Genomic DNA, 113031 nt, shown 5'->3' with positions numbered 1-113031 from the left:
ACAAGGACTGTCTCCACCCGAACTTCCAATGCATCGCAAGGCGAAAAACACTGTAATGCGGAACAGTCGAACCCCACTCAGTGCGACTGCCGAAGATGCACTCGACGTACTCCGCCCGAAGATCGAGGTCACAGAGACTGGGTTGACTCGCCCAGCAGCACATTCCCATCTCGAGGGCGACGACTTCACCGACTACGACACAAATGAAGCACTCTCGGAATTACTACAGAAAGGCTACCTCTACGAAGTCGACGGCGAGTTGCGATTACCGTAGATTTCTCTTCGTTTCTGCTTTCGCTTGAGTATACGGTGCCTGCCACATCGTCTGTCAGAGGTGTCGCACAGTGAGTTCCTCAAGGAACGCATGACAACACGAGCACACAGGAGCCACTCAAGCACCAACGAGCATCGACTCCCACTCTCAGTCCACCACCGCCTACGGAATCCATCGTGTGGGCGGAGACAGCATCGGGTTAAGACACGTCCAGTCATCACAGGGGTAACGCTTAGGTACGACCGGCAGACTAGCGACACTCATGGTGGGACATGAGACGATGGGGTGGCTGTTCGCACGCCTCTTTACCACTGACGAGACCATTGTCCACGAGTGTCGTCAGTGTGGGGCAACGCTCGACAGCGCCGATGAGTCGTGTTCGGCCTGTGAGTCAACCGACGTCGTGACCTACCGATTCTGAGCGGACTATCACGGAGAGGTTTTTCTGCCCCTGACGGGTGCGGGGCATTCAGAGATGATCGTTCCGGGACCAAACGATGACAACAAAAGACACCATCAGTCAGACACCTCTCAAGAGCAATCACGTATCGCTCTCAACAACACCGGATGTCAAATGAAATACGTCGCACGGCAGGGTGTAGGTCGATGAAACGGCTAGTTGCCCGTTTGTTCGCTACTGAGGAGACTGTTGTCCACGAGTGTCGTTACTGTGGAACGACATTCGACAGCACCGACGACTCGTGTTCAGTTTGTGAGTCAACCGACATCACGACCTACAGATTCTAACTGCTGGGGGGCTTTGGCTGTGAAGAATAGCACATTCAACAAGTGTTGGCCAGTGTCCCAACACACTTTTGCTGTTGGGAACCATCCCAACAGCTAACGGATGGGCCAGGAACTGACACGTCGCTACACGCACGTCGAAGCCGGACTCGTCGAAAACGTCGTCATCCGGCGAACAACCGATACAGATGCCTACCCATCCGGATGGAAGTACACGCTTCACCTGGGAACGCTCGAAGACCTCACGCTCATCCGGTACGATAATGCCCACGAGGATACGAAGGGCCACGAACTCCACACCGCGGCCGGCGATACTGACGTCGAGTTCCCGGGTATGGAAGAACTCCTCGTCGAGTTCTGGGCCAGCGCTGACGAGTATTGGGATGCCACCGGGGGCAACCCACCACGGTCATACTAAATTACAACACCAACTGAAACAATTATGACGACACTCCACATTACCGTCGGCGACCGAGCACAGCTCCGTGAGGACACCCTGCAGTTCGTCCAAGACACAGAGTCCGACGAGGAAACAGAGGATGACCGAGCAGTCCTTCAGTTTGGGTCCTACAACGACCTCGTCGATAGCCTCACCCCACTTCGTCTCGAACTCATTCAAGCAATCGCGACAGAGCAGCCCTCGAGTATGCGGGAGGCAGCCCGACTCGTCGATCGCGACGTCTCCGATGTCCATGCAGACCTGAAACATCTGGAGGTGCTCGACATCCTCGAACTCAAAGAAGGTGGCCCCGGTGGAGCGATTCAACCAGTCGTCCCCTTCGACAAGATCGAGATGCACATCGACTACCCGCTCCTCGACGATGTCGATACAGACAGTACACCCGCTAGCGCCGACTAGCTCACGATTCGGTGAAGTGGAGAGTGGACACGTTCAAGAAGTCAACGGGGCTCATCGAGGTCAAACCTCTTGCAACGCTAAACGCCACGGAGATTTTCTTTGCCCCCTGAAGGGTGCGGGGCACTCGAGACGTGCCTCGTCGACCTATGACGAACGCATTTGCACACCTCGACACAACCCGGAGAGTCGTCAAACGAGCCCAGTATGAGGCATTCGAGTTCGAATGTCTCAATGGCGGTATTCGCGTCAGAAACTGCAGTCACGCCGAGCCAGCAGAGCACGAGTACCACGTCACCGTCGACGGTGGGATTCCGGTAGCTTGTGAGTGTCCAGCTGACGCGAAGTATTCCTCAGCCTGTAAGCACCGTGTGGCGGTTGCGATTCGAACTCCACTCCTCGATGCCGCTGCAACGCAGCCGGTCGCCGACGGCGGAACCGTCGTCAGTGATGGCGACGCTGGGGAGACAGACGAGTGCGACTGTGCAGAGCTTGGCGACGGGTTTCCCTGCTGGGATTGCTATCGAACCGGGAAGCGAACGCTCCCGGAGTAGCACCGGCTCACGGCTCACGAAGCGAGCAGCTATCGGTCTATTTCTCCAATGGTGACAGAAAGTGCGTGCTGAACTTAGAGCGTGAGTTCACCTATGGAAATTCTGCTGGCTCAACTAACCACCGCTGGCGATAAAGTTGTTCGCACGATCTCACGTCTCTCGCTCTTCAACGGCGCGAAACCACTAGGCTGCGTGGTGATTGAGACCTCCACAACCGGTAGGCGGTCGGAACGAGTTCCGCGATAGCTGTCGCTCACACTGGCTCCATCCGGCCACTGAGGAACGCCGGTCCGGCGTTCCTCAGATTCCCGTTTTCAGGCGCTCACCCCCGGTGGGTCGTAGACTTCCTCCCGGTCGAGCATGTGGTAAATCGACACCAGTAGCTTTCGCGCGGTTGCCACGATTGCTTTCTTGGAACTCTTGCGACTCGCCAAGCGGTCGTAGAACCGACGCAAGTACTCGTCGTTGCAGGTGTGAACTGCGACGTACGTACACTGGACGAGGATCCATCGTACCCGTCCGGATCCTCGCTTTGAGATGCCACCCTCGAACCGCGAGTCGCCAGACTCGCGGATCACCGGGTTCAATCCCACGTAACTCACGACTTGTTTATCCTCGTCGAACCGCTCGATCTCGCCAAGTTCAGCGTAGATCGTTAACGCTGAGTAGTAGCTGACACCAGGAATCGTCATCAGCAGCTGGGTCTCCTTCAGAGACCCAGCGCGTTCCTCGATCTCCAGTTCGAGCGACTCGATTTCAGCGGTGAGCGTTTCGATTATCGTCACGTAGGAGTCCAGTAACGAGTCCCACGGTGTCGGGAGCGAGAGTTCCCGCAGGAACTCTCGTCCCTCCACACTCAGCGGTTTCACGTCTTCGGTGATGCCGTGCTCAGAAAGCAACCCGTGAACTTTGTTCGCGTAGCTGGTTCGATTTTCGACCAACTTCTGTCGCCCGCGCACGAGTGCGCGGGCTTTCCGAACCTCATCGGTAGGAACGTAACTCTCGGGGATGGAATTGAGCCGTACCATCCGCGCGAGCTGTTTCGCATCAACGCGGTCGGTTTTCTTGTCTGAGTGAGCGATGAGCTTCAGTTTGCCAGGGTTGGCGACAACCACGTCCAAGTACTCTGAGAGAGTATCATGGACGTGGTAGTAATTGCTGGTTGCTTCAATCGCTGCTGTGGCTCCAGCGTAGCGCTGGGCGAGGTCGTCGAGGTTCGCGTTTTTGACGCGAACCTCTTCGACAAGCTCACCAGCTTGATCGATTACTGCCACTTGCGCGTACCGCTTGTGTAAGTCGATTCCGAGGTACATGGTTTGTTCCTCCGGGACGCCGGTGCGTGAACAGAAATTCACCTATGCGGGCTTTCCCGGATGCCGCTCCGGCGGCATCCGGGCTGTCTCGCCCAAGTCTCGGCTTCCTGCGCACTCGGACCAGTCAGCACGACGTGCTCTCGGGCACGGAACTCAGGTCGGTCTCTTGCGCCCCATACTTTGTTCACGCGCTCTATGGGTAGCAGAATTTCCATCGAGTCAGCACGGCGAGTCTATTTATTTCATCACACTCTACTAAACCAGCTGTTAGAAAGAGAGTGCTTATTGTTCAATGAGCTGTTCTTGCTCTTCGAGCGTTTCTTCGTGGTCTTCAACAGCATCTCCCCGAGCCTTTGTATCTCCACTGAGACGTCCTGATAATTCTTTTAGACGATCTTGTTTCCCATAGAGGACAAGCGTGTCACCCGGTTTCGCCTCCACATCTGGTTGCGGCGCACCAATGTATGAGTTATCCCGGCGGATGCCGAGTATCAACACACCCTCGCTTGGTAAATCCAATTCAGTGATCGTCTTCTCTGCCAGCCAATCGCCCGCGTTGATTTCCACCTCTGCCACACGATACTCGCGTTGCAACCCGAGTAATTGGGCATAGTCTGTGACCTCCAACTCTGTCGTCTTACTAAGCGTCCACTCAATGAGTGGCGTAACGAGGCGGTTGAACCATTGACTCCGTGCGAACAGAATGATTACACCGGCACCACCGAGAATGTACAGTAAGTTCAACAGGTTTTCTCCACCAGTTCGAGTGAATGAAAGGACAAGCGACGAAATTGCACCGAGAAGTCCAATACTGCCGAGTCGAATGAGCGCCTTCACGGTTTTGCGGCGGCCTGCCGTAGTAACAGCCTGTTCAGCCTCTTCGGTGGTATATCCTGCTCCAGAGAATGCTGAGGTGGCTTGGAAGGAGGCCACATCTGGTGAGAGGCCCGTCATCTCCAGCGCAATTGAGCCAATCCGCACAATCAACAATGAGAGCGCGAAGATGACCAGTAGCGACAGTATTGGATATGTGGCAACCATACCGAGATGTAAGTCCCCGTCTCTGTAAACATCACTACCCACACGAACAGTACACGCTCTGAATCCAGCGATTCAATTCTTCACCAGTTGGTGGGATCTGTCGTGACCAACTTGCGCCCTCTCTTCAGCATGCCCACAGAAACCTATCACTGATTGAAGAGTAAACGAGAGCATCGAAACACAAGCGAACTGGAGCGCGCCGGAGAGCGTTTTTCTGCCCCCCAAGGGTGCGGGGCGTCACACATACATCGCGTCCCGAGAACCACAATGCACCAACTCATCTATACGCTCGTTGAAGCACCGAATCGAGACGATGCCTTCGCCAGCGGTAACGCAGCGTTCGACCGACTCGTCGGCGTCGGGCCCGACACCGCCGCTGTCTTCGATTACTACGTCACGTTCGACGACGAGACAACGTCTGTCGCCGGGAAGGCACGATGGGGTGAATTACCCGTCGTGGCATCAGTCGACTCCGACGAGGGAGCAGAACTCCTTGAGCGAGGATGGAACGCAACAACCGAAGAGTTCGAGCGGAATCTCGAACGAGTGCAAACCGCCGTCAACGAATTCTCTACTGAAGAACTCATGCGCGACAAGGAGCTTGCTCGACACGCTTGCTACAACCTCGGGGCGTACCGGGGACCGTCGCTCTTCCTGTACGATGAGTACGGCGGGGCGATTCGCCATCGCGACCAGCTCGATCGTGTCCTCGACTCCGACGAGCAGGTGTGGATCATCCCGGCAGACGTCCACTACTGAGCCAAGAATCACCCGACAGAACAGGCACTATAGTCTTAACCAACAGAGCGCGACTGTCGCCATTTCTGTTGGTTAAGGCGACGACGAACCTGCTGACTCGGTGAGCGCCGAGTGAGTTTTTTCGCCCCCAGAGGGGTGCGGGGGACAGAGACCCCTCGCAGTAAACCGATGACCGACGACAATCCAACAGCGACGAAGTCGAATCGAGAGGAAGCGACCCAGACGGAATATGTCGAGCGCAGCGACGTCGGCGTGTCACTGACGGTGAAACTGAAGCGTGGAACGGCGACGAGAGACCAGGACGAGCTGACGGCCAAGGTCAAGGCACGAACGCTTGCGGAGGCCCGCGAAGACATGGACACGCTGCGAGTGTATCTGCACGACCTCGCTGAGGACGCTCGGCAGATTCAACCCGACGACGAGGCAGAATAGAGCGCTCGGAGAGGTGGTTTTTCGCGCCTCCAGAATGGCTGGAGGCGAAACTCAATGAGCAACGACTCAGCTGAATCAACGACATCGACCGGCCTCACACCCGAGCAGCGTCTCGAAGCACCAACCACCAACCTTATCGACGCGGGTATTGCGACCATCCACGACATGGCGACGCTTCGGGCCTGTGTCGCCTACGAGAACGCGAATCAACAGCGCGTGCGGATTCTCCGACGGCTCGAACACCGAGCACAGGAGATTCGGACACAGAAGGAATAACTCAGTTCGAGTCTGAAAGCCAATCGTGCCGTAGCTCGTTGAGAGCGATCAGCACGTAGAGCACTCCGACGAGACGTGTTCCTTGGTACACCCATGGCTTCCAATTGCAGTTGCTTGCGTCGGTGTACGCAAGCGGTGTTGCACAGCCCACAAAGACATGTGGAGAACTCACGGCGAGAATTCCGATAAGACCGAGGAGTTTCTTGAATCTCGAATACGAGGTGTCACTGCTCCGCACAAGCAGTAACAAGGCGAGTCCTTCAACCCGCGCACCAGTGGTAACCCAGGACCGCAACTCGCACTCGTCTGGGTCTTCGAGGGCGACCTGCTCGGCAGTCGCAATGAACGCTTCTGGTGCCACAAGTTCGACAATGCCAATCGTCGTGAATATCTTGCGGAGCATGGCTACAGATTAAGCGTTCACCCACATAACACGTCGTCTGTTTGCCAACCCATCAGAAATCAGCGTGGTGACCACCGATTACAGTGGGGTTTCCTGAGGGGTTTTTCGAGCCTCAGATGGCTGGAGGCTTGATTCAAATGAGCAACCGACCAGACATCTCGGTGCATCGGCAGACAGCTTTTGGTGACGACGGCCAGCTCGAAGTGACCGAAACGAGTGTCGAAACCTCACTCGAAGATTTCGGCGCAGAGGTCGACCATCGCGACCGCGAGTCACGATGTGATCAACTAGCGGCGAGCGAGTTCGGCGTCGACGACCGCCCGGAAGTGACCCGTTCATCCGAGGGTGATCAAGCGACTTTGTTCGTGGATACTGACGAGAATCAACAGACGCTTGCCGGCAACGAGGCGGCCGCTCGCTGCTTGTTTGAGGAGTAACCAACAGAGTGGGGCCGATTCCGGTCTTATGGGTAACTCACCCCGCGACGGTGTTTATTCCGCCCCTGAGAGCTGCGGGGGCGGCGGTGCCTCGCAGGTGACTCCCTGTGTCCATTCACGACTTCTTCGGCGTAACCAGCGACAGCGCGACAAACACCTACGCTGACGCTCGACAGGCCGACTATCGATACGAGCCGTATCGGTGTTTCCTCCGACGAGAACGAATCTCATTGTGAGACCCGAATCATTACCGCTGGATCCCTTCTCCGTCGGTTGCAACTGGGCGTTGTGTCCGGGTCAATTGCGCTTCGAACGAGGCTGCCGACGCGTTGTCGTCACCAGCAAGCGCGCGCTGCTTTTCGACCTCCGCGTGAACGGCGTCCGTTATTCGCGGATGCACTCCAAGCGGGTCAGCATACTCGATGCCACCGCGTGCGAGTTCAAGTTCGTCGGGAATTCGGCTCTCGGTTGCTTCGGATCGTGTCAGAAAGAGCGGGACAGCTACCGACTGATTCTTGCTAGTATTGTACCGCACACATTCGACTGTGGGGTTCTGGAGGAGATAGCAGGTCAGCACCTCTCCGTATCCCGATTGTTCTCGAAGTCGGGCTGCGTGATAGTCGGTCGTTTGCCGGTGGTACGGTTTCGAGCTACTCCCAAATCCAACGAGGATGAGAGAGACGTCGTCAGATGCCGGAATCAGATTTGCTCCTTTCTCTTCTATCACCTCGGTGACGGCCGGACTCTGACCGAGTGGTTCGCAGTAGTGGACGTCCCCAGAGACATAGGAGAGCGCGGCGGGGACGCCGTCGATCGTGTCGTGGCTATGTGCAGCGCACATCGGGACTGCATACACTGTATCCGCAGAAATCCGCTCGAACTTTTCTTTGAGCTCACGGATCGGTTCTCTCTCGTACGTCGCTATCTCGACGTCATCGACGACGGAACGCCGGCTGAGACGGCCGGCGTGTGCTTCGAGCACTTCGGGGGCGTTTCTCGTATTACGGCCGATGAGCAGGATTGATTCGGTTGTCATGGATCATCCACGAACACAATCTTATTTGTGTTAACCCAATTTGGGTTGTCTTATCGGTTGGGACGGACTGGCAAATAAGTTTTGGTGAGCCAGATTTCATTCAGCGAGAGAGCGGTGGTAGTGACACCTAGTGGACACTCAGTAGCCCATAGATGGCATTAACAGCGATGAAAAACGAAGATTCAGAAGGAGACTGGATCGGTCTAAGCTAGTTGGATCGAACAGCTAATATCGAAAGATCGGAGAACGGTGACGTTTCGTCATCTGATTCGTTCGTGAGTGCTTGGAGTCTTCCTAGCGTCGTCGTCGTCACTTCTTCATCGTCGTGTGTCAGCCGTTCCAATACGAGAGCCTCGAGCGAGGGGGATGCACCCGCATCGAGTAACTCGACGGCGATGTCTTCCGGCATCCAGTCATAGGGACGCGGGAGCACGAGCAGGTGTCGGTCACCGACAGCGTCGCGAAGTCGACGGAGCCCAGGTGTGACATCTCCGCTCTTGTGGAGTGTCACGAAGACCGTCTCCTCCATCGGTGTTCGTGCCCTGCTGGCGGCCATCTGCAGGGACGAGATTCCAGGAATGACTCGAACGGGCCGTTCGACGGCGGCCTGAACTTTTCCGACGAACTGATAGCCCGAGTGGTTCGGATCACCCATCAGGACGGCCGTTCCGGACTCCCCGTCGGCAACGCGGTCAGCGAACGTCGCAAGCGTCTCGGCCTCATCACGATACCCGCACGTGAGTAGATCGGCGTTCGTCTTCTCGCCGATGAACTCGACAACAGTCTCGAAACCCACGACGACATCGGCATCGTGGATTGCGCGCTCGCCGCGGGGAGTCAGATACTCCAGATTCCCCGGACCGATACCGACTGCGTACACCGGGTTCTCCGCAGATACGGACTCGAGTTCAGGGACCGATGCCGCCAGTGCCGCTGGATCGGAGCCGGAGTCTAGGTCGTACGTGTCGCTCACGGGAGGTCGACCTCTCCACTCCGGACGTCGCTCGCCACGTGGACGAGTTCGTTCGTTAGGCCGGCTGCCAACCCGCTTCCGCCGCGACGGCCGACGTTCGTGATTGCAGGGATGCCGTACGAGTCCGCGACCTCGCGCAGCCGTGTCCGACTCTCCGCAGCTTTGACGAAGCCGACCGGAGTGGCAACTACGACGGCCGGGCACGTACCGTCTTCGATACAGTCAGCGAGGGCGAGTGCTGCGGTCGGGGCGTTTCCGATAACGGCGATGGCGCCGTCGTAAACCCCCTGTTTGTCGAGTTCGAGTACAGACGCAGCCGTCCGCGTCATGCCAGTCCGTTTCGCGAGTTCGGCACCGTTCCCGATAGCCTTCTGAACAGGGCAGTCGTGACCGCGACCAGTGATACCGGCCTTGACCATTGTGATGTCGGTAACGATAGGACGCTCGTCGAGGGCCGCCCGTGCGCCGGCGACGACCGGTTCGTCCTCAGTCTCACCGGTGAACCGCACGAGGTGCTGGAACTCGGGGTCGCCCGTGGCATGGACACTCTTCTGTCGGATGCGGTCGGCCAACGTCTCGTCCGAAACGAGTTCGCGCACGCGATCCATGCTCGTCTCGGCGATCTCCATCGCGTTCTCAGTAGTCGCACCGAGATCAGCGTACTCCGCGAAGTCACTCGCGTTCCCGGCCTCGCTACCGCCGTCCGTTCGGCTGTCGTCAGTTGTCAACGCTCGTCACCTCCGGTCGATACGAACCATACTTATGCAATTCATCGTCATCCACCAAGACCTCAAAGTCGAGATCGAATAGCCGAACTACGGCGTCGAGAGTAGACCTATCGCCTGCTCTGTGAATACACGTTGTCGGTGCCGCAAGGATCTGACCGACGATGGCGTCGGCCATCCCTTCGACGATATCGCGCTGAGCATCACTGAGCACACCGCGTGCGTTGAGTTTGTCGAGAGCTTCCTCGACTTCGCCTCGTTTGATGCGCTCCGCGTCTTCGTATATCGCAGTGGCAACGTCCTCGGCGTGCTGGCACCTGGACTGTGCTAGCAGAGGGGTAGCGCCGCTACTGACGGTCCAATCGATTTCTTCGACGGCGTCAGTCGTCATCGCTGGACACCTCCGTTGCGTTCGGGCTCCCGGTACGCGCTTCGATGTCACCGTCCACTCGAAGATTGATGTCCCGGAGCTGGTCGGCAGTCTCGTCGTCGGCGTCCCACAGACCGCGGTCGATCGCCTCGAGGAGCGTGTCACTGATACTCTCCAGGGCCCACGGGTTCACGTCGCGCATCCACTCCTGTCGATCCTCGTCAAACGCGTACTTCTCGGCGACGTCGCCCCAGAGCGCGTCACTGACGACGTCGGTGGTCGCGTCCCAGCCGAGGACGACGTCCACGGTGGTCGACAAGTCACCGGCACCCTTGTAGTCGTGTTCCTCCATACTGTCGAGCCAGTCGGGATTGAGCACGCGGGCGCGCATCGCTTTGCGGACCTTCTCCTCGTTGGTGTACACCGAGACGTTGTCGGGGTCGCTAGAGTCGCCGACGTAGGAAGCTGGCTCCTCGCCAGCGATTTCTGAAACGGCAGTGATGAACCCGCCGTGGAACGCGTACCAGTCGGAGCTGTCGAACTCGTCCTGTTCGGCAGTGTCCTCGATCTTGACCGTGGCGTCGACGCTTCCGAGGCGTCGCTCGAAGGACTCGTGCGCCTCCGTGACGCGTCCCCGCTTCCCGAGTGCGTATCCGCCCCACTGGACGTACACGTCGGCGAGGTCGGATCGGTCGTCCCAGTTCCCCTCGTCGACTGCTTTGTTCGTGCCCGCACCGTACCCTCCGGGTCGAGTCGTGAACACCCGCTGTCTGGCGGCCTTTTCGGAATCGTCGACACCCTGCTCGTCGAGCCGCTCGACTTCCTCTTCGACGTGCTTTTTGACGTAGTTCATCTCGTGTGGCTCGTCGAGGTCGACAACCGCGTCGACGGCGTCGTGAACGACGCCTGCGGCCTGCGGGAAGGCGTCGCGGAACAGCCCCGAAACGCGAGTGGTGACGTCGATACGGGGGCGGTCGAGTTCGTCCAGGGGAATGGGAGTGACGCCGTCGATACGTCCGGCGTCGGTCCATTCGGGTTCGACGCCCATCAGCGCAAGCACCTGGGCGATAGTCTCACCCCGAGTTCGAACGGTCGGCGTTCCCCATGCGACGACGCCGATCTCCTCGGGATACGCGCCTTCCGCTTCGTGATGACGCGCTGCGATACCGTCGGCTATCTCTCGGCCGACGCGCCATGCGCTCTTGGCCGGCACTTTCCGTGGGTCTAGCGTGTAGAAGTTCCGTGCTGTCGGCAGCAGGTCAACCCCGCCCCGCGTCGGCGCACCGCTTCCGCCAGGCGGGACGTAGTCGCCGGCCAGGGCGTCTACCGTTCTCGGGATTTCGTCCTCCGAACCTCGGACGCGAGGAGCAACCTCTTCACAGATGAACGCCAGCGCGCCCCGAAGGTCGTTGTGTGCACCGGCTTTCGCCCGTGCGTCCCCGAGCGGATCGATATCCACCACGAGAAGGTTCATGTTAACCTCATCCTCCGGCCCCGCCTCTTCCTCCGAAGCCGGAATGTCGAAGTCGTGGTCGGCCAGCGTCTCCACGAGCTCAAGACTCGTCTCGTACACTTCGTCGGCAGCCTCCGAGAGTGTCATGCCCAGTTCGCCGTCGTACGCCCCCGGTTCGCCGAGCATCTGCTGGTAGTCGACGCCGAGCACGCCGGCCACACTCTCCCGGAGACTGGGCCCGCCTGGGTTCTCTAGGCGCGTGAGTGCGACGAGGTACTCGACGAGACGGTCTGCCTCTGGGGGCTCGCTCATCGTGTGGAGCCCCATCCGAATCTGCGTCGTCTTCACGTCCGTGAGGTACCCGTGGATGCGTTCGACGAGTTCATCAACGGCGACCTCGTCACCGTCGACTCTCCCCTCTGCGAGCGTCGTTCCGGCTTCCTCTGGACCGCGAACGTCGACGCGCTCGTCGACATCGCCTGCGATGCCGAGTTCGACCGCAAGGTCGAGTTCATCGACCTTCTCCCGGAGGAGCCGTTCGAGGTGTTCGCCGTCGTCGGTGCGGGCGTCTTCCATCCCGGCTTCGCGATACTGGTCGGCGAGTTCCTCGAGTTCGGCCAGTTCGTCATACGTTCCGGCGTTGCGCATCACCGGCGTCAGGTAGTCGACGATGGCTGCGTACGAGCGCCGTTTCGCCTGGGTCCCCTCGCCCGGATTGTTGATGATGTACGGGTATACATTCGGGATATCGTCGACGAGCTGGTCCGGAGCGCTCTCCCCGTTTAGTCCGACCGTCTTGCCGGGAAGCCATTCCAGACTCCCGTGCGTACCGAGGTGAACGACGGCGTCAGCCTCGAACGTGTTTCGGAGCCAGCCGTAGAACGCCACGTAGTCGTGGGGGGGCTGGAGATCGGAGTCGTGATAGACCTTCGATGGGTCCATCCCGAACCCACGCGGTGGTTGGACGGTGACGAGGACGTTCCCGAACTCGACGCCAGGGATAGCGAACGGACGGTCCGGTACTCCGCCCCACTCGTCCACGATGTTCGACTGGAAGCGTTCGTCCGTGGCCGCGAACCACTCGCGATACTGCTCCGTGGGGACGACGTCGACGCTGAGGTCACGCACGTCCGCTGGGGCAACCCATCGATCGTCGAGCGTCAGCTGCGCGGTCAACTGATCTATCAAGGCCTGACCGTTCGTTGGTGTCCGTCCGCCGAGATCGTAGCCGCGCTCGCGAAGTTCCTGGAGAAGATTGACGGTACTCTCAGGGCTGTCGAGTCCGAAGGCAGTGCCGATGCCGTCGTCGCTCGGCGGGTAGTTGTGTAGGACGACCGCGACGTTCTTCTCTTCGTTCGAAGTATGTCGAAGAGTCGCCCAGTTGACCGCGAGCCGCGCGGCGTGGTCCACCCGGTCGTCGATGGGGAAGTGCTGTTTCGGCGCGCTTCCGATGCCCGCCTCGTCGTCGGTCCGTTCCTTGCCGCTAATCGGGTGAGTGATAACGTTGCCGTCGAACTCCGGGAGTGCGACCGACAGCGCGAGTTCGAAGCCCATGACGCCCGTGTCGTTCTTCTCGTACCGTGAGCGAGACCGCATCGTCGTCACGGTCTGGATGACGGGCACGCCGAGTCGATCGAGGAAGACGTCCTCCGCGCCATCCCCCTCGTCATCGGCCGCTCGCCCTCGCTCGTCCATCGACAGCGAGAACATGAACGACGAGAGCACGGCGTCGACGATAGGATCTCCCTCGTCCAGAAGCCACTCCTCCGTTACGCGCTCAGCGTCCCACTGTTCGTCGCTGTCCGTCGCGGGATTACAGAAAATTGGGAGTGCATCCGCACCCTGGTTCTCGACGGCGCGTACCTGACCGTCGACGTACCGCGTGTTCTCGTGGGTCCAATGAGATTCGTAGAACCAGATGGCGACAGTCGGTGTGTCGGGGTCAAGCGTACCTATCAGTTCCTCGTTCGATGCCCCCGGATGGTCCGGATGGTAGACTCCCTCCGTTGGAAGCGTCACCGGTTCGTCGTAGTCACACTCGACGGTCCCGTACTCGTCGACGAGGAACCGAACGCAGTTCGCGACGTTGCTGGTCCCACCTTTCTCCAGATATTCGTAGACTCGATCGCGATCCTCCGCAGGGGCAGACGTGTCTTCAAGTGCGTAGGCGTCACCGGTCGATTTGACGACCAGCGGGACGCCAGCCTCCTCCAGACGACTGACAGCGTGGTCGTATCCTGGCATACTCTCCTCGGCACCGTGCAGCCAGAATATCGCCGCCGCCGCATCTTCGAGCTCGTCGAGGAACGCGTCGACGTCTGTCTGATCGTCGAAATCGCTCTCCGATCGAACGACCAGGTCGACGTCAGTTCGCGCTGCGGCCTGCTGGATGGCTCCGAGTTCGTTTTCGGTCGCTGTGTATAGGCCGATTGTTGGCATAACGTTGTTAAACCTCTGTTGCTCTAATACAAGTATGGTTGATTGCGGCGGAGGCAAAAAAGCTTCGCACGGCCGGGGGACGTCGCTGTCTTTCTCGGAGATCGTCGGTCAGGAAGAACTCAAGAGAGCTTTACTGGCCATCACAACGAATGATGACCTGGATGGCCTTCTCATACAGGGCGAGAAAGGAACGGCAAAGTCCACGGCGGTGCGGGCGCTAACTGACCTCCTTCCGAGACAGGCCGTCGTCGAGAACTGTCCGTACGGCTGCCCGCCGAACGTGCCCGAATATCAGTGCGAGGACTGTCGTGAACGGACCGACCCACTGACGGCCGAACGGTCGGTTCCACTCGTTACGCTCCCGCTGGGGGCGACCCGCGAGCGAGTCGTCGGGACGCTCTCCGTGGCAGATGCTCTCGACGGCGACTACGAATTCGACCCCGGACTGCTCGCCCGGGCGAACCGCGGTATCCTCTATGTTGACGAGGTAAATCTCCTCGACGATCACCTCGTCGACGTGTTACTTGATGCGGCGGCGAGCGGTGTCAACAGAATCGAACGTGATGGTATGAGTGTCTCACACCCTGCTAGGTTCACGCTCGTGGGGACGATGAATCCCGAAGAGGGAGATCTCAGACCGCAACTTCGCGACCGTTTCGCGCTCCAAGCGACGGTCACTGCCTGTCAAGACGTGGACCAACGGGTCAGTATCATCGACCGAGCGATCGGACGAACAGATGGGGACGGAACGGAGCAATCGACCAACAAACGCGTAGAGAACGATGACTTCCGAGACCGGCTGTGGCAAGCCCGCAAACGGCTCTCCGAAGTCGATCTTTCAACCCAGTTCGCCCGGGACATCGCAGAACTATGTCGGGACTCGGGTGTTGACGGACACCGCGGCGACATCGCGACAGCACGCGCCGCCAGGACGTTCGCCGCTCTCGACGGGCGCTCGAAGGTCATCGAACCCGACGTGCAGCGTGCGGCAGAACTCGCGCTCCCTCACCGGCTTCAATCACGGCCGTTCGAAGACGCGCCCGATCCGAGTGAACTCATCGACGACCACTTCGATGGTGAGGGTAACGACGGCGGGCAGGAGGACCGAAACGACCGCCCCAACGAGGAACCCTCCGACGCCGACGAAGATCCTTCGGACGAAGCGGACGACACCGGAGACGCCGAGGAGACGGACGCGTCGGACTTGACCGATCCCGGATCGTCCGAAAGAAACGGCAAGTGCGATGAGACCGAGTCCGGCACGTCGTCCCCGGAACGGAGTGACGAGGTAGGGACCGGCGATGTCGAAACAGAGGCGACGGACGAGAACAACAAGGCGAACGAAAACGACGACGTGACGGAAGGGACACCGATTGTCCCTGGAGAGTCACATGCTGACATCGGGGCGGGACGCGCTCCCGAACTGACCGCACCCGAAGCCGTCGAGAGCGGGAGAGCAGGTAGCGGCTCCCGGTCACAGACGCAGCCACACGTAGACACCGAGGGAGCACGGGTACGGAGTCAGCAAGCGGATTCGAACCGGCGCATCGACGCCGCGGCGTCGGTTCGAGCGGCATCTGCTCGCGGCGCTTCGTCCGTCGAGTCGCGTGACCTACGTCAATCTGTCCGGCAGAGCGAGTCCTCCGCGCTGGTGGTGTTCGTCGTGGACGCGAGTGCGTCGATGTTACCGGCGATGCGTGCGGCGAAGGGAACCGTTCTCGAACTCCTGAAGGATGCGTACCAGAAGCGCGACGAAGTCGCGTTCGTCGCATTCGCCGGCGAGGAAGCAAACGTACTCCTTCCGCCGACAAACAGCGTCACCCTCGCCGCTCGACATCTCAAGGACCTGCCGATCGGCGACCGAACGCCACTCCCGTCAGGTCTCCGAGCGGCTAGCGACGTGCTCGGCCGGGCCGAACCGAGCGCCAGCGTCGTTGTGCTGGTCACTGATGGGCGGGCGAACGTTGCGAAAGAGAGCCCAATCCGTGAGACGCGTGAAGCCGCTAGACGGTTGAGCGAGTTCGACCCCCACGTGGTCGTCGTCGACGCGAGTGAGGGTGACCGATCCGGTGTAACGGGCCTGGTCGCCGACGAAACGGACGGTGAACGGGTCCCTCTCTCCGCATTGTCAGCCGAACGAATCGAGGCGGCCGTTGATGCCGCACACGAAAGTTAGGTTTGGCTCATCCGGAAGTTTTACAACTTTACTTGTTGTTGTGCAAGTGTGGTTTAGAATGGCGACTGCCAACAACACCGTTTACGGTCGGATCGAACAGGCTCGCATGGAACTAACGCCGACGCAGCTGGCCGTCGGGCTCGCTTTCGTCGCAGCACTCGGATTCGCCCTCCTGTTCGTTCAGGAGCCGATGCTGCACGATTCGATGCATAATTTCCGGCACGCGGCGGGGATTACCTGCCACTGACTATGCTCACTACGTATCTAACACAGGGAGTGAAGGCTGGCGTGATTGCCGGGGTAGTTTTCGGCTTGCTCATGGCACTCGTCGCTAATCCGCTCGTCGTCTTCGCCGACGAACTCGGGCATGGTGACCACGCTGTCGGTGAACACCACGAAGGGGCTAGTGAGCATCACGAAGAGACCGGCGAGCATCACGATAGCGCCATCTCGATGGCAGTTACGAACGGGGTAAGTGTCGTCTCCGGTGTTCTCTGGGGCGTACTTCTGGGAGGAGTGGTCTTCGGCATCGTCTACTACCTTCTCGAACCCGCGATCCCGGGAACCGGTGGGACGAAGAGCTATCTCTTGGCCGCTGCTGGCTTCATCACTGTCTCCGGGTCGCCGTGGCTCGTGCTTCCGCCACAGCCACCGGGGGTCGAACAAGCGCTCCCCACTGATACTCGTCTCATCCTCTATGGAGGGATGATGGTTGCCGGTGCGCTCGTCTGCCTGCTGGCGGGGTTCGCGTACAGTCGACTCCGGGACGTGCGCGGACGGCTTACAGCCGCCGTCTTCGCGACGCTTCCCTTCGGCCTGCTCGCGATTCCGGCCGTTTTTTCGCCGGTAAACTCCGTAGAGAGCTCACTCCCTTCCGAACTGGCGACCGGACTAGTAGGGATGATTGTATTCGGCCAAGCGTTGCTCTGGCTCTTACTCGCGTGGAGCCACGCCCAACTCCGTCGACGCTCGATGGACGAGCAGGCCGCCGAGGCGGCGAGAGCACTCTCTGACTCGACAGTAACCGCAGACTGATGAAACACCGTACCGAAGACGTTCAGGAGAACGGGTTCTCGGACCACGTACTGGTCTGTACGAACGACCGGGACTCGGAGTATGCCTGCTGTGCGGAGGCACACGGTCGAGACGTGTACGAGACGGTGAAATCGTGGCTGCGTGAACGGGACATCTTCTGGTCGCGCGTCCACGTCGCAGAGACAAGCTGTCTCGGACTGTGTAGCGCCGAGGGAACGGCGATTGTGATTCATCCACGCAATCGATGGTATTCGGATGTGAGCCCAGCAGAGGTTCCGAAACTACTCGAAGATGAGTTCGGCGTCGACGGCTCACGGCTGGGGGTCAAGATAGATGATGAGCACGAGAGCGCCGACGAAAAGACGGTCGAACCCTGACCTACGCCTCGCGACCTTTCTCCGTATTTTATGGTCAAGGTCGAGAATCATAATCAATGAAATTTCTACACTTTCGATAGGGGTCGTTGCTCCCTCTACCCGAGATTTATAACTCAGTAGTATCACTGAATAATACGTGGCACGAACCCAGCTTCAGCACGCCAAGTCCGGAAAGATAACCGCTGCCATGCGACGTGTGGCAGAACGAGAGAATCGAAAGCCAGAGGTCGTCCGTGAACAGGTTGCGGATGGCCAGGCAGTGATCCCGAACAACTACGCTCACGAGTCTCTCGACCCGATGATCATCGGAAAAGAGTTCTCCACGAAGGTCAACGCTAACATCGGGAACAGCGACACGACCAGCACCCTTCAGGGGGAGCTTCAGAAGCTCCACACAGCAGTCCACTACGGCGCCGACACGGTGATGGATCTCTCGACGGGCGACGACCTCGACGAGATTCGTGAAGCCAACGTCGAACATTCACCCGTTCCCATCGGAACGGTTCCGATTTACGAGGCCATCAAGCGGGCCGAAAGTCCTGCCGAGATCACGCACGAACTCCTTCTCGACATCATCGAAAAGCAGGCCGAACAGGGGGTCGACTACATGACCATCCACGCGGGCGTGCTCATGGAGCACCTGCCGCTGACAGACGGTCGCAAAACGGGTATCGTCTCGCGGGGAGGGTCTATCTTGGCCCAATGGATCGAAGAAAACGGGATGCAGAATCCACTGTACACGAAATTTGAGGAGATCTGTGAACTCTTCGCTGAGCACGACGTGACGTTCTCACTTGGCGACGGCCTCCGCCCTGGCTGTCTGGCCGACGCCAGCGATGAAGCGCAGTTCGCCGAACTCGAGACACTCGGTGAACTCACGCGGACCGCATGGGAGCACGGTGTGCAGGTGATGGTCGAAGGACCTGGTCACGTTCCGATGGACGAAATCGAGGACAACGTCGAGCGGCAACAGGAAGTCTGTGACGGCGCACCGTTCTACGTGCTCGGACCACTTGTGACGGACGTTGCGCCAGGATACGACCACGTCACCAGCGCAATCGGCGCGACGGAAGCCGCTCGTGCGGGTGCAGCGATGCTCTGTTACGTTACGCCCAAAGAGCACCTCGGTCTGCCGGACAAAGACGACGTTCGTGACGGCCTTGCGGCATATCGAATCGCGGCGCACGCGGCGGACGTCGCGACTGGCCTCCCCGGCGCGCGGGACTGGGACGATGCGCTCTCTGAGGCGCGGTACGAGTTCGACTGGCGCCGGCAGTTCGAACTCGCTCTCGACCCGGAACGAGCACAAACATCTCACGACCAGACGTTGCCGGGTGACAACTACAAGGACGCACGGTTCTGCTCGATGTGTGGCGTCGAGTTCTGTTCGATGCGTATCGACCAAGACGCCCGTAACGCGGGTGGCGAGATGTCTGCAATCGACGACGAAACGGACTTGTCCGTCTCGGTCGCTGCCGACGTGAACCTCCCACCGGTAGGAACACACGACACCAGTCGCGTTCCCGAAAAAATCGAGATTGATGGGGTCACGTTTACACCGGAGTCACACGCGGACGACTGATTCCGGTCGCCGGGCCGTGGAGCAACCGGTTTGGCGGCCCGGGCCGCTACGCTATCTGGTGTCCCCGATCAGCGACTCCGAGAGGAGTTCCGCCGTACCACTGACAACGGCCGTTGGGTCCGTCAGGTCCAGTGGTGGGAGCGTCTCGACCGGCACGTCAAGCATTCGTTCGAGCATGGCTGGATTCGTCCGTTCGGCAACGGTGGCCTCCTCGTACTCGTTGAGAACGACACCGCGGACGGGGATTCCGCGCTCGTGAAGCGCATCGACGGTCAGCGTCGTGTGGTTCAGGGTCCCCAACCCCGACCGGGCGACAACCACGGCGGGGAGCTCGAGGTCGGCCACGAGGTCGATTACCTCCCGTCCCTCGGCTAGTGGCACACGGAGTCCACCGACGCCCTCGAGGACGCCACACGCCGCGTCGGCCAGCGCCCGTTCACAGTCCGTCAGTAGCGTTCCGTAGGAGAGGGTGCGGTCTGCTTTTTCGGCAGCAACTTCGGGAGCCAGCGGCTCCTCCAGCCGGCGGAGACAGGTCGCGGCGGCGGCCGTCCCACAGACTTCGGCGACGAACCCCGCGTCGTCGTCCGGGGGGAAGCCGGTCTGGCAGGGTTTGACGGCGCGAGCGACGACACCGGCCTCGCGGAGATTTCCGACCAGTCCTGCGGTGACGATGGTCTTGCCGACGCCCGTGTCCGTCCCAACGACCGCGAAATCCTCGATCATAGCAGATCGAGAGTACGGCCGGCATCGCGAAAGGCCGCCAGACAGCGGTCAATCTCCTCGTCCGTGTGCGTCGCCATCGGTGCCACCCGGATACGGCTGGTTCCCTCGGGGACCGTCGGCGGTCGAATCCCCGGCGCGATGATGTTCCGCTCGCGGAGCCGCTCGGCGAGTGTCATTGTGGTCTCCCGCTCGCCGACGACAACGGGCAGGATCTGAGTCTCGCCCCACACCTCGTAGCCCAGTTCCTCGAGTCCGTCGCGCAGTCGCTCGACGTTCGCCCAGAGCCGCGCCGGCCGGTCGCCATCGCGAGCGATCTGGAACGCTTTGTGGGCAGCCGCCGCGGCCGGCGGCGTGAGACCCGTGGAGAAGATGAATGAGCGGGCGGTGTTAAGCAGATGCTCGATCAACATCTCACTGCCAGCGACGTACCCGCCCTGGCTCGCGAGCGCCTTCGAAAGCGTCCCCATCTGCACGTGGACGCGGTTGGCGAGCCCCTCGCGCTGGACGATACCGCCGCCTGCCTCGTATAGGCCGGTCGCGTGCGCCTCGTCAACCATCAGCCACGCGCCGTACTCTTCGGCGGCGGCACAGAGCTCCTCGAGGGGAGCCACGTCACCATCCATGCTAAATACGGAGTCAGTGACGACCAGCCACGATTCGTCCCCGGTCGTCTCGTGGGCGCGTCGGTCGAGCATTGCACGAAGATCGTCGGGGTCGCAGTGGTCGTACACCCGCGTCTCCGCGTCGGCGAGGCGACAGCCGTCGATGATGCTTGCGTGGTTCAGTTCGTCGGAGAAGATGAGGTCCGGAGCCAGTGCCGAGAGCACCCCGAGGTTCGTCGCGTACCCCGACGAGAACACGAGCGCGCGCGCCGTCTCCTTCGTCTCGGCGATATCGCGTTCGAGGGCGCGATGTGTTCGTGTGTCACCGGTCACGAGCCGACTCGCACCGGCACCGGACCCGGTCTGGCGAGACGCATCGGCTGCCGCCGCCTGTACGCGCTCGTCGGCTGCGAGGCCGAGGTAGTCGTTCGCGGCGAACACCAGTTGCTCCCGGCTGTCGAAGTCGGGTACTCCCCCCTTCGGATCGGGAGCCACGCGAGTGCGCGCGGCGACCCGTTCGGCCGGAGTGAGGTTCCGCCTGAGCCCCCGTCGCTCCCGCGCGGCGAGCCGGGCCGCGAGGTCGAACCCATGTCCTCGGCTCCGGCCCGCGTCGGCATCCGAACCAAGGTCCGGTTCGCGGCGCATCTAGAACCCCGGCATTAGCTCGGCGGGACCGAACACCCCGTACTCGCCGGCGCGATTACGGCGGAGGGCCGCTTTCATGTAGCCCAGGGCCGGCCCGTTGACGTTGGCCTCCATGCTCGTATCGTCGCCGAGCTGGAAGGTGTTCGTCGCTGTCTCCCCATCGAACGTCCGACCCGTGACACGCACGGTCGTCGTCGTGGGCTTCTCGTCGGCGGTCACGTCAAGGATACCGCCGACCGTTACGTCCGCGGCGTCGCAGATGCCAGCGCGCTCTAGGAGTACGTCGTCGGCGTGCTCCATGTCCTGGAACTCGATGACGCCGTCGTGCTCGTCGATGACCGCCGCGATCTCCTCGTCGCTCATCTTACGGGCGTCCTCGATATCGTACCCCGGCAGATGGGCGATGTCCTCGCGGACGGTGCCGCGGTTGTCCTCGTAACCGGATTTGAGTCCGACACCCCACCAGATATCAACCGCCTCGACCTCAACGAACGACTGGGCCGCGATGGCCGCTGCGCCGGTGAGCAAGCCGGGCGTGGCACCGGCACCGCAGACAAACGTGATCCCTCGCTCTCGGAAGGTATCCGCGCGCTCGTCGAGCATCCCGATGACTCGGGAGCGTTTGAGCACGTCGACGAGGACACCGGAGTAGTCTGCGTCCGCGAAGCGGTCGGCCACCCGCGGGATGAAGTCGTGCTCGAAGTTCGGGAGCGCGATGAGCACCGCGTCGATCCGGTCGCTCTCCGCGATGACGTCGTCGATCGGCGTTTCCGTGGCGGTCGCCTGTGCGGATGCGACGACTCCCGCGTCCTGGCCGGTCTGCTTGACGCCACTACCCCGGGTGGACGCCGACCCGCCGTCCGTGGTTACGTCGCGCCCCTCGGGGTCGCTCGCGATGTTCCCTTCCGTCGCCGCGAGCAGCTCTTCCACGTCGAGGCCGTCGTGGTCGATGGCGACTCCGTGACGGTCACACGCTGCGACGGGCGTCAGCCCCGCCTTCTCCGTCGAGACCTCGAGCATTCGTCGACCGATACCGCCGGTACCGAGCACTGCGAAGTTGCTTTCGTGCATGTTACTCCTCTAGTTCCGCGTTGCTTACCGCCGATCCTGCTGCCGTTTTTATCGTCCTGCGTTCCCGTATCGCCCGCGCCTTGACGGCCTCCGTATCGAACTCGTGGACGGCCATGTTCGGCTCCATCCCGGCCCGCTCCATCACCTCGATGTCGTCACCGGGGGACTGCCCCGACGTGGTGAGGTAGTCGCCGGTCAGGATGCCGTCGGCTCCCGCCTCGAACGGCAGGTGCTGTTCGTCCGTCCCGAGGTTGACCTCGCGGCCGCCCGTGAGCCGCACCCGCGCGTGGGGGTGGAGCAACCGATAGACTGCGATGGTTCTGATGATCTCGTCGGTGGAGATTGCGGCGTCTTCACCGAGTCGGTCGCCCAGCGACGTCCCCTCGATCGGGTTGAGGACGTTCACCGGGAGCGAGGAGACACCGATCTCCTGCAGGGCGATAGCGGCGTCCACGCGGTCCGTCGGCGTCTCACCCATGCCGAGGATAACGCCGGCACAGAGGTCCATCCCGGCCGCTTTGGCAATCTCCAGGGTCTCGACACGGTCCTCGAAGGAGTGAGTCCCAACAATCTCCGGGAAGAACCGAGGGGAGGTCTCGATGTTGTGATTGTAGTGGTTAATCCCCTCGTTGGCGAGGATCTGGGCTTCTGTCTCCGTGAGGATGCCGAGCGATGCATCCACCTCGACGTCGGTCTCGTCGCGAACGAGGCGGATAGCCCGGAGCACCTCCTGCCACTCGTCGGGTCGTCGTTCTTTGGAGACGCCTTTCTCGGCGACGACGATGCCGAAGCGCTGGGCACCGTCGCGCTCGGCCCGTTTCGCCGCTTCGAGTATCTCTTCGGGGTTGAGAAACCCGTACGTCTCGATGCCGGCGTCGAAGTGGACGGACTGGGCACAGAAGCCACAGTCCTCCGCACAGTTGCCCGCTTTCGCGTTCACGATTGAGCAGGCGTCGACCGTGTCGTCACCGAACTGCGCGCGGACGTAGTCGGCGGCGGCCGCGAGCTCCCCGACCGGCTGTGCGATGAGGGCTAGCCCGTCACGGCGATCCAATCGCTCGCCTGCCAGTACCCGCTCGACGGCGTCGGCTATCGTCGTGTTGTCGGTCTCGTAAACCACGAGTTTGTTGTTGGTTGACGGCATTAAAAAAGTTCGGTCGCTCACAGGAACTCGGCGACGTTCCTCGATGAGATGCCAATCGGGACGATCCCCCAACCGATATACAAACACCTATTCAGTATCTCAAGTATGGTTGAATTTGGAGCGGACGAACGGGAAGCCGTTTACAGTGCCATCTACGCACGCCGAGATATCAGGCGGTTCCGCGACGAGCGCGTCTCCGAGGCGGTACTAAAGCGGGTTCTGGGCGCAGCACACCACGCACCGAGCGTCGGGTTCTCCCAGCCGTGGGACTTCATCGTTATCCAGGACGACGCGACGAAAGTCTCAGTCGCGGAGATCGCCGAACGGGCGACCGCCGCCGCCCGAGAGGGGTATCGGGAACCCCGACGCTCGGAGTTCGGCGAGCTAAAACTGGAGGGAATCACCGACGCACCGGTGAACGTCTGTGTCACCTGCGACCCGACCCGCGACGCACCGCACGTCCTCGGGCGGAACACGATGCAGGAGATGGACGTCTACTCCACGTGTCTCGCGGTACAGAACCTCTGGCTGGCCGCTCGCGCGGAGGGAGTCGGTGTCGGGTGGGTCTCCTTCCTCTACCCCCACGAACTTCGGGACGTCCTGAACATTCCGCACCACGTTCGACCCGTTGCCTATCTCTGCGTCGGCTACCCCGAGAACGGCTTCCCCGACGAACCGGTGCTCCAACGGGAGGGCTGGCGCGACCGCATCGCCCGAGACGAGTTGGTTCACGACGGTCGGTGGGACCCCGTCAAGACACCGAAGGCTGACTCGCGGCCGGAATCCACCTCCAATGGCTAACTGTCACGGAGGCGTTCCAAGGTGTAGCCGGTAGGTCCCCCGTTCCGTCCCCTCATCGTGGTAGACGACGGGCTCCTCCACGGTGACGAACGCATCGCCATTGAGCGCGACCGCCGTAACGACGCCGTCGGTTTCGAGGCTCGTCTCGGGGCCGGTCGCCGCGTCGAACAGGCGGAGCCCGTGGACGTCGGCCTCGCACGTCCGGAAGTGTTGGGCCCCGGGTACGGCCACGCGGTCACCTCCGACACCGAGTTCACTCGCGAAGCCACCGACCGAGGCCGTCCAGACGCACTCACCGTCCGACGTGTACCCGAGGGCAGTGTGTTCGTGGGGGTGTAGCGACGCCGTCTCGCGACCCTCCGTCGAATACGTGTTCCCCGTGACGAAGACCACACCGTGCTCTGCCGCGTGCACATGGTTTGGATAGGCGTACAATGTTTCATCGTCGACCGCCGTTGGTGTCCCAAGGTCGACACACCACTGTTCGGCACCCCCGTCGTGGAGGCGGTAGCCACAGTAGTCGCCGTGGCTAGCAACCACGACGCCGTCTTTGACGAGCGAGACGTCACCGACACGTCGCTGGCCGTCGGTACCGGGATCCCACTCGTATCGCACGGAACCCGTTTCAGCATCGAGGACGATCAACCCATGCTGGTGGGTGTCTGGACAGCGATTGTACGCAACGGCTAGGCGGCGGTCTTCGACATCGAGACTGATCGGAGATGCATCGGTATCGTACGTCCAGACGACATCGCCCGCCTCGTCGAACGCGTAGACGACACTAGTGAACGATCGACGGTCACCGTCGCGCTCGTAGCGCCGAGACGCGACGTACAACCGATCTCCATCTGTCTCGATATCTGCGACGAAGGGAAGGAAGAACCGAGACGATTTCTGTGGTGCCCCGAGGTCCGTGGCTGTGGCGTACTGCCATCGAAGTTCGCCGGTTTCCTGGTCGTAGAATCGGATCGTTCCCCCAGGGCTGCGCTCGCCGACCGCGACACCGTCGCCGAATGGCTCCGCTGCTACGACAGATGTCATCTCAGTTTCCGTTCCGCCGCGCCATCGTTCGTCAAGGGTCGTTCGGTCGTGAGCGACCACGTCTCCGGTGGCCGTTCCAGTGACCACCAGCTCCTCGAGCAACGTGACTGCCGACCGTTTGCCCGCGTGCCGAGACCGAGCGGGCGGTACGTCACCGAGTCCGACCGCTCGCTGTTGCAGGGCGTTACTCATCGACGGGAAAGGTCTCGTGGAGAACGTCGTGTGCCTCACCCAACCCGCTAAGGACGCTCTCGCCTTGGTCGGTCAGTCGATGGACGGCGCGCTCCGCGTCGCGGACGGCCACCAGTCGGCCACGCATGTAGCCGTACTCCGGGTCGTCTGAATCGGTGGCGGCGATTTCCTCTTCGAGATCGACGAGCGCCGCGTCGAGGTGGCGCTCGATCTCCGAAAACGTCTCCGCGTTTGCCAGGGCCTCGATCGGCCCATCCAGATGACCCTCAAGTTCGGTCTCCGCGTGTTCGCGTGCGCTCCGGTCGTCAGTCCCGAGCACGTTCATCAGTCCGAGTCGTAGGGCTTCGATTTCGTAGCAGCTCATGATTGTGGTTACAGTGTTTGATCGACGAGGTCCGAGACGATACGGTCCCGATCGAGGTGGGACGAAACGATTCGCGCCGCGTCGGTCTGGTCGACATCCCCGTACCAGACACCGTCGGGATAGACGGCGACCATGGGGCCGTCGCCACAGCGGCCGAGACACGACGAACGCGTGATTCGGGCGTCACAGGCGTCAGAGTCACGGGCCTCCTGTCGCAACTGTTCCAGAACGGCCGGTGAACCGTCGGCGGCACAGGTCTGGTTCGTACAGACCGCGACGTGTTTCTTCGGTGCGTCGTGCGCGTGGGGCTGGGCGTCCACGTCGTCACGATCTGCGTGGGATTCCTGGTGTGTCAGCGCCCGAAGCATCGCTCTTGCGCCGCCGACGTCCTCCTCGTACCCGTCGAGTTCTACCTTGTATTTGCAGGTGTCGCAGGACATATCCACGCTGTCCGTCCGGGCTTCCTGCCAGCGATCTCCGAGCACGTCCAAGAGCCGAGTGTCGGTCCCGAGCGGGTCGCCGGCCCCAGCGTCTACGTACGGATATTCGTCATCGAACTCGGCGGCACCGTCGCGGATACGTCCGGTAAGTACGCCGTCCCCGAGCATGTACGGGAGTACCACTACGGCGTCCGGACGGGTTTTCGCCACCGTGTGGAGCGTCTCCTCGAGGCGCGGCTCGGTAACACCGATGAACGACGTTTCGACACGATCGAAAGAGCTCCCCTCGTACAGTAACCGGGCGAGTTTGTGTGCGTCACTGTTCGCGTCCGGATCGCTGGAGCCACGGGCACAGAGGACGACCGCGACGTCCGCTTCGTCACGGTCGATACCCAGCTCCGCTTCCACAGCCGCGGCCCGATCGTCAAGGAGATCCACGAGTGCGGGATGTACCCCAAGATGTGCACCGTTATGGATTGTGATCTCAGGGTGTTCCGAGCGGGCGTTCTGGACTGCCAGTGGTACGTCGTTTTTGACGTGACTGGCTGCGAAGAGCGACAACTGGACGACGGTGATTCGCGAAACACTCGAGGCGAGGCCCGCGATGGCGTCGGGAATCGACGGTTTCGCGAGTTCGAGGAACCCCGCGTCGACCGGGACTCCGAGTCGTCCTTCCAGGTCGGCGGCGAGCGTGCGAACCTGTTCGTTCGACTTCTCGCGACGAGATCCGTGACCGACCAGCAGCACCGCTTCGTCGTCGAGCCCGATCGAGGTCGCTTTCGCGTTCGTGGTCATTGGGAGAGTTCGCCCACCTCGCTACCCGTTGCACGTTCGACGCTCCGGCGGAGTTTCTGCCGTCGCTCCGTCGAGTACAGTCCCGACCCGTCGCTGTCGGCGTACACCCATCGTGCAAACGCCGCCGTGTCCGCATCGTCGCCCAGACCGAACCAGTAGCCACCCGAGGACGTCTCGGAGAGGTCGTCGGCCGGAACGTGGGGATCAGCGGCGGCGAGAAGCGACTGAACCGTCCGAAGCAGGGCCTCATCGTCGTGGACGAACGAGACACCGACCGACCCCGAGGATTCACGGAAACAGACAGTGCCACAGGCCTCGAGTAATCCACGAACGAGCTGTGGACGGTGCTCTGAGAACGTGTCGAACCGATATCCACCCGGCTGTCCGTCGATAGGAAGACCAAGCGCGGCACTTGCACGGTCGGCCAGCATCCCAAATACCTGTAACTTGTACTCGTCTTCGAACCGGACGATCGAGGCGTCGTGCGACGACTCGCGGGCAGCGATTCGGTGGTCGTGGTCCGTTCGACCGGCGCCAGCGATCGCCGCAAGCGCGTTGGCCGACGTCTCATCTGCCGTCCGAACGGTCACACAGTCCTGGGTCAGTTCGCCATCACCGGCTACGCGTCCCCAGAAGTACGCCGTGGCCGGTGTCGAGGTGAGCAGATCCTCGACCGGGTCAGGCGTCGTGGATTGTCGGTTCGCGTCACTCATCATCTTCCTCCGTCAGTACCTCAATCGCGTCGATCGGGCAGGCGCGGGCCGCCTGTTCGGCTGCCGTCAGCCGATCGTCGGTGAACGTCACGAGCTGTTCTCCGTTCACGTCGCGTTCCTGATGACTACCGTCGTCGCCCTCGTCGATGGTCGCCAACCCGTCCGAGGCCTCGACGAAGCGGTCGTCTCGGACGAGACAAGCGAACACGCCATCACAGGCGTCACGGTCGAGCCGCACCTGATACTCAGTAGTCATACTTGGACTCGTACCCCCGCGGCGTCACCATCCGACCGTCCCAGACGTACGTCTCCTCGTTTCCGACGAGGATCGTCGTCGTCATGTCGATGAGGTCCGTCTCGCCGAGGTTCTCGAGCTCGCCGAGTTCGACGATCTCAACCTCCTCGTCGTCGCGTCCCGCACCGTGGACGACACCAACGGGCGTGTCTGGTGCACGATGCTCCATGAGAATCTCACAGCACTTCTGGAAGTTCTCCCGCCGCTTGCGGCTCCAGGGGTTGTAGATCGCGATAGTGAACCCCTCCTTGGCGGCCGCGTAGAGGCGCGACTCGATAGTCGGCATCGATGTCAGGTGGTCCGATAGGGAGATACTGACTGTGTCGTTCACGAGGGGTGCGCCCAACCGCGCGCCACAGGACTGGGCAGCGGGGACGCCTGGGACGACCTCGAAGTCGACCATACTCGCGGTCGCGCCCTTCGACTCGAGAATCTCCAGCGCCAGACCGGCCAGCGCGTACACATTCGGATCGCCGCTCCCGATGATGGCGACGTCGTTGCCGGCGAGCGCGCGGTCAATCGCTTCCTCCGTGCGAGACACCTCACCACACATCGGCGTGTCGTACAGTTCCTCTGCCGCCTCCGTGATCTCCTCTGGCAGGAGTTCGACGTACGTGGTGTACCCAACGATATGCTCCGAGTCGAGCAGCGCCCCGCGGGCACGCTGGGTCATACCCTCCGGCTGTCCGGGACCCAAGCCAACTGCGATGAGTCGTCCGGGGTCTGCCTCGAAGTCATCGACGGTCGAACCGACCTTCTCGTCGGTCGTCGACTTTTTCGAGCTACCGCACCCGGAACTGGACGACGACGTGGACCCGCCACACACCGACGTGCTCTCATCATCGTCTGTCGCCGTTCCGGCTGTGCTCGTGACGCCACCGTCGGCCTCGGCGTCCGGGGTCGAAGCTCCGCATTTCGAACCGGGCTCGGTGTCAGTCGCAGTTTCGGCCGTGTTCGAAGCGTCGCTCGCACCACAGCTGGTTTCGGTGTCTGTGCTCGTCTCAGTGGTGTCGTCAGTGCTCATTGTCAGAAGTCGTCAACGTCACGCCCGCCGCGCGGGGTGACGAGGTATTTGCCGTAGTCGTTCTCCCAGACTGTCGTTTCGTGATTACCGATCAGAATGGACGTTCCCATCCCGCCGACCTCGTCATCGTGGTCGTTCGCCTCGCCAAGGCTGGTGATGGTGTGTGTCTCATCGTCCAGATTTCGACCTGCGTCGCCGCGGCTGGCGTCGTTAAAGATGCCGACCGGTACGTCGTCGGCTCGCTCCTCGCGAACCACGTCGATGGCGCGTTGATAATCCCGCCAGCAGTTGTAGAGGACGATGACGAAGCCGCTGATTGCCGCGGCTCGCAGCTTCTCTTCGATCTCGTCCCACCCGCGCCACTTGTCGGACAGCGAGACCGTACAGAAGTCGTTCGACAGCGGTGCGCCGAGGTTCGCCGCGCCACCGAGCGCCGCCGTCACACCGGGAACCACTTCGATGGGAACGTCGTACGCCTCGTCCGCCTCGGCCATCGTGTACAGGAGGTCACTCTTGCCGTAGACGTTCGGATCGCCGCCAGAAACGTGGGCGACATCTTCGCCCGCCCGGACGCGCTGGAACGCCTCACGGGCCAGTTCGACCTGCTTCCCCATCGTCGAGCGGATGAGGGTCTGGCGGGTACCCCCTGGCCGTTCGAAGACAGTACCGGATTCGTCTCCCGCCGCCGTCCCCCCGTCAGATGCTGCTTCCACCTCGGCGTTTTCTGGGGGGAGCGTTCCGTCGCGACGGAGGAACTCCTGATAGAGGTTCGACGCGACGACGCAATCGGCGGTGGTGATGACGTCCTTGGCCCGCTGTGTCATCGCGTGAGGCAGTCCAGGGCCGATGCCAACGACGAAGAGGGTCCCCCTCGCGTCGGCGGCGGCATCTCTGCCATCCATGTTACCGCCCCACCGCGACGGTCACAGCGTCGTCGAACCGCTCTTTCTTCCGGGTGAGGTCGTGCTCGCGGCCGCCGGCAATAGCCGACGCTTCAGCGATACCCGGCCAGCCGATGAGTTCCTTCGACCGCGAGGGTGAGGGCCCCTCGAACTCCTCCAGCGTTTCCTTCTCGAAGAGGACGACCCCCGCACCGATCGCCTGGGCTGCCTCGTAAAGTCCTTCTTCACCCTCCTTACGGGTGCCAGTCGCGACGAACTCTACATCCGAGAACTCCAGACCCAGGTCGTCAAGGACAGCCGCCCAGGCATCGAGTACCTGCGCTTTCTTCACCCCCGAGACGGTGCCGGTCCCGAGGACGACGCCGGCCTCGCCGTTACGCTTGAGAACGGTCACGTCGTCGCCGACGAGGACCGCTCGGGGGCCGTCGAGACGGGCCACCGGACCGAGTTCATCGTTCAAAACGGCGAGGTTCGTCGCGACCGTCGAATCGCCGTTGACGACGTGGGTGTCCAGCGCCTTCGCCTTACTCTCGACGCCCTGCTTGCCCGCAGCCTCGCTTGCGGTCGTCATCGCCGGGACTGCGCCCAGTTGTGAGAGATCGTGGGCGACCTGATTCGCACCGTGGTGGCCACCCGTGATCGGGATTGCCCACGTGAGCTCCTCGTCGACGACGACGATAGCGGGATCGTCCCACTTGTCATCAAGGAGCGGTGCGGTCTTTCGCATCGCGATACCCGAGGCCATCAGCCCGACGAAGCAATCGTACTCGCCCCAGTGTTCCGCGAACACGTCGCCATGGTACTCGATGATGTCCACGCGCTCGTAGTCGTCGCCGATTCCCGCCTCGATCTCGCGAGCGGTGTCGAGTTTTCGTTCGAAGCTGATGATCGCGATTTCCTCGGCCACCTCGCCATCCGAGTCCGGCGTCGCACAGTGGCCGCCCGATTCGCCTGATTCTGGTTCGTTGGTGTCGGTACTCATGAGTCAGTCGTCTGCTTCGCTCTCAGTGGAACTGCGGTTCGCCCAGTCTCCGTACAGATAGGAGCGCTCGTATCCCGCTTTTCGCGCCGCGTCGCCGATGATAACAAGCGCGGACGCACGGTAGCCGGCTGCCTCCAGACGCTCGCCGATCGTTCCGATGGTCCCCTCGATGATCTCCTCGTCCGGCCACGAGGCGTGGTAGACGACGGTAACCGGTGTCTCCGGATCATGACCGTCTTCGAGGAGGCGATCCATCGTCTCGCCGACTGCGTGGGTGCCAAGGTAGATGCAAGTCGTCACATCGCCCATCTCGACGAACTCGCCGATGTGATCGTCCTTGGGGTCGAGCGTCTTCCCCTGAGGACGAGTGAACGCGACGTGGTTGGCCACGCCGTTCAGCGTGAGCTGGGTCCGGAGCGTCGCACTGGCTGCGAACGCCGAGGTCACGCCCGGAACGATATAGGCCGGAACTCCCTCATGTTCCAGTGCGTCCATCTGCTCCAGCGCTGCTCCGTAGATTGCCGGGTCGCCGCTGTGGAGACGGACAACCGTCTGCCCCGCCTCGTAGGCGTCCCGCATCAGCGGTACCAACTCCTCCAAGTCTTTACCGATGCTCGACACCTGCTCGGCGTCCGCGCAGTATTCGTCAAGGAGTTCGCTGTTGACCAGCGATCCGGCGTGGACGACGAGATCTGCCGCCTCGACCAGCTCTTTACCGGTGACAGTGAGGAGCCCTGGGTCGCCGGGACCAGCACCGATGAACGGGATACCCTCCTGCCTCTCGCCAGCAGTTCGCTTCTCGATCCGAGGATCCCGCTCCGCCGCTCGGGTGGCCGCCTCCGCGTCGATAGCGTCTTGGGGATCGGTCATCGCGGCTGGACCTCCGAGACTTCGTCGCCGCAGGCTTCACCTTCGGCTCGCTCCATCGACACGGTATCACTCCAAAATTCATCCCTGGACCAGGGCTCTGAGGTAGGCTGCGCCCCCCCATCGGTCTTCACCCTCGCTCCGGTACCAGAGTCGCTCTCCGATTCGATCTCTTCGAAGGCCGCAGTCGCCGGCTCCGAATCGAGATCGCGTTTCTCCGCGTAAGCCAGCGTATAGTAGTCGCGTTCGTTCAGCGTTCCGGGATCATCCGTTACGACCGTCTTGCCCTGCTCCATGTACAGTCGGCGGCCGTACACCACGTCATAGCCCGCCTCGACGAGCTGTTCGTGGGTCGTCGGGACATCGGTGACCTTGAACAGAATCATCCGATCTGGTCCGGTAGGTGCTGCACCACGAGCGGCCTCGTGAAGTACGAGACTCGCCCCGGAAGAAATCTCGACGCCAAGAGCCGTGGTAAAGGCCGTTACGGCGCTCACTCCGGGAACGACCTCGATATCGACATCAGCATGAAACGCGGAGAGCGTCCGCCGCAAGTGCCCGAACGTCGAATAGACGTTCGGATCGCCGAGTGTGACGAACGCCACAGTTCCGTCGCGAGCACGGGGTGCGATCTCTTCAGCGGCCTCGCGCCACGCTCGCCGGAGTTCGTCCTCGTCGCGAGTCATCGGAAAGTCGACGTCACCGATTCGGTCTTTGGGGACGTGTTCGGTCGCAACCGACCGAGAGAGGCGTCCCGGCGAGTAGACGACGTCCGCCGCTTCGAGAACGCGACGTCCGCGTAGGGTTACAAGGTCGGCGTCGCCGGGGCCGAGTCCGATACCGTAGAGTGTCATCGCGGCCCCCCGTCTGCCGCGGCCGCACCGGTCCCACCCATCAGCATGTACACCGGGTTGTCGGAATTGAAACTCGTCGCGCCGGCGAGTTCGTACCCGTGACTCACCTGGAACTGGACGACCTCTTCTAGGAGGTCCCGCTCACGGAACGCCTCGGTGGCGGCTCCAGCGACTTCGAGCCGCGACACGTTCATGATGATACGGTCAACCTCGGTTTCGACTGCGTGGTCGAGGACTGCCTCGTAGTTCCGACTGCCGCCGATGAACAGGACGTCTGCGTTTCCGGGTAATCCTTCGGGGGCCTCGGCTTCCCGAAGGTCAACATCCACAGTCACGTCATTGGCAGCGAGATTTTTTCTGGTGGTTTCGATCCGTTCTGCTTTTCGTTCGAGTGCAGTGACCCGACCCGCGCGCCGCGCCGCCTCGATCGTGACGGCGCCGGTACACGAACCGACCTCTGCGAAGTGATCGTTCGGCCCGAGGTCGAGTTTGCTGAGAAGGACGGCCCTGACCTCTGGTTTCGTCGGGCCGGCCTTCGCATCATGTGGGAGCGATACGTGTGCCATCGCCGAATACAACTATCGTAGGGCGTAAAACAATTTTGGTTGTTTTAGAGAAAGTTAGATTGAGTTACTCGGCGTAGAGGATGTACGAACTCAACCTCAGGCGTTCTAAGGCAAAATTACTTTAGTTCTCAGTCCGGAGAAGAAATAATGCCGAAGAATGCGGCCGACCCTGAAGAATTCGGTGTTCTCCAAAGCAAACGGAACGCCACCCGGTATCAGATTCTGGTCCAGATCGCAGAACGACAGCCCGCTGTAAACCAACAGGAGATAGCCGATGCCATAGGGGTCACTGCCCAAGCTGTAAGCGATTACCTCCAAGACTTGGTTGAACATGGATACGTCAACAAACACGGTCGTGGCCGATACGAAGTAACCAAGGAGGGAGTCGACTGGTTGATTTCACAAACCGACGAGTTGCGTCATTTCGTTCAACACGTTTTTGAAGACGTCATCGGACAGGTTGAGATCGAGACTGCAATCGCGACGACGGAAGTCAACGAAGGAGAGACCGTTTCACTGACAATGCAGGACGGTGTTCTGCGCGCGATGTCTGGAGGGATTGGGAGCGCAACTGCAGTTGCAGTAACGAACGCGGAGGCAGGCCAGGATGTCGGAATTACTAATTTCGACGGGGTCGTGGATTACGACTTGGGTTTGGTGACAATCGTCTCAATTCCACAGGTTCAAAACAGCGGAAGTTCGGCGGTAGATCCGAATAGAATCATCGAGATGGCCGAAAAGCACGACTTAATAGCGGTTAGCGGAGTCGAAGCTATCGCCGTCGCGGAGGCAGCAGAACTCCAGCCTGACATCCGTTTCGGAAGCACATCTGCTGTCCAAGAAGCAGCCGCGAAGGGACTCGACGTACTACTACTATCTTCGACAGATCTGATTTCGGCCCACACCGACAAACTTCGGGATCAGAATCTCAGCTATGAGGTCGTGGATGTCACAGATACGTAGCGTTTCGGACAATCAGCAGAGCTAGCTCAATGATATGAAAGCCAGCGCGCGCGCCCACCCAATCCAAGGACTGATCAAGTATCACGGCCTGATGAATCGAGCCCTGAATATCCCGTACCACGATTCGATTTCAGTCTGTACCGCGCCCTCGGAAACACGGACGACCGTAGCCTTCGGGTACGAGGCCGACACATGTCGCATCAACGGGTCCCCAATCGACGATGAGGGATACGAACGGGTGACAACCGTACTGGATAGCGTCAGAGAGCGTTCTGGTACCGATAGCCACGCTCGAGTCGTCTCCGAGAACACCTTCGAATCGAACATCGGTCTTGGTGCGTCGGCCTCCGCGTTCGCTGCCCTCGCCCTCGCAGCCACGGATGCAGTCGGTCTCGATCTTTCGCGCGAGGAACTCTCGAGACTGGCTCGGCGTGGATCCACATCTGCTGCTCGGAGCGTAACTGGGGGATTTTCACATCTGTGTACGAGCGAACACGCGGAGGACTGCGTCGCCGAACGGATACCTGATACGTTCGAGGAGGACATCCGAATCATTGTTGGAGTCGTGCCGGAATACAAGCGAACTTCTCGTGCTCATTTGGAGACACCACGGTCACATCTCTTTCGCGGTCGGCTTGCACACATCCATAGCAAATTGACCGAGATGCGTGATGCAATTCAGAGCGGAGATTTCGAATCGACGTTCGAGCTTGCAGAGCGTGATTCACTCAACCTCCTCGCCGTGACGATGACCGGACCCGACGGGTGGGTTTACTGGCAGCCGGAGACGCTTGAGCTACTCCAGTTAGCTCGCCGATTCCGAGAGACTGGTATTCCCGTCTATTTCTCGTCTGATACTGGAGCGACAGCGTACCTAAACACAACCGCTGAATACGCTGATCAAGTTTCAGACGCAGTCGAGGAGTTGGAAGTAGAATCTCGGACGTGGCATGTCGGTAACGGGGTGGAGAGTATTGACCAACATCTCTTCTGACTGAGAACATTTCCGCCTACGGTTCTACTGAATCCGGGGGGGGGGTGGTTTGGTGGGGGGATGCAAGGCGAATATCCTATGCATTGAGATGACCAGTCTCAACTACGGTGCATCTCGATACGATGTGGCTCGACTGAGATCGGATGCTCATTTGAATCCACAGCACGAATCCTATACCTGTGGGTACTGTCGTCAGCTACTCCCGTGGTTACGCAGATATCTTAGCACACGAGTTCTCAGATCCAGTGGATTGGCGAGGCCGTCGCGTCCACATCCTCGGAGGTAGTCCACCCAAGCAACTCACCGTCATCGACCAGTTGACGCAACCGAGGCTGACAGGCGATCCACCGGCCGACATCGTCGGCCTCGATTGGAACGGACTGCATCGCGGAGCGCAGTTCGGTGAATTCTGGACGGGTAATGGCTGGGATGACAGCGGTCGCAACGCCGACTACCTGACGGTTCGAGTAACGGTCCGGCACGGGCTTGTCCATGTCCGTTCGTTTTGGGAGAGTCAAGGCGTCTGGCCGGAGCAGCCAGTCGATCGGGCTGGGCAGACACAGTATCAGCCCCCGTCATCCGCCGACCTTCATTCGTCGGCCTGTGTCGAGTGCGAAGGCGATGTCTGGACGGGGTCGCGTGGCCCATTCGTCGCGGAGTACGATACTGGAGAGATTTGTGGGTACTGCTGTTACGACTGCTACTTCACCCATCGCACTCGGAACCATCTTGAGGAAGTCATGGGCGAAGCCAGTGTCTACATCCCGCCCGCGTAGTATGATCTCGGGTTCTAAGCTCGCTCGAACGTGAGTTCATGCGTCACCCACACGTACCAAGACCGGTATCCAGTCTCAGCTACTCGTAGTAGGGTTTCCGCTCAATGACGTTCGCGAAACCGACTGACTCGCTCACATCAGTGACCTCGACAGTTACTCGTTCACCTTGTTCAGTGTCAGGGATGATGAGAACGTATCCACGGTCAGTACGGGCAATGCCATCGCCCTGTTCTCCGATGTCTTCGATGTCGACGGTCCGCTGATCTCCTTTCTCAACTGGTGCGAGGTTCTCTCGATTCTGCACCGCTTCGTGGGTTGACGGAGTGTCATCAGTAGTATCAGTCGCAAAGACAGCCACGCGGTGAACATCACCCACTTGGACATCGCCTGTTGTCACTTCTTCTTTCGGCACTTCGAGAACGTATGAGCCTCGCTGCTCATCCACCTGGGCGCTGAAGAGGCAAAGTAAGTCATCTGGAATTTGCATGTGTAACGCTCGTCTGTGAATCTTGTTGCTCTCTCATCTTAACTTGATGATTAGCAGTACGGAGGACACGTCTACGGCATCGTTGTGAGCTCAGGTAGTGAGGCACTGAGCCGAAGGCTGAGAAACCGCTCCTCGCCGGCGAATTTTTTCTGCCCCCGAAGGGTGCGGGGCATTCCAAAACTGGAGTGTTCGCGAGACAACTCATGGCGACGAGTGACTACGCAGTGGTGTCGTTCGACGACTCCGACACCCGACGTGACGAGATGCACAGTACCATCGAACAGTGGATCGACGACCTTGTCGACTCTGTCGACGACGCACAAGCGAGTGCGGAATTCCAGGAGTGGCTTGATGTCCAACGGCAGTTCCACGACTACTCTTACCGGAATACACTGCTCATCAAGCAGCAGTGTCCCGAGGCTAGTCGCGTCGCCGGGTATCGAACGTGGCAAGCAGAGTTCGACCGCCACGTCGAGGAAGGTGAACAGGCCATCTGGATCTGGGCACCAATCATTACCAAGCGATGTCCCGAGTGTGCAAACTCGCCGAGCTACCACGCTAACACCGACTGTGAGTACGACGCGACGCCACCCGAGGAGTGGTCGATAGGGCTCGTCGGGTTCAGGCCCGCGCCGGTATTCGACATCTCCCAGACCGACGGCGAACCACTTCCCGACCTCGAGACGGCCGCGACGGGTGACGCTGGCAATCTCGTGGGCCAGTTGACTGACGCGGCTTCAGAGCTTGATGTGACGGTGCGAATCGTCCCCGAAGAGGAGTGGACCCACGGGAGTGCACGCGGAATCTGCCAGCGACTGAGCCTCGTCGACGTCCAACCACTCGTCGAGGTCAAGGATGGGTGAATGAGGCTGACCTTGCACGAACGTTGGTTCACGAGTATGCGCACGCGCTGTTGCATTTCGACGTCGATGATGACACCGAGCGGGCGAAACGCGAGGTCGAAGCGGAAGCAGTGGCGTACATCGTCGGGCGGTACTGTGGACTCGATACGAGTGGGTCGGCGTTCTACCTTGCCACGTGGGAATCCGACGATGCAGACGTGATTCGTGAGCGACTCGGACGGATCAGTCGAACGGCGACAGAGATTATCGCACGACTTGAAGACTGAATCGACGCCGAACCAGAGTTCACTTAACCAACGCAGCTTTGCTGTTGGCGTCTGTGTTGGTTAACACGATAGTGACCTATGTCCAATTCCCCACCAACGCTGCCTCAGAACGTACCAAGCGGTATCGCTGAGAAACTTACCGACCAGTCTCCCGACGTGCTACGAGACATTGCGCGATACGCTGACGAACTCGCCGAGCATCGCGAGCGTGAGGCGCAACTCGTAGAACAGGACGAGCAGGATGAAGAGGTCGAAACGGAAGCAGACCGCCCGGATGGCGTTCCCGGTAAAGCGACAATCACGGTGAAAGAGATCAACGACCATCGCTACTACTACTGGCAATGGAGAGAAGGTGAGAGGATTAAGTCGAAGTACAAAGGGCCAGTTGACTCAGACGAGTAGGACTGGTACTCCTTGTTGACGAGTCGCTAGCATAGTCATGTGCCACTCGTCGTTGGTGCTGACACCCCTCCTTGCAAGTGTAATTCTACGACAGACCGTTTGTACTCGCTACAATGAGTAGTTCAGTATAAGCTTGACATTTAGAAGCGGATTCCGATGTTCTTCGGTCCGAACCCCCCCTAGATTGTAAGTGTATTCCGGCGTTAGAGGTTCAGTTCGCTTTGGAATCCGGATTTTGAGGTTTCTTCATACTGAGACAGAAGCTGATCTGTCGCCGTCGGGAATCCTGCTTCAAGTTGAGCATCTTCACGGAACGTTTCGAGCACGATTCGTGGCTCATCAACAAGCGAATAGATGAACGTCCGTCCCCCACGTCGACCGAGATTCTTCTCGGAGGATTCGATCAGCCCGAACATCTCAAGCGTATTGATGTGATCTCGAATCCGGCTTTCAGAGAGCGTGTCCGTACCAATCTTCTCACAGATGTCCTTATACAGTGAGTATATATGCTTGACCTTGGCGTCAGTCCCTGAATCGAGAACTAAGAACGTGGTTGCCATCAACGTCAACTGCATCTGTGTCGTCAAGCGTTCGGTGATGATGTCGCGAGTGTTTGCACGGTCAACCTCGCTTCGGGCAAGACGAACATGTTCCTCATCGACGGTCTCTGCATCCTCATGACGGGCGATATCACCTGCCGTTTCGAGGAGGTCTAGCGCCATCCGTGCATCCCCTGTATCTTGTGCTGTGTACGCAGCACAAAGCGGAACGACATCGTCAGTGAGAACACCAGGCTTGAACGTGAGATCAGCATAGTAGCTCAAAATCGTCTGGAGCTCTGTCGCATCGTAGGGAGAGAACTGAATTTCTCTCTCACAGAGAGTGCTTTTAACGCGGCCTGAAAGGTTTTCGCGGAATTTAAAATTGTTACTGATGCCAATGATGCCCACTTCGGCATTCTCGAGTTCACCCATCGAGCGTGCACGTGGGAATTCATACAGGAGCTGTTCGTCCTCACCAAGTTTGTCAATTTCGTCGAGAATAAGAACGACGTCACCACCGATGCGATCGATTTCAGAGTAGATGACAGACCAAATCGTGTCCGGGTGGGTTCCCTGTTTGATTTCACGACTCGGGTGGAGCTTGTTTGCGACGTGTGAAATCACTTGATAGGTAGACGTTCGTTTATTGCAGTTGACGTTGATGACGGTCAGGTTCTGGTCTTGAGCCCGTGCTTCGGCGGTGAGATACTCCATCATCTTCGTGGTCGTCGCGGTCTTTCCCACGCCTGTCTGTCCGTAAATGAACACGTTTGGTGGACCAAACCCATCGAGAACGTCTTGCAGTGACGCTGCATACTCTTCGATGATGTCATCCCGTTCAAGGATTTCTTCGGGCGTGTACTCTTCCTTGAAGGGACCTTTGTCTTTGAAGATTTGATTTGGTCCTTTGAACGGCGACTCCATTTCACGCGGAACGTTACACTACATCATAATAAACCCACCGCTAAAAGTGTTCTAACTGTTGTAAGTGTTCTCGACTCTTTATAAACCACCCCCTCCCCGGATTGTAAGTGTTCCGCGCTTTACGAGAGAGGTACTCCACTTAGCCAACTCATGGAAGTCGTCAACACAGAGTAACAACGAACGTACTTCGAGTAGCTACTACTAGACCTAGAATGCTATTATATACTTTACTGTACAGGCAAAGCGTGTTTTTGAATTCGAACGTTTAGAGTTGTTAGAACTGTGTTCTACACTTACAATCTGGGGTGTCTGACGGTTGCGCTATCGTCTTTTATATACTACCACTACTCCCTTGCCTCTTCGGGGTGGTGCTTGCGTGGGCGCAAGAACACTTACAATCTGGGGTGGGGGTGTGACCACTTCGAGTGAGCGCCCGATCACTACAGTTCGGCTAGCGCGATTACACTCGTTGACCTCCTCCCGCGCCTAAAGTCGCGGGAATCCCACCATGGGATTTCAGGCCGAGCGGGGCCCTAAGGTTTCAAGACGCATACGTTCCAAGCGTCTCTTGCTGGGTGTCAGCATCGGCTTGGCTGTCTTGTGGGACGGTCAAACGTCCCCCTTCCTCAGCCGAGTCATCGCCATCCGTGTGTTCTCTTGAATGGCTCTCGCCGCTGAGGTAGCGGTCTGCAATATTGAGCGCGGCGTTAACGTCTGCTTGGTACTCTGAAACCCAACACGCCGAGTTGGAACACTTGAACGTCGCTTGCTTCGGGCGGTGGCCCTGTTGACCGCAACAGTGGCACGTCTTCGAGGTGTACGCGGGATTCACCATTTCCACGCGAATCCCTTTCTCAGCCGCTTTGTAGCGAATCTGCGCGTGCATCTTGGCGAAGCCCCATCCGTGAAGCCGTCGGTTCATGAATGCGCCGTAGTCCATGTTCTCGCGGATGTGCGTCAAGTCTTCCAGAACCAACACGGGGTTCTCGAATTGGTCTGCGTAGGCGACGACCTCCGACGTGACCGTGTGGAGAATGTGGTCGATGTGTCGCCACAATTCGTCGCCGTAGGACTCAGCGATACGTTCGCTTCCTCGTTTCTGAAGGCGTCGAGTCGCCGTGAAGTACGTTTCACGGAGTTGGCGAACCGTCTTGCCTTCGTCGTTCCAGAGGTTGGGTGCAGTCGGGGAGCCGCGCTCGTCACGGTGACACACCGTTAACAAAGAGGCTTCCCCGATGTCTACCCCAATCGGCGTTTCCGCCGAACTGGTAGTCTGTCGCTCCTCCACGTCCCGCGTAGCGACGATGTGGAAGTACCACTCATCATTCCGGTTGAACAACCGGCACTCTCCCATCGTCGCGTCTCCCGCGTGCAACGCTTCCAACCACTCTCGCTGTTCGGGATTCGGTGTCGCAGGCAACCAGAGGTGGTAGTCGTCGTGGTGCGGGATTTTGACGTACCACTCGATGGCGTTCTGTGGCTTGTGGTCGAGTTGGGGGCCTTCGTTCGTGAACCGAACAGGGTGGTCGTCGTGAAGCTCTTTGGCGTCGTAGCTTCCGCCACACAGTTGCGGGACGTACTTCTTGAGTGCGTTCTTCGCGTACCCACTCAGGTCGTAGTTAACGACAATATCGTTCGTTGCGGACTGTGTGGTACAGTTGGCGTTGAACGCGGCTTCGAGCGCGTCTTGGTACGCTCGTTTTGTCTCACAGAGTTTCCGATGCTTGTGGGCGTTCGGTTCCACAAGCTTCAGTTCCAGCGTCTCGGTGAGTTCGGTCACTGTTCGTCCTCCGCGTGACGCTGGATGTACTTCTCGACAGTCTCACTCGAAACGTGTCCTGCTGTCCCCGCGTAGTAACCTCGCGCCCACTTGATTTTCTCGCCGTCATGGTCAGCGTAGCGGTGGTTGTATTTCCGCGAACTGATGCCCTTGAACCAGTTGGCGAGAAGTGACGGAGCGTGCTTCGGTGGGCTACTGACGAACAGGTGGATGTGGTCAGGTTGGACAGTGAGGTCGATAATCTCCAACCCCTTCTCGTCAGCGATTTCGTGGAGGATGTCTCGCACACGAGTCGCAACGTCACCGACGAGTACCGACTGACGGGACTTCGGTATCCACACTATGTGGTAGTTGAGGTTGTACGTTGCGTGCCGTGTGGTCTTCATCCGTGCTACACACTATACGTAGCGAATCTGTTAAAACTATCGTACACGGGGGAAATCCATCCGTGCTACCGTTGGTGGTTGTGTACGCTATTGTCCGCTTGACCCGCGCCTGAAGACGCGGGTATGCGCTCGCACTATGTATCAGATCAAGTCTCATTGATGTCTGGTGAACCACCTCGCCCTACTCGCACTGACGTGCTCGTTGAGGACGGGGCTTCCTGCTTCCACGACACAACTTGCATCTGCAACGATGGACGATGAATCGCCACCGTCGGTAGACACAGTGGGTCGCGGTCTACACAGGCGTTGACGAGAGTTTCGCTCTCGTCCGCACATTAGAACCGCTCTGCGTTTCTGAGGACGTTTCTTCGGAGTGAACCACTTCTCGTTTGTCAAGTCCTTCATGAGGACATTGAGTACTGCATTCTAATCTCGGTCGGAACGGATGTAGGGTAGTGGCTTCGAGAGCATCGAAAACACTTACAATCTGGGGTGGGGGTCTTTGCGTCTACCCGTGATTCCGCTGTGTGCCGCCCTTTGGTCGCCAAGACGGGGGTGATGCTCAATGTGCTATCACCTTCGGAAAGCTGGTGACCTTGCCACACTAAAAACGTGGACTCAGTCTGGACTGACCATGTCGAACGCGCCCAGGAACAGCTCGAAGTTCAACAGAGGATGGATATCATGCGTGATCCCAATGAGCACGAGCAACTCACGCTTTATGCATTGACCATGCTCGCTGCCGGGGGCGCTACTCCTGCTCGTTCCCAACTAGTCTATCGGCGCTACAAGAAAATCTCCGATCACTTAACCGCGATATCACGGCCGTCGTCAACACACTCCAGACATTCATCAGCAAATTTGGTGCACACCGAAGTACCATTGGGTAGCTCCCTGACTCTCGTGAAGAGTTTGCAGCAATACAACCTCTGACACGATATCAGGGCTGATTGACGCTGTCTGTTACTTATAGGGTATAGCTGGTAACTATAGCTATAAGATATAGTTATCCGACCTCAACATCTGTCACGGCCTGCAAGCAAGACACGCTGAGTTGCATGGACTCGTTTCTCTACAATCGAATTGACGAGAAGATGGTCGACTTTCAATAGTATATCTATAGAATATAGTTGAGGGCTATAGTTCTGACTCATACTCGTACTCGGGCTTTCTGACGAGATAGTGACGATCAGTCGGCGAGAACTACGCAGCTGCCGCTGCTGTAGGGTATAGTTGAAAACTATAGTCGTCAACAATAGCTATCACATATAGCTACCAATTATCGCTATTATCTATGGCTATTCTGTCTGGCTTAGTTTTATATTCATTGCTTTCGACTATCGGGTATAATGCTCACGTATGCTCCAGTTTCAGAGGCTGGGGGTGTCGGAAAGACGACAACGGCGGCGACACTCGCAGCGAGTCACGCACGCGCGGGACACGATGTCTTGACAATCGATATGGACACCCAGAACGGGAGCCTCACGTACTTCTTCGGTCCTGACTATGACCGTGGCGACCCGAACGTTGATAACCTCGTCCGGCATCTCGTTGGCCGTCCGAAAGGGGACTTTCACGACCTCACCATCGAAGTCGAGAACGGAGTCGATCTCATTCCCTCGCACAACATGCTTGAGGATCTCCACGAGTTCCTCCTTAACGAAAAGCAGCAAGCCGAGAACTTTGGGGAGTCGTACAGCATGTATCAGCAACTTCACCGCGTTCTACGTGACGCAAATGTTCGGGATGAGTACGACGTCATCATCGTCGACTCTGCCGGGAAAGCAGGGCCAATTCTCTACAACGCACTGGTCGCCGTCAGGAACGTCGTCATCCCGTTCGAGGCGACTGCAAAAGGTCAGGAATCGATCGAAGGACTTGACGACCTTGTCGACGGTTTAGAGCAGAGTATCGACGTCGACGTCGGTGTACTTGCAGTCCTCCCGATCGGGTACAAGGATACGCGGGATCAGCGAGGTATCCTTCGTGACCTTCGCGAAAGCGGCTTCCCAGTCCCTGTCGTTATCGGCGAGCGTGGCTCGCTGATGGAAGGGAGCTGGATGCAGCAGTGTAGCCCCTACACGTACGTTGAGAAACACCGCAATCGGAAACGCGATTACGAACTCGAGACGCTCGAGCAGTTCGATGAACTCGCTCGCTTCCTCGAGAAAGAAGCAGGACTCGAGACCCCTGAGGTGACTGCATAATGGGACTCAAATCTGGTTCGCGAGACGCGGGTCTCGACGACTCTGAAGACGATGACGAACAGCCTGACGAGCAGGAAGATGACATCTCTGAAAAAGAGGACAACGTCTCCACTGGCACCTCTTCTACAGAAACAGCAGATGAACAGACGGAATCGGAGACGCAATCCGAATCAGTCTCACAGCGACCGACAATGGACTCGATTCCGTACAAGCTTCGCCGCGACAAAGTGAACGAAGGGCGCGAACAGGTTCCGTATTTCCTTCGCGAGGAGATCATCGAAGCCGAAGGTGACCTGCAGGACACGCTTGAAGAGTTGCTTGGTGAAAGCGTCTACAAATCTGATTATCGCGAGGCTGCCATGGTTGTCGCTCAGCGAAATCCAGAACTCATCGCGGAAGTGCTTCGTGAGTGGGGCTACGACCTCGACGCTTCATAACTTCACAAACTCCTTCGAACGGCCGAATCAAGCACATGAGAGCCCCTCGGTGACGGCATTTCTGATGAAGGGGTTGCCCTCGTGCTGGTGGCGTTCGAACGCCGTCTCCGAAAGGATGTGAAGCTCGACAACAGGCCCGTATTCGAGCATCACGTCATAGGCAAGGTCACGGAGGGAGTCGGCAATCGTATTCTGATCGGTATCGTCACCGAGGACGTCAATGTCGTTGGCAAGTCCGCGAGTTTCACCACGGATCGTCGAGCCGAAGACGTACAGTTCGGCGATTTCGTCGCCATGCTGTGACCGCGCTTGATCGACGAACGCCTCTGCTGCGACGGCGTGGGTATTGGCCGACGTGGATCCGTTCGCGGTCTCGTTGCTCATATACTTGGCTACGTCCTTTGATGTCATTTATTTTCCCCTGTGGAGCGGCGTCGAAGTCACGAATTCGTTCTCTAGTTCGTGTTCGATATCTCTTTTCCAGTATGATTTTGCTGGCACACTATACAAAAATGCTTGTATAATCGAAACCCAATCTACTGCCAACTAGAACTGTAATCTGGTCTATGACTCCTAGCAAGGTATTACGGGAGCTAACCTTTCATTGACTCATTTCTGTGTCCCGCTGAATGGTATCGATTACTCCCCTCAAACGCAGCGGCAAGTTGTTCTTGCATATACTCTCGCCGCAACTTCCGCGCACGCGCATCGGAGAGATAGTTCTGTAGGACGACGTCGGCGCTCGCACTTCCCTGTTCGGCGGCAATCTCGTTGAGACTCCCAAGAACGGCGTCAAGCGACGACGAATATGCGTCGTACCAGAATTGCCGTCCCATCTTCGGTGACGGAGTTTCACCACCGATTGATTCGGCCAACCCAGCACGATCGGCAAGCTGTTCAAACCGATTTCAGACTGTCCAACGTGAAATGTGACTTCTTGACGCGTACGGTGACAGAAAGAGATAGTCGCTCCGCTCATCAGACGCCCTGTGGAGCCGCGTCCGAATCCTCTTCGTAGGCCTTGTCTAGTTACTTGACTTCGCACGTTAGACGACCAGTACCTCGACCTCCTGCGTCAACTGGTCGATGTCGCGGTGTTCACTGCTGAGTCCCACGACAGGGGGTTCTCGTCGTGAACGGCTACAGTGAACCGCTCAACAACATCTGATTCAAGCCTTAATTTGAAGAATTAAAATATAAAATTGCCCACAGAATCCACTTACTTGAGCAAGACGATCGGTCGGATTGTGTTTTATCGAGATCGTCGCTCAAACTCGAACAGGTCTCTGCAAATAGTAACTGAGACATCTGCCCGTCGTATGTCGTAATTGTCAACCAGACATTTGTTCGGGTAGTCGGCCGCTCACTCGACGAAGGTGGTTGCGGGATCACTTTCGCTGTTACTCGACCCTGGCCAGTCGCAGGATTCACCGCCCATGCCGTTACCGAGTATTTCCTGGAGAGGGTTGGGCTACAATGCCTCATGAGAAAGTGAGAGGGCTGATGAATGCATTACAAATATAGCTTTGTAACGAAATGTGATCAACGCTCTCGAGGTTCTCTGTATGAGTTCCTGGCTGCCGATCTCGGACCGGTTTTGAGCGAAAAGTGGTGATATCTCTGCCGCTTGGATCTATACTTCTGTTTCCTACTTTGGGAAACTAAAATAGAAATGGTGGAGAGGCAAATAGTGTTAATCGCAGTACTAAGTGATTGGTGTTGGAGACTCTAACACCGAATCATCTGTCGATCTTCTGGCTAACTCTGGGCTCCTGATGCTAGAGATGACTCGATATCGTCGATTACCACTTGGAGTCGCTTCGCCATTTCTTCTTCAGCAGGAAGCCTGTATGGTGGTCCGGATATATCTAAAGTCCCAAACAAACTTCCGTCGGGTCCGTTGATTGCAATCGCAACGGCCCGTAATCCTTCTAGTTCCTCTTGGGTGTTTACGGCATAGCCCTGTTCCCGAATTGTCTTAAGTTCAGAAAGTAATTCATCTCTGTCAGTGATGGTGTTGTCTGTGTAGGCAGGGAGTTCGGTCTGTTCGACAAACTCGTTGATCCGCTTTTCGGGAAACTCTGCCAATGCGGCTTTCCCACAAGCGGAACTATGAAGGTCAAAATATCGTCCCACTTGAAATCCCTCGTCTGAAGGTGTGGCCGTTTCATCAAATATGATCACCATTCGATTGTTCTCTTCTACCGCGAAACTGACTTCTTCACCCACTCGATTCGCTAAGTCCCAGGCCTTCTCTTTCACTAATTGATATCGGTCGTCTCGCCATCGGGCTTTTTCGCCGAGATGGAATAGTTTCATTCCGAGTTTGTAGTCATTACCGTCACGAATGATGTATTTCATCTCTTCTAGAGTCTGTAAATGAGTATGTAAGGTGCTGACTGGAATGTCCGTATGATTTGAGATTTCGGACAGCGATGCACCATCCAGCTCCTGTATTGCTTCAATCGTAAGGAGCGACGTTTTGGACGTCTTTCGAGATTCTTTCCCCATACTGGGGAACAGGCCTGATATGCAATAAAGCTCACCCTTGATTGGCAGATTGTGATTGCCCGAGACTGTAACTGTCTTCATAGAAAAGTACTTGTGATATCAGCCGAACACAGTTATTCGTGTCTTTGCGCAAGCCCCCACTCTATCAGGCACATCTCGATGCCGGCGCCGAGTTCACTGACTTCGGTGGCTGGGAGATGCCTGTAAAATACGATACAATTAGTACCGAACATGCTGCTGTACGTGATTCAGTTGGAATCTTTGACGTAAGCCACATGAGCGAAGTCAAAGTGAGTGGTACTGACGCCACAGAGTTGATGAACCGTCTCACGAGTAACGATGTTAGAGACCTCGATAGAGGTGACGCACAATACTCGTGCATCCTGAACGAAGACGGAATCATCATTGACGATACTGTCGTGTATAGATACCCAGACGAGAACGCCTATCTATTCGTTCCGAATGCTGGGCATGGAAAACAGATGGTTGACCGATGGTCGAAACATTCCCGTCAATTGGGACTTCAAGTCAGCGTCGAAAACAAAACCGAAGAGATGGGCTTGGTTGCCGTTCAAGGTCCGGATGCCATCGAGATTGTTGAGAACCGCTCACGCGATTCCGTCACCGACCTCGGACGGTTTTCGATGGCGCAGACCGCTATCGAAGGAGTGGAGTGCCTCGTTGCAAGGACCGGTTATACGGGCGAAGACGGGGTTGAGATCTTCTTCGATGCGACTGATTCCGAAGAGATGTGGAAGTCGTTCAGTGATGTTCCGGCCTGTGGATTAGGAGCTCGTGATACGCTCCGGCTTGAAGCAGGTCTTTTGCTCTCCGGTCAGGACTTTGACCCGAAATCTGAGCCTCGAACACCCTTCGAGGCAAAGCTCAGTTTCGTCGTTGATCTCTCGAAGCCGCGCTTTGTCGGCCAAGATGCCTTGAAAGCTCTCGAAGAAACCGGTGTTGAGGAGAAACTTGTTGGACTACACCTGAACGAGCGGGGAATCCCACGCAACGGATATGAAGTAACTGACGAAGGGGAGTCTATTGGGCATGTCACAAGTGGCACCATGAGTCCGACGTTGAACGAACCGATCGCCCTCGCGTACGTTGATTCCAACAAGGCAGACGAGAACCGGTCGGTCGAAGTCCAAATACGAGGTCGCGCAGTACCGGCGACGATAGTCAATCACCGCTTCCTCAGTTCACTCACAAACGACAACGAGTAATTCAACATGACATTCGAAATCCCAAACGACCGACGATATGCAGAATCACACGAATGGGCAAAGGAAACCGACTCTGATGGTCTTGTCAGAATTGGAATCACTGACTTTGCTCAGGACGAACTCGGAGATATTGTCTTTGTAGAATTCCCGGATATAGGGGACGAACTTGATGAAGGCGATCAGTTCGGAGTTATCGAGAGTATCAAGGCAGTGTCGGACATTTATTCCCCTGTCTCTGGGACTGTTGAGAACCTCAATAGTGAGCTTGCTGATAACCCCGAGTTGATTAACGAGGATCCTCACGGATCCGGGTGGCTACTCGAAATCAACTCGGAGTCTGGTATCGATCACCTGCTAACTGCTAGTGAATACGAAGACCAGATCTAACGATGCAAGACAGCTTGGAATCTCGTGAGACACAGTCCACGCACAGCAGTTCGGATAACCGCGAAAGCCCATTCACCCCTCACGACGAGGACGATATCAGTCAGATGTTAACTGCAATCGGGGCAACCGATATCGAAGAGCTCTTCGATATCCCGAGTTCGGTTCGTTTCGAGGGTGAGTTCGGAATCGAGGGGTTATCCGAACAAGCAGTGAAGCAACGACTCCAACGTATCCTCGGAAACAATGCAGATGTTACTGAATTCCTCGGCCGAGGCCATTACTCCCATTACGTCCCGTCAGTCGTCGATCATCTCTCTCTCCGATCTGAGTTCATCACCTCGTACACCCAGTATCAGCCGGAGGTTTCACAGGGATTTCTACAGGTGTTGTTCGAGTTCCAATCTCTCGTCACAGAGTTGACTGGGATGGACGTGGCAAACTGTTCGATGTACGACGCTGCGACAGCCCTCGGCGAGGCCGCGACTCTTGCAGACAGAGTACGTGACGCAGACGGGTCAACAATCCTGGTTCCCGACTATCTTCGGTCCGAACGTCGTGATGTTCTGGAAAACTATACCGACGGATCGGAGCTCTCGATTCGAGAGCTCCCGACTGACGGCGGTATGGTCCGCCCTGAGACGCTTCGGTCGCATCTCGATGACGATACTCTCCTCGTGTACGTCGAAAATCCCACATCCGAAGGAGTGATCGAAGAGCACCTAACGGAGATTGGAGCGATTCTAGACGAGGAAGATTCATTGCTGTGTATCGGATCCGACTTGGTCGCGCTGTCGCTTCTTCAAAGCCCTGGTCAGATCGGTGCTGACATTGTCGTCGGGAGCGCTGGAACTCTTGGGCTACCCTCTGCCTACGGAATGGGAATCGGTATTTTTGCTTGTCGTGATGGTTTCCTTCGGCAGATGCCTGGTCGATTAGTTGGTGCTTCGCGAGACAGTGCAGGTGATCGAGCGTATACGCTGACTCTCCAGACACGTGAACAGCATATTCGACGAGAGCGAGCAACGAGTAACATCTGCAGCAATCAAGCTTGGGTTGCGCTTCGATCGGCAATCCACGCGACTTGTTTAGGGCCAGACGGACTCGCTTCACTGGCAGACAAGTGTACACGTCTACCAGCGCGGGTTGCCTCCGAACTCGATCGAATCGAGGGGATATCTGCCCCCGTCAACGACGCGTACCACTTCAGAGAGTTCACGGCAGCAATCGAAGGCGATGCGACTGACGTAGTATCGAACATGGTGGAAGAAGGGTTTGCGATCCACGAACTGGATGAGGAGACCGTACAGATCTGTGTAACGGAGACGAACGAGCATCGAACTGACGACCTCATCGAAGGTTTCCGCGAGGTGATGGAGTAATGCAACGATATCAACAGGCAAAGTGGGACAGTACAGAATCTGAAGGTCACGAACCGCTCTTGTCTGAGAAAGATCTGTCCCGCTGTGAGCTGCAGGACACGTATCTACCCGACGAACTGACTCGCGAGAGTATCGAGTTGCCTTCCCTCTCAGAACCAGAGATCGCACGCCACTACACGCGGCTCTCACAGATGAACTACGGAGTCGACAGCGGTCCGTATCCACTCGGCTCCTGTACGATGAAATACAACCCGAAGTTCACGGAAGATATCGCTGCGCTTCCATCAGCCTCGCTTCATCTGGACCGTCCGTCCGAAACAGCCCAGGGGACACTACAGATCTACTACGAGCTACAAGAGTATCTCGGAGAGATCGGGGGCATGAGTGCAGTAACGCTCCAACCTCCTGCTGGAGCGGCCGGGGAGCTGACTGGAATCCTGGTCGCTAAAGCGTACCACGAGTACAACGGCGAAGCGGCACAGCGAAACGAAATCATCGTTCCTTCTAGTGCTCACGGGACTAACTTCGCCAGCGCTGCGATGGCCGGGTACGACATCGTCGAGCTTCCGGCAGACGAGGATGGACGAGTCGATCTTGATGTCCTCTCTGCAGCAGTAGGCGAGTCGACAGCAGCACTGATGTTAACCAATCCGAACACACTTGGATTGTTCGAACGAGAAATCGAGGAGATTGCGGACCTGGTCCACGAGGCTGGAGGGCTCCTCTACTACGATGGTGCCAACCTGAACGCGCTTCTCGGCCGTGCTCGACCAGGTGACATGGGGTTCGACATCATGCACTACAATGTTCACAAGACGTTCGCCACACCCCATGGCGGCGGTGGTCCGGGTGCGGGACCGATCGGTGTTCGTGAAGGCCTTGGCAAGTTCCTCCCGAACCCTCACGTGCGAAAGGAGGAAGGAGAGTACGTTCTCACGACTCCGGACGAATCTATCGGAAAGATCCACGGTGGAATGGGTAACTGGCTCGTTCTTCTCAAGACACACGCTTACATTTCTCGCCTTGGTGACTCAGGTTTGTCCGATACGAGTGCGAAAGCAGTCCTCAACGCGAACTATCTTGCCTCTCAGCTCGAGTTGGACGTCCCGTTCGAACCGTTCCACCACGAGTTCGTGGCAAGTGCCGGCGAAAAGGACGCTGCAGACTTTGCGAAGAAAATGTTGGATTATGGAGTTCATCCCCCGACGACAAAGTGGCCCGATATCGTTGACGAAGCCCTGATGACAGAGCCTACAGAGGCCGAGAGTAAAACGACATTGGACCGATTGGCAGAGGCATTCAATTCGGTACTCGATCAGAGTGACGACGCAATCGAGGCAGCACCAAACGAGACCACCGCGAAACGCATAGATCAAACGCAAGCCGCACGAGATCCGGTCCTGTCTTGGCACCAGATCTCGGACTAATCTCCCCTTTTGTGACCATCTATACTGGTTCGAGGCAGAGTACCACGGGCCACCGCGCCCGTGGGTGAATGCCGACCTGAACCTTTACAACACCACGCGACAAGAACATAATAATGCAAGACTCAGACCAAACCCACACACTTTCCTTTGGACTCACCATCCAAACGGGTAGTTCTGAGAACTTGCCCACGGGCTGTCTCGAAGCCCGGAGAGTCCGCAACGAAGTCAATCGACTCGACAGTGAAGGATGGGACTGGCGCGACATCCACGACACCGTAGTGGACCACGCCAACCATGTCAAAAACACCACCCAACTCCTCGTCCAGAAAGCTCTCGGAGAACTTGAGACATACCACGACCACAAAGACGAGGGCTGGGGCCGACCATACCCGTACATCCACGAAACGTATCCGATGCGGATGAACCACGACGAAGGATACGCCCTCACCGTGGACAACTCAGTCGATTCCGCATCAGCTACAAGCCGTACAACTACGTCAAAGGCGTGCTTCGTGGCAATCCCGACCACCTTGACCGCGTGAAGAATGCGCTGAACTCTGAAGCGTGGCGAGTCGGTGTTGCAGAACTTGTGTACAAACACGATGAATGGCGACTCCACGTTACCGTCACCCACAAAAACCGTACAGTAGCATCCCCAGACGATGCTGATACCGTCGTTGGTGTGGACATCAACGAGGATTGTGTGGCCCTTGCCGCGATGAATCGATATACTGGTGACGTATTTGATTCGGTCGTCTTCGAGTACCCGGACATCAAGCGGGTTCGACACGAGTTCTTCACGAAACGCAAGCGGATGCAAAAGGTTGGGCAAACAGCGTTCGAGAACGTTGTTCGTAGCGAAGAACGTGACTTCGTTCATGACCAACTCCACAAGGTATCACGTGACGTAAAGCGATGGGTTTCGCAGTTCACGAATCCGGTTATTGTCTTTGAAGACCTCAAAGATATGCGAGACTCCATCGACTATGGCACTCGGATGAATCGTCGCTTACACTCGCTGCCATTCGCGGCACTCCGCGACATGGTAGCGTACAAAGCCGCATGGAACGGAATCCCGTCGGACGATGTTGACCCCGAATACACGAGTCAGCGGTGTCCTCATACGGAGTGCTTGCATATTGAGCGTGCGAATCGCTACAAGAAGCGATTCAAGTGTCGCTAGTTGTCCACTCTGGCTCAGGACTCCAGCAGCTGATACGTAGTACTGAGTGAAGCGGGTGAATCAGGGACCTGATTCATCCGCTGTCCGGATACGCACCTGATGAACTTTCCACAACTCAAGCAGGTGCTTACAGATCCGGACGAGTTCATTACGAACAGCCAACTCAAGACTCTTGCTCTGGAAGTGCTTGAGTTGATTCCGATGCCAGGAATCGAGGGCTCGCCCCTCGATTCCGGCGATATCATGGAAGTCGTTCTCCGTGCGGCTGTCGGCACAACCTCGGTCAACGGCGTCACGACCAACACAGACGAGACACCCAACAGAGAACCCGTCATGGAGTGGCTCCATACTCTCGACAAAGAGCCGATGCTGGACGCTGTCAACGACATTCTCGCGACGTTGGCGATGTCGGTTCTCGACCGCGACCGGTCGAGAACCGTCTGCATCGATTTCATGGACAACCCGTTTCACGGGCACCCAGCGGACGAAGACGAGTTCAGGCGAATGCAAGCGCGTGATGGCACGACGAAGTGCCATCGGTACTGCACGGCGTTCGTGCTCGCGCAGGGAAAGCCGCTGACGCTGGCGGTTGAACCGGTTGCTGGCGACGATAGCGCTGCCGACGCGGTCGAGCGCGTGCTCGCCCGCGTCGAACTGTATCCGTTCGAGTTCGACCGGATTCTCATGGATCGAGCAGCCTACGTCGGCGAGGTGATCGGCGTGCTTCGGGCGACAGCGCCGCCAGTCTTCCCGGTCAAGACCGGGAAAGACTCGCTCCGGAAGAAACTTTCAGCGACAGCGTCGTACATGACCGAAGAGACGATCTGTGAAGGCAAAGAGCACGAACAGACGTTTCCGCTGGCGGTGAACGTAACCTACCAAAACGGTGATCGCGGGAAGTCAGGACTCAAACAGACTGGATACGCGGCGTACGGTCTGGAAGACCGCACGCCGCGGCAAGTGGCGCGGATCTACAACAACCGCTCACGGATCGAGAAGAGCTACGAGAAGTTCCGGGAAGCGCGGGCCCTTACGACGACGCCATCGACGACAATTCGGCTCTTCTACGTGGGTGTAGGGTTCCTGTTAGAGCAGTTGTGGCTGGTGGTGCAGTGGGCAGTGCTCGCCCGGCCACGGCGTGGCGGGCGAGCACTCCCGGTAGATTTCACGTTCAGTGATGCGTTTCTCCATGGGATCGAACAGGTGTTGGATGACGAACTGGGCTGGAAGAGGAAGCATCGGACGAACGGGGAAGGACTGCCACCAGGATACGAGCACGGACTCGGGTGAGCCGCCTCGCTTCGACCGAAGCGAGGCTGGCGGGGAGCAACAGCTGTCTTCTGAGAGCGGTTTGAGCGATGGCCACAGCGGAAAACAACCAGATCTGAGACTCTTCTCGCAGTCTCTGTAGTGCCAAAAGTGTCCTTCGTCTCGTTTCGGCGTTCTCACCATGTCAGACCAGCCTCTTGCTGCCGCCGCTATCGAGAGAGTGGACAACTAGCGAGTGTAAGGACTGTGGATTCCAAGACCACGCGGATAGGAAAGCGGCGGTGTGCGTGGTACAAGAATGGTTCAACGAGCAGAATGAGAATGTACTGTCTCTCGAAACCCTTCCTCGCGTGAGGAAAGTGAGACGGACAGTATCGGGCCTGTGTGAAGAGGCCGACTCTCACGGAGCAATTTTCGCTTCGGGTGTTACCGACGACGGTGTGTCGGCGCAAGGTGAGAACCGAGCGCGAGAGGAATTAAAATCCGTTGCCCCCACTTCGGGGTAGACACGGATGCCCCGCGCCACCGTGCGCGGGGTACTTCACTCGCCCCCGTTGTCTGGACCACATCCACGTCCTTAGGGTCGACAAGATACGGTCGGAACTCCCCCGTTGATTCGCGTCTTTCCGTGATCTCTACCTAACAAGGGCTAGTAGAACGTGGCCGGCGAGAGTGACGTTTATATTCGAAGCTCGGGGCTAATGTTGCCTATTCGTAATGCTTTGTATATCGTCGATTGAAAGTGAATTCTATGGTTCGTAGTAACCACCTTAAGCAGACTGACCCAGCGGTCCATGCTGCCGTTCAAGACGAGAAACGTCGTCAGGAAGAGAGTCTCGGGCTGATTGCGTCTGAAAATCATGTTTCGGAGGCGGTTCTCGAAGCGCAGGGTTCGGTGCTGACGAACAAGTACGCCGAAGGATATCCCGGTTCTCGATACTATGGTGGTTGTGAACACGCCGACACTGTCGAACAGTTGGCGATCGACCGTGCGAAAGAACTCTTCGATGCAGAGCACGCGAATGTTCAACCTCACAGTGGCACGCAAGCGAATATGGGCGTCTATTTCGCGATGCTCGATCCCGGTGACCGAATTCTGTCTTTGGACCTTACTCACGGTGGACACCTCTCACACGGTCACGACGTCAACTTCTCTGGCCAACTCTACGATATTGAGCAGTATGGCGTTGACCCTGACAGTGGCTACATCGACTATGAGTCGGTTGCTGAACAGGCTACAGAATTTGATCCCGATCTTATCGTCAGTGGATCGTCGGCGTATCCGCGGGAGTTCGACTACGAGCGTATCCACGAAATCGCATCTGACGTCGACGCGTATCACCTCGCAGACATTGCTCACGTTACTGGTCTCATCGCGGCCGGTGTCCACACGAATCCGATTAACAGCGCGGACTTCGTCACTGCAAGCACTCACAAGACGATCCGAGCAGGACGAGGAGGATTGATTCTCACGTCGGACGAATTCTCCGAGCAGATTGACAAATCTATCTTCCCTGGAAGTCAGGGTGGACCGCTAATGCACAACATCGCTGGAAAAGCGGTGGGATTCAAAGAAGCACTGACACCCGAGTTCACTGAGTACGCTGAGCAGGTGGTAGCGAACGCAGAAACCTTAGCTACCACCTTTTCCGAAAACGGGCTGTCCCTCGTAAGCGGAGGTACTGACAAACACTACGTCCTCGTGGATCTGCGAGATTCCCATCCAAACGTGACTGGAAGTGACGCCGAAGAACACCTCCAAAACGTAGGAATCACTGTCAACAAGAACACTGTTCCCGGTGAGACCCGATCGCCTTTCACTACCAGCGGTATCCGAATCGGCACACCGTCGCTCACAACTCGCGGGTTCACGCAATCGGAGATAGAAACTGTCGGGCAGGCGATCGTCGACGTCATCGAACATCCCGACGACCATGACGTGATCGAGGATGTCTCATTGCAAGTTGATCGCCTGTGTGAAGAGTATCCAATCTATGATTGACCGACAGCGTCACATCCTCCGGAACTGCTACGGTGATCCCGAACTCACCGTTAATCGCATAACGACCGAGTCCGTTTCCAAAGCTCCAATCCAGACCACCGATGACCGTCTCCATTGAAGACATAGAACGTGCGAGAAGGCGTCTCGATCAATCAACGGATATTCGTCAGACTCCTGTCGAAGAGAGTTCGACGCTCGGCAGAGCAGTGAACGCTGACGTCTGGTTCAAGTATGAACACTTCCAGAAGACAGGGTCGTTTAAACCCCGTGGGGCATTCAACAAAATTTCGCAAGTGGCGCAAGGAGATGCGACCCGGGTGGTCGCCGCGAGTGCAGGGAACCATGCACAGGGTGTCGCCTTCGCTGCAACCGAACTCGGACTTGAGTCGCTCATCGTTATGCCGGAGACTGCTCCACAGGCGAAAGTCGACGCGACGGAAGGATACGGGGCAACGGTCGAGCTCACCGGAAAGACGTTCGCAGAGGCGATGGACGCTGCACGGTCGTATGCTGACGATTCTAACACGGAGTTCGTTCACGCATACGATGACCCCGCTGTTGTCGCTGGTCAGGGTACGATCGGGCTCGAATTGATCGAGCAGGTACCCGACCTAAGCGTTCTCACCGTTCCAATCGGTGGTGGGGGACTGATCAGTGGTATCGCAACGGCAGTGAAGTCGTACGACGAGTCGATTCGCGTCGTCGGTGTTCAGGCTGAATCCGCTGCTACGGTCCCCCACAGCCTCGAGAAAGGGTACCCAGTCGAGAACGAAACCCCCGACACGATTGCGGACGGAATCGCCACAGGGGGCATCTCTGAGCTCACATTCGAGATCATTCAGAACCACGTTGACGACGTGGTCACGGTTACGGATACCGAAATTGCGCAGGCAACCCTATGGTTGTTGGAACGTACGAAACAGATGGTCGAAGGGGCCGCTGCGACGTCCGTCGCACCGCTTCTCTCGGGGGCGATCGATTGTCGAGGTGAAACGGTCGTTCCGCTCCTCTGTGGTGGCAACATCGACATCGCAACGCTTCAGGATATGCTCACCCGAGCTCTCGTCGATCGACGTCAGTTCGTCACGCTTTATGTTCGTATCGACGACCACCCCGGAGTTCTTGGGGAGATCGCGGACATCATCGGTCGCCACGACACGAATATCCGGAGCGTACGCCACGATCGCTCTGAGGAGGGACTCCCCGTCGGCAAGGCCGACCTTGTCATCCGAACGACCACCCCTGGCGAGAACGCGATGAAACAAGTCGTCTCCGAGATCAAGGAAGCAGGGTATACGATCAAGCGGGTCGTCCCCACTCCGGAATCAGTCGAGAGTCACGATACTTAACGCCAGTTCAGCGAAGAATCTCTTCTGATTCTCTCTATTAATTTCGCCGCGCTTATCGCAACATCGGCGACGATACCTGACCCAACAATTTTACTCTCCCAACATGGAGTAAGTGTGATGCCAAACACCGCCGAGTACGAGTGGCGACTGATTCGAGAAGAGCCCCGACCGGGTTCGATGAATATGGCACTCGACGAGATTGCTGCAGAGACAGCTGCATCAGGGGGCCCCAGAACGGTGCGGGTTTACCAGTGGGCTCCGAGCTGTCTCTCGTTGGGGTATGGACAAGACCCGACTACCGTCGATTGGGACTATTGCTCGCGCGAAGGAATCGACGTGACGCGACGCCAGACCGGTGGTGGTGGAATCTATCACGATCACGTCGGCGACATCTCCTACTCGATCACCGCTCCGAAAGATGAACTCCCTAGTGACCTCTTGGAGTGTTACCATTTGCTCTGTAACCCACTCCTCAAAACGTTCAGAAACCTCGGAATCCCCGCGGACTATGCCGATCAACCCTGCCCGGCAATCTATCACCCAGCGTGTTATCTGCGAGACCTCCATCCGGCTCACGATATTCTCGCTCAAGGGCGGAAAGTCTCCGGCAATGCCCAATATAGACAGAACGACGCAGTGATCCAACACGGTTCGATCACCTTCTCGTCGCTCCCGGAAGACCACTTAGCGGTGTTCGCCGATCCAGCTATCGAGAACGAGAAGTTCGACGAACGAGTGGTCGGTATCGACGAGCTCGTGGACGTACGTCGGGAGCAAGTCGTTTCAGCACTCGAATCCGAACTCGCAGCGTTCGTCGATGCGACCGAGGGCTCTTGGACCAACGGCGAACTGGAACGGGCCCGAGCGCGTAGTACAGCGAAATATGAGGCCGACGAGTGGGTACAGAAGAGTTCACCCAAACCCTGACAGAGTTTCCGAGTTCGGCGTGAAGGTTTTCGTTCGAAGGGTTCTGGACTCTTCTCTGACATTCACGCCGTTGTCACACTATCGGTTGTGTATCGTACTTCGCCCGGCTGTCTCACCGAAGCTCGAGCTATCGATTCAGCGTATGAATCGCGTGTCCCTGTGCGTTCTCGGCGGCCTCCATGACCGCTTCTGAAAGCGTCGGGTGCGTGTGAACTGTCGTTGCGATGTCCTCCAGCGTCGCTTCCATCTCGATAGCCAACGCCACTTCAGCAACAAGTTCCGAGGCCTCCGAGCCCACGATTTGGGCGCCGAGGATATCACCACTCTCACCGTCGGCGACAAGACGGACGAATCCGGCTGTCTCACTGGCCGTTAGTGCTCGCCCTGATGCCCTAAAGGGGAACTTCCCAACAACAGGGTCGTAGCCTTCCTGTTTCGCTTCATGCTCTGTCAGTCCGACGGTTCCTATCTCGGGATCCGTGAACACCGCAGCAGGAATTGACCGAGTGCTACTGGAAAGCGGTTTCTCTGACAGGGCAGTGGCTGCAATGATTCCTTCGTTGCTGGCCTTATGTGCAAGCATCGGCTCCCCAGCGACGTCACCCACAGCGAAGACGTGTTCGACGGACGTACGCCCGTGACGATCGGTCTCTATGAATCCCTGTTCGTTCAGTTCTACTCCGGTATTCTTCAACCCGAGAGTATCGGTTACAGGCTGACGACCGACTGCGACTAAGACCCTATCCGCCGCATAGATCGATTCCTTTTCATCCGTTCCTTCGGTAACGACTTCGATACCATCGTCGGTATGACGCCATTCAGTTGCACCTTCACCGAAGTGGAAGTCGATATCCAATTCGCTCGCACGTTTCCGTACGACACGTGTGATGTCGTCTTCATAAGCAGGAAGAGCGTCGTCGAGCATCTCGACGACATCGACTTCCGCTCCAAGCTTTGCAAATACGGTTGAGAGTTCCATTCCGATGTAGCCCGCTCCGACAACTACGAGACGGTCTGGAACCGATTCTGCCGCGAGTGCATCCCGTGAAGACCACACTTTACTGTCTGCAAAGTCGAACCCCGGAACCTGAATGGGGCGTGACCCTGTCGAGATGATACAGCGGTCGAACGTGATCGAACTCTGCCTCGAATTCTCACCCTCTGACGTAACTTGTACTTCGTTCTCGTCGACAAACGACGCCACACCTTCGACGAGGGTGACCCCGTTTGCCTTACAGAGTTTCTCGACGGCACCAGTGAGTCTGTTAGTTACGTTCGACTTCCACTCTTGCATCTTCGCCATGTCGATTGTCGGGTCTGCAAAAATCCCCATCGTTGACGCGCCTCTCGCCTCGTACGCGAGATCTGTGGCGCTGATATAAGCCTTCGAAGGAATACAACCATGATTGAGGCAGACGCCGCCATACGCGTCTTTTTCAACGAGAGTTACATCGAGACTGTGTTGTGCGGCGCGAATAGCAGCGACGTAACCTCCGGGTCCTGCGCCGATAACCAGTACATCTGTTTCGATCGAATTATTTTTATCTGTCATTTTGATATTATCTTAAATTAGTTGAACTGTCTGTCTGAGGTCTGTGAACGTGAGGTTTGATGGATTCTCGCTAGCTTTGATCTTTCGGCCACTTCGCTTCCGAGCATCTGTCGTGCTGCATCCCCTTGTCTGTGGACACATCAGTCGTTGTGATGGCTCTTCCACGACAGATACTGAGTGGCTGTACTTGATCCATCTTGTACATTTCGGTAGACACCAATGATACTCTGTCGACGCTCCGTACCTCTCTTCAACCTCATTGGATATCGGCTTCAGTCGCCGCTGACACGGGCCTGTTTCCGTGCTTGTTCGACACTCCTGCCGTCTCGGAGCAGTGCATCGACGAAGAGTTCGCCCGCTCTGTAGGACGAGCGAACCATCGGTCCCGAGGCACAGTACAGAAAGTCCAGTTCTCTTTCGGCGATCTCGCGCCACGTTTCGAATACATCGGGGTGAACGTACTCAAACACATCTAGGTGAGAACGTGAAGGTTGAAGATACTGACCGAACGTGACGATATCGACGCCGACTTCGCGCAGGTCAGAGAGTGTCTGATAGACCTCATGGTGGTACTCGCCGAGGCCAAGCATGAGGCTCGTTTTCGTGTATACGTCGGACTCCTCACTTGCTTGCTGAAGAACGTCGAGAGTCTGTTCGTAACCCGCGCGACGATCTCGGACCGGCCATTGAAGACGCTCTACTGTTTCTATGTTGTGAGCAAATACATCTGGGCCAGCGTCGAGAATCCGCTGGACTGCATCTGGGGACCCTCGAAAATCCGGTGTGAGTACCTCGACCAGGATACTGGGGTCCCGTGTTTTGATCTCTCTGATTGTCTCTGCAAAGTGAGCTGACCCCCCGTCATCTAAATCATCGCGATCAACGGAGGTCAAGACGACGTAATCCAAGCCAATCTCGGAGACCGCCTCTGCGACGTTCGCGGGTTCGTTCGGATCAAGTGGTTCCATGCCTCCAGTCTGGACGTCACAGAAGTTGCAACCCCTTGAGCAGCGATCTCCCATTAGCATGAACGTCGCCGTTCCCGGCCCCTCGCGTCCACTCCAGCACTCTCCAAGATTTGGGCAATTAGCCTCCTCGCACACTGTATGGAGATTACGATCCCGAAGAGACTGTTTTATCTCAGTGAAGCGCTGACCAGATGGTGGACGCATCTTGAGCCAGTCAGGTTTTTGCCTACTGGTCATATCTGAATCTACTCTCGTATCGTGATAAGCTTGCGGGTGAGTCCGATCTTTCCCGCTTTCTTCTTCCGTATCCGAACCGCCCCTAGAAGGAAATTTTATGTGTATTCAAGCAACTGGACCAACTGATGCGCGTTATTCAAACAGCTGAAGCACCCTCCGCAGTCGGAGCCTACAGCCAAGCAACGACGAACGAAGAGATTCTGTTTACATCGGGTCAAATACCGATGACGACAGATGGGGAACTACTGGATGAAGCGAGTATCGGGGAACAGACCGAACAAGTTCTCGACAACATCGGGGCGATCCTTGAGTCGGAAGGAGTCACACTCGGTGACGTACTCAAAATGACGGTCTACCTCGGTGACATCGATGATTTCGATGAGATGAACGAAGTGTACAGCAGTTACTTCGACGATTCTCCACCTGCCCGCAGCGCTGTTGAAGTTGCTAACCTTCCGAAAGGGGTCGACGTCGAGATTGAGGCTATCGCAAGTCTCTGAAAGCCTCGCTTTCGACTCGATAGGATTTCTTTATCGAAAGTAGATTCCAGCAATCCGGTCAGATACTTCTCTACTCAAGGCAGTCCTTCGTTGAACAGCGAGCCTACGTTCTGCTTGGATTAGGATAAGCATTCGAGTATCGGATATTCTTTGCAACCCTTCGGTCTGTGCGCATCCGATTCGGTATCTTCTCTACTGTTTCTAATGCCCGAAACGCTCCAACGCGTTCTCGTAGAACGTGTTCGTGATACAGTCAAACTCAAAGTAGCTGAGAGTGTGACATGGACGGGCCGTTTCGTCTGGACAATCTCGTTGATCGCTATTCGGGACTTCCTACACTGGGAAAACACTCTCTGATGGTTTTGATACTCGGTGGGCTATCTAAGATCGAATCGTCGTGAACAACTGGTTTGTCTTTGAGCCAACGACTTGATTTACAGTACTAGTGCTGTAATCTATTGCACTAATCTGCTCTCATATCCAAACGACTACGATCCGAGTGGATAACACACAACCACCTCCCTGTTCGTTTCCCAATAACCGAAACAGGCGCTCACACGGCTCGCCTACCACGTCGTGTACGTCCTGATGAGTTTACGGGAGAAGTTTACAGGTACAGTCCGGTTATCAGGGGTGAGATATTCACAGGAAGATCGCACTTTCTAACATGGTGTAGACGCGAGATCGAGCAACGAAGACGGTTAGTGACTCCCTCTGGTCAGCAAGGCAGACGCTCTGCCGATTGATTGGTCGGTCCTGAAATATCACACAAAATAGTTGGCCATCACCAATAATTATATATGCACTGAAGTGATTGGGACAATCTAGCATGGTCGGATATCCGCCGATACCGACAGTACCGATTTATATGGACATTGCCAACAGCACTTGGCTATGGCTTGCAACTGTACCAGTAGTACTAGTGGTACTGTTACAAGCCGGACTGTTCCTCCAGCGCGCGTGGAAAAACGGGAACGAGATGGGATTATCAGATGAACAGCTAAAAACTGGGCTGAAGACAGGAGTGATCTCGGCTATTGGCCCCGCTATAGCCGTTTTAGCTGGTATGCTCGCTCTGATCGCGACTGTAGGTGGCCCCGTTGCGTGGATGCGACTCTCTGTGATCGGCTCAGTCGCATTTGAGTTACCAGCTGCCGAACTCGGTGTTTCTCAATTCGGCTACAGTCTGGGCGATAACGGAATCTCCGAACAGGCCTACGCAACCGCAGTCTGGTCAATGACTCTCGGTGGGACAGGATGGCTACTGGTTTCAGCACTAGGGACTCCGCACATGGAGCAGGTAAGGCAAAAGATCGGGGGTGGGAAAGAAAAGCTCATCCCGATTATTAGTTCTGCAGCTATGCTCGGGGCTTTTGCTTATTTCCTCACAGGAGAGGTAACGACCGGTACCCCGGAAACTGGATCTGTGGCTGCCGGTGGTCTGGCAATGCTCGGACTACTACAAATCGCGGATAGAAAGGATATACAGTGGATTAGAGAGTGGGCGTTAGGAATCGCAATGGTAGTTGGTCTAGCCGTTGGGGTCGCTATCCAATTATCGGTCGGAAGTTGGTGGTAGTATGTCTGGACAACAACAACAGCACGACACGAGCAACGCCGGCGACGTGGTAGAGGAGGCAGCACAGGACGGGAACGTCTATCAAAACCAATTCATACCGTATATCAATAAGTGGGGACGACGGACGAACTTGCTTGCGGTAGCACTGTCTTTGGGACCTGCGTTAGTCCTGCTGACGGTCTTCGAAATCGTCCCTCCGGCGGGAGCGATCACTGGGGCATTTATATCGGTGGTCGCCACATTCGGAATCTTTTGGCTCGTCGAACCGGTATCCTACTACCCTGTTTTAGGAATTCCCGGTACGTACATGGCTTTCTTATCTGGGAACATTTCGAACCTTCGACTCCCATGCGCCGCCGCTGCTCAAGAGAGTGCCGGCGTGGAAACCGGCACGCCACAGGGGAGTTTGATCTCAACGATAGCAATTTCCGCATCGATAGCTGTTAATATCACGATATTGGCCGTGGGAGCAGTTGCTCTTGTATCCGTCTTCCAGGCGCTTCCAGAACTGTGGCAAAATGCCCTCGACTCGTATCTCGTCCCCTCCGTCTTCGGCGCAATATTCGCACAGTTCGGCAGGGACTATCCCAAGCTTGCGGGCGTCGGATTCACAATTGCATTAGTTATGACACTGTTGATGGACTTCGGTCTGCTCTCGTTCCTCCCTGGCCTTCCGCTGTACGCGGTGATAATCGCCTCTGTATTCGGAACAATGTACACTGCGCGGGCAATGTGGGAGAGAGATCTGATCAGTTCGCCCAGCGAATAGACGACTCTCACCCTTACCTATGTGATATCTTATATATGGGTTCTTATATTAGTAAATAATATACGGAGTGTCGCTGTTAGTACACATATGCCAGAGAAGGCGGATTTGGTTGAATTGCGACGAAAATTCCACCAGTACCCGGAGCCGGGATGGTGTGAATTCCTGACTACGGTGAGAATCGTGGAAGAACTCGAACGTCTCGGGGTGGATGAGATACACGTAGGCCCTGACGCGTTGGAAACCACCGAACGGCTAGGCGTTCCGGACGAGGAGGAACTCTCAGAGTGGTTCGAAAAAGCGAAATCCGAAACCGACCGGCTGGATATTTTGACGCACATCGAAGGAGGGAATACAGGAGCCGTTGCAGTCGTCGACCGCGGTGAGGGACCTACTGTCGGGCTTCGTGTCGACATCGATGCGCTTCCAATTGAGGAATCGGACGACAGTGAACATGCACCAACAGCCCAGGGTTTCCAATCAGATAACGTCGGATTCATGCATGCTTGTGGGCACGATGCGCATATCGCATTTGGTCTGGGTACACTCAGAACGGTTCTGGAAAGTGATTTTAGCGGAACGTTCAAGGTGTTCTTCCAACCTTCTGAGGAACTCCTTGGCGGCGGCAAACCGATGGCTGCAGGACCACACATCGATGACGTAGAGTATCTGATCGGTGCCCACGTCGGACTCGATTACCCAACAGGGACCGTAATTGCGGGCCTTGACGGGGCGCTCGCCCTTTCACGGTTCGATATCACGTTCGAAGGGGAGTCTGCGCATGCCGGATTTGCACCCAGCGACGGTCAGAACGCAGTCCAGGCGTTAGTGACTGCGGCGAATAATCTGTATGGGATTCCTCGACACAAAGAGGGGACAACACGGGTGAATGTGGGGAACATTCGTTCCGACAATGCCGCTAACGTGATTGCCGATCGAGCGACCGCAAATGTAGAAGTTCGTGGAGAATCGACTGCACTGATGGAGTATATGCGTGAATCTGTCTACCGCTACCTTAACTCGGCAGCAGAAATGCATGAGTGCACCGTTGATGTCGCGCTTATCGGAGAGTCGATCCGGCAAGATTGTGATGAAGGGTTAGTCAGTCTCGTGAGTGATGTGGCAGAGAGTGTGGATCATGCCTCAACGGTTCGCCAGCGTGATCGTTTAGGAGCTAGCGAGGATGTCACGTATCTACTGAAAGCTGTCATGGAAAATGGTGGCCAAGGGACATATATCGGTATTGGGGGCAGTAATCCTAGCGGTCATCATACTCCTATGTTCGACATCGATGAAGAGAGCCTCTCGATCGGCGTGTCTGTCCTTTCGAAGACAGTGCTTAAGCTCCTCTCTTAGTCTACTGTAACCTCTCCCACGACCAAAATCGTAGTTTTTCTTCTCGATTTTCTGTAGGAGTCGATATCAGTCCTTACTCAAACCTAACTTTTCATCGGCACGAAAGTACCCCATTCCGTATCGGAGTCAATATCTGACTGTATGCTCAAGTCTTTTGTGCGGACATTCGTCTTGCTATCTAGGCGCGGCGACGTTCCTGAGCGTCCCCCTCGCAAAAATACTACGTGACCGTGCTCGTGTGAGATTCGTCGCCAGTACCGACCTGCCGACCGATTAGTTTGAACTCCCATCGATGTCCTACCAACAACCAGAACAGACAAAATCACGCAGACGAGCAGATGACGCAAGTGACGAGCAGCGGATCCGACAGACATGTCCAGAGTGCGAGTCGGAGTCAATTGTCCAGGACGGTGACGAACTGCTATGTGAAGATTGTGGGCTCGTGCTTGAAGAACAGGCAATCGACAGAGGTCCGGAGTGGCGCGCGTTCAATCCTCAGGAGCGCGATTCGCGGTCCCGGGTCGGCGCGCCAACAACGCAGACGATGCACGACAAAGGGTTGACGACGACCATCGGATGGCAAGACAAGGATGCCTACGGGAACTCACTATCTGCGCGAAAACGCGAGCAGATGAGTCGATTACGGACGTGGCAACGACGAACGCGAACAAAGGGTGCCGCCGAGCGCAACCTCCAGTTCGCACTGTCGGAGATGGACCGAATGGCCTCGGCACTCGGCGTGCCGCGTTCGACGCGCGAAGTCGCCTCGGTGATCTATCGCCGGGCCCTCGACGAAGACTTGATCCGTGGGCGCTCAATCGAAGGTGTCGTAACGGGATGTCTCTACGCCGCCTGCCGGCAGGAGCGAATTCCTCGCAGTCTCGACGAGGTTGCTGACGTGTCGCGGGTCTCCCACAAGGAGATTGGTCGCACCTATCGCTACGTCGCCCAGGAGTTGGGCCTGGAAATGGAACCGGTCGACCCCAAGGAGTACGTACCACGGTTCGCGTCCGAGTTGGGAGTTCCTGAGGAAGTCAAGCAGAAGGCTAACGAAATCATCGACATCTCTACGGCTCAAGGGCTGTTATCAGGAAAGTCACGACAGGGTTTGCGGCCGCAGCGCTCTATGCAGCGGGACTCCTGTGCAATAGAAAGCGGACGCAGAAAGAAATAGCCGAGGTTGCACAGGTAACTACGGTGACAATTCGAATACGGTATCAAGAGCAACTTGAGGCGATGGGAACTCACTGTTGACTGCTGCTTTTATTGACCATATCTGTCTGTTAAGTGTGTCAATCGTATAAAGATGCCTCAAATAAGATGTAATTAGTTGGATTTACTTTTCCTTAGATTCGGATGAACGAGGTACCATAACAGACAGGACACCGACGCGTACGGTTGGCTGTTCGAGAGATGCCAATACCGATTTCTGTCACGAATTCCCTAAAATCACCGATGAAACCTCCATTCGGTTACCAAATCCCGAACATAGGGCGCTAAGTCGGCGCGGATGGGCTTGAGGTAGACGCGGAGCTCCGTCGATCGGTTGAGAATAACGAGTCACACTACCCCACCTCCTTGCGGGTTTCATACACGCGCGAAGTTGTGACTTGCATACTACGTTTGTCCAATTAATAATATGTTGATAGCATAGTAACCCGCCTCCGATTCGTTCTCATGAGCTAGGAGACGGCGACAGCATCAATGGGTCAGATTCCGAAGGTACAATTGTCAATCGCCACGTGGTTGAGCCCCGAGGCTTGTCAGTGGACTCCCGCTCTAACTGCGTAACGCAGTAGTCGGAATCGACCATTCGCGTTCAACGTCCCAGACTTCAGGGCCTGACTAGTGGCCCGTCCAGCACCAGACTTGAGCCAATGCTGGATAAGACGCCACTCGATGTGTCGAGTGACTTGATCATTATCGAGTAGCTACTATCAGTCGGACAACCTTCATAGCCAGACCTCGCCCCAGGCGTCGAGCGATTCGAACACGGGGCAGAGAGCATCCCCTTTCTCAGTCAGCGTGTAATAACTCGCGACTGGCGATTCGAACTCCTTGCGGTTCTTGATGAACCCTTGCTCCTCCAGGTCATCCAGCACACGCGAGAGTGTGTAGGAGCTCGCGCCCGTTGAGCGCTTGAGTTCGTTGAAGCGCTTTTCACCGTCGCGCAGGTCGTTGAGGACGATAAGTTTCCACTTCGCCCCCATCTCTTCGACAGCTCCGACGACGTTGCAGACGTCTGCATTCCGCCGTTCGACCTCGGTGTCTTCGTCAGTCTCAGCCGATGGTGGTTGGGTCGTCATTACTTGGTCACACTATTGTTGCCTGAACTATATATGGGTTTGGAAACAAACTAGGTATTGTAATGAAACTACAACACTCGACGGTGCTCGTGACCGGTTCGACCGGCAATATGGGCCCGTACGTGACGGATTCGCTCGTCAACAGCGGCGCCAACGTCATCGGCACCTACGTCACCGAAACGGCGAGAGATGAGGTAACGACCCGTGCTGAGCACGCTGAAGACGTATCGTACTACCAAATCGATCTGACCGATCAGGCGGCGGTCGAAGCCTTCGCTCAGACTATTGCCGACGAACATGGTTCGGTTGATCACATCGTTGGCCTCGCTGGCGGGTTCTCGATGGGCGGTGTCAGCGATACTGACGGCGATGCCTTCCAAGTCGCGCTCAACCGCCACGCCACGACTGCGTTCCTGACTGTCAAGGTCTTCGCAGACCACCTCGATAAGCACAGTGGCGTCGTCCTGTTCAGCTCTGACCGCGCCATCGACCCTGTCGGCGGTACACTCGCGTACGATGTCGGCAAGGGGGCGGTCCGTACGTTGGCCGAATCGCTCGATGTCGAGCTCAATGCTCGCGTCAACGCGATCGCCCCGTTCCTCATCGACGTACCGGGGACCCGCGAAGCGATGCCCGACGCTGATTTCTCGGAGTGGACGGCTCCTGAAGCCATCGTTGACGAAGTGATCCACCTGCTCTCGAACCAGGGCGTGACGGGTCAGATCGTCCAGATGACCGGCGGTCAACCGGAGGGCGCGGTCTGATGGCCCTGGAGACCACGGCTGGCGGCCTCGCCTTCCTAATGGGTCGACTCGTCTTCGGCGTCCTGCTTGGATTCATGGGACTCAGTCACTTCACGGGCCTCGACGGCATGAGCGGCTACGCCGCAGCCAAGGGTATTCCAGCTCCCCGGCTTGCCGTCATTGGATCCGGCCTCATGCTCATCCTGGGCGGGCTTGCTGTCGCACTCGGTGTCTACCCACTCGTCGGTGCAGCGGTGATCGCGCTATTCTTCCTCGGCGTGACGCCGGTGATGCACGACTTCTGGACAGTGGATGACCCCGAACAGCGCCAGTCTGAGATGACGGACTTCCTGAAGAACGCCACGCTCTTCGGCGCTGCGCTCGTACTCGTCGCGCTCAGTGGAACCACCTGGCCGTACGCGCTCAACATCGGTCTCTAAGATGTCTAGCATGACCACGCCATCGAATACAGACACGCTCCCGCAGGGGACATACATCGGACGAACTGCACTCCGAGTCAACGACCTCGACGAACTGACCGAGTTCTACCGAACTGTCGTTGGCCTCAGTGTGCTCGACGGATCCGATACCTGGACGGTTCTCGGTGTTGCGGACACTCCGCTACTCGTCCTCGAGGAGGATGTAGACGCACCTACACGGCATCGGTCAGGCACCGGACTCTACCACACCGCCTTCAGAGTCCCCTCACGGGCGGCGCTCGGTGATGCGCTGACGCGGATACGAACTCACTGGCAACTCGGTGGTGCGTCCGACCACTGGGTCAGCGAGGCCCTGTACCTCACTGACCCGGAAGGGAATGGGATTGAAATCTACCGCGACTTCCCACGGGACGAATGGCCCCGCAGTGACGACGGTCGTGTTCGTATCAGCACAGAGCCGCTCGATCTCGACAGCATTGAAGCCGGTGCCGCAGGTGACGCTCAGGCACCTCCTGGAACGGATATCGGGCATATACATCTCGAGGTTTCTTCGCTGGACGCGTTCAGGGACTTCTACGTGGACACCCTCGGGTTTGAGATGCAGACGACAATGCCTGCCGCGTCCTTCGTGTCCGCAGGTGGATATCACCATCACATCGGAGCGAATACGTGGCATCACCGAACGGCCCCTATCGACGGACGTGGGCTGTCATGGTTCGAGATGATTGTCCCAGATCAGGATGCGCTCACGGCTGTTCAGTCGCGACTGGAAAGCAGCGAGATACCAGTGAGCGAGACGGATGACGGTCTCGTCATTCATGATCCCGACGGAATCTGCTGTGTTGAATAGACAGACGGCGTCGGGATAGACCGTCAAATCAGTAAGGATGAAGCCGAGGAGGTCGGGTATGGTGGAAGTCGATCTCCTCGACTTCGTTGAGTGGTTCAAGCGTCTAGCCAAACAAGCCTTGGGAAAGCACGCGGGCGAGCCCGCCACCGGCGGGTTCGCCCGCTGGAAGCACGTCGTTATTCACGGGTTTCGGCTCGAAGAGGAGCACAGCTTCCGAGAAACCGCAAATCGGCTGAAGTACATGGGTGACATACGGGACGTCCTTGAGTTGAACAGGAGCGACGTCCCAGATTACACGACGCTGAACAAGTCGTTCGATCGGTTCAAGATGTGGGTGTGGCGGGCGTTGCTGCGCGTTTCAGCGCAGCAACACCCGCAGTCTGGATTCGCCGCTCTCGACAGCACGTTTTTTGATCGAGGCCACGCCTCTGCGCATTATCTCGATCGGTCGAACCAGACGGTTGAGACGATGAAAGTGACGACATTGACCGATACAGCGTCACTCGCTGTTCTTGACGTGCAGTGCCACGCGCAGTGGCCACATGATACGAAATCAGGGCCGCAGGTCGTCCGCCGGAACGCGGACGACCTGCATACAGTCGCTGCTGATAACGGCTTCCAGGATTGGCACTCTGAATACGAGTTCTACAGCCTCAGCGTGGAACCGTTGATTCACTACCGTGGATCGTCTGCGAACGCGCTCAGCAACAACGCGCTCATTCGAGAGCGTGGCTACACCCAGCGTTGGATGGCTGAAACGTCGTATTCGTCCGTGAAGCGCTCGCTCGGCGATGCCGTGCGAGCGCAAACCTGGTATCGAGAGTTCCGTGAAATCGTCCTGATGTTCGCCATCATCAACATCGAACAACTCTGTGATCCGCTCTGATCCCTACGCCGTACCCCTATTCAACACAGCAACGGAATCAAGGTTCGAATCCAGGTCGACCCGTCTGCTCTATAGGCTAACTCACACAGTAACTCGACGCAAGTTCTTGGCTCGGACGAATCGCTCTCTCGAAGAACGATCGAATTCCACAAACATACGGTGGGCCGCTACGTCACCGAGAGGTACAAGAGATGACAGCGACTGAAACGTCCAACGCACGCGAGGAGGCTCTCGATTCCACGCAAGGATGGCTGATCGTCGGGCTCGGCATCGGTCTCCTTACGATGATCTGGGGGACTGTCTTCACTTTCACTGTCTACGCCGACCGCCTCGCTGCGACCTTCGGTCTCTCTGCGTTGCAGGTCTCGTCGGTTTTCTCAATCACGACTGCATTCTTCCTCATGGGCGGTGGACTTTTCGGTGTGTTCGCCACTCGGTTCTCCCTCCGGCCCGTCCTTGCAATGGTCGGCATCGGACTTGCCATTGCCACCGCGCTTCTTCAAATCGTCAACTCGTATCTTGGTGTCGTTGGAGCGTTTGCACTTCTCGGTACGGCGGGAGGCGCCGCGTTTACGATCGTCGTTTCGCTCGCGCCGCAATGGTTCGACACCTATCAAGGGCTTGCGACGAGTATTACGATGACCGGGATTGGTCTCGGTCCACTAGTGCTGCCATTCGTGTGGCTCTGGCTGTTCAACCGGACTGACCTCCGACCTGCCTTCGCTGTCGTTGTTGGTATGACCGCCCTTCTTGTGTTCGTCTCAAGCCTCGTCTACCACCGACCGCCGAGGGGTTCGCAGAAACCAACCACAGTTGACACTACATGGGTCTGTGCAAGGATTAGCGACTCGCGCTTTCTCAGTACGGCGATTGGGTTCGCTCTCACATTTAGCTGGTATTACGTCCTCTCTGCCCACCTCGTTGGGATTCTCACAGCGAACGGAGTCGATGGCAAGATCGCCGCCGCTGGACTCAGTATCGTCGGTGGTGTCAGCGTTTTCACTCGCGTCGGAGGGGGAATCATTGGAGACCGTGTCGGTCAGCGCAAGACCTTCGTGACAAGTGTGGTTCTTGCCAGCCTATGCGCGTTTGTGTTCCCATTTGCTCACTCGAATCTCCTCGTCTATACAGTTCTCTTCGGGTTTGGTATCGCCCTCGGGCCTCTCGCCTCGCTCTGGTCACCGATTGTCCTCACTCGTTTTGGCTCCGAGAATGCGACTGCGACGGTCGGCTTGATGAATATTGCTTTGGCTGGCTCCGCGTTCCTCGCACCGCTCATTGTAAGTGCGCTCCATCGCGTGACCGGTGGATCTCTCTTTCCTCTCGTCGTGCTGAGTGCCATCGTCGGTCTCGGAGCTGCCCTCTTTTACTGGGGTACAAACTCACCGAACGATGATGTAGACTAATCCCGTCAGATTACACCGTCCGCGTCATTCGAACGACAAGCGTGCCAGCAACTGCACCGATAACTGCAACAACGAACAGCGAACTTGAGTAAAAGAGTGCTACTGATCCAGCGATTATCAGTGGCCGGGTCAATTCGCCAGTGGGCACTCCAGCCATCGTTGCGGTTAATCCGACCACAGTCCCGATTTCAGGGATCACCTGAGCGAGTGCTGCACCGATGGCTGCTCCTCCGGTCAAGAGTGGGAATATCGGGCCGCCTTTCCAGCCCGTCTCAAGCATCACACTTACCATGATAATTTTGACGAAGCCGGCCATGAGCAATGCCTCTGCTGTGAGCGGGAGTTCAGTAAAAAGCGACCCGATAGTGCTCTGCCCGGAGAACAGCATACCTGGCGCGATGGCTCCAGCGAATCCCAATGCGAGGCCTCCAACTGTCGACCAAACGAGTGGATTCTCGTCTCCTCCATAGTCTTGCAATCGATATCGAAACCGGAGGTACACTATGGACACGAGGCCACCGATTGCCCCAAAGAGAACTGCCCCTGCTAGACGCCACAATGGATCTGTCGATCGGAATTCTGGAACAGCGTAGCCAAAATTCAACCCGTTTCCAGCGGCTACTTTGAGAGCTACGAGCCCGATGGCGAGAGCGGCAAGCCCTGGTATCCATCGCCACCAACGCGGGAGGGGTGGGATATCCCTCTTTCCGATTGATTGGACGGATCGTTCGGCTGGAGAATACAAGAGTGATCGGAGTGATGGACTCGTATTCGCGACTGTCGCAGCCCATGCGGTACGAATCGCGGGTTTTAGCCTCGCGAGAGCGTGTGAACTCAACCCACCGCCGATTGCAATTAACGCAAGCTCGGGCCCGAGACTCGCCCCAAAGGCGAGTGAGATCAGAGAGTTTACCGCCCCTTTTGAGATTTCGTCACGACCGACGGTATGGCCACCACGGATTTCTGACAAGAGTTTTTCAACGTCGCCTGGATGGTCGCCGAGATGGATGCGCCCCAGCCCAAGTGTGACACCCCCGATAGTACAGACGAGAATCGTATATAGCGGGTGACCTGGCAACACTGTAATTGCCCCCGGAATCGTTTCCCAGAGAAGGGACGTCAACCAATAGAGAACTCGAAGGAATGTTCCCGTCACGAGCCCAACGACTGTAGCGAGACAAATCGCCACGAGGAGGACGCGAGAGAGGTTACGAACAGCGAGCGATATAGCGATTCCTTGGCGGTGGTGGTTTGATTCACCTACCATCGTTTTGTATGCTCATCAACGGGATGTGGGAAGTAATCGGTTCCGTTCTCGACAACGCAGAATTTTCATGTTTATCATCGTGAGGCGGAAAACTCGATTGAGAGTCACCATTGATGTTGAACTATGCGGACACGATGAGGGGACCCATCGTCGCCGACTGCTCGATTAGCTGACCCTAGAGCGATAATCTCATGGACTCGACTGCTTGTTCGACTCTCGAGTGCTGCGAGCTCACAGAGCTCTTGATAGCATTGGTAGACTGTTTGCGAGCGAGATGGGGTTCACCCTCCGCTTGGAGCGTAGCGAGTGCGTACAGGACGAGCTGCTGATGATCCGAAAGGTCGGAGTACCGTCCATCAGGACGACAAAGTCAACTGTCATTCCGTCTGGAAGGCTTCAGCCAACTGTTCGCGCATGAACTCCCGACGCACCCGCCGCGATCGCGAGTCCGAGAGATAGTTCTGCATTACGACTTGCGGGTCGCTACTACCTTGCTCCGCCGCGATCTCTTCGACACCTTCGAGCACGCCCTCAAGGACTGCCGTGTACGTGTCATACCAGAAACGCCGACACAGTTGTGGACTTGGACGCTCGCTGTCGATACGCTCTGGGAGATCGGCGTCGGCGGCGAGCGTTTGGAACCAGTTCCGGATGGTGTCTCGTGTCACGTGCGGTGTTTCGCCCCGTGGCGACGGAAAGGCGTACCCTGTCCACGTCTCATCGCCTGCAAGCTCGTCGATTCGTGCGTCGAGGACGTCCAGTCCGAACAGCACCGACACCTCTCCGGGTCCGTTCTTGCGATTCTCGAAGGCGATGTAGGGGACGTCGTCGGCGGCAACGTCGCGATCGAACTGCGAAACGTGGAGTGCTGCAACCTCGCTTGCGCGGAGTCCCCAGCCCGCGAGTGCGACCACCAACAGCTGTTCTCGCGGTGTCGTTGTGACCTGCATCAACTTCCGAATGTGGGCTGCGGAGAGTGCTGGCGTCGACGACTCGTCAAGTTCCCACTTGAACTCGTCGTAGAGACCGCTCGCTGGATTCATCGCGGCGACACGCCGTCCGACCAGATGTTGATACCAGGCGTCGACGATGCGCCGGACACGCTGGAGGGTCTGGGCGCTATACTCGCGTTCAGCCTCTTCGTTCAACCAGTCGAACGCTGCATAGCATGCGTCGACAGCTTCGTAGGCCGGAGCGTCCCCGTCGCGTTGGATTGGTGTGAGAAGGTCGTCTGTGCCGTTTGCCTCTCGGTAGGTACGGACGTAGAGGTTCAGTCGTGTTCGGAGGGTTTCGACGGACGACGTCGCGAGGCTGTACCGCGATTGCCGGCGGTCGAGAAACCGTTCGAGGGCGTCGATTGTTTGTTCGTCTGTGGTGGCCCACGTGTAGCCCTCGTCGCTGTCACCGAGCCCGAGGTCTTCGGTCCAGAACTCGCCAAACGAACGGTCGTGCTGGCGTCGTAGTGCGGCGAGGAACGCCCGAGCATCGTGGTCTCGAAACCACTGATGCGTCGGCTTTTCGCTCGTCGAATCGATGCCTGCTGCTTCGAGACAGGGCGCAATCTCGTCCCAGTACAGCTCGATGAAGTCCTCGAGTGAGCAGGTCGTCCAGCGGATGTCGTCGAACGAGGGCGTGAGCTTCGGTTCTTCTTCTGACTCACTCATCGCGATAGTCTCCTCTGGAGTTGGAGAATTCGATGGAGGAAGCCACTCGCTGTGTGTGGTGGTCTTTCTGAGTGTGGCATGTTTTGGTTGTTCAGCGTTTCATTCGGTTTTCTTATAATTTTGTGGGTTGGTCAGACTACCGCAGTCTGCTAAACCCACGCCCGATTGGCTGAGAATATGCCCACAGGGAATAAACTGTATATCGCTATATAGAGTCTGCAGCGAATTTTGTGCTTTTTGAAGCAACGAAATTGGCCTTATAGGACTACGTCAGGAGTCTCGAGAGGCAACGACTTGTCAGAGACACCTCACAGTCACAGTTCGATGTTGAATTAATACATAGCTTCACCGCCACTCGGGGGGTACCTCCGGAGTCGGCTTCTTGCAGCCCGGCGTTGCGGGTCAGGGGACCAGCCCCCTCCTTCCGTCCGCTCTGTACAGACTGGAACCTGCACGCCGCTGCTCGGGTCCTTTCGGTGGTTGGGTGGGATTTGGCGCAGAAGAGTAGCGAACATAGGGAACAGCACAAACAGTTTAACAAAGGAACACCAAGTTACGATTATGGGCGCTGATAGTATCGATATTCGCCGGTTCGAGGAGGCTGACTCTGACGAGTTCGCTTCTAAGACAGATACTGAGAAGATTGTCGAGTTCCTTGCGACACACAGTGACCAGGCGTGGAAGGCGAAGGTCATCGCTGAGCGAGCGGGGGTCAACCCTGACTCGGTGAGTACGCTTCTTAGCCGACTCAAGAGCCGTGGCCTTGTTCGCCACAAGGAGCCTTACTGGGCCATTACTGACGATCGAGACCGACTGTATGATGCGCATCGACTGCACGCCACGACAAAGCGGCTTGATGAACGATATGGTGAAGAAGACCCAGACGAGTGGACTACGGAAGCCAGCGAGGAGCTGGAGTAGTGGTGCTTGAGCAAGGCGCGATTATTTGGGCTGCTGATCCGTTCAAAGACGATAATGAGGGTCGTCCTTGGCTCATCATCGGGAATTCCGAAGTCCCGTTTCACGGCGACCAGTACATCTGTCTCGCACTCACGTCGAAGACGTACCACGACGAAGCACTCCCACTTCGCGAAGATGACTACGACGACGCGCCCCTGTCGATGCAGTCACACATCATGCCGTGGTCGGTTGCGACCATTGAGAGGAAAGACATCGAACGCTATGTCACGGCTGTTAGGAGCCAACCGCTTGAGACAGCACTTGAGCGGCTGATAGGTTACATCGATGTTGAGGACTGAGTAGCCGTTAACCTCTCCTTCGCCATGACGATCGCTCAGAACACTGGAAGTGGTGGTGTGTGCGATGGTCGATGATCGTTGGGTTCGGTGTATGGGATGAACACTTTCCCGAGATGCAGTCCGACTCGCCAATTCTGTCGGCCCAGCCCTTTTGTTTCGGGCGATTGAATCAGTGTCAATGGTCAACTCTTCGCCACAGCGTACTACCACATCCGAAGCAGAGGAGACAGCGACTGATCAACAGTCAGCAACACAGACCTGTCCGGAGTGCGAATCGGAGGCAATTATTCAGGACGGCGACGAACTGCTGTGTGAGGACTGTGGGCTCGTCCTTGACGAGCAAGCGATCGACCATGGGCCGGAATGGCGGGCGTTCAACGCCAGCGAGCGGGACTCGAAATCTCGCGTTGGGGCGCCAACCACCCAGACGATGCATGACAAGGGGTTAACGACGAGCATTGACTGGAAGAACAAAGACGCCTACGGGAATTCACTCTCCTCGAAAAAGCGCAAGCAGATGAGCCGACTGCGGACGTGGCAAGAGCGCGTCCGCACGAAAGACGCTGGTGAGCGAAACCTCCAGTTCGCGCTGTCGGAGATGGACCGGATGGCCTCTGCACTCGGTGCCCCACGGTCAACACGTGAGGTCGCTTCTGTCATCTATCGGCGTGCCCTCAACGAGGACTTGATCCGTGGGCGGTCGATCGAGGGGGTCGTGACGGCCTGCCTGTATGCGGCCTGCCGTCAGGAAGGGATTCCACGCAGTCTCGATGAAGTAGCCGACGTCTCGCGGGTTCCTTACAAAGAGATTGCACGCACCTATCGGTATGTCGCCCAAGAATTGAGCTTGGAGATGCGGCCCGTCGACCCGAAAGATTTCGTGCCGCGATTTGCCTCCGAGTTGGACGTGCCTGAAGAAGTCGAACAGAAAGCAAACGAAATCATCGACAGCTCGGCTGAGCAAGGACTCCTTTCCGGAAAGTCACCAACCGGGTTTGCGGCCGCAGCACTCTACGCAGCAGGACTTCTCTGTAACAAGAAGCGGACACAACAAGAAGTGGCTGACGTAGCACAAGTGACAGAAGTAACGATACGGAATCGCTACCAAGAGCAGATTGAAGCGATGGGGATTCACTAAGTCTCCGTGTTACTCAGCTTGCATCCGGGGCGTCACCAAGCACGAGTCCTGCCTGCTCTACGGCATCTTCGACTGACGATGGAAAGAGTTCTGGAGGCCATTCGTCGTCGAACTCGAGTTCCAATGTATAGCCACAGACAGCGACCCGGGTGCAGGTCACTCCGTGATCAGTATCTGTTCGGAACCAGTATTGGAAGAGTCGACCAGAATCGTCGGTACCAGTCAGCTGCACCGCAGCAGAGTCATCAGTGTTGGCAGACTGTAATGTGACGATCCGAAGATCGCCTGCTGGTGTGACGAGTCGCGAGTCACACTGTGGACACTGCCCTTGATGTGCGCCCTTGCCAAGGTACCAATAGGCGTGTCCACAGTCGTAACACGACAGTGGCGCACCAGTCTCGGTGTCCGACACACTGTTCACCATATTCGTTTTTCGCCTTCGACGCACCTGAGTGCTTGGTTGGTGTGTACCGAGGATGCGAGACGTTTCGCTTAGACGTTGAGCTCGAGTTCGTCGGGTTCGACGTAGTCTTCGACTTCGGTCCCAAGTGCATCGTCAACGAACTGTCGTGCCAGCCATGCCTCAGCACGGGTGAGTCGGTACTGGAGTGTGGAGTTCGGTATGTCGAGTTTCTCCGATATCTTTTGGACGGTGTTCTCTCGAGGTGTCTGGTAGTACCCGTGCTCAACTGCCGCTTCTAAAGCCGCCTGTTGCTCTGGTGGGAGTTCGCCCGAGTCTCGGTCGTCGTCGAACCAGCACTTCGGTTCGCTGAGCCGTTGGACGCTGAGCGAGAGACCGTCACTCAGCCCCTCGCTGACCTCTTCATAGATTGCACCGACAGTATCGTCGTCGTCGATGAGGAGTCGCCACTGGTACTGTGCCCCGCGGCGTTCGGCCTGCATCAACAGACCATCGCCGATATGTTTGGCTGCAACGTAGGGAATCGACTGGACTCCGTCACCTTCCTTCCGGCAGGAGTAGACGATGCGGCTGTCGGCGGTACTGGAGAGAATCTCGTAGTTCCATTCGACGACAGGTGCACCACACATCCCAATCACCTCGTTACAGAGTGTGACGTTGTCGACGACGGCGTCGAACTCTTCGAGGGCCTCGGTTGGTCCAGTGATTCGATCAAGTCGCCACATCGAGTCAGCCGTCGCGTGGACGGCCATGGTTTTTGCGTGCAGGTCTGGATTCTCGATAAAGAGGTCCATGACCTCGTCGGCGCCCTTCTCGTATTCAACCGTGAAGACGAACTCTCGCATACTACTGTCCCTCTCAGTGACCGGCAAACATCCATCTTTGGAATGTACCAAACAGAAGGTCACAGCAAGACACACTCGTTGTCTTCTGGGACCCGTACTTTCGGAACTGACGAGCATCGTTTCGCACGCGATGGTTGCAGTGCTAGGCCAACGCGGTGACTCCATGAAAAGAAGACGTCTGTTTTCAGTCGATTCGATAGCGGCTAGTCGGTGACTGAACTTGAAGCGTCGACTCGGTAACTCGGATTCGTCCGATGAAACGGCCGATGAAGTCATCGTCGCCGTCTGTTGACGGTCGAACGACCAACTGACGAGCGTCAGTAGGAGACCATCGAGGACGAACACCGTAATGATGCTCCACGTCGAGTCGCTAGCAGTGAACTTGAATGCGGCAAAGACGACCGCTTGGAGGGCAAATAGGCCGACGAGCGTTTGAACCGCCCTGAAGCGATCAGAGAGCCGCCCGCCACCGAGGTTACCGTCGCCGTTCGAGAGAGTCGTATGAGTTCGAAACCACTGCCACGCAGTATCGCACACGTCGGCGTCGCACGACTCAAGTAATCTCGTTCGGAGTTGGCACATACCGAACAGGGGCTCATACTGATTCGGGGCCTACTCAGACGTGTGGCAAAGGACACACTCAGCGACATTACCGGCTTGCCAGATGATCTCGGTATCGGTGACGACTTAACGCGTTCTGAGCAGCGCGTCTCGATTCGCGTCGACAGCCGTCGGTACGGAAAGCCCATGACGGTTGTCGAGGGACTCAATCTCCCGATCGACGAAGTGGAGTCTCTTGCGTCGACGCTGAAGAGTACACTTGCCGTCGGTGGAACCACCACTGACGAGGGTGAAATCGAACTCCAAGGCAAACACGACCGTCGTCTCGTCAACGCACTAAAAAACGAAGGCTTCGACGTCGAGATCTAAAGGATACAGCGAGAGTTCCACGGGTCACCTGACCCGTGGGTGAATCGCGTACGCTCTCGCCCTAATCCACAGTTTCAAGCGCTAAAACACCGTAGCTCGAAGTGGAACCCCACCGTTAACGACCTCGCAAAATCCGACTGCAACAAAGTCGGTGAGCCGGGTGGTGTCGAGCCGACGTAAAGCGGCTGACCTCCACGGACACGGTTCCTACGGCTCGATAGAAGACCTCTATTGGGGTAGGACTCACGAGCGTGTTCGGGTGTATATTGGTTCCACGCGAGCCTCACGGCAAGTGCGGAGGGAATTAAAGTTCGGTGCCATCACATTCCACGGTCTTCGTGGAAGTGACCAGAGATGAACGCCACGGGTCACCCGACCCGTGGTACTTTACGCGAGCCGTCCGAGATAACTCGTTAGGAGCCTCGTCTCGCTGCTCCCGTTCTTAGCCATCTGCTTTCAGCTTGGCCTGTCTTGATCGAGTGCCTTCCGCCCCTCACGCTTGTCGCGAACTGTCACGCCGATTTGGGACATTCCAAACGGAGTTCAAAGGGGGTTCGGCTCCACTGTATCGATACTCAATGCCAGAGACGACACCATTGGCGTGGCGAACTACTTCGAGCGAGATGAAGCGCAGTTCTCGGGAGAGGAATGCACAGCAAGCAGATGACTCAGATGCTGTGTCACTCGACGACGATGCAGTAGTCTACGACGAACAGCACGGCGAGTGGGTCAACGAGGAGACTGGAGAGGTCGTCCGCGAAGACGAAATCGATCGCGGGCCAGAGTGGCGAGCGTTCGACTCGAAAGAAGGCGAGCAGAAGTCCCGTGTCGGTGCACCAACAACGACTCTGATGCACGACAAGGGGCTGTCGACGAACATCGACTGGCGGAATCGAGATGCCTACGGGAACTCACTTTCCACGCGTCAGCGCCAGAAGATGCAACGGCTCCGCACGTGGAACGAGCGATTCCGTACCCGAGACTCAAAAGAGCGGAATCTCAAGCACGCACTCGGTGAAATCGAGCGAATGGGCTCAGCGCTCGGCCTTCCAGACACGGTTCGTGAAACAGCGAGCGTCATCTATCGACGGGCACTTGCCGAGGACCTACTCCCTGGTCGCTCTATCGAGGGTGTTGCAACAGCTGCACTCTATGCTGCTGCGAGGCAAGGAAACGTCCCACGGTCGCTCGACGAGATACGACAAGTTTCGCGTGTAGAGAAACGGGAGTTCACCCGAGCGTATCGATACATCGTTCGCGAGCTTAATCTCACTGTCCAGCCTGCAGACCCGGCGCAGTATCTTCCTCGGTTTCTCTCAGAGCTTAACGTCAATGACGCTGTCGAACGCCATGCTCGAACGCTACTCGAAGATGGAAAGCGAGAGGGCGTTCACAGTGGCAAGAGTCCAGTTGGACTTGCTGCTGCGGCGATTTACGCTGGGGGATTACTCGCCAACGCAGAGTTGACGCAAGACGAGGTAAGTGACGTAGCCGACATCAGTGCAGTGACGATTCGGAACCGGTACCGGGAACTGCTCAACGCCAGCCAAGGCCAGCAGCGTGCCACGTAAGCGGTATCGTTGCATAATCGCTCTGCAGAGCGCTATTTCTCAACGCGAACACGTCGCGGCCGTCACTTCGTAATCCGGAGGCCGGTGCCGGTCTCGTAGAGATACCCCTTCAACAGCAGCTGTTCGAGGAGCGCTTCGGCCTCGGAGTGCTCGGCGTCGCCGGCACTGATCCAGTCGATCGCTGTGTCACGTGTGAATGGCTCGTCTGTTGCAACCGCTTGTTCGATCTGCTCGAAGGCTGTTTGTTGTGTTGGGGTCAACCGGTTTGCGGAATGCCGCATTGAGAGTTCGTTGCGTCGCTGTGAAGGTGATTGTTGGGGTGTGTAACTGCGCGAACTGTCGAGACAGCGTTTGGGACACCCGCACCACCCTGAGAATCATTTCGGAGTTCTTTGTCGTCCTCGTGGGAGCCGTCGGTTAATTTTCAAGTCGCTTGTTTACCGTTGGGTGCTCGAACGTCGGCGTGATGCTGATTAACCAACACACTCGACCTTGTTGGTTAATGAGCTGCGAATAGCCCGCTCGAATGGTAGTTCGCGACGCGAGCGACCCAGACCATTATACAGTGGTCTCTCGAAGCACGACCACTATACCGATGGTCGAGATTCCTGACTCACTGCAGTGTCTATGTACTGCGTCTGTGACCGAACGAGCGGGGTCGTACCGTATCGAGATTCCACGCGCAGAAGTCGAACAGAGTGGCCTCGACGTCGGCGAGCACTGTCGTGTTGGCGTGCTCACGCACACCGCCGCGTCGTCGCCAAGTGAGTCCCCCGACGCCACCACCACCCCGAACGAGGTACCACAGAAGCAGCACGGGGCGCCCGTCGACGAGGGTGAGGTCCGTGAGGTCACGATCGAGACGCTCGGCGAGCAAGGCGACGGCATCGCGAAGGTCGAACGCGGCTACGTCGTCATCGTTGACGGCGGTCAGCCTGGCGAGACAGTAGAGATCGAGGTGCAGACGGTTCGTGAGAACGTCGCCTTCGCCGAGATCGTCGCCGACTTGTAGTGGTAAGAGCCCAGCAGAACGATCAGTGTTTACTGTGTCGGCCGCTCGCGGCCCGAACTCATACCTCTCTCGAGAGTAGGTGTAGCGATATGGGAAAACTTACCAGTTCGGGCTCGACGCACCGCCTCGTTGTACTGAGCCTGTTGTCGATAATAACTGGTGGAGCGGGGTTTTGGCTCTGGCGCAGGCAGGCACCACTCGCACAATGGTATCGAGAACACACTGAACAGCGGTTTAGCTAGTGAGACTCACCACGATCTTCCAGCCCGTTACGAAGAGGCTTTTCGGCTGGATTTCACCGTCCTCCAAGGTAGCAGTCCCCGACTGTAGTCGTGGGAAAAGTCACTGATACATACCGACTTGTGAGGAATCGGGTTGTGGATGCTGTTGTTGTTCGACCAGCTGTTGGTATTGACTGGCGATCTGCTGTAGCTGTTGTCGAATCTGTGTGGCTTGCTCTTCGAGTGGGGACGTGTCGATGTCGAACTCCACAAGTGGTTCGAGCGCGTGTTCGATCACGGATTGGGCAGCCCCAGGATCAGGCAGATACGGGTCTGTCTGTACCAGTAATACAACGGCCGGGACATCGTTGTGGTAACAGTCGTTAGCGAGGGCTCCAGTGATGCCGCCGACGAGACCCGCCTCTTCGGCCAACTCGATGCCCGCATTCTGGACCTCTGTTTCGAGTTCCGCCGTCGTCGCAATAGCTGTGACAGTGCCGAGGTCTGCCTCCCGCTGGGCAGGCACACCGGCTAAGAAAATCGCTCGCTCGAACTCACCAGCCAGTTGTTCGTGAACACACCGACTCAGTGGTTTGTACGCCGTTGGGGGGAGTGCAAGGTCGCTCTGTAGTGTCATCACTGGAGGGGTGGTGCCACCATACACTCGGACCGTATCTCGGGCGCGTCCATTCTGATACGAGAGCACCGGTGGAAACTCCTCGGAGACGAGATTCCCGTGGTGCCGGAGTCCAAGTTGCTTCGTGATCTGGTCGACAGCGATTGCCGCGACCAACCCATACCCGGGAAATCCTTCAATGAGGGTGGGTGATTCCGCGTCGAGGTCGGTGAACGAGTCAAATGTGACAGTACAGTCTTCCATCGGTAGTTCCTCAGTGACTCTTCAACGGAGAGATACAAAGTGGTATTCGCGTCGCGACCAACGGCGAGTTCTTCGATCGGGAGTTCCAAGGCATCATCTTGCGCGCCGTACGAGAGGTAGTGTCGGGGTTCCCATGGCCGCTCGTACAGAGGAGTTCGTTGCGCAACTAGCTACTGAGGGGTGTGTTAGTGATTCATTGTGGCTCAGAGTGTCACGACCGCCGAAAAAAAGCGCCCGTCGTGATCGAAAGACCACGAGTTCTCTGCGTGCGTCGGTGGACGCACAAAGGGATGTGATGGACCATCCGGTATCAATCGGTTCGTTGCTACTCGTTGTCGAGAGTTTTTTCGTTCGGCGTCTCTCGTTTCGCAGCGAGAACGAGCAATGCGGTACAGTCCGTCTTCGCAACCGGAGAGATGTCTTGCGCCCCATCGAAGTGAACTACATCCCCTTGATTCACGTGGTGTGGTTCTCCGTCGAGTTGGAGTTCGAGGGCACCAGAGATGAGATAGAGCACGATCTCTCGATCCGGATGAGCGTGTGGTTCAACGTGCTCCCCTTCCGAAAGGGTCAACCGGATCGTCTTCGGCTCCTCATCGGGAAACGCGTTTGCATGTGGTTTTCCTTCCAGTTTCTGTAGGGATTTGATATGTACCATGGTGTTCGAATTGGTTGGTGGATGGATTTACAGGTCGCAACCGCCGTTCGGTTCGTTTGTGGGCGTTATTCGACGTGAGCGCGCACGACGTGGCCGCCACAGCCACACTGTTCGATGTACTCCCAGCGAACGTCCGCCCCCCCGAACCGGTCGCCGAGCGCGTCGTAGAGATACGTCTCTGGATGGCCGTGTGCCTCGTGAGTAACGAGATTGACGTGGTGGCCGCTTGTCGTGTGTTCGATGGCCTCAATCGCTTGTCGTTCGAGTAAGGCGCGATCGTCTGCGTACTGCGGCTTCTCGAGATTCGCCGACCACGAGTTATCGTGCGTGCGGTCAGTGACCGGTTCCGTGTCACCGTGACCATGGTCGTGATCGTGAGAGTCAGTTACCATACACGTCTGTAGGTTCGCTGTGAGCAAAAGAAGGGGGGTCGCGAATCTCTCCGAGACGATATCACTGGACACAGAGAAGATTTACTGCGGAGGGTCGAGACGAAGAGCCGACCACCAGGGGAGTGGCTGGCAGCCGGCGGTGGTGCAGCGGTTCACGACCGACGAGAAAAGCGCCAGTCGTGTTGTGATTCCAGGGCCGAGAGACCTGGTGTGCGTCATCCGACGCACAGATGGACGTGATGGGCTGTGCGTTATCAATCTGTTCTTTGCATACCTGGGGTACTCTCCCTACAATCAGAGAGAAGTTGCTAGCGCAAAACCGATACCAAATGAACGGATTTCGCTCACAAAATAAAACAAAATAAGAAATTATATCGAAGAAAATTCACCCGTAGTCTATCAGCAGCATCATCGGCGCTCGTTGCAGGGTGTATGGGTGGCAGTTCGGATACTGACGAGACCGCAACCACGACAACCGAGACGACTGCCCATCAGACCGAGACAACTGAGACATCGACACCTGAGTCGTCGCAGTCAGACGACCCCGGATCACCGCAACCGATGGAACCAAGCGCTGCAGCGTTCGAAGATCTCTCGTTCTGGCAGGCGCACACGAATGTGAACCTCACTGCCGACAAAGAGACGGTCTACACTGGTAGCCAGTCTGCACGCGTTGAGAACTCTAGTGGAACGATCGTCTGGGAGTTCCCGGTGCCAGTTGATTTGTCCACCAAGGACGCACCTTTGATGGGCACATACGGGATGTCCGTGCTGTCAACAACGGATATGGGATCTCGTTTGCAGACACCGATCTCGTCGTACTCCGAAAGAGCATTATTTCAAACAATTTACTCGGGACCGTCTCAGATGCTGCCAGCACTCTGCTCGTGTGGAACAATACCATCACCGAGAATAGTCGCGACGTCTATCGATCCTCATCACGGCAGGCGTAACTCTCGAAACGGATGTGAGTCTGGTCACACTGAGGTCGTCATTCTCTGTCCTTCTGCCCTGCTCGCTTGGAAAAACACAGGCAGTCATCTATATCGGGACAAATCAGCAATGCAGTGACGACAAAACCGATAGTCCGGCTCATTCACCGTGTGACAGACTGGACACACTACGGCCCACTGGAGTGACGAGGGCGCGATTACGGACTCCTCGAGCGGAGATCTGGATTGAGGTCGTGGACCAGCTGATGTCGCGGAGCTGTGCTGTCGATTACGAATTGAGTACAGTACGAGCACACTAAGCAGACATAGCACGAGAGCGAGGGTCGTCACGTAGATCGGGGATGGATTCGGCAACAAAGACCGAATCCAAGAGGGCGTCCCGAGAACGACCACCAATACCATGGATAGACCCTTGTAAGCCAGATAGATAACTCTCCGCCCTGGCTGTAAATCGTGAGACACCGACTCGGAGCATCGAGCCATTGTTTTCTTCACATGCAGTGGTAGCACGGAGTCTCCTTCCGCAAGACTGGGGAGCCCTCTGCTGGCATTTGAAAAGGCTGGTAAGTGTCGCTTACTAGCACCAGTCTCATATATCTCCAGAGCGAATTTACCAACGAAGCGTAATGAATGATTCATCGACCCGACGCAGTGTCCTCGCATCGCTTGGTGCCGTCGGCGTGACTGGTGTCGCCGGGTGCTTGGGAGACCCCGGTCAAACCGAACCGAATACCACGCCAACGAATACGACCACGGCAACCACTTCAGCGACCTCGAGCGGAAATACGACCGAGACATCCACACAACAAGACCAGCCATTCACCCGTGGCGAACTCCTCGACGACTTCGAGGATATCGGGACGAAAGACGCGCGTTGGGGAACGATTGGCGGGACAATCAAAGCCGACACGGAAGATGTGTATGCGGGCACCCAGTCGGTCCACATGACCAACAAAAACGGGGACGTCGCTGGGATCTACAAATCGTTCTCGGAGGGGCTTGATCTTCGCAAGCACGACCTGTCGATCGCCGTCAAACTCGAAAAACCAGTGCGGGGGAAGATTGCTGCTGAGTTCATCGCCCCGGCACGCAGCGATATGCTCACGAGCAAGCGCTTCATCCCCAAGGAACTCAATGACTGGGTCCGTATCGATCTGGGGTACACCGGGAAAACCGGCGAGCCGGTAATGAAAGCGATTCAAGAGCTTCAGCTGATGGTCTTGACCCCAGAGGGCGAGCCGATCGACGTGCACATTGACGACCTCCGAAAGATCCCCAAGCCTGACAAAGGGAAGGTCATTTTGCAGTTCGACGACGCTGTCACCTCTCAGTACGAGGTTGCGTTCAAGGAACTGCAGAAACGCGGCTGGCCGGGCGGGGTCGCTGTGATTCCTGACGCCATCAACAGCCAAGGCAATCTGACGACTGGGCAGATGCGTGAGATGCGCGATGCTGGCTGGGACATGATGGCTCATCCGCAGGCCCCAGAGCCGTTGCCGGCGTACTCGAAAGCGAAACAACAGCGGATCATCCAGCAAGCGTACAACTACCTCGACCTCAAGGGGTTCCCAGAAGGTGCGCGTCACTTTGTCGCCCCCTACAACCGAGTGAGCAAGACGACACTGGAGATCGTCGAGCAGTACCACGAGACGGGGTTCATGTTCGGTGCCTGCCCGAACAACGCCCAGCAACCGAGTAACATGCACGCCATCTCGCGAATCATGGGGAAGGACCCACAGGGGACACGCCGCATCCTGAACCTCGCTGAAGAGTTCAACCAACTGGCGGTCGTCACCTGGCACTCGATCGGTGACGGTGAGGATTACGAGACGTCGGTTGACGACTTCATGAACGTCTTAGATCACCTCGAACAGAAAGACGTCGACGTGATTGCCCCCTCGGGGCTCATCGACGGCTAAGGGATTCCTCTCGCGAGGGTGTTGCTTTGCTCCGCATTTGTGATTAGTGGGCACTGTTGGAGGATCTCCTCGAGCGACGGCGGCGCTTCGTTACTCGTCGAGAGTGCAAAATCGATGTCGAACTGTTGAGCGGTTGCCCAGATGAATGCTGTATCCTCGACGAGTGTCTCACGATTCCACGTGACCTCATTTTCGAGTGTGGTCCGGACTGCGATACCGCCACCCCACGCGAACAGAGGGATCTGCAATCGGGCGAAGGCCCGCTGTTCGATCTGGACCCCCCATGCGATAGACGTCCGCAAGATACGTGAGCAGCGACCCGGTTCGGCGTGGCCGTTCGCAGAGTTGCACCACGTCGGCATCAGGCAGACCATCGAACTGTTCGATAACGCTGTCCTCATCGAGATAGAGGACGAACTCCCGGTCACACTCGAGGGTCTGTCGTGCCCATTCGATTGCTCGCCCCTTCTGGACAGCCTCGGACCCGAACTCCTCAGGGACGACGTGGTCCTCGGCGCCGTCGATATCGATCGGAGCTTCAGCGATCACGTGTCTATCGGTCAGTTCGGCAGGCAGCGAGTCAACCGTCTCCTGGACGACATCGGCGGCGTCGATCGTCATAATTCGGACCTGAATCTCGTCACCTCCGTACGCGGGCGCCGGTGGTTCGTAGCCCGCACCAAGGACGTAACTGAGCGCAACCCACAGGAGTGCTGACACAGCAAACAGCGCGGTTGTTACCCACAAGACCATCACTAAGAGCTGTTCGTACGGGATCGAGAGCCTGGCGAACTGTCCAGGGAGCGCGACGGCGGCAGCCGAGACGAGCAGGACGCCCCGACGAGCAAGGTTGCAATGCGTTCGACGTTCATCAATCATCCCTCAGACGGTAATATCACAAAAGCAGACTCTACCGTTTACCGCCCTTTGTTTCGTTCACCCCGTTCAGAACGGTTTAGCCGGGTGAATACCCTGTTTCAGAGTAGCACGCGACAGTTCTGCTGTTGTCAGCTATGAATCCCTTTGGACTCCAAAGATGAGTCCGTTATCAGGCTTATGAACGAATCGTAGAAACGTATCGAGCAACACTTCTGTAGCCATAACCGGGTTAGGTGGTAAGTCCCAACAACGAGGTATGGAGAAGAAGGAATATGCGATACTGACGGTCATTGCACTCGCGACAGTTGGTATCGGCGTATTCACGACGAGTAAACCACTGTCGACGTTTTTCGTCGAAAGTACCCGCCAGTTCGTGACGACGACCGTCGCGATGGCATGGATCACGTGGTGGGCGCTCGTCCTCGGGTTCGCGATCGCCGGTGGCGTCGAAGCATGGACGTCCAACGAGCAGGTCGCGGATTTGCTGAACGGCCACGGACTCCGTGAGATTGGGTACGGTTCCCTGTTCGGATTCGTCTCCTCGTCGTGCTCCTACAGTGCTATCGCGACGGCGAAGAACCTGTTCAAGAAAGGTGGCTCTGCTGCGGCCACCATTGGGGCGTTCATGTTCGCTTCGACGAACCTCGTCATTGAGATTGGTGCCGTCATCTGGATTCTGCTTGGGTGGCAGTTTCTGCTCGCAGACATCATCGGCGGGTTCATCCTCATCGGTTTGATGGCGTTCGGCTTCGTCTACCTCGTCCCTGACAAGGTAGTTGAAGAAGCCCGACAGAACGTCCTTGACGAGGGGACCTCGGCCGTGCAAGACCCGGTCTGTGGGATGGAAGTAAACCCAGATGAGACAGAGTACTCCATCGAACACGACGGCCAGACGTACTACTTCTGCTCGCAATCCTGTAAGGACAGCTTCGACCCTGAAGAGGCCAACACGACGATTCGAGAGCAAGCGACGTCGCTCTCGGGATGGAAAGCACTGGCTGACAAGCAGTGGAAAGAATGGGGGATGCTCTGGGACGAAATCGCCATCGGGTTCATTTTCGCTGGACTCATCGCGGGGTTCATTCCCGAACAGGTCTGGACGTCAGTGTTCTCCGGACCCACATTCGGTCTCCCGGTGTACGTCTTCTGGACCGCGGTGCTGGGTGCGATTATCGGGATCGCCACGTTCGTCTGCTCGGTCGGGAACGTCCCGTTTGGAGCCGTCCTCTTCTCGAACGGTTTGCCGTTTGGGTCGGTGCTCTCGTACATCTACGCAGACCTCATCGTCCCCCCGATTATGGACGCCTATCGTGAGTACTACGGAACGAAGTTCGCAGCCATCCTCTCGGGGATGATCTTCGTCTCTGCAGTTCTCACCGGCGTCGTCATCCACTTTATCTTCCTCGGGGCGGGAGTCATCCCGGATCCGTCGAGCGTCCAGATTGCAGAGGTGAAGATTGAGATGAACTACAAGATGGTACTGAACGTCCTTGCCACTGGGTTCTTCCTATTCCTCTACTGGCTCCATCGCTCGGAGACAGTCGGAGACGAGAAACACGGGAGACACGCACACACATCTGACTGACGATCTGATACACTAGACTATCTCGGTTCGCGACTGTCACTATCGGCGAGCACAGGACGAGAGCCGAGAAAAAACGGTGAGTACGAATTAGACGGGGTCACGGTGCCCGTGGTGAGCAACCCAACACGTTAGATACTCTTCGGGAGCCACCACTCGAATCGTGTTGTGAGATAGAAGTCTCTTGATGGTCGGTCACGGTGTAGAGAAACCAACTCTGCAGAGAATCCTAAATCTGTCAACAATACTGAGCCTTCGAAGATAGCAGACGGAAACAGGGTCCCCACTATCTCAGCAGAGATGATTAAACCGTGAGCGTACTAGCACTCGATTAGTCACTCGCAGAGCTACGAAAACCACTCATAATATACCCACGTGTGTTGTACTTCAAAATATGGACGCAACAGACGCACAAACCCGATCCATTGTGTGAACGAGCACCTATGTCATCGAATCCACTTTCCGAGGCGCTGGGACCAGATTTCCAGACGGTGCTCGGCGCGTTGGCCAACGAGCAGTGTCAGACCATACTCAAGAATCTCGACCGTCCGATGACCACCAGTGAAATTGCATCTACATGTGGGCTCCCTCAGTCGACGGTGTACCGCAAGCTTGAGCAGATGGTCGATGCCTGTCTCCTAGTCAAGCACAAAGAACGGAGTACGGAGACGAGGTACACGATCGGGTTCGACGAAGTAATCGTGAGATGTAACCCGAAGACCCTCGAATTGGAGGTCGTCCCGAAGCGACGTTCAGCATCGGAACAACTCTCGGAGCTGCAGTCGGACGTCACAGCACAAACCGAAAACGAGTGAACTACCCACCCTACGCGTCTGCTGATGCCGACTCTTTGGGATGATGTTCCCGTTTCGATAACGCGACTTGCACTGCCCGTGCCACCCGATTGAGTGAACGTGGTCAGCGTAGCGATCGCAGTCTCCGCAGGCCTAACGAGAGCTACTCGCTGGAAAGTGGCGGTTCGAACTCGCTTTCCGCCAACCCGCGGCGAACCGGCTCGTGTTCAGCATCAGTCGGTGGTGGCGTCGTAACTAGCAGCACCTCGAGTCTCGAATCCTCATCGGCTCGTATGCCGCGTTTTGTCTCCGCCGGGACAGCTACTACATCGCCGGAAGTGACGCGGTGGTCCGTCTCGCCTTCACGGACGAATCCACTGCCGGACCGAACGGAGACGATGAGATCACTTGACGGGGCATGAACAGGGATGAACTGCCCCGGTTCGAAGAAGCCACAGACGACTTTCATCCGGTCGGTCAGAAACGCCTCGTTGGCAGAGAATCGGTCCTTGTCGTACGTCCGTTCGGCACTAAAATCGATTCGTGGCATCCACTTGGTGTATTACGCAGACAGCTATTCAGGATTCTCCCGAACAGGTTCGGGCGGAACTGTCTGCAGCGGAGGTACTGTGCTATTAGTCACCGTAGTCGACGGCAACAGACTTCGAGGCGAGCACTCACGGCCACGAGTCACGGTTCGCGGCTCGAAACAGAACGTCTCAATCGGTTTCTGGTCACGGTAGCGGGGTGGAGTCGGTTCGTTATTCCGAGTACCGTGTTTCTCGTCTGCTGACGACTTGCTACGATGGTCGGTGTTACCACCGTCTCAAAGTAATCATCGGGCGATTCGGTTTCAAGATAGCCGAGAAAACTAAAGCGGCTCGAACGTCGTAATGAGAGTTCTGTATCGCCTTCCTACCGTTGTCGGATCCTGAGCCCCCGACCGTGAGGGTGGGACTGTAACCTGACTAAGTCCTCCGGCGAACATATTCGACCTGATTTCTGAGGTTAGGAATCGGCTCTACCATATAATTCTATCAGCGGGATAGGTGTGAATGTATGATGTCTCGGAAGAGTTCCAGACGTGACGTGTTGCAGCGCCTCGGTGCCACAGGTGTCGCAGTGACCAGTATTGGACTTGCCGGCTGTTCCTCGTCTTCGGCGAACACAAGTGAAAGCGCGTCGGACGGCGGTACCTCCGGTGGGACTGAAACCACCGAAGTGACGAGCGGCGGAGACAACGGAGCAGCTCAGACTGATACTGTGGGTATGACCGATGACCTCGGGTTCGACCCGAAGAAGATCCAAGTCCCGGTCGGAACGACGGTCACTTTCGAGAACACGAGTTCTATCGGGCATTCGGTGACCGCCTACGAAGACAAGATTCCTGACGGGGCGACGTACTTCGCAAGCGGTGGGTTCGACTCAGAACAGGCCGCCAAGGACGCGTATCCAGAGAAAGGAAATCTCGAAGCGGGCGAGTCCTACGAACACACCTTCGAGACGAAAGGGACGTACGAGTACTACTGCATCCCACACGAGATGAACGGGATGGTCGGTACAATCGAGGTCGTCTAAATGACCGATACTGCATCCAAAGCGACCGAGACTGACGACTCGGTCACCGAATACGAAGCGCAGCTCAACAAGGTGCTGGCCGACACTGGTGAAACAGCAGCGGGGGAAGACGAAGTCTCGCTCGAACTCCCGTCGCTCGGTCTGAGTCGGCGCAACTTCATGAAAGCAGGGGCGGCAGTCGGAACGATTGGGTCACTCGCCGGGTGTGCCGGCGTGATGAACACCGGTGGCTCCAGTGGCAGCACCGAGAATCAATCAGGTTCCGGTGACGTCCCCGACCACGTCGTCCCGCCGGGAGAACACGACGAGTACTACGGATTCTGGTCAGGGGGCCACTCTGGCGATATCCGTATCTACGGGCTCCCGTCGATGCGCGAGCTCACTCGGATCCCGGTCTTCAATCGGGAGCCAGCGAAGGGTTATGGCTTCGACAACCAGAGCAGCCAGATGCTCGAAGAGGCAGGCGGTTACACATGGGGAGACTCTCATCACCCAAGCCTCTCTGAGACCGGCGGCAAGTACAACGGACGATATCTCTACGTCAACGACAAGGCGAACGGGCGCGTCGCACGGGTGAACCTGAAGTACTTCGAAACCGACGCAATTACCGACATCCCGAACGTCCAGTCGGTCCACGGGTGCTGTATCCAGAGCCCCGACACCGACTACCTCTTCGCGAACAGCGAGTTCCGGACGCCGCTCCCGAACGACGGGCGCGACATCGACAACCCAGACAAGTACGTCTCGCTGTTCACCGCGCTCGATCCCGACTCGATGGAGGTTCTCTGGCAGGTTGAGGTAGACGGTAACCTCGACATTCTGGACACGGACAAAGACGGCAAGTGGGCGCTCGCGAGCGCCTACAACGACGAAGAGGGCGTCGAAATCGAGGAGATGACGAAGAACGACCGTGACTTCGTCAAGGCGTTCAACGTGCCGGCGATTCAGAATGCGGTCGATAACGGGAACTACCGCGAAGTCAACGGCATCCCTATCGTCGACGGAACGAAAGACAGTTCGCTGAACGAAGGCGACGAGCCGCTCGTTCGGTACATCCCGACGCCGAAGTCGCCACACTGTGTCGAAGTCACCCCGGACGGCAAGTACGGGATGGTCGCCGGGAAACTCTCGCCGACGGTATCCATCGTCGACATCGAGAAGCTCTCGACCGAACCCGACCCGTCGAAAGTCATCGTTGGACAGCCGAAAGTCGGACTCGGACCGCTGCACACGACCTACGACGACCGCGGCCACGCCTACACGTCGCTATTCATCGACTCGCAGGTCGTCAAGTGGGATATCGAGACGGCTATCAACTCGCCGAAGGAGTCCGAAGAGGCCATCCTCGGGAAGATAGACGTCCACTACAATCCCGGCCACATCCAGGCGGTCCAAGCGATGTCGACCGAGCCGACGGGTGACTGGCTGGTCGTCCTAAACAAGCTGTCGAAAGACCGCTTTCTTCCTGTTGGGCCGATCTACCCAGACAACGACCAGCTCATCTACATCGGCAACGACACGGACGACGAACAGGGTGGGATGGAACTCGTTTCGGACCACCCGGTGTATCCCGAGCCGCACGACGCGATTTTCGCGACGAAAGACAAGATAGAGCCGGCGGAGACGTGGGACAAAGCCGATTACGAGGGCGAAAAAGAGTACGTCACAGAGAGCAACTCGCGTGTCGACCGCGTCGACGACTCGACTGTCGAGGTGTACACGTCGGTTAAGCGGAGCGAGTACGGCCTGCGTGACTTCACGGTTAAAGAGGGCGACGAGGTGACGATAACCGCGACCAACATCGAAGGGAGTCAGGACATCGTCCACGGTCTTGTGGTACCCGAATACGACATTAACCTAGCGCTCGCACCACAGGACACCCGCGAGGTTACATTCACGGCCGACAAGCCGGGCGTGTACTGGGTCTACTGTACGTACTTCTGTAGTGCGCTCCACTTAGAGATGCGCTCACGAATGATCGTCGAGCCGAGAAGCTAAACCATGAGGTACCGACTGCCGAGTCTCGACGAGTTCACCCAGTTGCGCCGGGGGTTGCCGGTGTTAGCCACGCTTTTGTTAGTCGCTGCGGTGTGGCTCCCGATGTGGACGATAGAGGTCCACGCGGTTCAGTATCCGAACGAGATTTTACGTCTCAACCTCTTTGCGTACCCACACATCAGCGGCGACTACGTCGAGATGGCACGTCTCAACAAGTATATCGGATTCTACTACCCGGACCCGGTCTACTGGCAACCGAACTACGAAGTGGAGCCGGCGGCCGTCGACGTTCCCGAATGGTCTCTTGGACCGCTCGCGTTCGTGGCAGTCGCCAGTGCCGGTGCGTTCGTCGCGTTTGCACCCACTGTCGAGAAACTCAAGCGCGGTCTCACCTACCAGCTGGTTGGGTCGGTTACTGTGTTCACAGTGATGGTGGCCGACATCCAGTACCGACTCTACCAGACCGGCCACCAGCTTGACCCAGAGGCCCCCGTAATCGGTGTCGACCCGTTCACACCGCCGCTGGTGGGTAAATACGAAGTAGCGAACATCACCAGTCACTCTCGATTAGGTGCCGGTGCGTATCTGACTATCGTCGCCATCGGTCTCCTTGTCGTCGCGTACTACTACCGCGACAGTGAGGCGACGTTCAGAACCGTCTTAGACTCGGTTCGGCGTCGAATCGGATCCGACCCGACGCCTGCACTGGAGAACAGTGACGAGACAGAGCACGGAACGAACGCGAAATCCCACCACAGGTGAGTACGGATATGAGAATCTCGGTCAGTCGGCTGTTCGCTGTCGTCGCGACTGTCATCCTTGTAGCTGCAGGCTTTGGTGTTGCGACCACACCCAGTCATGTACAGGCCGACAGTACAATCCACTTCGAGCCCTCGGTCCCACAGGAGTATTCGTTTGACGGTCTGTCAACCCCCGGCCGCGCGACGGTCGACGAACAGACCTACACGTCACTTCAGGCGGCCGTCACCGCCGCTGACCCGGGCGATCGAATCCGCCTCGAAGGCGAGTTTAACGAGCACGCCGTGGTCAACACTTCAAACGTAACGCTCGTCGGGCAACCGGGGGTCCCCACCCGGATCAACGGGAACGGAACCGGAGACGTACTGACGCTCAATGGTGATGGTATCACGGTCCAGGGCGTCTGGGTTCACAACGGTGGCTACGACACCGCGGAAAACGACGCCGGTATCTGGGTCAACGGGTCGAACGCGACGATCCGCGATAGTCGGGTGACCGACGTCACGTTCGGCATCTGGCTTGACGGTGTCTCCGGTGTCCACATTGAGAACAACACCATCGTTGGACGCGACTCCGTCGAACCGCGATCGTTCCGTGGAAACGGGATTCAAGTCTGGAAGACTGATGACACGACCATCGTCGACAATCGAATCACGGACACACGAGACGGCATCTACTACTCGTGGGCGTCCAATGTGACTGCACAAAACAACACGCTGTGGGATCTGCGCTACGGCGTCCACTATATGTACTCCGACGACTCCACGCTCCTCGGCAACATCGCTTTCGTCAACGACGCGGGGTACGCGATCATGCTGTCGGAGCACATCCGAGTCGTCGACAACACCGCAGTGAATAACAGTGGCACGAGCGCACACGGTATCTTCCTCAAGCGAATCGACCACTCCGTCATCGACGGGAACGAGGTTGTCGGAAACGGAAACGGTCTGTACGTGTTCAACTCGGTCAACAACACTCTCACTGAAAACCTCGTGCTGGAAAATCGGGTCGGCGTCTACTTCACCGCCGGCAGTTCGAACTCGAACGTTTCTGAGAACAGCTTCATAAACAACGACGAACAGGTTCGGGCCCTCGTCGGTGAGCTCAAAGAGTGGAACGGGACTACGCGGGGGAACTACTGGTCTGACACCCGCGATTCTGACGTTGACGGTGACGGCGTCAACGACATCCGACATAGACCGGCGGGCCTCGTCGAACGGTTGACGTACGAACACCCACAGGCAACCGTCTTTGCATCGAGTCCCGCGTTCGACGCATTGCGACTAGCCGAGAGTTCGCTTCCTGTCATCAAGGTCCCTGGCATCGTCGACAACCACCCGCTCACCACCCCACCCCACGAACGATGGAGACGATATTATGAACGCGATTGAGGTTACCGACGTGAGCAAGGAGTACAGCGAAATAACGGCGCTTGACAGACTATCGCTCGCCGTTGAGTCGGGGACGACGTTTGGCCTTCTCGGCACAAATGGTGCCGGGAAGTCGACGTTGTTCAAACTCCTTGTCGGCCACATCCGGCCCGACGAAGGAACGGTGTCGGTTGCCGGAACCGACGTCTCAGCGGCCGGCCCAGAGCTCCGCAGTATTGTGGGGTATCTCCCCGAGCATGCCGGGTTTCCAGCGTCACTCACCGGTCGAGAAGTGCTCGAATTCTATGGACGAATACATGATATCTCAGAGTCGGCGAGTCGAATCACCGCCGTGCTCGGAGTGGTTGGCCTCTCGGACGCGGCGGACCGCCGTGTCGGCGGATACTCTAACGGGATGACCCGCCGGCTTGGGTTGGCCGCTGCGCTCCTCTCGCGGCCAAGAATCTTGCTGCTGGACGAACCGACTGCCGGGCTTGATCCGTGTGGCGTCGCCGACTTCCACCGCGTCATCGAACGTCTCGACGCACAGTCGAACCTCACCGTCGTCATCTCATCACACGTCCTCTCGGAGATCGAGTCGCTCTGTGAGCGCGTCGCCATCCTTCACGACGGCAAACTACAAGCAGACGGTAAAATCGACGAGTTGCGTCAGCAGGTTACGGATGATGCTCGAGTGCGCGTGCGCCTTGGAGACAGCGGGACCGTCGATCGTATCCAGACAGTCTTAGCCACTGTTGACGGGTCAATTCGCTCGACTGACCGCGACGGTGACGTCGTCTTCATCGACTGTACTCCGACAGATATTCCACAGTTATTGACAGAACTTGCAGAAGTAGCCCCTGTCGAGGGGTACGACGTCAGCGAACCCGGTCTCGAACGCGTCTTCGAGCAAGTGGTCTCAGAGGTCGGACAGCGAGACCAGTCGGGACAGAACATCCAGCATTTCGAGCGACCACGGGTGGTGAACGAACATGAGTGAGGATCGATCCGTTATATCCGTGGATAACCCCGACAGTGGTACTGCGGCTGTAATCGAGCGTTCGTCTGAGACGTCGGGATGGACTAGCTTCACGTTCACAGGGCGGACACTTACGATTGCCCAGTTGGAGTATCGCCTCTCGATGCGGAGTCGGTGGACGGTCGCACTCACGGCACTGTTTGGCTTCCTCTCGTTCATCGTCGTCGTATTCGGTGGGTCTGCGCCCGGGGTAGTTCGGGCTGACGCCATTGTCGTGAGCCTGGCTTCGCTGGCGACGTATCTCGTCCCACTCGCAGCGTTAGTCTACGGATTCGATACGATTGTCGGTGCAGAAGAGATCGGGTGGCTCGACATGGTGTTCGCGCTTCCTGTCTCCCGCAGCCGAGTCGTAGTTGGAACGTTCTTGGGACGTGCCGCATCGCTTGCCGGAGCGACAGCGATTGGGCTCGGTGTCAGCGGACTAGCTCTCTACCTTCGCGTCGATTCCGTTCCCTGGGGACTGTACGCGAACGTCCTGTTCGGTTCGGTCGCGCTCGGACTGGCGTTCCTCGCTCTCAGTATCCTCGTCTCCACCGTAGCCGCGGAGAAGACCCACGCACTCGGAATCGCACTCCTCGTGTGGGTCTGGTTGGTCTTCGGTCACGACCTTGCCGCACTCGGTTTCGTTGCAGCGTTCGACCTCTCGAACGAGGTACTCACAGGGCTGGTACTTGCAAATCCGATCGACATCTTCCGCGTATTCGTCCTCTCCGGTATCGATTCCACCGGGACTGGTATGGCAGCAGTCGTGTCAGAGACTGACTTATCGAAGCCGGTCCTCGTCATTAGTTCGATGGCGTGGATCGTCTTTCCCATTAGTGTCGCTGCGCGACTGATTCAAAGACGGAGCCTCTAATCTCACGATGACTACTCACTTTCTAGACCGCCCGATGAAGTAGGGTGCCTATCCAACTCTTCGAAGTAATCGAATGTGCGCAGAGACCAACATCCGTGGACGAGACGGGATGTAGCGAGGAAAAGCTAGAAGACCGAAATCCGCAGCTTACTCAATCGTGACGTTGTCGCGGGCGAAGTATGCTTTTATGATCTTCCCTTCCGCTCGATGGAGTTTCTCGCTCGTCGTTGACTTCGCCAACCCAATGAGATCTGCCAGCTCGGTAAGGGTGCAACATCGCGGCGTGTCGTAGTAACCCCTTTCGATTGCCGTTCCGACGAGTTCGTGCTGGTCGTCTGTCAAGAGGGTTTGCGTGTTGACCGACTGATGGATCGAGACGAGATCAAACGGAATACCGAACTGAGTGAGTGTATCTCCGAGCTCTGAGAGGTTCTCCCGTGAGGCGGTAACTTCGACGACAACTTCACTGTCGACGATGGTTATCGGTAGCTCAAGCGGAATACCGACCTCGCTAAGAGAGAGAATCAACAGCGGCTCTGTAGTCTCGAATTGGACTAACGCACGGTCCGATTGAACTTCGAGGAGAGTTACCGAAGTGACGGAGTCATACTCGTCCAACGATTCGATTACCTCCTCGACGTCCGGTGTTCGGATCTCGACGAGACCCACTCCTGTTTCCTCAGAGGGCATAGCCGCGAGAATCATGAACTCGGTGTTCGGATATCGGCGCGAAATATCAGAGATCCATATCTCTTCGGGAAGCGTTATCGAGAGGGTGGCTCGGGGCATCTCTATCAATCACCTATAGTCATTCGCGCACAAAAATAGTTGCGAACATGTTCGCACAACTGAGGTTGCCCCGGGACTGATCAGCGTGATCAGACCCGCGGGACTACACGCTCGGCCGTCGAATATATTCGGGCGTGATGACGCAACCTGGGAATCATCTCAGATAATCTAATACATGGATAACTGACCTCTATGTATGGAACTCACACGTAAGACCATCGCGAAGGCGATCGCTGTCGTCTTCATTTTCAACCTTGTCGTGATGGGTGCCGGTGCCTGGTTCGCCTACCAGGAAGCACCCCCAATCCCGGAGAGGGTCGTTGGACCCGACGGCGACGTCGTCGTCAGCGGTGACGAGATCAAAGACGGAAAGAAGGCGTTCCAGCAGGCCGGCCTGATGAACCACGGGTCGATACTTGGAAACGGTGCGTACTACGGGTCAGACTTCACTGCCAACGCACTCGAGTTGAAAGTTCAGTACATGCGGACTTACTACGCGCAGGAGCGCTACGGAAGCTCGTACGACGCACTCGGTTCGTCCGAGCAGGCGGCCGTCGCTGACATCGTGAAGACCGACCTCGACGAGAGGTACGAGGGCGGCCCAATTCGCTACTCTGCCGCTGAAGTCTACGCACACGAACAGATCCGCGAGGAGTACGTCGACCGGTACCACGAGGGCGACCATGAGCGCGGTGTCCCGGCCGGGATGATAGACTCCAAGGCCGATGCCGAGGACTTCGCGGACTTCGCCATGTGGACTGCGTGGTTCTCCCACACCGACCGGCCCGGCAGTAGTCACTCCTACACCAACGACTGGCCGTACAACCCCGGTGCCGGCAACGATGCGACGGCTGCCTCAATGACGTGGAGCGTCATCGCCATGGTGTTGCTCGTCGCCGGTGCCGGGCTCGGCATCTGGCTGTACAAGTCGGTCGAACTCCCCGAACCCTCCACCGAGGGTATCTCGGTGCCGGAGCCGGGTGACGTGAGTCTCTTCCCGAGTCAACGGGCAGCCCTCCGGTTCATTCCCGTCGCAGCAGGGATGTTCCTCGCGCAGGTGCTACTCGGTGGGTTACTCGCACACTTCTATATCGAGCGCGCTGGCTTCTTCGGCATCGAGACGTTATTCGGCGTCCACATCCTCCAACTCCTGCCGTTTTCGATAGCGAAGACGTGGCACATTGACCTCGGTATCCTGTGGATTGCGGCGACGTGGCTCGGTGCGGGACTGTTCCTCCCACCGCTTTTGACCGGCCACGAACCGAAGAATCAGTCGAAGTACGTCAACGTGCTTCTCGGTGCCATCGTCGTTGTCACTCTCGGTGGCCTCGGCGGCATCTGGTTGGGTGCCAACGGCTACATCGATGGAAGGCTCTGGTGGATTCTCGGGAACGAGGGCCTCGAGTACCTCGAAGTCGGGAAGCTCTGGCAGTTCGGTATCCTCGCCGGATTCGGTATCTGGGCGGGGCTGGCAGTGCGGGGACTCAAGCCGCTCCTCGACAGAGAGCCAGTCTACGGCCTCGCTCATATGATTCTGTATGCGGGTGGCTCGATCGCCCTGCTCTTCACTGCGGGATTCCTCTTCACCCCCGAGACGAACATCGCCGTGACAGAGTTCTGGCGCTGGTGGGTCGTCCACATGTGGGTCGAAGGCGCCTTCGAGTTCTTCATCGTCGCTATCGTCGGCCTGACGCTGGTATCGATGAACCTCCTCTCGCGTCGGAGTGCCGAGAAGGCCGTCATGCTCCAAGCGCTCCTCGTAATGGGGACGGGCGTCATCGGTGTCTCGCATCACTACTGGTGGATCGGCATGCCCGATATGTGGGTGCCCCTTGGGAGCGTCTTTTCGACGCTTGAACTCATCCCGTTAGTGTTCATCCTCTACGAGGCGCTCGGCCAATACCGGGCCATGAGCTCCGATGGAGAGTTCCCGTACCGACTACCGTTCATGTTCATCATTGCGAGCGGCGTCTGGAACTTCGTCGGTGCAGGCGTCCTCGGCTTCTTTATCAACCTCCCGCTGATCAATTACTATGAACACGGAACCTACCTCACCGTCGGTCATGCCCACGCTGCGATGTTCGGTGCCTTCGGGTTCCTCGCACTGGGGATGGTCACCTACATGCTTCAGATCGCTATCGACCCTGCCCGCTGGGACGGGTCGTGGCTCCGCGCCGCGTTCTGGTGTTGGAACGTCGGCCTCGTGTTGATGGTGTTCGTCTCCGTCCTCCCGGTCGGATTCCTCCAGCTCGAGGTTGCGTTCACCGAGGGCTACGACGCCGCGAGAAGTCTCGCGTTCTACAATCAACCACTGGTCCAGAATCTCTTTTGGGCCCGGCTCCCGGGCGACACGCTCATCATCGTCGGAACGGTCATCTACGCCGCTGACCTCCTTAGAAAACGGTTCGTCCTCCGCGAATCCGCTGACGACCCCAGCGTCGAAGATATGGCCGTCGCCGAGGGAATCTTGAGCGACGACTGACGACTCTCTACCGTCGAACTGTTTTATCGACCGTATCAGAGAAGAAATGAGAACGGTCGGTTCAGTCGCTCTGCACCCGTCCGGTCGGCATCGGTCCCTCGTAGTCGTCCGGAACATAGGCACACAGGGGGTCACTCGCGAGGGGATCTCCTGTGTGGGCGTACGCCCGTGACCGACTACCGCCACAGATCTGGCGGAACTCACACGCTCCACACTTTCCACGGAGGGCGTCCCGGTCACGGAGTGCTTGGAACAACCCGCTCTCTCGATACCCATCGATTAACCCGCCGTCTCGTACCGTTCCGGCGGATTCTGGAAGGAATCCCGACGGGTACAGTTCGCCAACGTGACTGACGAACGCGAACCCGTCGCCAGCGACAATGCCGTTGCGGCGTCCGATACCATCAGCCGCTGGTGCGTCGCTTGCGTCACGTCGTCGTTGCGCCGACACGCGGCGATAGAATGGTGCCTCGGTCGTCTTCACACCGAACAGTGCGTCATCGCTTCTGTCCGAGAGCCACTGCATGACTTTTTCAGCCCGCTCCGGTGTGATGGGGTCGAGAACGCGACCGCGACCCACTGGCACGAGGAAGAACACGGACCAAAGAACGGCGTCGAGTTCTGAGACGAGGTTGCAAAGTTCGGGGAGTTCGTCGACCGTCTGCGCACAGACAGTCGTGTTTATTTGGAGTGGCAGGCCGACATCGCGCGCCGCGTTCGCAGCGTCCACAGTCTGGGCAAAGGTCCCTGCCTCACCTCTGAACACGTCATGAGACTGGGCACTTGCACCGTCGATGCTCAGTGCGAGGCGTCTGATTCCAGCGTCTTTGAGTTCACCAACCGTCTCCGGCGTCAACGACGCTGTTCCGCTCGGCGTCAGCGTCATTCGCAAGCCGAGGTCCGTACCATACTCGACAAGTTCGACGAGGTCGGGTCTAGTCAGTGGGTCTCCGCCAGAGAGGACGACGAGTTGTCCCGGTCCGAACTCGCGAGCCTGCTCCAGCAGGCGCTTTCCCTCTCCAGTGGTCAGCTCGTCGGGATGGCGTTTCGGTTGCGCGTCAGCCCGGCAGTGAGTACAGGCGAGGTTACATGCCTGCGTCACTTCCCAGATGAGGACGAACGGGCGCTCGCTCGTGTCGATCGACGACGGGTCGGGTAGGTCGGACGCCTGCGGAGGTCGTTTCATCGGGCCCTCCGCGGCGGGGTGTCACACCGCTCACGACAGACTCCCAGACACAGTTGCCGTACCGCTGTACGGGGTTTAGACATGGTCACCTGAGTGATTCACCTTTGACGTAGGAGTACAGTATCCCGAATATATTCGGATTCGAACGCCCGAACAGGACGAACGTGTTCGGGATGAAATATCTACGAGTTCGGGATGACACCGTACATATGGACGTTGAACCGTACTTAGCCGAGGCGGATGTCCCGACAACCAAGGTAGTCGAATTCTTGGATGTCCGTGACCTCCCGCCACCGGAACCGCTCACCCAGACACTGAACCGACTTGCCACCCTCGACGACGGCTCAGTCTTCGTTCAGCTCAACGATCGGATCCCGCAGTTCCTCTTTCCGAAGCTCGACGACAGAGGGTTCGCCTATGAGACTGTGGAAACCGACGAAGGGACGCTCACCGCGATTTGGCGATCTGAAACGGAGTCTCACACCTCAGCAAACACCGAGGGGTCAGAGTGAGCGACTCCCTGTCGACTTATTCCACGAACGGTGCCGCCACTAGCCTGCCCGATCTCTCGTCAATGAGTACCGAGGTCGCTGGACATTGGTCATCCGCTTGTTCGCATCGAAGACGGGGGTGTACTACTCCGAATAGATTCGGAAGGAACGCGTCTGGTCGACAGTAGTAGGTGTACGAATGGCAGTGAACATGTCCGGGGGAATCCACAGGAGAACTCGCTGTGTAGGTATCCTATGGTCGGATTATCATCGCCGTTCGACGGCAGCGACACTGAGGAACTCTACGACAGGTACGACGAGTTCGTCCCGGAACACATTCCTAAGCCAGGCATGTTCCTCAACGGCCACCATGTCCTCACTGGCGACGAGCACGTCGCCTTCCACGAACGTACTCGCGACCTGTTCGAAGAGCGGGGCGTGTACGACATGACGTTCAATTATAACCTCGCACGGCTCAATCTCGACACGCGTCACGAGTCGGCGGGGTTCCGCTACGCCGAGGAGGCAGACGATTCGAACGTCCTCCGTGCGGAGTTCACGCCGACGACAGCGTTCTGCCCTCAGTCGCATACGCTCATCATCGGCGCATTCAGAGCGTGGAACGGGCTCTTGGATCGTCACAACTACAACCTGGTCCGTGTCCGTCTCTCGGAGGTCCACCACCAGCACGAGACGATCAACGATCGAATCGAAGCCATGGAAACAGACTTCGTCGAGACCGGCAAAATCGCACTACCATCTGAAGACGGAGGCGCCTCTCGTGAACGATGACGTGGACTCAGCAAGAGACGTGTTGTGATCTACCATATCCTACTCGCTCATGGCTGACGCCGTTCGCTCTTTCAATTGCGTGGGGCTGTGGGCCTGCAACAGAACAAAGTATGAATAGATGATGACGGCACTGTATCCCTGACCGACTACGCTATTCGAGTTGTGGTCTACGTTGTCCGTTGCGGACGATGCTTAGCACCTGCACTCAGCTAAAAACAACGAGAGCGTCACAAATCTCTCGAGCAGTGGTCGCTTCTCTAGGCAGACCACTGTGAGGAATCAGCTGTTGAGATATTGCTTATTGGCCATGAGAGCGCACAAGACGTCGGGTCAATTGTGGAAATGGCACGAACACAGATGAGGGCGGTTAGACGTAGTCGTTGAAGAAGAATGGAAGCCGAAAATGAGGGTAGATGCGGCCCTACTGCGTCTCTGACTCGCTCACGCGCTCTGTCGCGTCTGGTCCCAGTGCCGGTGCGATGACGCCGACGAGCGAATGTGGACTGTGTATACGGATGATCTGTAAAACATTACTGGCGAGGAAGACGACGCCCGCAAAGAGCAGCGTACTCCCCGTTCCGGTGACAGCCATCGGAAGCGTGAACACGGCCGACGCGACGATGAGTGTGGTTCCTGAGACCACCAACAGGAAGTCGATTCGAGCGATTTGATCGCTATAGAGCTCGTCTATCACCGGAACGGGTTCGAAGCCCAACCGATCACTATAGCGGTGGACCCAGACGATGAACGGAACAACGTGGTAGACTGTTCCAAAGACGACGAACCCAATGAAGCCGACGACGAGGAGATAGTACGCCGCTGGCGAACCGAGAAGCGCAGCGTGAGAGAGTGGATCTTCTATCCACACTGGAATCGTAAGAAGACTCCAAAGCGCGAGTGCGGAGGCGGCGACACCGTATCGGGTGAGCATTGGATTCCACGGAACGGACGTCTCCCAGAGTCGGCGTCCGAGCACGATACTGAATCCAAGGAGTGTCGACACGACTACGACGCCTCCGACCTGTGCAACGAGCGTTGAGCCGATGAGTCGTCCGCCCGCGAGCAGAACGACACCTACAGGGTAGCCGATCTCCTCGGCCCGCTGAAGCCAGATATCAATTCCGTGGAACTTCGTCTGGGTGAACATCGTCCCGAGCTGGTAGAGCGCACCCAGTATCGTCGTGACGACGGCACCGAAAACGGCAAGTGTCGCGTGCGCGGCAATGACGGACCCCCGCGTTACAGATAGTAGTGCGAAGAGCGGATAGACCAAATCGAGAGCGAGGAGGAACCCGAAACTCGTCAGGAGCAGAAAGAAACCAAGTGCAAGCCAAAAGTGGCGCTCCGTTACGTCGTACCCTGACGTCTTCCAGAGCGTCCGACTGATATTGTACACGAATATCCAGAAGCCGAGGAGCATTGCGCTGCCGAACACTGGGAGTAGGACGATGGCACCCGTCAGAAAACTGCTAGCGAACCCAACTACACCACCCGCGACCAGCCATAGTTGAACGGTGGAAAGTTGCCGAGAATGGAGTCTGACACCTGACCACACGGGGACGAACTGCGTCATCGCCCCCATGATAGTGACACAGACCCATCCCGCAAGAAGAAGGTGAACATGCGCAAGGGTTGCAGTACCGGGTACGACGTTGAACGCGATACCGACTGCGAGACCCAAGCCAAGCAGGAGCAATGCAAGTGAGACGACGAAGTGTCGAAGTGGAACGATCATCGGCGGTTGCCGGGAAGTATCGATGTCTCCTGGAACGACGCTCATGGTCGAACAGAGGGCTCAGGTCGTTGTACATTTACACCCAAACATGTTCGGAGCAAAATGGGCCCTACGGAGAACGGTTGCACTCGTGGGAATCGTAGAGTTCGACGATAGTCTGGATGGTGTCATCGCACACCCCATTATCGTCGAGGATGTCAAGCGTTTGGCCGAGGACGCCGTCGACGATAGAGACTGCCATCTGTGAGACTGTTGCTCGTTGTGCATCGGTGAGCGAATCGTTCGCTTCAAGTCGTCCGAACGCCCGTCGGAGTTCGCGTTGCTTCACGTGCCCCCCGTAGGTACGAATCGCGTGCTTAGCGTGTTTGGGGCTCGTCTCCTGCAAATCTTGTACCCCTGTTCCTTTACACACGTTGGTCACCTCGCTTGAGTTGCTTCTTCGTCACGCCGGCGATGAGGGCCAGCGAGCTTCTGTAGTGACCGGCGTTCCTCACCTCGTTCATTTTTTGGGGAACTTCGCGACGAACTCCGTCGGCGTTCGACGCTTGACAGCGTAATTGTCCGCGTCGAAACTCTCTTTCTCCGCTTGCATCTCGTAGAACAACGGTTTCGGCTCGTGATCGTTGACGAGAGTGAGCACCTCACCGCTGTCAAGTTCGTCGAAGGCGGCGTGGATCTTCGGATGTCGTTCTGCTGGTGGAATCTCACGGACGTCGAGTTTCGTATCTGCCATGCGATTCTGGTTTCCCTCCGCTGTGTTGAGGGTGTTATCCCGAATATGTTCAAGTGGGTGTCAAACGCGTGATAGCATCGTTTGGCGTCCAGCCATTCGGCCGTGAATTCTTTTCCGCCATCGGTGCATTCCGCGTCGCGAAAATGCTATCACTGGGTGTTTAGGATTCGACCCCAGCCTTCGATACGGCGGGAAACAAGACGTTGTTCTCTTTGTGGACGTGTAGGTGGGTCTCACGTTCCAACGATTTGAGGCGGTTGAGTAGACTCCGATAGCTCACACAGGCAGCGGACGGAACGGAATATCCGTCGGTCAACTCGGCGATACGTTCGAGACGGTCGGCTGTCTCCTGGTGGTCGTCTTCGAACCCCTCAAGTTCGCTCTCGATAGCCTCGGCTTCGACGTGTGAGAGTGGTGTTCCCCGTTCGAGTTTTCGGACAATTGGGAAGAGCTCTTCTTCCTCTTCTGTAATGTGTGTCTGCATCTCGTCGGCGAGCGCAACGAACTCACGTTCGACTTCTTGAAGCTCTGGATGGTCGTCGCCGTGTACCTCTGCGACCTTGTGGACGAGTGCCTTGAGTGAGGGGAGTTCGTCTCGTAATCGGTCGTGATGAGTCGCGACGATATGGTCGACGAGTTCGGACATTGAGTCCCAGTCGTCAGACCCGTCGTTCGTTTCAGTTTGTACCGATTCAAGTCGCTCGCGGACGTCTTCGACGCCGATTCCTGCTTCTTCACAGGCCGTTTCGAGTGGGATGTCACCCCCACAACAGTAATCAATTCCGACCTCTTCGAACACGTGTGCGAACGCAAGGGTCTCTTCGACCAGCGCACTCACTTGACGGTTGGGGGAGATTGTCGATCGTGTCATTATAATCACCGAGTCGATACCCTATCGTCGTCGGACGAGAAAAGTAGATGTTCACCCGAACAAGTTCGATAATACTGGTTGTTGATGATCTCAGTCACTACTTGCTTCGAGCGATGGGGCAATACCGACCTCGTCATCGTGGAGGTAACACTGCGGATCGGGTGCAAACGGATCATCATGGACGGCAAGCGCCCGAAGGCGAGAGCCACCGCGACAGACGTCTCGATACTGACACTCGGCACAACGACCAGTCAGATGGCTCGCTCGCTCGCGGAGCCGAGTTAAAATCGGGTTGGTCTCGTCGTCCCAGATGTCGCCGAACGACCTATCACGGACATTCCCGAGACTATACCCCTGCCAAAACTGCGTCATGTGGACGTTCCCTTGATAATCCACGTCGGCGATTCGTTCACCTGTTGGGTCGCCACCGTTCCGTTTGAGGTACTCGTACACGCGTCTTGCGGCGTCTTGGCCCTCGTGCTCGCGAGCGTACTCAACGAGGAACCCCGCGTCAGCGTAGTTCCCGACGAGAAGCGTCTCGATATCGTGGCCTCGGTCGTGGTACTCATAAGTCATATCGCAGAGTCGCCGGACTGCGTTTCGTTTTGCCTCCGGTGTGAGATCGACGTTCGAGATATCGGCCCCGCGACCGCCGTAGTCGAGGTGATAAAAACAAAACCGGTTGACTCCCTCTTCGTAGAGGAGGTCGACAACGTCTCTAAGGTCTGGTGCGTTTCGTTCAGTGATTGTGTACCGCAATCCGGTTTTGATACCCGCATCGAGGAATGCCCTGATTCCGCGGAGAGCGGCGTTGAACGCACCGTCCTTTCCACGGAAGTCGTCGTTCCGTTCCCGCAGACCATCGACCGAGATTCCCGCATACTGGAGACCAGCGGCGCGAAGCTCATGCGCTTTCTCCGGCGTGACGAGCGTACCGTTCGTCGAGAGAACTGGTCGAATACCGTGCTCAGCCGCGTACCCGACTAATTCCGTCAGGTCGTCACGAACGAGTGGTTCGCCGCCGGAGAACAGGACGACTGGGACGCCATATGACGCGAGATCGTCCAATAGTCGCTTTCCTTCATTCGTACTGAGTTCACCGTCTGCGGTCTCCGTATCTGCCGCCGCGTAGCAGTGTGCACAGTAGAGGTTACACTGTTTTGTGAGGTTCCAAACAACGACTGGACGACGCTGTTTCTCCTGCGTGATCTGCGGTTTGGACGTTTCGGTCGCAGCGTCATACCGGAGGCCGTCACCCTCGGCACCGACGTCACAGAGGAGTTTACTAACCGAGATCATCACTCGAAAGCGAAGTCTTCACCACTGGTTTCGATACGGACCGGTTCGGCGTCGTCGTCGAGGTCGTGCGTCGAGAATCGTACGACTTCGTCTGCAGGACAGAGCCAGACGTCGTCAGCGTACCACGCGAACAGTTTCGTGGCCTGCTCATAGGCGATTCCGAGGGATGGTGCGGTGACACTCCCTGTGTGTCGAAGTGGAGAGTCGTCTCCACCACGAACGAACACCTCCCACTCTGCGTCGACGGCGTCACGTGGCTTATTCCCGACACGAAAACGCTGTGGCCTTTCTCCCATACCTACGTCTGAGAGGTAGACGATAAACTCGATTCCCCCGATGATGTTCGGCGACACCAATTGATGCAGAACACGTCTGCCCTGATTAACTACAAAGTCTCTTTTTGTTCAGCCGATCAGACGCCGCGAGTTTGCGAGTTAGAGGACTCAATGTCGACTCTTTCGATACGGTCGATGTCCATCGAGACGTTCCGTAGGACCTCTTGGGTCATAATTGGGGGAATCCTGCACCACCGACACGTACCCGACAGTTGTATCCAGACCCCTCGGTCTTCGGTCGGTATTTCGTATCGCCGTTCGCCCACCGTGCACCGTGACCTGTGGGAGTTTCTCTCGGAGGAAAGTCACAACCTCGGTGACGAGTGACTCTCCGTCCGGTTCGACACCATCTCGGGTGTGCCAGGTATGCGCGCTCTCTTTCGCACGCAGATTCTAGTTGGTCGGACACGTGTGACACCGACGAGTCCGACGCACTCTGCGAATCGCGAGTCGACACTCTCTGATGGAGGTGCATTGGAGAATACGTCGCGGCCGTCACTTCGTAATTCGGAGGCCGGTGCCGGTCTCGTAGAGATATCCCTTCAACAGCAGCTGTTCGAGGAGTGCCTCGGCCTCGGAGTGCTCAACGTCGCCGGCACTGATCCAGTCGATCGCTGTGTCAGGTGGGAATGGCTCATCTGTTGCAACCGCCTGTTCGATCTGCTCGAAGGCTGTTTGTTGTGTTGGGGTCAGCCGGGTCGACGAATGCCGCATTGAGAGTACAGTGCGTCGCTGTGAAGGTGATTGTTGGGGTTGGGTGTCGGCTCACGAACTGCTGGAGACAGCGTTTGGGACGCCTACACCACCCTGAGAATCATTTCGGAGTTCTTTGTCGTCCTCGTGGGAGCAGTCGGTTGATTTTCGGGTCGCTTGTTTACGGTTGGGTGCTCGAACGTCGGCGTGATGACAATTAACCAACACCCCTCGACCTTGTTGGTTAATAGCTATCAGGCGGGTTGGTTGCAGGCGCTGCTCGTTTCGATCTCCAGCGTGTCACTCTCGGGTTACGGAGGTTATCCGACTGAGCAGAATCGCACTGTCAGAGTACAGAGGGCTCTCACCGTCGGCGACAGCTACTACTCCTCGTTCTGCGCCTCCTTGGCGCACCAAATATCCACCTACCAGCTTCACTCCAACTTGCACCGGTATACCCCCCGTCTATACTAGTTGCTTTTTGCCGTCACAGATACCAGAAACCGCCGTGAGATGTCCTGTGTCATCTGCGTACGGCATGTTACGGCAATTTCTCACGACGGGGTGCTGTTACGGCATACGGTATATTGCCGTAACACCGCGCTGTCTTGCGATTATCGGTTGTTGTCTGTATCGCCAAATCACAGTTGGCGTAACGCCATGCTGAAATGCGGTAGGATTGAGTCTGAGCGTCTCTCGAAGTGTTTTTGCGATATGATATTCATCGGGATGGAGACGGTGTGTTGTGCAGTGTGCAGGCCGGTCGCTTACCGCGCTGGACAGTCGGGCACGCTAGTCTCGCTTTCTGAGATGTTGATTCGATGCCGATCACATGGCAGACTCACTGCGTAGGGTCGAGACGAAGGGGCCGGCCGCTAGGTGGCGGCTGACGACCGGCAGTGGTGCAGCGTTCACGACCGACGAGAAAAGCGCCGATCGTGATGTTAGGGCCGGATATCTGGCGTGCGTCAATGGACGCACAGATGGGTGTGCTGGACTGTTCGTTATCAACTTGTTCGTTGCCTATTCGTCGACGAGATCCACTTCGTCACAATATCCGTTGTGGCTGTCGCCGGCAGTGATGATGTCTCGTAGAACTTGAGGTGGTGACTGCAAAGTGTGCCCCACCGCCTCGAAGCTGCATCGAACTCAATGTGATCGATCGAAACCGTTTCCGTAGGGCTTACTCTGAGTAGAGGTCAGCTTCACCTTCGGCAGTCACGCTACTGCCACGCCCCGGGATCTGTTGGACCTTCGCGGGATCAACGTCGCTCAGCGAGCCATCGGCCGTCGCTTTCACGGCTGCGAGGAACGCCTCAGCGACGTGCTGCACTCGGTAGAGACGATTCCCGAGCGTCCCCGCGGAGACTTCAAAGAGGACACTTCCCATTCCGCGGAGCCCGAAGCCGTTTCGCGCGATCCCAGCGTAGGTCCCGCCCGGATACCACGTTGGATCCGGATCGTGCTCGTCGCCAACGGTCAGGACATCAGTATCGCTTTCGGTCGTTATCTCGTCGTACATCGTATAGACGAGTTGCTTCGAGAGGTCTCGTGCATCCTCTGGCACATCCTCATTGATTGGCCAGAACAGCGATGACGTGACGATATTCCCAGCGCCCGGATCGTTGGGATCTGGTGGATACGTCTCTTCTTCGCCAAGCTCGCCGTCGAGGTACTGCTGCCGGTCAACAAACTTCAGATCCTCGTCGACGATGTACTCACCTTGGCGGTGGAAATCGATAATCCACTCGGAATCGAGGTCTTCGACCCTGCTGTCGACGGCGACTGCCTCCGGAACTGGATTTTCAGGGAACTTTTCGGGGTAGCTCTGGTACAAGTCACTATCCTCCCACTCGGGCCAGTGATACCGATTGATGTCCCACCCGACGAACGGGGTATCAGCAGCGAAGATCCCGATGTCGGCTCCGAAAATATCTGCTCCGGCCGCCGCTGGGGCGTCCGTATCGACATTGTATCGCTGCCGAGCAACGAACCCATCTGGGTTCACTCGAGGAATGAGATGAACCGTCAGCTCATTCCGAACCTTTCTGACCGCAGCAGTGTTCGCACACGCCAGATAGTGGAGTGCTGCAATCGTTCCCTCAGCCATTATGAATTCGTCGCCGTGCTGTTGTGCGATCACCATTACATCGGTCGATCCGTTCCCAACGGATGCCTCCCAGAGAGGCCGACCTTGGTTTGATTCACCGATCTTTGTGACCGAAACGTTCTGAATAGACTGTAGGAGTTCCTTGAGTTCGGTGTTATCGAGGAGATCGTCATTCCGGAGGAACTCCGGATTGTACTCGGTGTCACCATCGAGGGCATCCAGACCTTTTGTCTGTCCGTTGTTCTTGCCTTTGTTCTCGTGACCGCTAGCTTGCGAACTGAAAACGCTTGCACCTGCGAGACCTCCGAGTGCCCCCAAGAACTTTCGTCGTTCTATTGTCATGGTATTGCATGCTAATTTGTATTGAAGGTATTTTATATCTAAGGATATGATAGAATAATTATTATGGCGTGTAGAGATTATCTAATTTGGACTCTCTGGGAATCGATTCGTCGTAGTAAGCGGTGTCTCTGAGACTCGTAGATCCGCTCAAAGAGCAGTTTCATACAAGTGTGCTGAGTGTTAGAAAAGCGAGCACATCAACGCCGTCTGAACCTCCTGAGTCAGTGTCCATCTCTCAAGCGCCTGACTGCGCTGTCGCAGTCTGGAGGGCGTTGAGAGACTCGGTGCGTGGGTCGTCGTTTGTTTGCCGCCCCGCCATGCAGACACCGATTGAGCCCGTGACAACGTTCCATACCTGGCCAAGCTATGTCGGTGGTGCATCCAGAAAGGTGGTCCTTGGCGGATGCACGTTCACTCGTACGACGTTCGTCAATGTCGTTAGCACTCAGTGGTCGTCTCATCACACCCGTTGTGATAGGCTCCGACCGACCGAACCGCTCAAACTCGTTTCATCCACCACTACTACTCCTACAACAACCAAGGCTCTCCCGAGTGCTGCTGCTAGTAGTACCGTGCGTCCCTGCGGTTGGTGTCAGTTTCCTATCGTGTTGCTGGTGTTGAGTCGGCGTCTATCACGTCCTCACTGTCGCCACCACATCACAACGTCTGTGATACTGCGCGAATTCTCGTTCGTCGACTCGAGATCGGCGACCGCCTGCTCGGTGAAGACGACGCGTTTCGTCCCGCGACGTTTCACGATCTTCGTCTCGTCTTTACCGAACCGATTGAGGAACTCCATCACTCGCGAGACGGTCTCCGTGTGGGGACTCTCGCCGTCCTTCGAGCGCAGGACGGTGCTGATGGTACTCGAATCAATTGTGTAGCCCGCTGGGACCTTCTTCGCATAGTCGCTGATGCCCTTCGCGATGTAGCGAGCCCGCTTTTCGTTGGACGTGAGTTCTTGGACGGCGTCTTTCGAGAAGGCGACGACTTGCTGGAGTGGGGAGAGTGATGAAACGTCGTCGCTCGTGGCGACGTCGTCGGTGGTCAACTCGTGGAACTGCTGTTGGAGGCGCTTGCGGTGCTCGTGGGCCGACTCGTAGTTCGTTTCGAGTTTGCGCACGCGGGCTTTGGACTCGGCGAGCTCCGCGTGGTGGGTTTCAATCGTCTCGGCCTGGTCGTCGACGGTCGCTTCGAGCTGGTCGGTTTCGGCCTCGAGGGTGTCGACGCGGGCTTGGAGCTCGGTGTTCTCGGTTTCGAGCTCGTCGACGCGGCTCTCGAGTTGCTCGTTCTTCGTTTCGAGGGCGTCGAGACGGCGTTTGAGCGTCTTGAGTTCGTCGGCGAGGGCCGGACTTGGAGTTGCGCTCATTGGGTGCCCTCCGTGCTGCAAATCAGTTGTGCGACGAGACCTTTTTGAGTGGGTGGTGTGTTCGAAGACATGCGGTTTGGTTTCCTACGACCGCACCGGATCCGTGCGTCACCACGGGTCCTTTCTGAAGGAACAGTCAAATCCGGTGAACAGTCGTTGCTCTCGCTTACTCCCCGAACCTACTTAGAACTAGTGCACCATACACTGCACTAGAGAAATCTAATCAATGCACTTTTCGAACATATCATCTACGTTTATTGGTCGAAC

109 protein-coding genes and 6 pseudogenes are annotated in these 113031 nt (G+C 57.3%); 61 read left to right on the top strand and 54 right to left on the bottom strand.

Annotation, left to right across the window (positions count from 1 at the left end; genetic code table 11):
* The first annotated feature begins 55 nt into the window (after positions 1 to 55).
* From EOHIBHHM_RS21070 to EOHIBHHM_RS21055, 4 genes are all read left to right on the top strand, one after another.
* Positions 56 to 274, top strand: coding sequence for a hypothetical protein (locus EOHIBHHM_RS21070; protein ID WP_497257644.1), 219 nt, complete (start codon positions 56 to 58; stop codon positions 272 to 274).
* 847 nt (positions 275 to 1121) lie between these two features.
* Positions 1122 to 1436, top strand: a complete 315-nt coding sequence (locus EOHIBHHM_RS21065; RefSeq protein WP_009367706.1) for a toxin-antitoxin system TumE family protein — start codon at positions 1122 to 1124, stop codon at positions 1434 to 1436.
* A gap of 24 nt (positions 1437 to 1460) precedes the next feature.
* On the top strand, positions 1461 to 1877 hold the full coding sequence (locus EOHIBHHM_RS21060; RefSeq protein WP_009367705.1) for an HVO_A0114 family putative DNA-binding protein: 417 nt from the start codon (positions 1461 to 1463) through the stop codon (positions 1875 to 1877).
* Positions 1878 to 2023: 146 nt separating this feature from the next.
* The gene (locus EOHIBHHM_RS21055) at positions 2024 to 2428 is read left to right on the top strand and encodes an SWIM zinc finger family protein (protein ID WP_497257641.1); all 405 of its coding nucleotides are present in this window, start codon (positions 2024 to 2026) and stop codon (positions 2426 to 2428) included.
* A gap of 314 nt (positions 2429 to 2742) precedes the next feature.
* Here the strand turns inward: EOHIBHHM_RS21055 and EOHIBHHM_RS21050 are convergent, their stop codons facing one another.
* The gene (locus tag EOHIBHHM_RS21050; RefSeq protein ID WP_497250541.1) at positions 2743 to 3741 is read right to left on the bottom strand and encodes an IS110 family RNA-guided transposase; all 999 of its coding nucleotides are present in this window, start codon (positions 3739 to 3741) and stop codon (positions 2743 to 2745) included.
* A 282-nt stretch (positions 3742 to 4023) separates the two neighbouring features.
* Positions 4024 to 4782 carry a potassium channel family protein gene (locus tag EOHIBHHM_RS21045; RefSeq protein WP_497257639.1) on the bottom strand — a complete coding sequence of 253 codons (759 nt, stop codon included), beginning with the start codon at positions 4780 to 4782 and terminating at the stop codon, positions 4024 to 4026.
* 267 nt (positions 4783 to 5049) lie between these two features.
* Here EOHIBHHM_RS21045 and EOHIBHHM_RS21040 point away from each other — a divergent pair, with 267 nt between their 5' ends.
* The 3 genes from EOHIBHHM_RS21040 to EOHIBHHM_RS21030 all read left to right on the top strand — a co-directional run bounded on the left by EOHIBHHM_RS21040 (position 5050) and on the right by EOHIBHHM_RS21030 (position 6249).
* Complete coding sequence (locus EOHIBHHM_RS21040; protein WP_497257637.1) at positions 5050 to 5541, top strand: DUF7995 family protein; 492 nt, start codon at positions 5050 to 5052, stop codon at positions 5539 to 5541.
* Between the two features lie 168 nt (positions 5542 to 5709).
* Positions 5710 to 5973 (top strand): DUF7389 domain-containing protein, encoded by a 264-nt coding sequence (locus EOHIBHHM_RS21035; protein ID WP_497257635.1) that lies wholly within the window; start codon positions 5710 to 5712, stop codon positions 5971 to 5973.
* A gap of 54 nt (positions 5974 to 6027) precedes the next feature.
* Positions 6028 to 6249, top strand: a complete 222-nt coding sequence (locus tag EOHIBHHM_RS21030) for a DUF8129 domain-containing protein (protein WP_497257633.1) — start codon at positions 6028 to 6030, stop codon at positions 6247 to 6249.
* 1 nt (position 6250) lies between these two features.
* Here EOHIBHHM_RS21030 and EOHIBHHM_RS21025 read toward each other — a convergent pair whose 3' ends face one another.
* Positions 6251 to 6652: a hypothetical protein gene (locus tag EOHIBHHM_RS21025; RefSeq protein ID WP_497257631.1), complete on the bottom strand. Its 402-nt coding sequence runs from the start codon at positions 6650 to 6652 to the stop codon at positions 6251 to 6253.
* 137 nt (positions 6653 to 6789) lie between these two features.
* On the opposite strand from EOHIBHHM_RS21025, the gene EOHIBHHM_RS21020 reads away from it, so the two are divergent.
* A complete protein-coding gene (locus EOHIBHHM_RS21020) occupies positions 6790 to 7089 on the top strand; it encodes a hypothetical protein (RefSeq protein WP_497257855.1) in 300 nt (99 codons plus the stop codon).
* 247 nt (positions 7090 to 7336) lie between these two features.
* On the opposite strand, the gene EOHIBHHM_RS21015 is transcribed toward EOHIBHHM_RS21020, so the two are convergent.
* From EOHIBHHM_RS21015 to cobN, 5 genes are all read right to left on the bottom strand, one after another.
* Complete coding sequence (locus tag EOHIBHHM_RS21015; RefSeq protein WP_497257629.1) at positions 7337 to 8125, bottom strand: CbiX/SirB N-terminal domain-containing protein; 789 nt, start codon at positions 8123 to 8125, stop codon at positions 7337 to 7339.
* A 208-nt stretch (positions 8126 to 8333) separates the two neighbouring features.
* On the bottom strand, positions 8334 to 9098 hold the full coding sequence (locus EOHIBHHM_RS21010; protein WP_497257627.1) for a cobalt-precorrin-7 (C(5))-methyltransferase: 765 nt from the start codon (positions 9096 to 9098) through the stop codon (positions 8334 to 8336).
* On the bottom strand, positions 9095 to 9826 hold the full coding sequence (locus tag EOHIBHHM_RS21005; protein WP_497257625.1) for a precorrin-8X methylmutase: 732 nt from the start codon (positions 9824 to 9826) through the stop codon (positions 9095 to 9097). The genes EOHIBHHM_RS21010 and EOHIBHHM_RS21005 overlap by 4 nt, the downstream gene beginning before the upstream one ends.
* Positions 9816 to 10214, bottom strand: coding sequence for a hypothetical protein (locus EOHIBHHM_RS21000; protein WP_497257623.1), 399 nt, complete (start codon positions 10212 to 10214; stop codon positions 9816 to 9818). Before EOHIBHHM_RS21000 ends, EOHIBHHM_RS21005 begins: the two co-directional genes overlap by 11 nt.
* Positions 10204 to 14085, bottom strand: a complete 3882-nt coding sequence (gene cobN, locus EOHIBHHM_RS20995) for a cobaltochelatase subunit CobN (protein ID WP_497257621.1) — start codon at positions 14083 to 14085, stop codon at positions 10204 to 10206. The genes EOHIBHHM_RS21000 and cobN overlap by 11 nt, the downstream gene beginning before the upstream one ends.
* A 34-nt stretch (positions 14086 to 14119) precedes the next feature.
* Between cobN and EOHIBHHM_RS20990 the strand changes: the two genes are divergently transcribed.
* The 5 genes from EOHIBHHM_RS20990 to thiC all read left to right on the top strand — a co-directional run bounded on the left by EOHIBHHM_RS20990 (position 14120) and on the right by thiC (position 19255).
* The gene (locus EOHIBHHM_RS20990; protein WP_497257853.1) at positions 14120 to 16261 is read left to right on the top strand and encodes an ATP-binding protein; all 2142 of its coding nucleotides are present in this window, start codon (positions 14120 to 14122) and stop codon (positions 16259 to 16261) included.
* 58 nt (positions 16262 to 16319) lie between these two features.
* The gene (locus EOHIBHHM_RS20985; RefSeq protein WP_497257619.1) at positions 16320 to 16508 is read left to right on the top strand and encodes a CbtB domain-containing protein; all 189 of its coding nucleotides are present in this window, start codon (positions 16320 to 16322) and stop codon (positions 16506 to 16508) included.
* Between the two features lie 2 nt (positions 16509 to 16510).
* The gene (locus EOHIBHHM_RS20980; RefSeq protein ID WP_497257617.1) at positions 16511 to 17296 is read left to right on the top strand and encodes a CbtA family protein; all 786 of its coding nucleotides are present in this window, start codon (positions 16511 to 16513) and stop codon (positions 17294 to 17296) included.
* On the top strand, positions 17296 to 17673 hold the full coding sequence (locus tag EOHIBHHM_RS20975; protein WP_497257615.1) for a (2Fe-2S) ferredoxin domain-containing protein: 378 nt from the start codon (positions 17296 to 17298) through the stop codon (positions 17671 to 17673). The genes EOHIBHHM_RS20980 and EOHIBHHM_RS20975 overlap by 1 nt, the downstream gene beginning before the upstream one ends.
* Before the next feature lie 136 nt (positions 17674 to 17809).
* Complete coding sequence (thiC, locus tag EOHIBHHM_RS20970) at positions 17810 to 19255, top strand: phosphomethylpyrimidine synthase ThiC (RefSeq protein WP_497257613.1); 1446 nt, start codon at positions 17810 to 17812, stop codon at positions 19253 to 19255.
* 51 nt (positions 19256 to 19306) lie between these two features.
* Here the strand turns inward: thiC and bioD are convergent, their stop codons facing one another.
* From bioD to bioB, 4 genes are read right to left on the bottom strand one after another with little or no spacing between them, the layout of a single operon-like run.
* The gene (gene bioD, locus EOHIBHHM_RS20965; protein ID WP_497257611.1) at positions 19307 to 19978 is read right to left on the bottom strand and encodes a dethiobiotin synthase; all 672 of its coding nucleotides are present in this window, start codon (positions 19976 to 19978) and stop codon (positions 19307 to 19309) included.
* Entirely contained in the window at positions 19975 to 21225 is a 1251-nt protein-coding gene (locus EOHIBHHM_RS20960) for an aminotransferase class I/II-fold pyridoxal phosphate-dependent enzyme (protein WP_497257609.1), read from the bottom strand. Before EOHIBHHM_RS20960 ends, bioD begins: the two co-directional genes overlap by 4 nt.
* A complete protein-coding gene (gene bioU, locus EOHIBHHM_RS20955) occupies positions 21226 to 22296 on the bottom strand; it encodes a (S)-8-amino-7-oxononanoate synthase BioU (protein ID WP_497257607.1) in 1071 nt (356 codons plus the stop codon). It lies immediately after the preceding gene.
* 1 nt (position 22297) lies between these two features.
* Complete coding sequence (bioB, locus tag EOHIBHHM_RS20950) at positions 22298 to 23416, bottom strand: biotin synthase BioB (RefSeq protein ID WP_497257605.1); 1119 nt, start codon at positions 23414 to 23416, stop codon at positions 22298 to 22300.
* 129 nt (positions 23417 to 23545) lie between these two features.
* Between bioB and bluB the strand changes: the two genes are divergently transcribed.
* Positions 23546 to 24241: a 5,6-dimethylbenzimidazole synthase gene (bluB, locus tag EOHIBHHM_RS20945; RefSeq protein ID WP_497257603.1), complete on the top strand. Its 696-nt coding sequence runs from the start codon at positions 23546 to 23548 to the stop codon at positions 24239 to 24241.
* Positions 24242 to 24244: 3 nt separating this feature from the next.
* Here the strand turns inward: bluB and EOHIBHHM_RS20940 are convergent, their stop codons facing one another.
* The 11 genes from EOHIBHHM_RS20940 to cbiT are packed head-to-tail and all read right to left on the bottom strand — an operon-like array spanning position 24245 to position 33276.
* Positions 24245 to 25474: an outer membrane protein assembly factor BamB family protein gene (locus EOHIBHHM_RS20940; RefSeq protein ID WP_497257601.1), complete on the bottom strand. Its 1230-nt coding sequence runs from the start codon at positions 25472 to 25474 to the stop codon at positions 24245 to 24247.
* A complete protein-coding gene (locus tag EOHIBHHM_RS20935) occupies positions 25467 to 25838 on the bottom strand; it encodes a DUF3209 family protein (RefSeq protein ID WP_497257599.1) in 372 nt (123 codons plus the stop codon). The genes EOHIBHHM_RS20940 and EOHIBHHM_RS20935 overlap by 8 nt, the downstream gene beginning before the upstream one ends.
* Positions 25839 to 25846: 8 nt before the next feature.
* Positions 25847 to 27073 (bottom strand): CbiX/SirB N-terminal domain-containing protein, encoded by a 1227-nt coding sequence (locus EOHIBHHM_RS20930; protein WP_497257597.1) that lies wholly within the window; start codon positions 27071 to 27073, stop codon positions 25847 to 25849.
* Positions 27070 to 27786: a cobalamin biosynthesis protein gene (locus EOHIBHHM_RS20925; protein WP_497257595.1), complete on the bottom strand. Its 717-nt coding sequence runs from the start codon at positions 27784 to 27786 to the stop codon at positions 27070 to 27072. The genes EOHIBHHM_RS20930 and EOHIBHHM_RS20925 overlap by 4 nt, the downstream gene beginning before the upstream one ends.
* The gene (locus tag EOHIBHHM_RS20920) at positions 27779 to 28042 is read right to left on the bottom strand and encodes a ferredoxin (protein ID WP_497257593.1); all 264 of its coding nucleotides are present in this window, start codon (positions 28040 to 28042) and stop codon (positions 27779 to 27781) included. The genes EOHIBHHM_RS20925 and EOHIBHHM_RS20920 overlap by 8 nt, the downstream gene beginning before the upstream one ends.
* Positions 28032 to 29105 carry a precorrin-3B C(17)-methyltransferase gene (gene cobJ / locus EOHIBHHM_RS20915; RefSeq protein ID WP_497257591.1) on the bottom strand — a complete coding sequence of 358 codons (1074 nt, stop codon included), beginning with the start codon at positions 29103 to 29105 and terminating at the stop codon, positions 28032 to 28034. The genes EOHIBHHM_RS20920 and cobJ overlap by 11 nt, the downstream gene beginning before the upstream one ends.
* Positions 29106 to 29107: 2 nt before the next feature.
* On the bottom strand, positions 29108 to 30007 hold the full coding sequence (locus EOHIBHHM_RS20910; protein WP_497257589.1) for a precorrin-3B C(17)-methyltransferase: 900 nt from the start codon (positions 30005 to 30007) through the stop codon (positions 29108 to 29110).
* 1 nt (position 30008) lies between these two features.
* Entirely contained in the window at positions 30009 to 30989 is a 981-nt protein-coding gene (gene cbiG, locus EOHIBHHM_RS20905; RefSeq protein ID WP_497257587.1) for a cobalt-precorrin 5A hydrolase, read from the bottom strand.
* A 3-nt stretch (positions 30990 to 30992) separates the two neighbouring features.
* On the bottom strand, positions 30993 to 31859 hold the full coding sequence (locus EOHIBHHM_RS20900) for a cobalt-precorrin-4/precorrin-4 C(11)-methyltransferase (protein WP_497257585.1): 867 nt from the start codon (positions 31857 to 31859) through the stop codon (positions 30993 to 30995).
* On the bottom strand, positions 31856 to 32710 hold the full coding sequence (locus EOHIBHHM_RS20895) for a cobalt-factor II C(20)-methyltransferase (RefSeq protein WP_497257583.1): 855 nt from the start codon (positions 32708 to 32710) through the stop codon (positions 31856 to 31858). Before EOHIBHHM_RS20895 ends, EOHIBHHM_RS20900 begins: the two co-directional genes overlap by 4 nt.
* Positions 32707 to 33276 carry a precorrin-6Y C5,15-methyltransferase (decarboxylating) subunit CbiT gene (gene cbiT, locus EOHIBHHM_RS20890; RefSeq protein WP_497257581.1) on the bottom strand — a complete coding sequence of 190 codons (570 nt, stop codon included), beginning with the start codon at positions 33274 to 33276 and terminating at the stop codon, positions 32707 to 32709. The genes EOHIBHHM_RS20895 and cbiT overlap by 4 nt, the downstream gene beginning before the upstream one ends.
* 147 nt (positions 33277 to 33423) lie before the next feature.
* Here cbiT and EOHIBHHM_RS20885 point away from each other — a divergent pair, with 147 nt between their 5' ends.
* From EOHIBHHM_RS20885 to EOHIBHHM_RS20875, 3 genes and pseudogenes are all read left to right on the top strand, one after another.
* A complete protein-coding gene (locus EOHIBHHM_RS20885) occupies positions 33424 to 34239 on the top strand; it encodes a DUF7839 domain-containing protein (protein ID WP_497257579.1) in 816 nt (271 codons plus the stop codon).
* Positions 34240 to 34273: 34 nt separating this feature from the next.
* Complete coding sequence (locus tag EOHIBHHM_RS20880; RefSeq protein ID WP_497257577.1) at positions 34274 to 35233, top strand: GHMP family kinase ATP-binding protein; 960 nt, start codon at positions 34274 to 34276, stop codon at positions 35231 to 35233.
* A 173-nt stretch (positions 35234 to 35406) separates the two neighbouring features.
* A pseudogene (locus EOHIBHHM_RS20875) lies at positions 35407 to 36009 on the top strand (DUF6610 family protein); the annotation flags it as partial.
* Positions 36010 to 36088: 79 nt separating this feature from the next.
* Here EOHIBHHM_RS20875 and EOHIBHHM_RS20870 read toward each other — a convergent pair.
* The gene (locus EOHIBHHM_RS20870; protein ID WP_497257575.1) at positions 36089 to 36496 is read right to left on the bottom strand and encodes a TRAM domain-containing protein; all 408 of its coding nucleotides are present in this window, start codon (positions 36494 to 36496) and stop codon (positions 36089 to 36091) included.
* A 203-nt stretch (positions 36497 to 36699) separates the two neighbouring features.
* On the opposite strand from EOHIBHHM_RS20870, the pseudogene EOHIBHHM_RS20865 reads away from it, so the two are divergent.
* Together EOHIBHHM_RS20865 and EOHIBHHM_RS20860 are read left to right on the top strand one after the other, a co-directional pair.
* A pseudogene (locus tag EOHIBHHM_RS20865) lies at positions 36700 to 37625 on the top strand (ArdC-like ssDNA-binding domain-containing protein).
* 78 nt (positions 37626 to 37703) lie between these two features.
* Positions 37704 to 38027, top strand: a complete 324-nt coding sequence (locus EOHIBHHM_RS20860) for a DUF6788 family protein (protein WP_497257573.1) — start codon at positions 37704 to 37706, stop codon at positions 38025 to 38027.
* A 203-nt stretch (positions 38028 to 38230) separates the two neighbouring features.
* Here the strand turns inward: EOHIBHHM_RS20860 and EOHIBHHM_RS20855 are convergent, their stop codons facing one another.
* The 3 genes from EOHIBHHM_RS20855 to tnpA all read right to left on the bottom strand — a co-directional run bounded on the left by EOHIBHHM_RS20855 (position 38231) and on the right by tnpA (position 41659).
* The gene (locus tag EOHIBHHM_RS20855) at positions 38231 to 39493 is read right to left on the bottom strand and encodes a Cdc6/Cdc18 family protein (protein WP_497257571.1); all 1263 of its coding nucleotides are present in this window, start codon (positions 39491 to 39493) and stop codon (positions 38231 to 38233) included.
* Positions 39494 to 40034: 541 nt separating this feature from the next.
* Complete coding sequence (locus EOHIBHHM_RS20850; RefSeq protein ID WP_497257569.1) at positions 40035 to 41273, bottom strand: RNA-guided endonuclease TnpB family protein; 1239 nt, start codon at positions 41271 to 41273, stop codon at positions 40035 to 40037.
* Positions 41270 to 41659, bottom strand: a complete 390-nt coding sequence (gene tnpA / locus EOHIBHHM_RS20845; RefSeq protein ID WP_497257567.1) for an IS200/IS605 family transposase — start codon at positions 41657 to 41659, stop codon at positions 41270 to 41272. The genes EOHIBHHM_RS20850 and tnpA overlap by 4 nt, the downstream gene beginning before the upstream one ends.
* 514 nt (positions 41660 to 42173) lie before the next feature.
* Between tnpA and EOHIBHHM_RS20840 the strand changes: the two are divergent.
* From EOHIBHHM_RS20840 to EOHIBHHM_RS20830, 3 genes and pseudogenes are all read left to right on the top strand, one after another.
* Positions 42174 to 42549 (top strand): annotated as a pseudogene (locus EOHIBHHM_RS20840) (cell division control protein Cdc6); the annotation flags it as partial.
* 459 nt (positions 42550 to 43008) lie between these two features.
* On the top strand, positions 43009 to 43866 hold the full coding sequence (locus EOHIBHHM_RS20835; protein WP_497257565.1) for a ParA family protein: 858 nt from the start codon (positions 43009 to 43011) through the stop codon (positions 43864 to 43866).
* Complete coding sequence (locus EOHIBHHM_RS20830) at positions 43866 to 44303, top strand: DUF7970 domain-containing protein (protein ID WP_497257563.1); 438 nt, start codon at positions 43866 to 43868, stop codon at positions 44301 to 44303. The genes EOHIBHHM_RS20835 and EOHIBHHM_RS20830 overlap by 1 nt, the downstream gene beginning before the upstream one ends.
* Before the next feature lie 27 nt (positions 44304 to 44330).
* On the opposite strand, the gene EOHIBHHM_RS20825 is transcribed toward EOHIBHHM_RS20830, so the two are convergent.
* The 3 genes and pseudogenes from EOHIBHHM_RS20825 to EOHIBHHM_RS20815 all read right to left on the bottom strand — a co-directional run bounded on the left by EOHIBHHM_RS20825 (position 44331) and on the right by EOHIBHHM_RS20815 (position 46895).
* On the bottom strand, positions 44331 to 44687 hold the full coding sequence (locus EOHIBHHM_RS20825; RefSeq protein ID WP_497257561.1) for a nucleotidyltransferase domain-containing protein: 357 nt from the start codon (positions 44685 to 44687) through the stop codon (positions 44331 to 44333).
* A gap of 209 nt (positions 44688 to 44896) precedes the next feature.
* Positions 44897 to 45283, bottom strand: a pseudogene (locus tag EOHIBHHM_RS20820) (hypothetical protein); the annotation flags it as partial.
* 778 nt (positions 45284 to 46061) lie between these two features.
* Entirely contained in the window at positions 46062 to 46895 is an 834-nt protein-coding gene (locus tag EOHIBHHM_RS20815; protein WP_497257559.1) for an IclR family transcriptional regulator, read from the bottom strand.
* A gap of 38 nt (positions 46896 to 46933) precedes the next feature.
* On the opposite strand from EOHIBHHM_RS20815, the gene gcvT reads away from it, so the two are divergent.
* The 10 genes from gcvT to EOHIBHHM_RS20765 all read left to right on the top strand — a co-directional run bounded on the left by gcvT (position 46934) and on the right by EOHIBHHM_RS20765 (position 57963).
* A complete protein-coding gene (gene gcvT, locus EOHIBHHM_RS20810; RefSeq protein ID WP_497257557.1) occupies positions 46934 to 48040 on the top strand; it encodes a glycine cleavage system aminomethyltransferase GcvT in 1107 nt (368 codons plus the stop codon).
* A gap of 6 nt (positions 48041 to 48046) precedes the next feature.
* Positions 48047 to 48427 (top strand): glycine cleavage system protein GcvH, encoded by a 381-nt coding sequence (gene gcvH, locus EOHIBHHM_RS20805; protein ID WP_497257555.1) that lies wholly within the window; start codon positions 48047 to 48049, stop codon positions 48425 to 48427.
* A 2-nt stretch (positions 48428 to 48429) separates the two neighbouring features.
* A complete protein-coding gene (gcvPA, locus tag EOHIBHHM_RS20800) occupies positions 48430 to 49806 on the top strand; it encodes an aminomethyl-transferring glycine dehydrogenase subunit GcvPA (RefSeq protein ID WP_497257553.1) in 1377 nt (458 codons plus the stop codon).
* Positions 49806 to 51233, top strand: a complete 1428-nt coding sequence (gene gcvPB / locus EOHIBHHM_RS20795; RefSeq protein WP_497257551.1) for an aminomethyl-transferring glycine dehydrogenase subunit GcvPB — start codon at positions 49806 to 49808, stop codon at positions 51231 to 51233. The genes gcvPA and gcvPB overlap by 1 nt, the downstream gene beginning before the upstream one ends.
* A gap of 113 nt (positions 51234 to 51346) precedes the next feature.
* Positions 51347 to 51775, top strand: coding sequence for a hypothetical protein (locus EOHIBHHM_RS20790; protein ID WP_497257550.1), 429 nt, complete (start codon positions 51347 to 51349; stop codon positions 51773 to 51775).
* Positions 51772 to 52416 carry an RNA-guided endonuclease TnpB family protein gene (locus tag EOHIBHHM_RS20785; RefSeq protein WP_497257548.1) on the top strand — a complete coding sequence of 215 codons (645 nt, stop codon included), beginning with the start codon at positions 51772 to 51774 and terminating at the stop codon, positions 52414 to 52416. The genes EOHIBHHM_RS20790 and EOHIBHHM_RS20785 overlap by 4 nt, the downstream gene beginning before the upstream one ends.
* 99 nt (positions 52417 to 52515) lie before the next feature.
* Complete coding sequence (locus EOHIBHHM_RS20780; protein ID WP_497257546.1) at positions 52516 to 53706, top strand: ISH3 family transposase; 1191 nt, start codon at positions 52516 to 52518, stop codon at positions 53704 to 53706.
* 730 nt (positions 53707 to 54436) lie between these two features.
* Positions 54437 to 55687, top strand: a complete 1251-nt coding sequence (gene glyA, locus EOHIBHHM_RS20775) for a serine hydroxymethyltransferase (RefSeq protein ID WP_497257544.1) — start codon at positions 54437 to 54439, stop codon at positions 55685 to 55687.
* A 101-nt stretch (positions 55688 to 55788) separates the two neighbouring features.
* On the top strand, positions 55789 to 57036 hold the full coding sequence (gene ilvA, locus EOHIBHHM_RS20770; RefSeq protein ID WP_497257542.1) for a threonine ammonia-lyase: 1248 nt from the start codon (positions 55789 to 55791) through the stop codon (positions 57034 to 57036).
* A gap of 117 nt (positions 57037 to 57153) precedes the next feature.
* Complete coding sequence (locus EOHIBHHM_RS20765) at positions 57154 to 57963, top strand: lipoate--protein ligase family protein (protein WP_497257540.1); 810 nt, start codon at positions 57154 to 57156, stop codon at positions 57961 to 57963.
* A 127-nt stretch (positions 57964 to 58090) separates the two neighbouring features.
* On the opposite strand, the gene lpdA is transcribed toward EOHIBHHM_RS20765, so the two are convergent.
* Both lpdA and lipA read right to left on the bottom strand, forming a co-directional pair.
* Entirely contained in the window at positions 58091 to 59515 is a 1425-nt protein-coding gene (gene lpdA, locus EOHIBHHM_RS20760; protein ID WP_497257538.1) for a dihydrolipoyl dehydrogenase, read from the bottom strand.
* A gap of 272 nt (positions 59516 to 59787) precedes the next feature.
* A complete protein-coding gene (lipA, locus tag EOHIBHHM_RS20755; protein ID WP_497257851.1) occupies positions 59788 to 60819 on the bottom strand; it encodes a lipoyl synthase in 1032 nt (343 codons plus the stop codon).
* A 23-nt stretch (positions 60820 to 60842) separates the two neighbouring features.
* Between lipA and EOHIBHHM_RS20750 the strand changes: the two genes are divergently transcribed.
* From EOHIBHHM_RS20750 to EOHIBHHM_RS20730, 5 genes and pseudogenes are all read left to right on the top strand, one after another.
* Positions 60843 to 61220: a Rid family detoxifying hydrolase gene (locus EOHIBHHM_RS20750; RefSeq protein ID WP_497257849.1), complete on the top strand. Its 378-nt coding sequence runs from the start codon at positions 60843 to 60845 to the stop codon at positions 61218 to 61220.
* An 868-nt stretch (positions 61221 to 62088) separates the two neighbouring features.
* Positions 62089 to 62799 carry a DUF5058 family protein gene (locus EOHIBHHM_RS20745; protein ID WP_497257536.1) on the top strand — a complete coding sequence of 237 codons (711 nt, stop codon included), beginning with the start codon at positions 62089 to 62091 and terminating at the stop codon, positions 62797 to 62799.
* 1 nt (position 62800) lies between these two features.
* Entirely contained in the window at positions 62801 to 63568 is a 768-nt protein-coding gene (locus tag EOHIBHHM_RS20740; protein WP_497257534.1) for a hypothetical protein, read from the top strand.
* Positions 63569 to 63655: 87 nt separating this feature from the next.
* The gene (locus EOHIBHHM_RS20735) at positions 63656 to 64921 is read left to right on the top strand and encodes an amidohydrolase (protein WP_497257532.1); all 1266 of its coding nucleotides are present in this window, start codon (positions 63656 to 63658) and stop codon (positions 64919 to 64921) included.
* Positions 64922 to 65213: 292 nt separating this feature from the next.
* Positions 65214 to 66175: pseudogene (locus EOHIBHHM_RS20730) on the top strand (transcription initiation factor IIB).
* A gap of 698 nt (positions 66176 to 66873) precedes the next feature.
* Here the strand turns inward: EOHIBHHM_RS20730 and EOHIBHHM_RS20725 are convergent.
* Entirely contained in the window at positions 66874 to 67227 is a 354-nt protein-coding gene (locus EOHIBHHM_RS20725) for a winged helix-turn-helix transcriptional regulator (protein ID WP_497257530.1), read from the bottom strand.
* An 89-nt stretch (positions 67228 to 67316) separates the two neighbouring features.
* On the opposite strand from EOHIBHHM_RS20725, the gene EOHIBHHM_RS20720 reads away from it, so the two are divergent.
* The 5 genes from EOHIBHHM_RS20720 to EOHIBHHM_RS20700 all read left to right on the top strand — a co-directional run bounded on the left by EOHIBHHM_RS20720 (position 67317) and on the right by EOHIBHHM_RS20700 (position 71552).
* Positions 67317 to 67991 carry an SDR family NAD(P)-dependent oxidoreductase gene (locus tag EOHIBHHM_RS20720; protein ID WP_497257528.1) on the top strand — a complete coding sequence of 225 codons (675 nt, stop codon included), beginning with the start codon at positions 67317 to 67319 and terminating at the stop codon, positions 67989 to 67991.
* On the top strand, positions 67991 to 68410 hold the full coding sequence (locus EOHIBHHM_RS20715) for a DoxX family protein (protein WP_497257526.1): 420 nt from the start codon (positions 67991 to 67993) through the stop codon (positions 68408 to 68410). Before EOHIBHHM_RS20720 ends, EOHIBHHM_RS20715 begins: the two co-directional genes overlap by 1 nt.
* Positions 68411 to 68420: 10 nt before the next feature.
* The gene (locus EOHIBHHM_RS20710; RefSeq protein ID WP_497257524.1) at positions 68421 to 69260 is read left to right on the top strand and encodes a VOC family protein; all 840 of its coding nucleotides are present in this window, start codon (positions 68421 to 68423) and stop codon (positions 69258 to 69260) included.
* Positions 69261 to 69321: 61 nt separating this feature from the next.
* Positions 69322 to 70146 (top strand): IS5 family transposase, encoded by an 825-nt coding sequence (locus tag EOHIBHHM_RS20705; protein ID WP_497256876.1) that lies wholly within the window; start codon positions 69322 to 69324, stop codon positions 70144 to 70146.
* A gap of 191 nt (positions 70147 to 70337) precedes the next feature.
* Complete coding sequence (locus EOHIBHHM_RS20700) at positions 70338 to 71552, top strand: MFS transporter (RefSeq protein ID WP_497257522.1); 1215 nt, start codon at positions 70338 to 70340, stop codon at positions 71550 to 71552.
* Positions 71553 to 71562: 10 nt separating this feature from the next.
* On the opposite strand, the gene EOHIBHHM_RS20695 is transcribed toward EOHIBHHM_RS20700, so the two are convergent.
* Entirely contained in the window at positions 71563 to 72819 is a 1257-nt protein-coding gene (locus tag EOHIBHHM_RS20695; RefSeq protein WP_497257520.1) for a chloride channel protein, read from the bottom strand.
* A 377-nt stretch (positions 72820 to 73196) separates the two neighbouring features.
* Positions 73197 to 74483 (bottom strand): tyrosine-type recombinase/integrase, encoded by a 1287-nt coding sequence (locus EOHIBHHM_RS20690; RefSeq protein WP_497257845.1) that lies wholly within the window; start codon positions 74481 to 74483, stop codon positions 73197 to 73199.
* Positions 74484 to 75044: 561 nt separating this feature from the next.
* Between EOHIBHHM_RS20690 and EOHIBHHM_RS20685 the strand changes: the two genes are divergently transcribed.
* From EOHIBHHM_RS20685 to EOHIBHHM_RS20675, 3 genes are all read left to right on the top strand, one after another.
* Positions 75045 to 75404, top strand: coding sequence for a MarR family transcriptional regulator (locus tag EOHIBHHM_RS20685; RefSeq protein ID WP_497257843.1), 360 nt, complete (start codon positions 75045 to 75047; stop codon positions 75402 to 75404).
* On the top strand, positions 75404 to 75742 hold the full coding sequence (locus EOHIBHHM_RS20680) for a type II toxin-antitoxin system PemK/MazF family toxin (RefSeq protein WP_497257841.1): 339 nt from the start codon (positions 75404 to 75406) through the stop codon (positions 75740 to 75742). The genes EOHIBHHM_RS20685 and EOHIBHHM_RS20680 overlap by 1 nt, the downstream gene beginning before the upstream one ends.
* A gap of 178 nt (positions 75743 to 75920) precedes the next feature.
* On the top strand, positions 75921 to 76880 hold the full coding sequence (locus tag EOHIBHHM_RS20675) for a transcription initiation factor IIB (RefSeq protein ID WP_497257839.1): 960 nt from the start codon (positions 75921 to 75923) through the stop codon (positions 76878 to 76880).
* A 492-nt stretch (positions 76881 to 77372) separates the two neighbouring features.
* Here the strand turns inward: EOHIBHHM_RS20675 and EOHIBHHM_RS20670 are convergent, their stop codons facing one another.
* On the bottom strand, positions 77373 to 78146 hold the full coding sequence (locus tag EOHIBHHM_RS20670) for a helix-turn-helix domain-containing protein (RefSeq protein ID WP_497257837.1): 774 nt from the start codon (positions 78144 to 78146) through the stop codon (positions 77373 to 77375).
* A 624-nt stretch (positions 78147 to 78770) separates the two neighbouring features.
* On the opposite strand from EOHIBHHM_RS20670, the gene EOHIBHHM_RS20665 reads away from it, so the two are divergent.
* Positions 78771 to 79076, top strand: a complete 306-nt coding sequence (locus tag EOHIBHHM_RS20665) for an SUI1 family translation initiation factor (protein ID WP_497257835.1) — start codon at positions 78771 to 78773, stop codon at positions 79074 to 79076.
* 623 nt (positions 79077 to 79699) lie between these two features.
* Complete coding sequence (locus EOHIBHHM_RS20660; RefSeq protein WP_497257834.1) at positions 79700 to 80647, top strand: transcription initiation factor IIB; 948 nt, start codon at positions 79700 to 79702, stop codon at positions 80645 to 80647.
* A gap of 62 nt (positions 80648 to 80709) precedes the next feature.
* On the opposite strand, the gene EOHIBHHM_RS20655 is transcribed toward EOHIBHHM_RS20660, so the two are convergent.
* Positions 80710 to 80928 carry a hypothetical protein gene (locus tag EOHIBHHM_RS20655; RefSeq protein WP_497257832.1) on the bottom strand — a complete coding sequence of 73 codons (219 nt, stop codon included), beginning with the start codon at positions 80926 to 80928 and terminating at the stop codon, positions 80710 to 80712.
* 359 nt (positions 80929 to 81287) lie between these two features.
* Here EOHIBHHM_RS20655 and EOHIBHHM_RS20650 point away from each other — a divergent pair, with 359 nt between their 5' ends.
* Positions 81288 to 81659 carry a TRAM domain-containing protein gene (locus tag EOHIBHHM_RS20650; protein ID WP_497257830.1) on the top strand — a complete coding sequence of 124 codons (372 nt, stop codon included), beginning with the start codon at positions 81288 to 81290 and terminating at the stop codon, positions 81657 to 81659.
* 342 nt (positions 81660 to 82001) lie between these two features.
* Here the strand turns inward: EOHIBHHM_RS20650 and EOHIBHHM_RS20645 are convergent, their stop codons facing one another.
* The 3 genes from EOHIBHHM_RS20645 to EOHIBHHM_RS20635 all read right to left on the bottom strand — a co-directional run bounded on the left by EOHIBHHM_RS20645 (position 82002) and on the right by EOHIBHHM_RS20635 (position 83810).
* Positions 82002 to 82760, bottom strand: coding sequence for a proteasome assembly chaperone family protein (locus EOHIBHHM_RS20645; protein ID WP_497257828.1), 759 nt, complete (start codon positions 82758 to 82760; stop codon positions 82002 to 82004).
* Between the two features lie 325 nt (positions 82761 to 83085).
* Positions 83086 to 83418, bottom strand: a complete 333-nt coding sequence (locus EOHIBHHM_RS20640) for a cupin domain-containing protein (protein ID WP_497257826.1) — start codon at positions 83416 to 83418, stop codon at positions 83086 to 83088.
* A 65-nt stretch (positions 83419 to 83483) separates the two neighbouring features.
* A complete protein-coding gene (locus EOHIBHHM_RS20635; RefSeq protein ID WP_497257824.1) occupies positions 83484 to 83810 on the bottom strand; it encodes a CGCGG family putative rSAM-modified RiPP protein in 327 nt (108 codons plus the stop codon).
* A gap of 755 nt (positions 83811 to 84565) precedes the next feature.
* Here EOHIBHHM_RS20635 and EOHIBHHM_RS20630 point away from each other — a divergent pair.
* Positions 84566 to 84763: a NosD domain-containing protein gene (locus EOHIBHHM_RS20630; protein ID WP_497257847.1), complete on the top strand. Its 198-nt coding sequence runs from the start codon at positions 84566 to 84568 to the stop codon at positions 84761 to 84763.
* Positions 84764 to 84847: 84 nt separating this feature from the next.
* Here the strand turns inward: EOHIBHHM_RS20630 and EOHIBHHM_RS20625 are convergent, their stop codons facing one another.
* Positions 84848 to 85165: a DUF7577 domain-containing protein gene (locus EOHIBHHM_RS20625; protein WP_497257823.1), complete on the bottom strand. Its 318-nt coding sequence runs from the start codon at positions 85163 to 85165 to the stop codon at positions 84848 to 84850.
* A 542-nt stretch (positions 85166 to 85707) separates the two neighbouring features.
* Between EOHIBHHM_RS20625 and EOHIBHHM_RS20620 the strand changes: the two genes are divergently transcribed.
* Entirely contained in the window at positions 85708 to 86682 is a 975-nt protein-coding gene (locus EOHIBHHM_RS20620; protein ID WP_497257821.1) for a polysaccharide deacetylase family protein, read from the top strand.
* A 53-nt stretch (positions 86683 to 86735) separates the two neighbouring features.
* Here EOHIBHHM_RS20620 and EOHIBHHM_RS20615 read toward each other — a convergent pair.
* A pseudogene (locus EOHIBHHM_RS20615) lies at positions 86736 to 87554 on the bottom strand (glycosyltransferase family 2 protein); the annotation flags it as partial.
* A gap of 263 nt (positions 87555 to 87817) precedes the next feature.
* On the opposite strand from EOHIBHHM_RS20615, the gene EOHIBHHM_RS20610 reads away from it, so the two are divergent.
* Together EOHIBHHM_RS20610 and EOHIBHHM_RS20605 are read left to right on the top strand one after the other, a co-directional pair.
* Complete coding sequence (locus tag EOHIBHHM_RS20610; protein ID WP_497257819.1) at positions 87818 to 89146, top strand: permease; 1329 nt, start codon at positions 87818 to 87820, stop codon at positions 89144 to 89146.
* A 440-nt stretch (positions 89147 to 89586) separates the two neighbouring features.
* The gene (locus tag EOHIBHHM_RS20605; RefSeq protein ID WP_497257817.1) at positions 89587 to 89958 is read left to right on the top strand and encodes a winged helix-turn-helix domain-containing protein; all 372 of its coding nucleotides are present in this window, start codon (positions 89587 to 89589) and stop codon (positions 89956 to 89958) included.
* Positions 89959 to 90100: 142 nt separating this feature from the next.
* On the opposite strand, the gene EOHIBHHM_RS20600 is transcribed toward EOHIBHHM_RS20605, so the two are convergent.
* Positions 90101 to 90487 carry a cupin domain-containing protein gene (locus tag EOHIBHHM_RS20600; RefSeq protein WP_497257815.1) on the bottom strand — a complete coding sequence of 129 codons (387 nt, stop codon included), beginning with the start codon at positions 90485 to 90487 and terminating at the stop codon, positions 90101 to 90103.
* Positions 90488 to 90999: 512 nt separating this feature from the next.
* Here EOHIBHHM_RS20600 and EOHIBHHM_RS20595 point away from each other — a divergent pair.
* Genes EOHIBHHM_RS20595 through EOHIBHHM_RS20570 form a run of 6 tightly spaced genes read left to right on the top strand, consistent with a single transcriptional unit; the run spans position 91000 to position 97537 of the window.
* The gene (locus EOHIBHHM_RS20595) at positions 91000 to 91515 is read left to right on the top strand and encodes a plastocyanin/azurin family copper-binding protein (protein WP_497257813.1); all 516 of its coding nucleotides are present in this window, start codon (positions 91000 to 91002) and stop codon (positions 91513 to 91515) included.
* Positions 91516 to 93513 (top strand): TAT-dependent nitrous-oxide reductase, encoded by a 1998-nt coding sequence (gene nosZ / locus EOHIBHHM_RS20590; RefSeq protein WP_497257811.1) that lies wholly within the window; start codon positions 91516 to 91518, stop codon positions 93511 to 93513.
* A gap of 3 nt (positions 93514 to 93516) precedes the next feature.
* Positions 93517 to 94275, top strand: a complete 759-nt coding sequence (locus tag EOHIBHHM_RS20585; RefSeq protein WP_497257809.1) for a hypothetical protein — start codon at positions 93517 to 93519, stop codon at positions 94273 to 94275.
* Between the two features lie 8 nt (positions 94276 to 94283).
* The gene (gene nosD, locus EOHIBHHM_RS20580; protein ID WP_497257807.1) at positions 94284 to 95663 is read left to right on the top strand and encodes a nitrous oxide reductase family maturation protein NosD; all 1380 of its coding nucleotides are present in this window, start codon (positions 94284 to 94286) and stop codon (positions 95661 to 95663) included.
* Entirely contained in the window at positions 95650 to 96642 is a 993-nt protein-coding gene (locus EOHIBHHM_RS20575; RefSeq protein WP_497257805.1) for an ABC transporter ATP-binding protein, read from the top strand. Before nosD ends, EOHIBHHM_RS20575 begins: the two co-directional genes overlap by 14 nt.
* Positions 96635 to 97537, top strand: coding sequence for an ABC transporter permease (locus EOHIBHHM_RS20570; protein WP_497257803.1), 903 nt, complete (start codon positions 96635 to 96637; stop codon positions 97535 to 97537). The genes EOHIBHHM_RS20575 and EOHIBHHM_RS20570 overlap by 8 nt, the downstream gene beginning before the upstream one ends.
* Positions 97538 to 97684: 147 nt before the next feature.
* Here the strand turns inward: EOHIBHHM_RS20570 and EOHIBHHM_RS20565 are convergent, their stop codons facing one another.
* Positions 97685 to 98326: a helix-turn-helix domain-containing protein gene (locus tag EOHIBHHM_RS20565; RefSeq protein WP_497257801.1), complete on the bottom strand. Its 642-nt coding sequence runs from the start codon at positions 98324 to 98326 to the stop codon at positions 97685 to 97687.
* 196 nt (positions 98327 to 98522) lie between these two features.
* Between EOHIBHHM_RS20565 and EOHIBHHM_RS20560 the strand changes: the two genes are divergently transcribed.
* On the top strand, positions 98523 to 100808 hold the full coding sequence (locus EOHIBHHM_RS20560) for a nitric-oxide reductase large subunit (protein WP_497257799.1): 2286 nt from the start codon (positions 98523 to 98525) through the stop codon (positions 100806 to 100808).
* Positions 100809 to 100869: 61 nt separating this feature from the next.
* On the opposite strand, the gene EOHIBHHM_RS20555 is transcribed toward EOHIBHHM_RS20560, so the two are convergent.
* Positions 100870 to 101994: a TIGR04053 family radical SAM/SPASM domain-containing protein gene (locus EOHIBHHM_RS20555; protein ID WP_497257797.1), complete on the bottom strand. Its 1125-nt coding sequence runs from the start codon at positions 101992 to 101994 to the stop codon at positions 100870 to 100872.
* 209 nt (positions 101995 to 102203) lie between these two features.
* Here EOHIBHHM_RS20555 and EOHIBHHM_RS20550 point away from each other — a divergent pair, with 209 nt between their 5' ends.
* Both EOHIBHHM_RS20550 and EOHIBHHM_RS20545 read left to right on the top strand, forming a co-directional pair.
* Positions 102204 to 102506 (top strand): DUF2249 domain-containing protein, encoded by a 303-nt coding sequence (locus tag EOHIBHHM_RS20550; protein ID WP_497257795.1) that lies wholly within the window; start codon positions 102204 to 102206, stop codon positions 102504 to 102506.
* A 234-nt stretch (positions 102507 to 102740) separates the two neighbouring features.
* The gene (locus tag EOHIBHHM_RS20545) at positions 102741 to 103277 is read left to right on the top strand and encodes a DUF7998 family protein (protein WP_497257793.1); all 537 of its coding nucleotides are present in this window, start codon (positions 102741 to 102743) and stop codon (positions 103275 to 103277) included.
* Positions 103278 to 103698: 421 nt separating this feature from the next.
* Here EOHIBHHM_RS20545 and EOHIBHHM_RS20540 read toward each other — a convergent pair whose 3' ends face one another.
* The 9 genes from EOHIBHHM_RS20540 to EOHIBHHM_RS20500 all read right to left on the bottom strand — a co-directional run bounded on the left by EOHIBHHM_RS20540 (position 103699) and on the right by EOHIBHHM_RS20500 (position 112764).
* Positions 103699 to 105057, bottom strand: coding sequence for a hypothetical protein (locus EOHIBHHM_RS20540; RefSeq protein WP_497257791.1), 1359 nt, complete (start codon positions 105055 to 105057; stop codon positions 103699 to 103701).
* Between the two features lie 64 nt (positions 105058 to 105121).
* A complete protein-coding gene (locus tag EOHIBHHM_RS20535) occupies positions 105122 to 105253 on the bottom strand; it encodes a hypothetical protein (RefSeq protein ID WP_497257789.1) in 132 nt (43 codons plus the stop codon).
* A 258-nt stretch (positions 105254 to 105511) separates the two neighbouring features.
* Positions 105512 to 105745 carry a DUF2249 domain-containing protein gene (locus EOHIBHHM_RS20530; RefSeq protein WP_497257787.1) on the bottom strand — a complete coding sequence of 78 codons (234 nt, stop codon included), beginning with the start codon at positions 105743 to 105745 and terminating at the stop codon, positions 105512 to 105514.
* 160 nt (positions 105746 to 105905) lie between these two features.
* Positions 105906 to 106616 carry an iron-sulfur cluster repair di-iron protein gene (gene ric / locus EOHIBHHM_RS20525; protein WP_497257785.1) on the bottom strand — a complete coding sequence of 237 codons (711 nt, stop codon included), beginning with the start codon at positions 106614 to 106616 and terminating at the stop codon, positions 105906 to 105908.
* Between the two features lie 90 nt (positions 106617 to 106706).
* The gene (locus tag EOHIBHHM_RS20520) at positions 106707 to 107915 is read right to left on the bottom strand and encodes a TIGR04347 family pseudo-SAM/SPASM protein (protein WP_497257783.1); all 1209 of its coding nucleotides are present in this window, start codon (positions 107913 to 107915) and stop codon (positions 106707 to 106709) included.
* Positions 107915 to 108268, bottom strand: a complete 354-nt coding sequence (locus EOHIBHHM_RS20515; RefSeq protein WP_497257781.1) for an Htur_1727 family rSAM-partnered candidate RiPP — start codon at positions 108266 to 108268, stop codon at positions 107915 to 107917. Before EOHIBHHM_RS20515 ends, EOHIBHHM_RS20520 begins: the two co-directional genes overlap by 1 nt.
* A 477-nt stretch (positions 108269 to 108745) precedes the next feature.
* Complete coding sequence (locus tag EOHIBHHM_RS20510) at positions 108746 to 108964, bottom strand: hypothetical protein (protein WP_497257779.1); 219 nt, start codon at positions 108962 to 108964, stop codon at positions 108746 to 108748.
* A 1162-nt stretch (positions 108965 to 110126) separates the two neighbouring features.
* A complete protein-coding gene (locus EOHIBHHM_RS20505; protein ID WP_497257777.1) occupies positions 110127 to 111395 on the bottom strand; it encodes a M14 family zinc carboxypeptidase in 1269 nt (422 codons plus the stop codon).
* A 640-nt stretch (positions 111396 to 112035) separates the two neighbouring features.
* Positions 112036 to 112764: a hypothetical protein gene (locus tag EOHIBHHM_RS20500; RefSeq protein WP_497257775.1), complete on the bottom strand. Its 729-nt coding sequence runs from the start codon at positions 112762 to 112764 to the stop codon at positions 112036 to 112038.
* Positions 112765 to 113031: the final 267 nt, after the last annotated feature.

The organism is Halogranum roseipondis (assembly GCF_059695585.1).
This window is presented reverse-complemented; position numbering and strand designations above follow the sequence as displayed.

Bases quoted from the DNA above. Each gene is read 5' to 3' on its own strand.
- EOHIBHHM_RS21070 (WP_497257644.1), top strand. From the start codon at position 56: ATGCGGAACAGTCGAACCCCACTCAGTGCGACTGCCGAAGATGCACTC.
- EOHIBHHM_RS21065 (WP_009367706.1), top strand. From the start codon at position 1,122: ATGGGCCAGGAACTGACACGTCGCTACACGCACGTCGAAGCCGGACTC.
- EOHIBHHM_RS21060 (WP_009367705.1), top strand. From the start codon at position 1,461: ATGACGACACTCCACATTACCGTCGGCGACCGAGCACAGCTCCGTGAG.
- EOHIBHHM_RS21055 (WP_497257641.1), top strand. From the start codon at position 2,024: ATGACGAACGCATTTGCACACCTCGACACAACCCGGAGAGTCGTCAAA.
- EOHIBHHM_RS21050 (WP_497250541.1), bottom strand. From the start codon at position 3,741: ATGTACCTCGGAATCGACTTACACAAGCGGTACGCGCAAGTGGCAGTA.
- EOHIBHHM_RS21045 (WP_497257639.1), bottom strand. From the start codon at position 4,782: ATGGTTGCCACATATCCAATACTGTCGCTACTGGTCATCTTCGCGCTC.
- EOHIBHHM_RS21040 (WP_497257637.1), top strand. From the start codon at position 5,050: ATGCACCAACTCATCTATACGCTCGTTGAAGCACCGAATCGAGACGAT.
- EOHIBHHM_RS21035 (WP_497257635.1), top strand. From the start codon at position 5,710: ATGACCGACGACAATCCAACAGCGACGAAGTCGAATCGAGAGGAAGCG.
- EOHIBHHM_RS21030 (WP_497257633.1), top strand. From the start codon at position 6,028: ATGAGCAACGACTCAGCTGAATCAACGACATCGACCGGCCTCACACCC.
- EOHIBHHM_RS21025 (WP_497257631.1), bottom strand. From the start codon at position 6,652: ATGCTCCGCAAGATATTCACGACGATTGGCATTGTCGAACTTGTGGCA.
- EOHIBHHM_RS21020 (WP_497257855.1), top strand. From the start codon at position 6,790: ATGAGCAACCGACCAGACATCTCGGTGCATCGGCAGACAGCTTTTGGT.
- EOHIBHHM_RS21015 (WP_497257629.1), bottom strand. From the start codon at position 8,125: ATGACAACCGAATCAATCCTGCTCATCGGCCGTAATACGAGAAACGCC.
- EOHIBHHM_RS21000 (WP_497257623.1), bottom strand. From the start codon at position 10,214: ATGACGACTGACGCCGTCGAAGAAATCGATTGGACCGTCAGTAGCGGC.
- cobN (WP_497257621.1), bottom strand. From the start codon at position 14,085: ATGCCAACAATCGGCCTATACACAGCGACCGAAAACGAACTCGGAGCC.
- EOHIBHHM_RS20990 (WP_497257853.1), top strand. From the start codon at position 14,120: ATGGTTGATTGCGGCGGAGGCAAAAAAGCTTCGCACGGCCGGGGGACG.
- EOHIBHHM_RS20985 (WP_497257619.1), top strand. From the start codon at position 16,320: ATGGCGACTGCCAACAACACCGTTTACGGTCGGATCGAACAGGCTCGC.
- EOHIBHHM_RS20980 (WP_497257617.1), top strand. From the start codon at position 16,511: ATGCTCACTACGTATCTAACACAGGGAGTGAAGGCTGGCGTGATTGCC.
- EOHIBHHM_RS20975 (WP_497257615.1), top strand. From the start codon at position 17,296: ATGAAACACCGTACCGAAGACGTTCAGGAGAACGGGTTCTCGGACCAC.
- bioD (WP_497257611.1), bottom strand. From the start codon at position 19,978: ATGATCGAGGATTTCGCGGTCGTTGGGACGGACACGGGCGTCGGCAAG.
- EOHIBHHM_RS20960 (WP_497257609.1), bottom strand. From the start codon at position 21,225: ATGCGCCGCGAACCGGACCTTGGTTCGGATGCCGACGCGGGCCGGAGC.
- bioU (WP_497257607.1), bottom strand. From the start codon at position 22,296: ATGCACGAAAGCAACTTCGCAGTGCTCGGTACCGGCGGTATCGGTCGA.
- bluB (WP_497257603.1), top strand. From the start codon at position 23,546: ATGGTTGAATTTGGAGCGGACGAACGGGAAGCCGTTTACAGTGCCATC.
- EOHIBHHM_RS20940 (WP_497257601.1), bottom strand. From the start codon at position 25,474: ATGAGTAACGCCCTGCAACAGCGAGCGGTCGGACTCGGTGACGTACCG.
- EOHIBHHM_RS20935 (WP_497257599.1), bottom strand. From the start codon at position 25,838: ATGAGCTGCTACGAAATCGAAGCCCTACGACTCGGACTGATGAACGTG.
- EOHIBHHM_RS20930 (WP_497257597.1), bottom strand. From the start codon at position 27,073: ATGACCACGAACGCGAAAGCGACCTCGATCGGGCTCGACGACGAAGCG.
- EOHIBHHM_RS20925 (WP_497257595.1), bottom strand. From the start codon at position 27,786: ATGAGTGACGCGAACCGACAATCCACGACGCCTGACCCGGTCGAGGAT.
- EOHIBHHM_RS20920 (WP_497257593.1), bottom strand. From the start codon at position 28,042: ATGACTACTGAGTATCAGGTGCGGCTCGACCGTGACGCCTGTGATGGC.
- cobJ (WP_497257591.1), bottom strand. From the start codon at position 29,105: ATGAGCACTGACGACACCACTGAGACGAGCACAGACACCGAAACCAGC.
- EOHIBHHM_RS20910 (WP_497257589.1), bottom strand. From the start codon at position 30,007: ATGGATGGCAGAGATGCCGCCGCCGACGCGAGGGGGACCCTCTTCGTC.
- cbiG (WP_497257587.1), bottom strand. From the start codon at position 30,989: ATGAGTACCGACACCAACGAACCAGAATCAGGCGAATCGGGCGGCCAC.
- EOHIBHHM_RS20900 (WP_497257585.1), bottom strand. From the start codon at position 31,859: ATGACCGATCCCCAAGACGCTATCGACGCGGAGGCGGCCACCCGAGCG.
- EOHIBHHM_RS20895 (WP_497257583.1), bottom strand. From the start codon at position 32,710: ATGACACTCTACGGTATCGGACTCGGCCCCGGCGACGCCGACCTTGTA.
- cbiT (WP_497257581.1), bottom strand. From the start codon at position 33,276: ATGGCACACGTATCGCTCCCACATGATGCGAAGGCCGGCCCGACGAAA.
- EOHIBHHM_RS20885 (WP_497257579.1), top strand. From the start codon at position 33,424: ATGCCGAAGAATGCGGCCGACCCTGAAGAATTCGGTGTTCTCCAAAGC.
- EOHIBHHM_RS20880 (WP_497257577.1), top strand. From the start codon at position 34,274: ATGAAAGCCAGCGCGCGCGCCCACCCAATCCAAGGACTGATCAAGTAT.
- EOHIBHHM_RS20870 (WP_497257575.1), bottom strand. From the start codon at position 36,496: ATGCAAATTCCAGATGACTTACTTTGCCTCTTCAGCGCCCAGGTGGAT.
- EOHIBHHM_RS20860 (WP_497257573.1), top strand. From the start codon at position 37,704: ATGTCCAATTCCCCACCAACGCTGCCTCAGAACGTACCAAGCGGTATC.
- EOHIBHHM_RS20855 (WP_497257571.1), bottom strand. From the start codon at position 39,493: ATGGAGTCGCCGTTCAAAGGACCAAATCAAATCTTCAAAGACAAAGGT.
- tnpA (WP_497257567.1), bottom strand. From the start codon at position 41,659: ATGAAGACCACACGGCACGCAACGTACAACCTCAACTACCACATAGTG.
- EOHIBHHM_RS20835 (WP_497257565.1), top strand. From the start codon at position 43,009: ATGCTCACGTATGCTCCAGTTTCAGAGGCTGGGGGTGTCGGAAAGACG.
- EOHIBHHM_RS20830 (WP_497257563.1), top strand. From the start codon at position 43,866: ATGGGACTCAAATCTGGTTCGCGAGACGCGGGTCTCGACGACTCTGAA.
- EOHIBHHM_RS20825 (WP_497257561.1), bottom strand. From the start codon at position 44,687: ATGAGCAACGAGACCGCGAACGGATCCACGTCGGCCAATACCCACGCC.
- EOHIBHHM_RS20815 (WP_497257559.1), bottom strand. From the start codon at position 46,895: ATGAAGACAGTTACAGTCTCGGGCAATCACAATCTGCCAATCAAGGGT.
- gcvH (WP_497257555.1), top strand. From the start codon at position 48,047: ATGACATTCGAAATCCCAAACGACCGACGATATGCAGAATCACACGAA.
- gcvPA (WP_497257553.1), top strand. From the start codon at position 48,430: ATGCAAGACAGCTTGGAATCTCGTGAGACACAGTCCACGCACAGCAGT.
- gcvPB (WP_497257551.1), top strand. From the start codon at position 49,806: ATGCAACGATATCAACAGGCAAAGTGGGACAGTACAGAATCTGAAGGT.
- EOHIBHHM_RS20790 (WP_497257550.1), top strand. From the start codon at position 51,347: ATGCAAGACTCAGACCAAACCCACACACTTTCCTTTGGACTCACCATC.
- EOHIBHHM_RS20780 (WP_497257546.1), top strand. From the start codon at position 52,516: ATGAACTTTCCACAACTCAAGCAGGTGCTTACAGATCCGGACGAGTTC.
- glyA (WP_497257544.1), top strand. From the start codon at position 54,437: ATGGTTCGTAGTAACCACCTTAAGCAGACTGACCCAGCGGTCCATGCT.
- ilvA (WP_497257542.1), top strand. From the start codon at position 55,789: ATGACCGTCTCCATTGAAGACATAGAACGTGCGAGAAGGCGTCTCGAT.
- EOHIBHHM_RS20765 (WP_497257540.1), top strand. From the start codon at position 57,154: ATGCCAAACACCGCCGAGTACGAGTGGCGACTGATTCGAGAAGAGCCC.
- lpdA (WP_497257538.1), bottom strand. From the start codon at position 59,515: ATGACAGATAAAAATAATTCGATCGAAACAGATGTACTGGTTATCGGC.
- EOHIBHHM_RS20745 (WP_497257536.1), top strand. From the start codon at position 62,089: ATGGACATTGCCAACAGCACTTGGCTATGGCTTGCAACTGTACCAGTA.
- EOHIBHHM_RS20740 (WP_497257534.1), top strand. From the start codon at position 62,801: ATGTCTGGACAACAACAACAGCACGACACGAGCAACGCCGGCGACGTG.
- EOHIBHHM_RS20735 (WP_497257532.1), top strand. From the start codon at position 63,656: ATGCCAGAGAAGGCGGATTTGGTTGAATTGCGACGAAAATTCCACCAG.
- EOHIBHHM_RS20725 (WP_497257530.1), bottom strand. From the start codon at position 67,227: ATGACGACCCAACCACCATCGGCTGAGACTGACGAAGACACCGAGGTC.
- EOHIBHHM_RS20715 (WP_497257526.1), top strand. From the start codon at position 67,991: ATGGCCCTGGAGACCACGGCTGGCGGCCTCGCCTTCCTAATGGGTCGA.
- EOHIBHHM_RS20710 (WP_497257524.1), top strand. From the start codon at position 68,421: ATGACCACGCCATCGAATACAGACACGCTCCCGCAGGGGACATACATC.
- EOHIBHHM_RS20700 (WP_497257522.1), top strand. From the start codon at position 70,338: ATGACAGCGACTGAAACGTCCAACGCACGCGAGGAGGCTCTCGATTCC.
- EOHIBHHM_RS20695 (WP_497257520.1), bottom strand. From the start codon at position 72,819: ATGGTAGGTGAATCAAACCACCACCGCCAAGGAATCGCTATATCGCTC.
- EOHIBHHM_RS20690 (WP_497257845.1), bottom strand. From the start codon at position 74,483: ATGAGTGAGTCAGAAGAAGAACCGAAGCTCACGCCCTCGTTCGACGAC.
- EOHIBHHM_RS20685 (WP_497257843.1), top strand. From the start codon at position 75,045: ATGGGCGCTGATAGTATCGATATTCGCCGGTTCGAGGAGGCTGACTCT.
- EOHIBHHM_RS20675 (WP_497257839.1), top strand. From the start codon at position 75,921: ATGGTCAACTCTTCGCCACAGCGTACTACCACATCCGAAGCAGAGGAG.
- EOHIBHHM_RS20670 (WP_497257837.1), bottom strand. From the start codon at position 78,146: ATGCGAGAGTTCGTCTTCACGGTTGAATACGAGAAGGGCGCCGACGAG.
- EOHIBHHM_RS20660 (WP_497257834.1), top strand. From the start codon at position 79,700: ATGAAGCGCAGTTCTCGGGAGAGGAATGCACAGCAAGCAGATGACTCA.
- EOHIBHHM_RS20655 (WP_497257832.1), bottom strand. From the start codon at position 80,928: ATGCGGCATTCCGCAAACCGGTTGACCCCAACACAACAAACAGCCTTC.
- EOHIBHHM_RS20645 (WP_497257828.1), bottom strand. From the start codon at position 82,760: ATGGAAGACTGTACTGTCACATTTGACTCGTTCACCGACCTCGACGCG.
- EOHIBHHM_RS20640 (WP_497257826.1), bottom strand. From the start codon at position 83,418: ATGGTACATATCAAATCCCTACAGAAACTGGAAGGAAAACCACATGCA.
- EOHIBHHM_RS20635 (WP_497257824.1), bottom strand. From the start codon at position 83,810: ATGGTAACTGACTCTCACGATCACGACCATGGTCACGGTGACACGGAA.
- EOHIBHHM_RS20625 (WP_497257823.1), bottom strand. From the start codon at position 85,165: ATGGTATTGGTGGTCGTTCTCGGGACGCCCTCTTGGATTCGGTCTTTG.
- EOHIBHHM_RS20620 (WP_497257821.1), top strand. From the start codon at position 85,708: ATGACCAACAAAAACGGGGACGTCGCTGGGATCTACAAATCGTTCTCG.
- EOHIBHHM_RS20610 (WP_497257819.1), top strand. From the start codon at position 87,818: ATGGAGAAGAAGGAATATGCGATACTGACGGTCATTGCACTCGCGACA.
- EOHIBHHM_RS20605 (WP_497257817.1), top strand. From the start codon at position 89,587: ATGTCATCGAATCCACTTTCCGAGGCGCTGGGACCAGATTTCCAGACG.
- EOHIBHHM_RS20600 (WP_497257815.1), bottom strand. From the start codon at position 90,487: ATGCCACGAATCGATTTTAGTGCCGAACGGACGTACGACAAGGACCGA.
- EOHIBHHM_RS20595 (WP_497257813.1), top strand. From the start codon at position 91,000: ATGTCTCGGAAGAGTTCCAGACGTGACGTGTTGCAGCGCCTCGGTGCC.
- nosZ (WP_497257811.1), top strand. From the start codon at position 91,516: ATGACCGATACTGCATCCAAAGCGACCGAGACTGACGACTCGGTCACC.
- EOHIBHHM_RS20585 (WP_497257809.1), top strand. From the start codon at position 93,517: ATGAGGTACCGACTGCCGAGTCTCGACGAGTTCACCCAGTTGCGCCGG.
- nosD (WP_497257807.1), top strand. From the start codon at position 94,284: ATGAGAATCTCGGTCAGTCGGCTGTTCGCTGTCGTCGCGACTGTCATC.
- EOHIBHHM_RS20575 (WP_497257805.1), top strand. From the start codon at position 95,650: ATGAACGCGATTGAGGTTACCGACGTGAGCAAGGAGTACAGCGAAATA.
- EOHIBHHM_RS20570 (WP_497257803.1), top strand. From the start codon at position 96,635: ATGAGTGAGGATCGATCCGTTATATCCGTGGATAACCCCGACAGTGGT.
- EOHIBHHM_RS20565 (WP_497257801.1), bottom strand. From the start codon at position 98,326: ATGCCCCGAGCCACCCTCTCGATAACGCTTCCCGAAGAGATATGGATC.
- EOHIBHHM_RS20560 (WP_497257799.1), top strand. From the start codon at position 98,523: ATGGAACTCACACGTAAGACCATCGCGAAGGCGATCGCTGTCGTCTTC.
- EOHIBHHM_RS20555 (WP_497257797.1), bottom strand. From the start codon at position 101,994: ATGAAACGACCTCCGCAGGCGTCCGACCTACCCGACCCGTCGTCGATC.
- EOHIBHHM_RS20550 (WP_497257795.1), top strand. From the start codon at position 102,204: ATGGACGTTGAACCGTACTTAGCCGAGGCGGATGTCCCGACAACCAAG.
- EOHIBHHM_RS20545 (WP_497257793.1), top strand. From the start codon at position 102,741: ATGGTCGGATTATCATCGCCGTTCGACGGCAGCGACACTGAGGAACTC.
- EOHIBHHM_RS20540 (WP_497257791.1), bottom strand. From the start codon at position 105,057: ATGAGCGTCGTTCCAGGAGACATCGATACTTCCCGGCAACCGCCGATG.
- EOHIBHHM_RS20535 (WP_497257789.1), bottom strand. From the start codon at position 105,253: ATGGCAGTCTCTATCGTCGACGGCGTCCTCGGCCAAACGCTTGACATC.
- EOHIBHHM_RS20530 (WP_497257787.1), bottom strand. From the start codon at position 105,745: ATGGCAGATACGAAACTCGACGTCCGTGAGATTCCACCAGCAGAACGA.
- ric (WP_497257785.1), bottom strand. From the start codon at position 106,616: ATGACACGATCGACAATCTCCCCCAACCGTCAAGTGAGTGCGCTGGTC.
- EOHIBHHM_RS20520 (WP_497257783.1), bottom strand. From the start codon at position 107,915: ATGATCTCGGTTAGTAAACTCCTCTGTGACGTCGGTGCCGAGGGTGAC.
- EOHIBHHM_RS20510 (WP_497257779.1), bottom strand. From the start codon at position 108,964: ATGCGGCATTCGTCGACCCGGCTGACCCCAACACAACAAACAGCCTTC.
- EOHIBHHM_RS20505 (WP_497257777.1), bottom strand. From the start codon at position 111,395: ATGACAATAGAACGACGAAAGTTCTTGGGGGCACTCGGAGGTCTCGCA.
- EOHIBHHM_RS20500 (WP_497257775.1), bottom strand. From the start codon at position 112,764: ATGAGCGCAACTCCAAGTCCGGCCCTCGCCGACGAACTCAAGACGCTC.